The sequence below is a fragment of the Meiothermus sp. genome, assembly GCF_026004075.1.
In the GTDB taxonomy this organism is placed as follows: domain Bacteria; phylum Deinococcota; class Deinococci; order Deinococcales; family Thermaceae; genus Meiothermus.
In genome coordinates, this window is record NZ_BPIK01000001.1 from 653,021 (window position 1) to 764,392 (window position 111,372).

Below are 111,372 nucleotides of genomic sequence, written 5' to 3' on the forward strand. Positions count from 1 at the left end.
AACCGAGGAGGCCGAGCTCAAGCGCTGGGAGGCAGTGGTATCGCAGGCCGAGCAGTCGCTGACGGTGGTTGGTCTGGCGGCGGTTCCCAGCAATAAACCGTTTACGGGCTCCCTCGAGGAGGCCGAGACCATCCTGCGCCCGGTAGCCAGCCGGGCCGAGGTGCTGGGCAAGGAGCGGGCGGCCCTGGAGGAAGAAATCCAGACCATCGAGCTGTTTGGCAAGGCCGCCGAGAAGCTGGCCGCGCTGGCCCAGGGCCTGGACGAGAGCCCCCGCCTGGGGGTAATTCCCTTCCTGGTAGCCAAGCCGGAGGAACTCGAGGCCGTTCGTAAGGCCCTGCAGGAGGCCCTGGCCGACCGTTTCGTGCTCGAGGCCGAGCCCCTGGAGACCCAGGTGGCCGCTGTGGTGGTGGTCAAGCGTGGCGAGCTCGAGGCGGCGCGCTCGAGCCTTTCCCGTCTGGGTCTGGCCGAGCTGCGTTTCCCAGGCGCTTACGGTGCCATGTCCCTCGGGAAGGCGGCGGCCCGCATGAAGGAACGGGCCAAGCTGGCCCCCGAAGAGCTGGTGGGTATCCGCGAGGAGGTCGCCAGGCTTTCGCGGGAGTCTGGGGAAGCCCTCATAGCCCTGTGGACTCGGGCCAAAGACGAGGTGGCCCGTTACAAAGCCGTTGCCGATATGGCCGCTGGAAAGTATGGGGCCGCCCTGATGGGCTGGGTGCCCCAAAAGGCCAAGGGAAAGGTGGAAGAAGCCCTGGGCCGCCTGCGCGACCAGATCGTCTACACCTTCGAGCCAGTAGATGAGCACCACGAGGGCCACCAGGTGCCGGTGACCCTGGAGAACCCGGCCTGGGCTAAACCCTTCGAGCTCTTGCATGGTTTTCTCAACACCCCAGCTTATGGCAGCCACGACCCCACCGTGATGATTGCCATCTTCTTCCCACTTTTCTTCGGGATTGTGGTGGGTGATATCGGAATTGGGCTGCTGTTCTTGCTGGCCGCCCTATGGCTGGCCGGGAAGTCCCGTCGAGGGGAGACCCTGCGCATCGATTTTCTGGGGGCTGCCTTCGGGCCCGATGTGCTGGGCAAACTAGCCACCATTGGCAAATGGATGGCGGGCTGGGCAATCTTCTGGGGGGTGTTGTACGGGGAGTTTTTTGGCACCTTCCTGGAGAAGTTGCGGCTGCCGGGCATTTTTGGTCTCAAAGACGGCTGGCGGGTGTTTTATCCAACCGGCCCCAGTTATGATCCCGACAACTACTACGGGCTAATTCCCATCATCATCAACCGCCTGGATTTTGCCCAAACAGCCAATGGGCTGATGGTCTTTGCTATCCTGTTTGGGGTGTTTCAGGTTCTTTACGCCTTCTTCCTGCGGATGCGCCTGGGCCTCAAACATGGGCACATGAAACATTTCTGGGAAGGCTTTGGCTACTTCTCGGGTCTAGTGGGTCTGGTGGCCTTTGCCTACAACTTCCTGACCCAGGCCAATATCCCCTTCCTCAACCTCATCTTTGGGGTGGGCATCATCTTATTTTTCGTCGGTGTAGCCCTCTCGCGCGAAGTGCTGATGATTGCTGAGCTGCCGGGTAAAGGTGGGCAGATCCTTAGCTACATTCGTTTGTACGCCGTAGGGGTGGCGGGGGGTGTGCTGGCCAGCCTGGCCAACCAGGTGGGTTTTGGCCTGGCGGAGCGTTTTGGCTTTATTGGCGGGATACTGGGCTTTTTGGTTGGTTTGATCCTGATTCTGGCGATTATCGTTATCACCACCCTAGGCCACGTGATTCAGCCCATCCGTCTCTTGTGGATCGAGTTTTCCACCAACTTTGGTTTCTTCGAGGAAACCGGGAGGCCCTACAGGCCCTTTCGCTCGGTTAGGTCAGATTAAAATGCTTGGGTGCACCCTTATGATGTAGGGGTGCCCTTTCGTCGCAAAAGGATACAAAGTCTAGTTCACTAACGTGCTGTAGCGCGTGAAATCAGTGAAGGAGAGAATCAGTATGAAGAACCTCAAGCTTACCAAGACTCTGTTGATCGTCGCTATCGTTATCCTGGCTACGGTGGCCTTTGCTGCTGAAGAAGGCGCGGCAACCGGCGCTTCGTTCGCTGCCATTGGCAAGGGGCTGGCTATCGGCCTGGGTCTGCTGGGTACGGGTATGGCCCAGAGCGCGATCGGTGCAGCGGCTGTGGGTGCGGTGGCCGAGGATCGCCGCAACTTCGGTACGGCTCTGATCTTCTTCCTCATTCCCGAAACGCTGGCTATTTTCGGCCTGGCCTTCTCGTTCCTCATCAACTAGCGCGATGCCAGATAGCCAGTGGTATATCCGCCATTGGCTATCTGCAAGAAGCTTATAGAGGAGCCCAATGTCAAAACTCGAGGACATTCTGCAAAGTGAAGTGGCCGCCGAGATCAGCGCCATCGCTGCCGAAGCCGAGGCGAAGGTTCAGTCGATTCTGAGCCAGGCTGCGCAGCAGGCCGAGGCCCTCAAGGCCAGCAAAGAACGCCAGCTCGAGGCCGAACACGCCGCAGCTTTGCGCCGGGCCGAGAGCGCGGCGGAGCTGCTGGTCAACCAGGCCCGAATTGCGGCCAAGGGGCGGGTGGTGGATCAGGTTAAAGCTGAAGCGCTGCAGGCCCTGCAAAACCTGACCACGCAGCCGGGCTTCGCCGATACGCTCCAAAAGCTGGCTGAAGAGGCGCTGGCCGAGCTGGGGCAGGCCGAGGCGGTGGTGGTCAATCCGGCCCATACCACCTTGCTGGCCGACTGGGCCAAGGCCAAGGGCCTTGAGCTCAAGGCCGACCCCACCATTCGGGATGGCGTGCGTCTGGTGGCCCAGGGTGGGCGGTCGTACGTGCAAAACGCACTAACCGAGCGCCTCGAGCGGGCCTGGGACGCGCTTTCCGCCAGGGCGGCCAAGGCTATTTGGGGGTAGTGTGTTGACCCGTAACGCCTTTGCCTATCTCAACGCCCGGGTGCGCTCGAGGCGAAGCCAGATGGTTCCGGAGTCTTTTTTTCAGCAAGCCTTGGGCCGACCATTCCCCGAATTCGTACGTCTGTTGTCGGAGACGGTTTACAGCCCCGACTTGCTGGGCGATACCCTGGACGATGTGGATCGGGCAGTTTCCAACCACCTCGCCCGCACGGTAGGCGATCTGCCAACCCTGGTATCGGGCGAGATGCGCGAGCTGGTGAGTCTGCCTCTGCTGCGGGCTGATCTGATCAACCTCAAGGCCATTCTGCGCGGTAAGCAGAGCGGCAAGGCCCCGGAGGAGATCAAGGCTGGGCTGGTAGGGGGAACCCTCAAGGAACCCATCCTTAACGCTATGTTGCAGGCGCCCGATGCGGCCAGCATGGCCCAGGTGTTGCAGCTTCCCGGACATCCTTTGGCTAAAGCGCTGCGCAATGCCCTGATCGGCAACCCCGAACCGCTGGCCCTCGAGGTTGCGCTGGATCGCGAGTTTTTTGCTGCCACTTTCAAAAAGGCCAAGAGGCTGCGCCAGAACTTTATTGCTGCCTTCTACGCTTTAGAAGCGGACATCACCAACCTGTCCACCGCTTTCAAGCTGCAGGCCCTGGGCGTGGTCAACCTCAACCTGGACAATTACTTTGTGCCAGGTGGTAAGCACCTGAGCCGGGCGGTTTTTGGTCGGATTGCAGCGGGGGATCTGGCAGCCCTGGAAGTGCTGAATGGTACCCCGCTGGCGCCTGTGGTGGGGGTGCGCACCCTGGGAGAACTCGAGCGCATCTGCCGGAGGGTTCTGCTCGCCAAAGCCAGCACGGGTGCCACCGATAGCCTGGGGGGTGGATTGGTGCTCGACTACATCCAGCGAAAGCTGTGGGAGGGCGCGCGCATCCGCCTCCTGGCCCGGCGGGCTTACTACAACCTGCCAGCCGATGTGGTGGCGAAGGAGGTCGCATGAAAATTGGTGTGCTGACCGATGCTGAAACGGCCTCCGGCTACCGTATGGCCGGTCTCGAGGCCGTGGTTGCGACCCCCGAGGAAGCGGCCCTCCGGCTGGTTGAGATGATTCAGTCCAACCAGTACGCGCTGGTAGCGGTGGATCAACGCCTCCTTCCAGATCCCAGCAAAGCCGCCGAGCGGGCCATGCGGGGGCGCAGCGCACCGGTGTTGCTTTCGCTGCCCAACCTGCTCGATACCTTCAGCGGCGGGGGCGATGCCAAGGACTACATGCGCCGGCTGGTGCGTGAGACCATCGGGTTTGATATCAAGCTATGAGCCCATAGCGCGGGATCGTTGGGTCAGGCTTCTGGCAAACGCTTCTGCGCATCCGACAAAGGAGGATACATGGGAACCATCAAGAAAATCGCAGGGCCGGCGGTGATCGCCGAGAACCTGCAAGGCGCCAAGATGTACGACATCGTGCGCGTCGGTAACGAAAAGCTGGTAGGTGAGATCATCCGCCTGGACGGCAACACCTGCTTTATTCAGGTTTACGAAGACACCAACGGCCTCAAGGTGGGCGAGCCGGTGGTGACCACCGGCCTGCCCCTGGCCCTCGAGCTTGGCCCCGGCCTTTTGAACGGCATCTTCGACGGGATTTTGCGTCCGCTGGACAAGATCCAGGCGGTATCGGGCATCTTCATCAGCCGGGGTATCGAGGTTTCGTCGCTGGATCGCACCCGCAAGTGGGACTTTACCCCCCTGAAAAAGGTGGGGGACGAGGTCAAAGGGGGCGACATCCTGGGCACCGTGCCCGAGTACAGCTTCACCCACAAGATTCTGGTTCCACCCGATAAAGGCGGAAGAATCAAAAGCATTGTGGGTGCGGGACAGTACACCATAGACGACACCATCGCCGAGTTGGAGGACGGCACCAAGCTGCGCCTGGCCCACTACTGGCCGGTGCGTAAGCCGCGTCCCTTCACCCGCAAGCTCGACCCCAACCAGCCCTTTCTGACCGGGATGCGCATCCTGGACGTGCTCTTCCCGCTGGCCGCGGGGGGTACGGCGGCCATCCCCGGCCCCTTCGGCTCGGGTAAGACCGTTACCCAGCAGTCCATCGCCAAGTTCGGCGATGCCAACATCGTGGTGTATGTGGGCTGCGGCGAGCGCGGTAACGAGATGACCGACGTACTGGTGGAGTTCCCTGAGCTGGAAGACCCTCAGACCGGTCGCCCCCTGATGGAGCGCACCATCCTGGTGGCCAACACCTCCAACATGCCGGTGGCAGCCCGCGAGGCCAGCCTCTACACCGGCATCACCCTGGCCGAGTACTTCCGCGACCAGGGCTACAAGGTCTCGCTGATGGCCGACTCCACCAGCCGCTGGGCCGAGGCGCTGCGCGAGATCGCCTCGCGCCTGGAGGAGATGCCCGCTGAAGAAGGCTACCCGCCCTACCTGGCCTCGCGCCTGTCCAGCTTCTACGAGCGGGCCGGCAAGGTGATCACCCTGGCCGGTGAGCAGGGCGCGGTCTCGGTGATCGGGGCGGTCTCGCCGGCAGGCGGCGACTTCTCCGAGCCCGTCACCCAGTCCACCCTGCGCATTACCGGCGGTTTCTGGGCCCTGGATGCCCAGTTGGCTCGAGCCCGCCACTTCCCGGCCATCAACTGGGCCCGTTCGTACTCCTTGTTCCTCAACATCCTCGAGCCCTGGTACCGCGAGAACGTGGCCCCGGACTACCCCGAGGTGCGCACCCAGATCATCACCCTGCTGCAGCGCGAGGCTGAACTGCAACAGGTGGTGCAGCTCGTAGGCCCCGACGCCTTGCAGGACGCCGAGCGGCTGGCCCTGGAAATTGGCCGTATCGCCCGCGAAGACTTCCTCCAGCAAAACGGCTACGACCCGGTAGACGCGAGCTGCTCGATGGCCAAGGCCTATGGCATCATGCAGATGATCATTGCGGCCTACAAGCAGGGCGAGCTGGCCCTGGCCAAAGGGGCGACCATCTCGGACTTCCTGAACGACCCGGTGATCGAGAAAATCGGGCGGGCCCGCTACGTGCCCGAGGCCGAGTTCCCCGCCTACAAGGCCGAGTTCGACCAGATGATCAAGACCGCTTTCCTGGGTGCGGTCAAGGCGTAAGGAGGTTTTGATGCTCAAGAAAGAATACAACGCCGTAACTTACGTCTCCGGCCCGCTTTTGTTCCTGGAGGGGGCCGCCGATCTGGCCTACGGCGCCATTGTGAACATTGACGACGGCACCGGCCGCATCCGCGGCGGTCAGGTGATTGAAGTCTCTGACCAGTACACGGTTTTACAGGTTTTCGAGGAGACCTCGGGGCTGAACCTCGAGCGCACCACCGTCTCGCTGGTAGAAGACGTGGCCCGCCTGGGCGTCTCCAAGGAGATGGTGGGCCGGGCCTTCAACGGGATTGGTAAGCCCATCGACGGCCTGCCCCCGGTGGTGGCCGACAAGCGCCTGCCCATCAACGGGGCCCCCATCAACCCGGTGGCCCGCGAGAAGCCGGAGGAGTTCATCCAGACTGGCATCAGCGCCATCGATGTCAACATGACCCTGGTGCGCGGCCAGAAGCTGCCCATCTTCTCGGGCTCGGGTCTGCCCCACAACGAGCTGGCCGCCCAGATCGCCCGCCAGGCCAAGGTGTTAGGCGAGGGCGAAGGCTTTGCGGTGGTGTTCGCGGCGATGGGGATTACCCAGCGCGAGGTGAGCTACTTCATGCAGGAGTTCGAGCGCACCGGGGCTCTCTCCCGCTCGGTGCTGTTCCTGAACAAGGCCGACGACCCCACCGTGGAGCGTCTGCTGACGCCCCGCATGGCCCTGACCGCTGCCGAGTACCTGGCCTTTGAGCACGACTACCACGTGCTGGTCATCCTCACCGACCTGACCAACTACTGCGAGGCCCTGCGTGAGATCGGTGGGGCCCGCGAGGAGATTCCGGGCCGCCGCGGCTACCCCGGCTACATGTACACCGACCTGGCCTCGCTCTACGAGCGCGCCGGCGTGGTGCACGGCAAGAAGGGCTCGGTTACCCAGATTCCCATCCTTTCGATGCCCGGTGACGACATCACCCACCCCATCCCCGACCTCACCGGCTACATCACCGAGGGCCAGATCTTCATCGCCCGCGACCTGGCCCAGCAGGGCATCTTCCCGCCCATCAACGTGCAGCCCTCGCTCTCGCGTCTGATGAACAACGGGATTGGCAAGGGCAAGACCCGCGCCGACCACAAGGAATTGGCCGACCAGCTCTTCAGCTCCTACGCCCGTGGGGTGAACCTGCGCCGTCTGGTGGCTATCACCGGTGAGGACGCCCTGACCGAGATGGACAAGAAGTACCTGCGCTTTGCTGACAACTTTGAGAAGAAGTTCATCAACCAGGGCCAGAAGGAGCGTTCCATTGAAGAGAGCCTCAACATTGGCTGGGCCCTGCTTGCGGACTTCCCGCCCTCCGAGCTCAAGCGCATCCGCCGCGAATACATCGAGCAGTACCACCAGAAGACCGGCAAGCTGGAAGAGCTGGTGGGGGCGTAAAGCATGAAAGGTGAGGAAAGAGAAGAGTGGAAAGGGAGAGGAGAACCATATGTTTTTGACCTCACTTTTCTCGTTCTGCTTTCCTCTTTCCACGCCTTTTAGGGGTTAACTATGGCTGAACAAGTCTCACCGACACGCTCAACCCTGCTGGCCAAGCGTGAACAGAAGCGGCTGGCTTTGCAGGGGGTTGAACTGCTAAAAAACAAGCGGGATGCCCTGATTGGTGAGTTTTTTGCCCTGGTGCAGGACTCGCTCAAAGCCCGCGAGGCCCTCAACAACGCGGCCAAGGACGCCTATTTCAGCCTGCTGATCGCCAAGGCCTTCGACACCCCCGAGGCGGTGGAGTCGCTCTCGAGCACCCCTTTGCAGGTGCACATGGAGATTGAAAGCCTCTATGGGGTTAAGGTTCCCAAGATTTCGGCTCCCGATGCCGCGGGTGGGCTGTCCTTCAGCCCCATCGGGGTGGGTGCCAAGACCCTCGAGGCCGCCACGGCCTTCCGCCGCCTGACCGAGGCCATTATCGCGGTGGCCAACACCGAGAACCGCCTGCGCAAAATCGGTGAGGAGATCAAGAAAACCAACCGCCGGGTGAACGCCCTGGAGCAGATCTCCATTCCCGAGATCAACGAGCAGATCAAGTTCATCACCGACACCCTCGACCAGCGCGCCCTGGAAGAAGTGACCACACTCAAGCGCATCAAGGCCGCCATTCTGGCCCGCGATGCCGAGGAGCAGGGCATCGTCTCAGCGCATATCGAGAAGGGGGCTGGGCTGTAAAACCGTTTCCGCTTGAATCCTTCACCGCCATGCGTAGTCAAAGGTGAAGGATGCAAGCCGGCCGAAGGCAGTAGAAAAGCATTTCGGCAGCATCGTTTAGACTTTCAAAAGTGAACGATACTGCCGGAATGCCTATAAGAAACCACACCCCATACAGGCCCCGCCGGAAGGCGGGGTTTTTGCATACCCTCGACCATAAAAACAAGCGAGCTCGCGAACAGAACAGCAGGGGCAAAAGGGATAAGCACGATAGAATGAAGCGCAATGCTGGATTTTGTTGTTGGGCTAGGATTGTTCTTGCTGGCATTGGCACTGGTGCGCCGGTTCGGTTGGGCCTGGGGGGTGGTGGGGGTCTGGCTCAACCTGCTGTGGTTTATCTACCAAAACGAGCTGGGGCAGGGCTGGCTCTTTTACCTGCGGGGGGTGGGGCTGGCCTTTTTGCTGGCGGTGGGCTACCGGCAGTACGGGCTGGCCTGGGCCCTGCTGCCCTGGCCGCTGCTTTTTGTGGGGCGCTTCGAGCTGCCAATGCTCTGGCCCTACCTCCCGGCCTGGGGCGAGGGCCTGATGCTGGGGGCGGTGGTTTATTTGCTGGTGGGGCTGTTCAGAAGGCCCTGATACAGCTCGGGTCGGCGCTGGGGAAAGACCGGAAACTCCTGGCGCAGCCGGGCCGGGAAGGCTGGGTCTAGCTCGACCAGCCCAAGGCCCTCGGATTCGACCCGCAGCAGCTCCTGTCCCAGGGGGTCTACGGCCAGGCTGGGCGCGCCGAAGGGGTCTTCGGCGTGGTTGACGGCCACCAGGTAGGCCTGGTTTTCGGCGGCGCGGGACTTGCAGAAAAGCTCCCAGGCGTAGCCGCGGCTCTTGGGCCAGGCCGAGGGGATCAGGAACAGGTTGACGCCCTGCAACGCATAGGCCCGGAAAAGCTCGGGGAAGCGCAGGTCGAAGCAGATGGCGATGCCCACCTTAAAGCCCTCCAGCTCGAGCGTAACCAAGTTCTGCCCCGGAATCATGGTCTCGGGCTCGCCAAAAGCCGGAATTAGGTGGGTTTTGGTGTAGGTTGCCAGCACCCCGGTCGGCCCCACCACCCTGGCCCGGTTGGCGTGGCGCTCGCCGGCCTGCTCGAGCACCCCTGCTACCAGGGTCAGGCCGGTCTGGGCGCAGAACCGCTCGAGCCGGGCCAGCACGCTGGGGGTAAAGGCAGCATCGGCGAAGCGGTAGCCGCTGGGGAAGAGCTCGGGCAGTACGGCTACCTTTGCCCCTTGCTGGTGGGCTTGCGAAAGGAGCTCGAGGGCCTTTTGCAGCGTGGCCTCGGGGGTCTCGCGGGTGGCTAGGTGAACCAGGGCAACCTTCATGCTTTCTCCTGTAAACGGTAAGCCAGATAAGGCAGGCCCAGCCCCAGGGCCCCGCCCAAAAGCGCAGCGCCCACCTGGCCGCCCACCCCCAGGGCCAGCCCGGCCAGTTGTACCAGGATCAGGGCCGCCAGCACGTAGACGTACAGGGGGATCACAAAGGGTTTGCCGCTGCCGTACTGCACCAGTCCAGCCCCCACCAGGGTGGTTACGGAAAGGGTGGCGCCAAAGGGGCTGGGTTGAAGGAAAAAAAACCAGATAAAACCGGCGATCCCGGCGTAGATAAGGGTGCGGGCCAGCCGGTCGGGGGCCAGCAGGCGTGGCAGAAATCCGCGCAACCCACCCTCCAGCCGTCAGGACTTAATAAAGCGCCAGACAATCAAGCTGGACAGGATAAGCCCCAGGCCACCCCAGGCCACCTGCGGCTCCTGCCCGGCAAACCCCAGGAGGGCTGCCAGCACCCCGGCGCTCAGAAAACCCAGGGCATATTTGGGGTTCACCGTCAGGCCCAGCAGCAGGGCCACCAGAAAGCCCGAGAGCGCCGGCGGCATGCTGGCCCCAACCGCGACGACCACAATCAACAAGCCCAGGGTGATGATCAGGCCTACAAAGTAAGCGCCTGGGAAGGGTTCCTTGCTGGTTTTATCGGTTGCTTTGTTCGCCATATCTGCACCTATCCTTGGGGTTGCTGCGGTTTTGCCGCGCAAACCATCTTTTGCTTGGGGTAAAGCCACCCCGGAGTAACCTAGCTTACCGCTTTTAGAAGTGTTTTGTCGGAGGCTTTCTCAGAAACCGACTGGGAAGCTTTTTACTATTGGCTACCGGCATGGGGCATGTTAGCATTCTTTGCTAGTTATGGCCCTCATCGTACAGAAATATGGCGGAACCAGTGTGGGCGACCTCGAGCGCATTCAAAAGGTAGCCCAGCGCATCCACCACTACCTCGAGAAGGGGCATCGGATTGCCGTGGTGGTCTCGGCCATGGGCCGCATGACCGACGAACTGATTGCCCTGGCTAAGCGGGTCAACAAACGCCCACCCCAGCGCGAGCTCGACATGCTCACCACCATCGGCGAGCAGCAGTCGGTGGCCCTGCTTTCGATGCAGCTCCACGCCATGGGCATCCCCGCGCGGGGTTTTACCCAGCACCAGATTGGCATCACCACCGACGGGCGCTACGGCGATGCCCGAATCTTGCGGGTGGAGCCCACCCTCATCCAGCAAGCCCTGGATAGGGGAGAGGTGGCGGTGGTGGCGGGTTTCATGGGCACCACCCCCGAGGGCGAGCTGACCACCTTGGGGCGGGGCGGTTCCGATACCACCGCCGTAGCCCTGGCCGCGGCCCTGGGGGCGCAGGAGTGCGAGATTTTTACCGATACCGAAGGGGTCTATACCACTGATCCCCATGCCATTCCCGAGGCCCAGAAACTGAGCCGCATCGGCTACGATCAGATGCTGGAGATGGCTGCCCTGGGGGCGCGGGTGCTGCACCCCCGATCGGTCTACTACGGTAAGCGCTACGGGGTCAAAATCCACGTGCGCAGCAGCTTTTCCTACAACCCTGGCACCATTGTTACGGAGGATGGAATGGAACTTGATCGCCCAGTGACGGGGGTAGCCCTCGACGATGAAATCGCCCAGATTGGCCTGATAGGTATCCCTGACCGGCCCGGCATTGCGGCCCGGGTTTTTGAGGCTCTGGCCCGCAAGGGGGTGGCGGTGGACATGATTATCCAGGGCGTGCCTGGCCACGAGGCCAGCCGTACCCAGATGGCCTTCACGGTCAACCAGGACTTTGCCGAGGAGGCCATGGAGGCCCTCGAGCCCGTTCTGGCCGAGATTGGCGGTGAGGCCCAGCTACGCCGGGATATCTGCAAGATTTCCATCGTAGGCGTGGCCCTGGCCTCGACCCCCGGCATTCCGGCCCGGATGTTCCAGGCCCTCTCGAGTGTCGGGGCCAACATCGACATGATCGCCACCAGCGAGGTGCGTATCTCCGCCATCATCCCCTTGCAGTCCGCCGAGGCCGCCCTGCGCGCTGTGCACAGTGCCTTCGAACTGGATAAGCCAGTAGAAAAGTAAAGGCGAGGAAAGGGGAAAGAGAAACCCAGAGTTTTGACTTTGCTTCCCCCTTTTATCTTTCCTCGCCTCTGAGGTTCCTATGAGCGAAGCCCAAGGCTATTCCGGTCAACAATACCTGAGCTGGCAGGACATCACCAACCTGGTCTCCAGGCTGCTGGGCCAGATCAACCCCAACGATTTTGACTGCATCCTGGCAGTTACACGGGGCGGCATGATTCCGGCCTGTCTGGTCTCGGAAGCCACCGACCAGCGTAACATCCTGACCGCCGCGGTGATGTTTTACACCGACGTGGGCGAGACCATCAAAGACCCAGTGTTTTTACAGTTTCCCTCGGATAGCCTGCTCTATGGCAAACGGGTTCTAATTGTGGACGATGTGTGGGACTCGGGCAAAACTGCCGTAGCAGTACGGGAGCGCATCAAGATGGCAGGAGGGCATCCCCAGGTAGCGGTTCTGCACTACAAGCCCCTAAAAAGCCAGTTCCCCGGCGATGCTCCCGACTACTACGCAGCTGAGACCGACGCCTGGATTGTATACCCCTGGGATCCGGTGCAGGGCTGGACGACACTGGGCCAGGGCGCGGGGCAGGCCTGATACCAGGCTGCCGTCCGCATTGGCCAGCACCATCCGCTACCCGGACGACTTTGCTGGAGTGGGCAGTCCGATTGGGCGAAGGGCTTCAATAGCAGCGATCTATCAGGGTACGAGGGCCACTTTGGCTACCATGTTGCGGAACTGCAAGGTTCCGGCTGTGGCGAGGCCATTTTCGAGTTTTACCCCTATCCAAAGGTTGCCGCTGTTGATGCCGCTGGTTAGCCGATTGCCGGAGAGCCGGAGAGCCTGTGTAGGACTTGACTGGAAGCTGGCCGTACCGATTTGCTCAAAGCTCGAGCCGGGGTCACACAGATAAACGCCGTTGCTTTGGGTGCTGCACGGCTCTGTATCGGTGGCGTAAAAACTAAAGGAAACCCCGGTTTTATAAGTAAGGTTGCCCTCGAGCTCAATCCTGGACAGGTTTACTGGAGGTCGCTCGAAGCCCTGTTTCACAAAAGTGATTTTGTTGGTCTGATAAGAAATCTTCAAGACTCTTTCCACTAAAATGGAGCCATGCAACTGGCCCAACATCAGCGCCGCCCCCGGTTGGAACTCCAACTGCGACACCATCCGGATAACCTCCACGCCCTCTACCGGGAGTCCCAAGACCACACCGAACGCGCCCGCTGGCACGCTCTCTGGCTGCTGGCCAGGGGTCAGAGCATCCCCGAGGTAGCCAGGAATCTGGGCTATACCGATCGCTGGGTGCGTCAGGTAATCCACCGCTACAATCAGGGCCTGCCCATGAAGAATCTGCGGCACGAGAACAAAGGCCGGGCCCCCCTCGTACCGCCCGAACTCCAGGAGGGCTTCCGCCAGGCCCTCCTCCAGCCCCATCCCAGGGACGGGCTTTGGAGCATACGCAACGCTGCGGAGTGGCTGGCTGAAAGGCTGGGACGTCCGGTGGATGGGCGGCGGGCCTGGTACTGGATGCGTCGCCTGGGCCTGGCCCCGCTGCGCCCCCGGCCGCGCCACCGGGAGGCGGATGCGAAGCGGCAGGAGGCTTTCAAAAAAAGCTCTTTCTGATGGTTTTCCTGTTCAGGTTGCTCTTTCCTGAACTGGAGTTGGAGGTGTGGGGCTTTGATGAGCGCCGAATAGGGCTGAAGCCCATCCGCCGACGGGTATGGGCCTTGCGAGGGAGGACGCCGCTAGCGCAGGAGCGGCCCCGCTATCGCTGGCTGTATGTGTACGCCTTCATAAGACCGGGTACGGGGGAAAGCGAGTACTGGCTGCTGCCCTCGGTCTCGGTGGAGGGGTTCCAGTTGGTGTTGGAGGCCTTTGCCCGGCTACGGGGGGCGGGGGCGGGCAAGCTGGTACTGGTGGTGCTGGATCAGGCTGGCTGGCACACCTCGGGGCGGGTGGAGCCAGCCAAGGGCCTGGGGCTGTGTTATCTGCCACCCTACTCGCCCGAGTTGCAGCCGGTAGAACGAGTCTGGGGGCTCATTGACGCGGTCGTGGCCAATGGGCAGGTGCAGGATGAAGAGGAGCTGTGGGCCAAGGTGGAAGCCCGGTGCGCTTACCTACAAACCCAGCCCGCGCTTATCCAGAGCTACACCCTATTTCACTGGTGGCCGGGGGGATGTTAGGGGAATGAATCAAAAGGATTTCATATGAATCGCGGCAAAATCCACATCAAAGTCTCGTATGGATATGCTCAACGGCGCATTGCTACAACCTACTAAAAAAACCAGCAAGAAGAGTTGTGTAATCAGGCGCATGGCATCATTAATCCAGATTCTCGTGAGGATATGCTTATTCCAAAGCAAAAACCCTCCGGCCCTCTACCAGGGTGCATACCGGCCAGCCCTTCAACTGCCAGCCAGCCCAGGGGCTAAATTTGGCTTTGGAAGCGAAGGTCTGGGGTTCCACCGGACGCTGGCTGCGCGGATCCCACAGCACCAGGCTGGCCTCGGCCCCTTCCTCCAGGTGCAGCGGGGGAAAACCCAGAATGCGCCGGGGGCCGTCGGTGAAGCGGGCCACCAGCACAGCCAAGGGGAAGCCTCGCTTTTCCACCAGCTCGCTGTAGAGCAGCGGCCAGCAGACCTCGAGGCTGGGGATGCCAAAGGGGGCCCGCAACAGGTCGAGTTCCTTTTCATCCTGGGTGTGGGGGGCGTGGTCGGTGCCGATGCAGTCGATGCTGCCGTCTAGCAGTCCTTCGATAAGGGCTTCCACATCGCTCTGGGTGCGCAGGGGCGGGGCTACTTTGTATATGGGATTCAGCCCGTTCAGGGCCTCGTCGGTCAGGGTTAGGTGGTGGGGCCCAACCTCGGTGGTGATGGGCAGCCCCTCTTGCTTGGCCTGGCGGATGAGCTCGAGGCCCCGTTTTGTGCTCAGGTGCTGGATGTGCAGCAGGCCTCGCGCTGATACTTTATTAGCCAGCCGATCTCGCACATAGCGCACGACTTCCAAGTCTCTGGCAATGCGCGCGCTCTCGGCGTAGCTGGTGTTGCCGGGCAGGCCCAGCCGAAACGAGACCTCCCCTTCGTTCATGACCCCGTTCCGCCGCAGCCCCGCGTCTTCGGCATGCACCGAGACCACCAGGCCCCAGGAAGCCGCATACAGCAGACCCTGAGCCAGCACACCGGCGTCTTCGTTGGTTTTGCCGTCGTCGGTGAGCATGACGGCCCCGGCTGCCTGTAGCAGATGGGCCTCGCTCAGGACTTTGCCCTCCTGGCCCTGGGTGAGGGCCGCGGCGGGGTGCAACCGGGCCTGCTTGATCTGGGCTGCTTTTTTCTTCAAAGCCGCCACGATCTCGGCGTTATCCACCACCGGGGTGGTGTTGGGCATGGAGACTATATCGGTATACCCGCCTCGAGCCGCCGCGGTCAGGCCGCTTTGCAGGTCTTCTTTGACCTCTTGCCCCGGTTCGCGCAGATGGGCGTGGGGATCAAAAAACCCCGGCGACAAGATCATCCCGGTCGCGTCCAGTACGGTTGGGGCCTCACCCCCCGAGAGCGAAAGAATGCGCCCTTCACCGATCAGCACATCGGCTGTGCCGTGGACTCCTCGTCCGTCTACCAGCTTTGCGTTTTTGATAAGAAAATCGCCCTTCATGTGGCTCCTTGTAATCAACTTTTTCCCACCAGCACGTGGTAAAGCACCGCCATCCGCACAGCCTGCCCGTTGGCTACCTGGCGTTCGACCAGGCTCTGGGGCGAGTCGGCCAGGGTGCCCTCCAGCTCCACATCGCGGTTCATGGGGCCGGGGTGGAGGAGGGGGGCCCCGGGCCTGGCCCAGCCCAGGCGTTCCCGGTTGACCTGATAGGCGGCAATATACTCTGGCAGCGAGGGCGGCAAACCCTTTTCCATCCGCTCTTTTTGCAAACGCAGCACCATCACCGCATCGGCCTCGTACAGGGCTTCCCGCAGGCTGGTGGTGAGGGTGGCGCCGGGCAGGCTGCCCGGAAGGAGGGGGGCCGGGCCACAGGCGACTACTGTTGCGCCCAGCATGGGCAGCAACTCGGCGTTGGAGCGGGCCACCCGCGAGTGCAGGATGTCCCCCACGATGGCGATTTTTTTGCCCTCGAGGCTACCCAGTTTTTCCCTCAGGGTAAAAGCATCCAGCAGGGCCTGGGTGGGGTGGGCCCGCCAGCCGTCCCCCGCGTTGATGACCGGTTTGTGCAGCCAACTGTGGGCCTGGTAGGGCACCCCAGCGGCGTCGGTGCGAAGGATGTAGGCATCGATGCCCATCTGATCCAGGGTGCGCAGGGTGTCCCGGTAGGTCTCGCCCTTGACGGTGGAGCTGGTTGTGCCGGAAAAGCTCACCACATCGGCCGACATGCGCCGGGCGGCCAGCTCGAAGGAGATACGGGTGCGGGTGGAGGGCTCAAAGAAGACCGTAGCCACCGTAAAGCCTGTGAGGGCCGGTACTTTTTTGACCGGGCGGGCCAGCACCTCCTGCATCATCTGGGCGGTCTCGAGCAGGCTTTCTACCTGGCGGCGGCTCCAGTCCCGGAAATCGAGCAGGTGTTTAGGAAAGCTTGGGGTAGCGGTCTCGCTCACGATGCCTCTACCTCCCACAGCTCTACTGCGTCCTCGCCGTCGTCTTCCAGGGTTTTGACCTTCACCACTTCGCTTTTGGAAGTAGGGAGGTTTTTGCCCACAAAGTCGGCGCGGATGGGCAGTTCGCGGTGCCCCCGGTCTACCAGCACGGCCAGGTAAATCCGGCTGGGACGGCCCTGGTCGATCAGGGCGTCCAGGGCAGCCCGTGCGGTGCGGCCGGTGTAGAGCACGTCGTCTACCAGCACCACGGCCTTGCCCCCCAGGTCGAAGGGAATGCGGGTCTCGCGCACCTTGGGCTGCAGGCCAATCTCGGTCAGGTCATCGCGGTAGAGGGTGATGTCGAGAATGCCCATTGGCACCCGCTTGCCCTCAAACTTCTCGACCAGATCGACCAGCCTTTTAGCCAGGCTGATGCCGCGGGTGTGAATGCCCACGAAGCAGAGTCGGTCAACGCCCTTGTTCTTTTCGATCACCTCGTGGGCGATGCGGGTAAGGGCCCGGCGCACTTCGTCTTCGTTGAGGAGCTTAGACTTGAAGATCATGGCTGTTCCTCCTGGTGCACGAGCGGGAGCGACGCATGGCCGCCCTTACCCAGGCTAACCCGTCTATGGGGTAAAGAAAAAATGCGCCCTGAACAGGCGCATACCTCCGGTTTGTAGGCTTCGATATGTTTCACTTGTTCTCCTTTCCGACCTCGCAGGATCGGGTTAAAGGTGTGGGGTCAACCCCGCCGGCTATGCTACGCCCTGGGAGGCCGTGGGTCAAGGGCAAAAAATAGGGCCCCCGGGTGCGGGAGCCACACCAATACCGAATGGCCGACTAGCCCCGGGCGGCCTCCAGGCTGCCGTAGAGCGTCCACCAGGGCTTGGCGCCCTTGGCCAGCACCTGGTTGAGCAACTGGATATTCTTCACACCCTGATCCGAGAGCCAGGCCTCGAGGGCCTCCAGGCCTTGCTTGGCATAGACCGGAATCCCGTCTTGCCAGGTGGCCCGCCCACACAGCACCCCGCTGAAGGGTACCCCGGCCTCGGCGGCCATTTCCAGGGACTCGCGGAAGACCGCATCGCTGACCCCAGCCGAGAGGTAGATGAAGGGCTTGCCGGCAGCGCTGGCAGCGTCCTTGAGGAACTGCAGGGCCTGGGCGCGGGTGTAGGCTTCCTCGCCCTTAAAGCCCAGGGTGCCGCTGGTATAGGCGATGTTGAAGGGCAGCTCCACCTTGAGCACGTCCACCCCGTAGCGGTCTTTGGAGAACTCCTCCATGTACTTGGCTACGTAGCGGGGTTTGACCTTGGCGAACTCGAGGCCCTCGCCAAGCTGGTCGTTGTAGGCGATGGGCTCCAGGAAGAAGGGCACCTCCAGCGCGGCGCACTCGGCCCCGACCCGCTCGATAAAGGCGTGTTTGATATTGTTGATTTTGGGGTCGTCCTCGGGGTTGTAGTAAAGCAGAATTTTGACCGCATCCCCCCCAAGCTCCACAATGCGCCGCACGCTGAGGTCGGGCAGCAGGTCGGGCAGGCGGCCCGGGGTGCTGGTGTCGTACCCCGATTTCTCGTAGGCCAGCAGCACACCGGTGCCGGGGGCTTTGTGCTTTAGCGCTGGCAGTCCGTACTCGGTATCCATCAGAATGGCCGAGGCGTAGGGGGTGAGGATCTTGACCACCGCGGTTTTGAACTCGGTGAGCTCGGCGTCGCTCACCTCACCACCGCGGGCTTTGGCGATGGCTTTGCGCAAGGAGCCCCGCTGATCCATTGCGGCCGCCGCGATCACGCCTTTGTCGTCGGCGCAGGCCTGTATCCGTTCAAACTTTCCTTTGCTGAGTCCCATAGGTTTCTCCACCCAAGAGTTTACCCTACCTGTGGGCTTTTGCATGCAGCGCATGACGCCGGGCGCGGGGGGTGTGGGCCTGTTATATCGTTTCCGCTTGAATCCTTCACCGCTGGACGGAGTCAGCGGTGAAGGATTCAAGCCGACCGAAGGGAGTAGAAAAGCATTTCGGTAGTATCGTTTAGGCTTGTTAAAGTGAACGATACTACCGAAATGCGTATTAGACTCTTCGTAGTTTTGTGGGAGGAAGCATGCTGATTGTAGCTGGTGAAGCCCTGATCGATATGACCCCCATAACCCATAACGGTGGTATGGCCTATGTGCCGCATCCCGGGGGTTCCCCGTACAACGTAGCCGTGGGCGCAGGCCGCCTGGGTACGCCCACTGCCTTTCTGGGGTGCATCTCGCGCGATGCTTTCGGGCAGCTTCTAAGAAGCCACCTGGCCGCCAGCGGGGTTGGCCTGGATTACCTAAAGGAAAGCGAGCACCTGACCACCCTGGCCCTGGTGACCCCTGCGGAGTCGGGCGAGTTTTTCTCGTTCTACTGTGAAAACACCGCCGACCGCATGCTCTACCCCGAAGACCTGCCGGCCGTGCTGCCTGCCAGTGCAGCCCTGCACTTTGGTTCGTACTCGCTGGTGCTGGAGCCGGGGGCCTCGAGCCTCGAGCTCCTCATGCGGCGGGAGGCCCGCCGCCGCCTGATCTCGCTCGACCCCAATGTGCGGCCTTTCCTGATTCCTAACCGCGAGGCCTACCTCGAGCGCCTCCTGGGCTGGCTCGAGCAGGTCGATCTGGTCAAGGTGAGCCAGGCCGACCTGGCGTGGCTGTATCCGGGGGCCAGTCTGGAAAGCATCGCCCAGGAGTGGAAGCAGCAAGGCCCGGCGCTGGTGATCGTAACCCAGGGCGGCCAGGGGGCGCTGGCCGTGACCAAGCAGGCCGTCCTTCGCGTTCAAGCTCCCAGGGTTGCTGTGGTAGATACGGTGGGTGCCGGCGATGCCTTCATGTCGGGTGCTTTGAGCTGGTTGTGGCAGCACGGCGCCTGGTCTCGAGCAGCGCTGGAGTCGCTAACGGGTGAGCAGGTCACAGATCTGCTGAACTTCGCTGCCAGAGTTGCGGCCATCACCTGCACCCGGGCCGGGGCCAACCCGCCCTGGCGGGCCGAGCTGGCCTAGGTGGTTTTTCACAAGCGATACTGCTCGTCCGAGACTGGCTCGAGCCAGTCGGTGCTCACCCCCTCCACCGCGGCCTGAATGGCCAGGTGAATCATGGCGTGGGTGGGGCTGGCCCCGTGCCAGTGTTTCTCGCCGGGGGCAAAGTAGATGGTGTCGCCGGCTTTCATCTCACGTACCGGCTCACCCCAGCGCTGGAACCAGCCAATCCCCGACTCCACGTGCAAAACCTGCCCTTGGGGGTGGGTGTGCCAGGCGGTGCGGGCCCCCGGCGCAAACATCACCCGTAGCACGTGCAGGTGCATGGGGGCGGGCGTGATCACCAGCTCGCTCAGGTATACCGTGCCGGTAAACCACTCGGGCTTGCCCAGGCGGGTAGGGGCCTGGGGTACGAAGGTTTTCCACGGGTTTTCCATGGCTTATAGTTTACGGCCTCGAGGCCCCTCAGAAGGCCCGCTCATACTGTACCGGCCAGACCCTGGTGCCCAGGGCCTGGGCGGCCCGGTAGGGCCAGTACGGCTCCCGGAGCAAGACCCGGCCCAAAAGAACCAGGTCGGCCTGGTTTTCCTGAAGAATGGCCTCGGCTTGTAAGGGCTCGGTAATGAGACCCACCGCCCCTGTGGACAAGCCTGTGGATAAGCGCACCTGGGCGGCAAAGGGCACCTGGTAGCCGGGGCCAACCGGAATCTTCACCCCCGGCACAGCCCCGCCCGAGGAGCAGTCCAGCAAATCTACGCCGCGCTGCTGCAATTCCCCGGCAAAAACCACCGTGTCGGTGATGTCCCAGCCCCCTTCGACCCAGTCGCTGGCCGAGACCCGCACCAAAAGCGGCAGCTCGGCGGGCCAGACCTCCCGCACCGCCTCTGCGACCTCGAGCGGGAAACGCATGCGGTTTTCACGGCTGCCCCCGTAGCGGTCGGTGCGCTGGTTGGTGAGGGGCGACAAAAACGAGTGCAGCAGGTAGCCGTGGGCCATGTGAATTTCCAACACTTCAAACCCTGCCGCCAGGGCCCGCCGGGCCGCTTGCCGAAAGGCCTGGCGTACCTCGTCCAGGCCTGCTTCGTCGAGGGCCTGGGGTATGGGCCAGCCCTCTTGAAAGGGCAGGGGGCTGGGGGCCACCGGTGTCCAGCGGTGAAGGGGCTTCCCCCCCTGCCACGGACTGGCCGTACCTGCCTTGCGCCCAGCATGGGCAATCTGGATGCCCGGCACCGCCCCGGCGTAGCGGATGCGCCGGGTAAGCTCTTTTAGCCCGGCGACGTGCTCGTCCGACCAGAGGCCCAGGTCGTCCGGGCTGATCACCCCCCGGGCCTCCACCGCGGTGGCCTCCACGATTGCCAGCCCCACCCCCCCGATGGCCCGGGTGGGGTAGTGCAACAGATGCCAGTCGGTCACGTGCCCATCCTGGGCCGAGTACTGGCACATGGGTGACATGGCGATACGGTTTTTGAGAGAGACAGAACGCAGTTGCAGGGGGCTAAAGAGCAGGCTCATAGCGGGGATTCTACGCCCTAGGCGGGCCGGGTTTGTGGACTTCAATACATAACGCTTTTTCTTCACCGGACGCGTGATACGATAGACGAGAGCGGGAGAAAAAAGTTATACTAAGTACAAGAAGTTTTGTAAGGAGGTGAAGAAAAAGCCGAATGCCAAAAGCCAGATGCCAAAAACTGTAGCGGCTTTGAGCCTTCTGCTTTCAGCTATGCCCATAGATTTCACCCTGACCGACGAGCAAAAAGAGCTGCAAAAGCTGGCCCGGCGCTTCGCCAAGGAGCAGATCGCGCCGGTGGCCGCCGAGTACGACCGTAAAGAGGAGGTGCCCTGGGGCCTGGTGGAAAAGCTCCACGAGGTGGGCCTGCTGAACGCCATCATCCCCGAGGCCTATGGCGGTTTGGGTTTGGGGATGCTCGAGGAAGTCATCATCGGCGAGGAGCTGGCCTGGGGCTGCATGGGCATCTACACCATCCCCATGGCCTCCGACCTGGGTATCACCCCCATTCTGCTGGCCGGAACCCACGAGCAAAAGCAACGCTTCTTCAAGAAGCTCACCGAGAAGCCGGCCCTGGCGGCTTTTGCCCTCTCTGAACCCGGCAACGGCTCCGACGCCGCGGCCCTGCGCACACGGGCGGTGCGGGATGGCGACCATTACGTGCTCAACGGCACCAAGACCTGGATCTCCAACGGCGGCGAGGCCGAGACCGTGGTGGTGTTTGCCACCGTGGCCCCGGAGCTGCGCCACAAGGGCGTGGTGGCTCTGGTAGTGGAGAAGGGCACCCCCGGCTTCAAGGCCAACAAACTGCACGGCAAGATGGGCCAGCGGGCCAGCGGCACCTACGAGCTGGTCTTCGAGGACTGCCGGGTTCCGGTCGAAAACCGGCTGGGCCAGGAAGGCGACGGCTTTAAGATTGCCATGCAGACCCTGGACAAGACCCGCATCCCGGTGGCGGCGGGCAGCCTGGGGGTGGCCCGGCGGGCCCTCGAGGAGGCCACCAAGTACGCCAAGGAACGCGAGGCCTTTGGCAAGCCCATCGCCGAGTTCCAGGCCATTCAGTTCAAGCTGGCCGAGATGCTGATGGGCCTCGAGACCGCCCGCACCTACACCTACTACGCGGCCTGGCTGGTAGACACCCACCAGCCCCACGCCCACGCCGCGGCCATCGCCAAAGCCTATGCCTCGGAGATGGCCTTCGAGGCGGCCAACCAGGCCATCCAGATTCACGGCGGCTATGGCTATATGCACGAGTACCCGGTAGAAAAGCTCCTGCGCGACGTAAAGTTAAACCAGATCTACGAAGGCACCAACGAGATACAGCGCCTTATCATCGCGCGGCATATCCTGAAAGGGTAGGTTGTGGGGGCAACCCTGGTGGTCGCCCGGCCGCAGCCAGGGCGTGTAGCCCGAACATAAAACCTTGTTGCAACAGATGGAGGAGAGATGAAGTTCGTTGCGGTTATTCGACAGGTTCCAGACGGTGAATCCCGCCTCAAGATTGAGGGGGGTAAGGTAGACCTGGGCGGGGTCACCATGATCCTCGACCAGATGGACGAGTGGGCGGTGGAGGAGGTCATCCGGCTACAGGAGAAGCACGGGGGCGAGAGCGTGGTGGTGGCCCTGGGCCCCGAGCGCTTTGAGGAGGCCATCCGCACCGCGCTGGCTATGGGCATTGACCGGGCCATCCACCTGGTGGCCGAGGGCTACCTCGACCCCATCTCGCAGGCCGAGGCCCTGGCCGAGGTCATCCGGGCCGAGGCCCCCACCCTGGTCTTTACCGGCGGGCAGCAGGCCGACTGGGACTCGCAGGCCCTGGGGCCGGCCCTGGCTGAGGCCCTCTCGTGGCCGGTGGTGAGCTGGACGACCCAGATCGAGCTGGAAGGTGAGACCCAGGCCAAAGCCAAACACGACCTCGACGAGGGCGCCGAGGTGGTGCGGGTGGGCTTGCCGGCGGTATTTACCAGCCAGCAGGGCCTGAACGAGCCGCGCTACCCCACCCTGCCCGGCATCATGAAGGCCAAACGCAAGGAGCTGAAAAAGGTTCCGGTGAGCGCCAGCAGCAAGGTGGAGATTCTGGAACAGACCATCCAGGAGAAAAGCCGCCTGAACAAGATGATTGACGGCAAAGACCCGGTGGCCGCTGCCCACGAGCTGGTGCGGCTGTTGCACGAAGAGGCCAAGGTTATCTAAGAGCCGCTTGGAGGATTGCATGATTCTAGTCGTATTGGAACACGACGGCCAGCGCCTGCGCAAAGGCGCTCTGGAAGCCATCAGCCGGGCCCGGCAAATCGGCGCTCTGGGGGCCATTGCCGGGGTGGTGATCGGCGAAAACACCCAGGCTGTAGCCCAGGAGGCGGCCCAGTACCTGCCCACGGTCTATGCTGCCGAGGTGGGCTCTTACACACCCGAGAAGTGGGCCGAGGCGGCCTACGCTGCCGCCCAGAAAAGCGGGGCCAAGGTGGTGGTGGCCACTGGAGGCCGCCAAAGCCGCACCTGGACGGCCCGCCTGGCTTACAAGATGAAGGCTGGCCTGCTGGAAGACACCCTCGAGACCAGCACCGACGGCCAGCACATCATCGGCGTGCGCTATAGCTTTTTGAACCGCGTCACCGAGAAGCAAAAAGCGGCGCTGCCGGTGGTCTTCACCGCCAAACCCAACACCACCCCCCTGGCCGAGCCGGCCGATAGCAGTGGGGTGGTGGAGGCCCTCGAGGTCAGCCTGCCCCCTACGGTGGAGGTGCTCGAGCGCCTGAGCGAGCAGAAGAAGGGCGTCTCGCTCACCGAGGCCACCGTGGTGGTGACCGGCGGGCGTGGGCTGGGCAACCCCGAGGCTTTTGCGGGGGTGGAGGAGCTGGCAAGCACCCTGGGCGCCGCCGTGGGCGCGACCCGCGCGGTGGTGGACGCGGGCTGGCGGCCCTACAGCGAGCAGGTGGGCCAGACCGGCAAAACCGTCCAGCCCAACCTCTACATCGCCCTGGCGGTTTCCGGTGCGGTGCAGCACCAGGCCGGCATGAACAAGAGCAAGTACATCGTGGCGGTCAACAAGGACGCCGAGGCCCCCATCTTCAAAATTGCCGACTACGGCATTGTGGGCGACGTACACCAGGTGCTGCCGGCGCTGATCGATGCAGCCAAGAAGCTGAAGGACTAAAGCCCAACGCAACTCAAGGGCAGGCCCAGGCTTGCCCTTTTTTGTTGTTGCCGACCAAAGCCTGGCGCGCTGACACCAATCAAGCACGTAACTCCAACCTACCGCCGGTTTCGCCTAGAGCCGTGTAACGGGTGCGCTTTTGGGCCTCGAGGTGCAAATGAGCAAGGGAGGGCCTGGGGCTTGGGGTACACTGGCAACGTAAATCGATTACCCACGCTGCTGCACGCGGTCGCGTGAACCTCGGGGGAACCTCATGGTTGCTATACCAACGGAAGAATTAAACAGCATGACCGAAGTAATGGCCCTTTTGGATGAGGGTCGGCGTATGCAGGGCTACCTGTCCGAAATGGGCACAGAAATGCTCAAGGCCGCCGCCGAGCTGGATAACGGCTACCCCCCATCTCCAGACCTTATTGCTAAGCTGGTGGGGGCCTCACAGGCTTTTGAAGCGCTGCACGACCGGGCGCAGCGCCTGCTGGGAGGTGCGCTGATTGAGCCAGTGCTGCCCCGTGTACTGGAAGCGCTCGAGGCCCATCGCAAGGCGCTGGAAGCGGCCGCCTTGCGTCAGCAAGCCCTGAATGTGCTGGAGCAGGTGAGCAGCCTGGTTTACCGGAGTGGTGAGGAGTTCCTGCCGCTTTCGGCTGTGCAGTTCGATGTTTTGGGCCTGATGCGCCAGCAAAAGGAAAGCACAGAACTCAATGCGACCGTTCTGGCTCTGGCTAACGGCAGCCACCCCTACAACCTGCTGCTTCGGCTGGTGGCGGACAAAAGCATGAGCAACGAAGAATGGGTCAGGATATACCAGCAGGTGGCCCAGGAGATTGGTCAGGATCTTGCTGTAGCGGCCGCGCGCGGCCAGATCGTACTGCCCGAGTGATACCATGCCCGCTTGAATCCTTACATCGCCAGGTGCAGCCGGGGGTGAGGGATTCAAGCCGACCGATCGGGAGTATCGATGCGTATGAACCATCTACCCCTTGGCCCTGCGATCCAGGGCCCGGGCGTGGGCTTCTAGGCCCTCTTCGCGGGCCATGCGGGCCCCGAGCGCGGCCAGCTTGCTGGCCGCTGACTGGTTGAGACCCACCACCGGGATGACCTTGAGAAAGTCCCGCAGGGCCAGCCCACCTCCAAAGCGGGCGGTGCCGGTTGTGGGCATGACGTGGCTGGGGCCGGCGATATAGTCGCCCAGGGCCTCGCAGGAATGCTCGCCCAGAAAAACCCCGCCAGCGTTGCGCACCTGTCCCAGCACGGCCAGTGGGTCGTTCACGGAAAGGCACAGGTGTTCGGGGGCGTAGAGGTTGGCAAGCTCGAGGGCCTGTTCGATGCTTTCTACCTGCACCAGACCGCTTCGCTGCAGAGCCTGGCGGGCAATGCTGGCCCTTGGCAGGTCGGCAAGCTGGCGCTGGAGCTCTTCCTCCACACGCCCCAGCAGCTCCCGGTAGGACGAAAGCAGCCAGGCTTCGGAATCGGGGCCGTGTTCGGCCTGGGCCAGCAGATCGGCGGCCAGCAGCTTGGGATCGGCGGAAGCATCGGCGATGATGAGGGTCTCGGTCGGCCCTGGCAGGCCTTCCATACCCACCGACCCATATACTTCGCGTTTGGCCAGCACCACATAGCGGTTGCCTGGGCCCATAATTTTGTCGACACGGGGTATGGTTTCGGTGCCGTAGGCTAGCGCTGCGATGGCCTGGGCACCCCCCATGGCAAACAGCCGATCGGCGCCGGCCACCCAGGCTGCGGCCAGAATGCCCGGATGCACTCGAGGGGGGGAGGCCAGCACAATCTCGCCCACCCCGGCGACCTTGGCCGGAACTGCAGTCATCAAAACCGTGGAAAGCAGGGGTGCCGAGCCTCCAGGGACGTAAACCCCCACCCGGTCGAGCGGGCGCACTAACTGGCCCAGCACCCCATCGGCGCCGGCTTCCAGGAACCCGCCCATGGGCTCCCGCCGGTAAAAGGCCTCGATCCGTTCTTTGGCGGTCTCGAGGGCGTCCCGCAGGTCGGCGTCCAGGTCTTCGTAGGCTTCGCGCCAGACCCGTTTGGGAATTTCCTCCACAGGGTGCCCGTCTATCTCCTGGCTGATGCGCTGCAGGGCTGCATCACCCTCGTGCTCGACTTGATGCAGAATAAACCGCACCGTTTCCAGGGCATCGCCGTACTCCACGGTCATGCGACGATTTTTGAAGTGCTCGTAGATCTGCTCAGGGGTTTTGATCATACAGGGCCTTTTGGGGGAGAAACAGGGCTTTAGCTATATCGCCTGCGACGCCGCCGCCGCCGACTGGAACCTCCATTCTCCTGCTCTTTGGGTGGTTCGCCGGAAACCACCCTGGTTTTAGGGGGTTCTCCTGAGACCACTCGAGGTCGGCTCGAGTCTCGCTGGGTTTTGGGAGTTTGCTCCAACGGCTCAAAACGCTGTCCGGCCTCGAGGCGCTGCACCCCGACAAGATCGGCTTCGAAGACGTGCTCCCCTACCTTCTGCGTTAGCCGTACGGGGTAGCCTTGCTGGTCGAAATACAGCAGACTAAGACCCGGACGCAAGCGGTAAACCCGCAGGGTGCGCTCTTCAATGGTCTGGTCGGGTAGGCGCTCTACATAAGCCCGTCCTCCCACCAAAGCAAACTTCTCTATCTGGCCTACTTCGATGTCGAGTGCACCAATGGTCAGAATTAACGAGAGGGGGTCATGCATCTGGGTCAGGTAGGGGATGGCAAAGTCGTCTTTACCCTGGCTAACTGTAACCAGGCCGTCCTCGCGCGAGAACTCTACCTCCATCACTCGAGCCCCGTTGCCTTCCACCCTTTCGCGGTAGCGACGGGGTAGGCCTTCGCGGTCTAGCTCGCTTTCCCAACGCTGGCGGGTTTTGGGCAGGGGTAGTTCTACGGTGGCCTCGAGCACCACCCGCAGGCCGTCCCGGCGGGGCTCGAGGATTAGACGCTGCTCACCTGCTGGGTGTCCGGCATACCGCAGGCTGTAGCGCAGTGCTTGTGGAACCGCCCAATCCATGGCATTTATCCTACCAGCCCCCAGTGGAAAATCTGCACCAGTGCTATGGGGAATGTTCCATAACCTGCACCCGCTCACCGATAACCTGGGGGCTGTTTTGAAGCCTCATTCTGCGGGTCTGGACAACAGCCCTGGAGCACAAAAGGACGAGCTGTTTATTGTTTTTACAGCAATTGTGTATACCGTTTACCGTGTACTCACTCAAATGGTACACATTTTTGTAAGTGTTGTTATGCAGAATATACATTTTTTGGATTATCCGGGCTCAAGCCATACTCAAGACAGGAGGAATTGCAATGTCCAAACTGTCCCCCGAGATGAAACTGGAAGCCGACAAACTCAAGCGCGAATGGGAGACCAACCCCCGCTGGAAAGGCATCAAGCGCGACTACACCGCCGAGGATGTGGTGCGCCTGCGCCCCAGCCTTCTGCCCGAGCAGACCTTAGCCAGGGCGGGAGCTGAGCGGCTGTGGGAGCTTTTGCACACCCGTCCTTATGTGAACACCTTTGGGGCCTACACCGGGGCCCAGGCGGTGCAGATGGTCAAGGCCGGCCTCGAGGCCATCTACCTCTCGGGCTGGCAGGTGGCCGCCGACGCCAACCTGGCCTGGCAGACCTACCCCGATCAGTCGCTCTACCCAGCCAACTCGGTGCCGCAGGTGGTGCGCCGCATCAACAACGCCTTACAACGGGCCGACCAGATCGAGCGCGCCGAGGGTAAAACCGATCGCTACTGGTACGCCCCCATCGTGGCCGACGCCGAGGCCGGGTTTGGCGGCCCCCTCAACGCCTTCGAGCTGATGAAGGCCATGATCGAAGCGGGCGCAGCCGGGGTGCACTGGGAAGACCAGCTCAGCAGCGAGAAGAAGTGCGGACACCTGGGCGGCAAGGTGCTGATTCCCACCTCGCAGCACATCCGCACCCTGAACGCCGCCCGGCTGGCCGCCGATGTGATGAATGTGCCCAGCATCATCATCTGCCGCACCGATGCCGAGGCTGCGACCCTGCTCACCAGCGACATTGATGAGCGCGACAAGCCCTTTGTGAAGGAAGGTGAGCGCACCCCCGAGGGCTTCTACCGCATTCGCAACGGCCTCGAGGCCTGCATCACCCGCTCGCTGGCCTATGCCCCCTACGCCGACCTGCTGTGGATGGAGACCAGCACCCCCGACCTGGAGGTAGCCCGCAAGTTTGCCGAGGCCATCCATGCGGTCTACCCCGATAAGATGCTGGCCTACAACTGCTCCCCCAGCTTCAACTGGAAAAAGAACCTCGACGACGAAGCCATCGCCAAGTTCCAGCGCGAGCTGGGCGCCATGGGCTACAAGTTCCAGTTCATCACCCTGGCCGGCTGGCACAACCTCAACTACCGCACCTTCGAGCTGGCCAAGGGCTACAAGGAGCGCGGCATGAGCGCCTTCGTGGAGCTGCAGCAGCTCGAGTTCGCCGCCGAGAAGGACGGCTTCACCGCGGTCAAGCATCAGCGCGAGGTGGGTGCGGGCTACTTCGACGAGGTGCTCATGGCTATTACCGCCGGACAGGCCTCTACGGCGGCTCTGGCAGGCTCGACTGAGGAAGCCCAGTTCCATTGAGCCATAGCATGTTTTTCTTCTACCCTCTGGAGCGTAGCAACCTAATTAATCTGGATGGCAGCAGCCACAGGGCTGCTGCCATCCGCTAATGCCCGAAGTGGGTATCGGCGTCTGTCCCATCCCCAGTACAGCGGTATCCATGGAAACCGCTCTAGCCAGCATCTCGACTTTGTTGTAGCGCCTGATAAGCGGCCCAGGTGCGTGGATGGGGCGTAATGCCTTTCTGTTGCAGGTACCGCACTTTGCAGATGACGGCTTTTTGGTAGGCCTCCTCGAGCCTCCCGCTAAGCGCCATCTCGCGGATCTCGTGGTTGACCCCGCGGCCCGGCTCCGAGACATCGGCAATGTAAAGGGCCATGCCGATTTTGTGATCGGGGCTGACCCCATAAACGTGACCTTCGATGGCCTCGAGCACTTCCTCGTCTTCCACGCCCCATTCCTGGGCCAACCGACGGCCTGCCCGCCCATGCAGGGCCAGGGGGTGATTGCGTTCTATCTCGTTTTCGGGGAGGGCTAACGCTTGCAGGCGCTCGGCGCTCAGGTCGCGCGCGGCGTCGTGCAGAATTGCGGCCAGATAGGCTTTGCCCTCGTCGAGGGCATTGGCCTTGGCAATTTGAGCCGCCAGCTCGGCCACTCGAAGAATATGCTCATAGCGCTCAGGCTTGACCAACTGGCGCACTTTCTCGGCGTAATCAACGACAGAGCCTTTGCTTATCAAAGTTGAGCCTCCGCCGAGGGCGGGAGCAGGTTTGGAAACTCCTGCCCATCCGCAACAGAGAGCCTACCATATTTGCAGAAAATTCCAAGGCGATGGAACCTCTAAAGTCGCGGTTCAGTGGGCGGGGTGGGAGCTGTGGCAGAGCCACCAGGCTTGAACTAGGATAAAGGCATGGCCGATGTTAAGCCCGTGTTCAAGTCCAAAAAAGCTGAGGAAGTCTACCAGTTGATTATTAATCTTCCTCCCCTGACGGATGAACAAGCCCGCAAGATGGTAAAAGCCATCGAGCGGGTTACGGGCCGCCGCCACCCTGTTCGCCCCATACGTCGTTCTAATGTGAATCCCTAAACAAATCCTGCTCGACACCAACTTTTTTATTTCCCCCCGGCGCAAAGAGCCGTTTTCTTGGCCGCCTTTTACGCGAGCAAATGGTTAACTCGGTAATTGTGCAACGTGGAATATGCCCTGCTCCAACCGGTACTTGAAACATTTATCCATAGCCGCTATAGTTATCAGTTGGCTGGGTCAAAAGACCCGAGCCGTTTGGTTGGATTGCACCTGCATCCCGGACGGCTAACTGGAGAGTGTGGCTATGTACGCAATCATCAAAACCGGTGGTAAACAGTACCGCGCAGAAGCGGGCAGCAGGCTGCGCGTAGAGAAGCTCGAGGCCAGCCCTGGCGATACCGTGGAGTTCGATGCCCTGATGCTGGGCGGTGAGAAGACCGTGATTGGTAGCCCCACCGTTCCGGGCGCCAAGGTGGTGGCCGAGGTAGTGGAGCACGGCAAAGGTAAAAAGGTGGTGGTGGCCAAGTTCAAGGCCAAGATTCAGTACCGCCGCAAGCGGGGCCACCGCCAGCCCTACACCGAGATTCTCGTGAAGGAGATTCGCGCTTAGTTGCGCCCCGAAGGAGCACACGATGGCACACAAGAAGGGTCTGGGTTCGACCAAAAACGGGCGTGATAGCCAAGCTAAGCGCCTGGGGGTCAAGCGTTTCGAAGGCCAGGTGGTCAAGGCTGGGAACGTGCTGGTACGGCAGCGTGGTACCAAGTTCCGCGCCGGTGCGGGCGTGGGCCAGGGTCGCGACTACACCCTGTTCGCCCTGGTAGATGGTGTGGTGGAGTTTGCCGACAAAGGCCGCATGGGCCGTTTTGTGCGGGTACGTCCCCTGGAAACGGCACAGGCCGGCGATTAGCCTTACTTCGCGCCGGAGGCGGGAGCCTGCGCTTCTGGCCTCCGGTTTTTGATTTATGTTCAGGGATGTGCTCGAGATTAGCGTGGCCGCCGGGCGCGGGGGCGACGGCTGCATTAGCTTTTGGCGCGAGAAGTACATCGCCAAAGGGGGCCCCGATGGCGGCGATGGGGGGGACGGAGGCTCCGTCATCCTGCGGGCGCTGGCGCAGGTAGACTCGCTCTCCAACCTTTCCAAGCGGGTCTACAAGGCCGAGAACGGCCAGCATGGGATGGGCAAGGGGCTTTTTGGTAAGTCGGGCAAAGACCTGATTATCGAAGTCCCGCGGGGAACCCGTGTCTACGACGCCGATACCGGCGAACTGCTGGCCGACCTGGTGGAGGAGGGCCAGACCTTCGTGGCCGCGCGGGGTGGTCGGGGCGGCTGGGGAAACCCACGCTTTGTGACCCCCACCCGGCAGGCGCCCCGCTTTGCCGAGGCCGGCGAAGAGGGCGAGAAGCGCAGGCTGCGCCTCGAGCTGATGCTCCTGGCCGATGTGGGCCTGGTGGGCTACCCCAACGCCGGCAAGAGCAGCCTGCTGGCCGCCCTGACCCATGCCACCCCCAAAATCGCCAGCTACCCCTTCACCACCCTTTCCCCCAACCTGGGGGTCATCGAGCGCGACCTCGAGCGCATCACCATGGCCGACATCCCCGGCATCATTGAGGGGGCGGCGCAGGGCCGGGGTCTGGGCCTCGAGTTTCTGCGCCACATCGCCCGGACTCGAGTCCTGCTGTACGTGCTCGACGGCGCCGATCAGCCGGTGCAGACCCTGCACACCCTGCAGGCCGAACTGCGGGCCTACAACCCCGAACTGCTCGAGCGCCAATCCCTGATCGCCCTCAACAAAACCGACCTGCTCACCCCGGAAGAAGTGCAAACCCTGGCCGACGAACTCAGCCGAACCGGCCTGCCGGTGCTGCCCATCTCGACCCAGACCAAAGCCGGCCTGCCCGAGCTGGTCGAGGCCCTGTTTGCCCTGGTGCAGTCCGCCCCCAAGCCTAAACTGGAAGCGCCCAAGCCCAAGCCCGAGGCCACCGACTACATCAAGGTGACCCAGGTAGAAGAAGGGGTGTTCGAGCTCGAGGCCCCCCAGGTGCAGCGCCACCTCGACCGGCTTAAGGGCGATATGATGGAGGCTGCAGGCTACCTACAGGAACTTTTCAAGCGCTACCGGGTTGAGCAAGCGCTCAAGGCCCATGGGGTGCGGGCGGGTGATACGGTGCGCTTTGGTACGCACGAGTTTGAATACATCCCCGAGGTTAGATAGAGCTGGGGTATTGTGTACAATGAGGACGAATGGTCAAAACCATTGAACCCAAAACCCTGATTGGACACATCAAAGAAGCCCTGGAAGACAAGAAGGCCGAGAATGTGGTGGCGCTGGACCTAACCGGCGTTTCCGACTCGCTGGACTACTTTGTAATTGCCACCGGAACCTCGCAGCCCCACCTACAGGCCCTCGAGCGGGCCGTGCGGGAAAAACTGCAAGAAGATGAAGGTATTCGGGCCAACAAGGTCGAAGGCCCCAGCCCGCGCTGGGTGCTCCTCGACTATGGCCCGGTGCTGGTACACCTGATGAGCGCAGAGGCCCGCGAGTACTACGACCTGGAAGGCTTCTGGGCCGATGCCAAGCGCATTTAGCCCAAGCTACTTTGCTTTGGGCGGATTGGTTTGTGCTGGACGGTAGTTGCGGATGGGGCCGAAGATGAACTTATTGAACACGATGTAGGCTGCTAGATAAGCCCCCATCTGTACCCAGAAATTGTTGAACACGGTGACCCCACTACCGCCCAAGATGGTCATGATTAGGGTAAGGGGCATCACCACAATAAAGGCCCGCAATAATAGGCTGGGAAATATGCGCAGCATATCCCGGCCAGAAAGGGGGGTGCGCTGCTGTCCTTTACGCTTGAGTTTTTCCTCCCGCCGCTTCTTGCCCATGTGCCTAAGTCTAAGCTGGGCCAAGGTGAGTTTGTCAAACCCGCTGCCCGAGTCGCTATTGCCCCCCGGGATACCGAACCCGATAGACCTGGTTTTTAGCCTTATGCTATGGACGTGCGTCAACTGTGGGAAGAACTTTGTGCCTTGCCGCACCGCGGGAGCGCTACCGCCCAGGAGGCGCTGGCAGCAGCCAAGCTCAAAGCCTACCTCGAGCGGCCCCGGCTGGCCTCTGGGGGACAGGAAATTCCGGGCCATGGGGTGGAAGTTCAGCCCTTCAAAGCACCCCGTAGTTACGGCCCCGAGCTGATTCTGATCAGCCTGCTGCTCGCCTTGGGTGGAGGGCTGGGTCTATGGTGGCTGGCACTGCTGGGAACGTATGGCTTCTGGGCGCATTTCTCCGGCTGGTGGACGCCCTGGCGGAGCTGGTTTGACCGCTACCCTTCACAAAATTTGCTCACCCAGACCGGCCAGGGCCGCAAAACATTGGTCTTGATGGCCCACTACGACACCGCCAAAACCTTTTTTCTCTACCACCCCCGGCAGGTGCGGTTTTTCCGGCGCAATTTTCTGGCCAATGCTGCTTTTGCAACGGCCTTGCCCTTTGGGGCTCTGCTGCCCTGGGTTTCGCAGATATTGGGCCTCTATTTTTTGGTGCAGGCGGCCCTTCTGACCCTGCGGGAGCTGCGCGAGCCTTACGTCAACGGGGCCAACGACAACGCGACCGGGGTGGTGGTGGCGGTGGGGTTGTTCGAGGAGCTGGCGCAAAACCCCCTGCCGGACTTCCGGGTGATCCTGGCCCTGACCGGCAGCGAGGAGGTGGGGGCCAAGGGCGCCGAATACCTGGTGCGTTCGGGGCGCATTCCACCCGATGCCCTGGTGCTCAACATAGACAACGTGGGCAAAGGAGCGCTTTTTTATGCGGTAGGAGAGGGAATGCTCGTCTATCATGCCTATCGCGGAACTTTACGCGAACGGGCTGCAGTCCTCCCCGGTGCGCGGCCCCTCGAGTACCGCCTGGCCTTTTTCGACACCCGCCCCTTTGCCGCTCGAGGCATCCCCTGCCTGACGCTCATTCGGCTGGAGAACGGCCTACCTCCCAACTGGCACTGGCCCACCGACCAGGCCGAAGGGGTAGATTGGAGCCAGGTTGAGGAGACCCTGGATTACGCCCTCCGCTTGGTGCAGCAGCTGGCCTGAAGATAATGGGGCTGCAGGTGCTCGACGAAGGTTAGGCTCGCTTCAATCTGGGGCTTACCCTTGCTGAGCTGGCCAGAACAGAGCAGAACTTCTAGTTCTGCTCGGCCAGGAAAACGTCTCTTGCCCAAGAAGCGATACTGCCCGTGGCTACACCAAGAGCTTTGGCCGGTTTTGATCGTCATTTGGTAATGAGGACAGCCTCCATGTTTGCCCGAAATCGCTCTCGCGAGCCCTAAGTGGATCTGGCCGGATTCATAACCTCGGTAGCCGATATGGGCAACTCCACGTAAAAGCACGCCCCTTTGCCGACCTCAGAGTTCACGCCGATAGTACCGTTGTGTGCATCGACAATAGCCTTGGAGATGTACAGCCCCAAGCCGGTTCCCCGTACCCCCCGCTCGAGGGCAGTGCGAGTGCGTGAATAACGTTGAAACAGCCGCCCCGCCTCTTCCGGCGATATGCCAGGGCCGGTGTCCTCTACCTCGATGCGCAAACAATTTTCCTTTACAAATGCCCGCAAAACAATCCGACCGTTTTTGGGAGTGAACTTAAACGCGTTGGAGAGTAGATTGCCTATTACCTGGCCAATGCGATCGGGATCGGCCAGCAGAGAAGGCAGCTGCTCTATTTGCAGCTCGAAGGTGATACTCGATAGCTGGGCTACTCCCCGGAAGGCAGCGGCCACGTCGCGCAAGGTGGGAGTAAGATCTACTCTTCGACGGCTAATTTCGAAGCGACCGGACTCGAGGCGATTGGAGTCGAGCAGGTTGTCGACCATATTTTTTAGACGCAAACCACTTTCGCGGATCAGTCGAGCGAATTCCCGAGACTCCTCGTCTAAATTTGGCTCCTCTTCCAGTAACTCGGCAAAGCCTAGAATGCCCACCAGAGGGGTGCGCAACTCGTGCGAGACAGCTGATACAAACTCCTGCTTCATTCGCTCGAGCTGCTTTTGTTGAGTTATATCGCGAACCACTGCCAGTACCTGCCGCTCCCCGCTTTGTGCTACACGGGCCTCGAAGTCGAGAGGCTCACCTTGTATATTTAGGCTGTATTCCACGCTGCGCATCTCACCACTGGCGAGCACTTCTGCAATAGCCAGCTGTATGCGCTCGGCAACCTCGAGGGGAAGCACCTCAGCTATGCGCCGACCCAGAAAATCCTCTGGATTCATGAGTAACTGATCTCGCCGGCCCTGGTAAGCCAGTAGGGTGCCGTTGTCGTCCATCATAAAGAGCAGATCGGGTAACGCTTGCAGGATGGCCCGGTTGCGGGCTTCGCTCTCGCGCAGCGCAGCCTCCGCCAGCTTGCGCTCGGAGATGTCGCGGGAGATACCCGCGATTAGGTCGATGCGGCCCTCGCGATTGGGGATGGGCACCAGTTGAGTTAGCCAGGTGCGCCGCCCGGCTGGAAGCTCGAGGGTTTCTTCGTAGCTGATGGCCCGGCCTTCCGACAGGGCACGACGGTAATTGGCCGAAACCTGCTCTGCCAGTTCCCGTGGCAGCAACTCGTGGGGGGTTTTCCCGGCGATATCCTCGAGAGCGATGCCGGTTTGCCGTTGATGAGCGGGGTTGTTGCCCTCGAAGCGAAAGGTTCCATCTGGCTCGATTTCGATCAGAAAGATGGCGTCCTCGGTATGGTCAAATATGCCCCGATAACGCCGCTCACTTTCTTGGCGAGCTAGCTCGGCTTGGTGTCGCTGGCTGACATCGCGCAGTGTTACCGCTACGCCCCCTACAGCTGGATCGTGCGTGAGATTGCGCCCCCAAAGCTCTACCTGGCGCACCTGCCCATGGGCGTCCATCATGCGCAGCTCGGCTTCACGGGTGGAACCTGGTGCGCTCAGCAACTCACGAAACAGGGCCTGGGCCCGGGGGCGGTCTTCGGAGTGGAAGAACGATAGGCCATCGACTTCCGCGCTCAGGTAGCCCTCGGGGTCGTAGCCCAGTACGGCTTTTGCGTTGGGGCTCACGTAGCGCAAGAACCCCTCCGGCGAAATCACATACACCACGTCCTGGCTGCTCTCTAGCAGGGCTTTGAAGCGTCGCTCACGCCGTTCAAGCTCCTCCAGTAGGCGTGTTTTTAGCAGGGCCAGCGCAATAAGCTCGGCGGCTTGCTGAGCTTGCATGGCCTCGAGGTCGCTAAATTTTCGGTTTTGTGTATAGCCGAGGATGGCTGCGCCAAGCCAGCGGGATTGGGCAATAAACGGGAGCACCATGGCCGAGGCAGCTGGAAACTGGCGGGTTAGGGAAGTGGCGGCATAGGGGGTTTGCTGTGTGTCCTCTATAACCAGGACACGACCCAGGCGCAGGGCGGCTTCGGTAAAAGTGCCTCCGCTGGACTCGGTACCGACCTCAAGATAGCGTTCAGTAGAGAACCCGTAAGCTGCAACGGGCAGTGGCTTATTGTGAGCCTCGTCCCACAGGGTGAGATACACCTGATCGGCTGCGAAAAGGCTGGAGAGATGATTGGCGAGGGTGCGCAGCAAGGAGGCACTATCAGGACTCTCTAGGGCCTGGCGGGTGACGTCGGCGAGGTGGCCCAGGAAGCGACTTTGGTTTTCGAGGCGTTGTTGGGCCTGACGAATGCCTGTGATCTCGTGCAAAACCAGCACCCATAGCCGTCCGTCCCGGGTGCCCAGAGCTGAGAAGGTGCGCCCCTGGTGCAGGTACTCCACCGGCTGCCCTTCCAGCGCGGGGTATAGTTCGGGGGGTAGGTTATCGAGAGCCACCTGCTTGTCCAGGCCCAATATTTCACGGGCCTTACGGTTGGCAAAGCCTTCGTATTCCTCGAGCACAACCACAGCGTCACCCATGAGTTCCAGAGCCTGGATGAGCTTTTGGCGCTCTAGCGCAAGCGCCCGGTTAGCTTGCTCGCGCTCTTCAAAGGCGTAGGCGTTTTTAAGGGCCGCGCCGGCTACGTAGCTCAGGAGTTGCACGTAGCGGAGCTCATCAGGATCTACGGTTCGTCCGCTATCACCGTGATCTACAGCTACCACACCCAACACTTCTTCCTCAGCCAGGATTGGCAGATAGGCGGTAATGGGCACGAAGGCCATCTGTTGAGCACGGGCTGTAGCGGGCAGCTCTTTCTCCCCTACCTGCAGCGGTCGGCGTTCGCGGGCGGCCCGGGCAAAAGGGTCGCTTGAGCTCTGAATCGGGAAGCGCAACTGACTTCTTCCTTCGGTCCAGAACATCTGCCCCTCTTTGACCGTGAGCAGCCCTTCGAGTACGCCGTTGCGGTTGAGGGTTATAGTTACACGGTAGTAGTTCAGATCGCGATAGAGCCCCCAGGCTAGTGCCTCGAGCACCTGGCGCTGTTCGAGGTTGCGCACCAGATACCTGGAGATGGTGTTGACCGCCTCCAGAACCTGGGCATTGCGAGCAAGGCGGTTTTGATGCTCTACGGTGGTTTCGTAAAGCCGGGCGTTGCGTAGAGCAAGTGCTACCAGACGAGCCAGGACTGGCAAAAGCTGGCAGGTCTCCCCATCGAGGGTCAGTCCTTCCAGGGATAGCACACCCACCCCGCCGAAGTGCGTGCAGGAAGGACAGCGTTCGGCTCGCTCCGCAGCTCGGATGCGAGGCCTCAGATTACAGCTGGCCTCGGGGTTGTTCCAGCAGTAGGGCTTGCCGCCTGCCGGCGCAGCGCTCGAGTGAACCGGCAGCAGTATTTCATCCGGCAGCTCGAGCCCCTCAGGAGAACCAAAGAAGGCTTGTTGGATTGGGCCATCGTGCGCTAGCGATAGCGATATGGCCGAGACGGTGTGGTTGGTGCCCACGCCAGTCCCCACTTCACCACGCAATTCGCCTTCCTCGGTGTGATACAAGAAGATCGCGGCTCGCTCGGCCCCCAGACTGTGTGTTGCAGCTGTGAGTAGATTGCGCAACATTGGTTTTAGCTCGAGTCCGGACAGCAGAGCCTCGTGGAAACCCGCCAGCTTATCGAGTATTTTTGCGATATTGTCACGGCGTTGAAACAGGCCCATCAAACTTCAGGTTAAATGCCCAGCCACCTTGGAGCTGTTCAAATTGCCCAAGTCGCTTCCGGAAACCGTCCTAGAATGCCTATATGACAACTCTTTTCCCGGTAATCATGGCCGGAGGGAAGGGAGAGCGATTCTGGCCCCTTTCCCGCCAAGATCGACCCAAGCAGTTTCTTAAGCTGCTACCAGATGGGCGCAGCCTAATTCAGGCAACAGTAGACCGGCTCATGCCGTTGGTGGGCGGATGGGAAGAGGTATGGGTAGTAACTACCTTTAACCTGCTGGAGGGTATAGGTGAACACCTGCCGCCCCTGCCTGCCGAAAACCTGCTCATTGAGCCCGAACCACGGGACACTGCTGCTGCGGTGACCTATGCAACCCTCGAGATTCAACGCCGATTCGGGGATGATGCGGTTTTGGGCGTGTTCCCAGCAGACCACCACATCCAGGATGAAGAGCGTTTCCGCCAGGCGGTGCACGCCGCTGCAGAATTGGCGACACAGCGTGAGGCGATTGTTACGTTGGGTATCCAGCCTACCTTCCCGGCTACCGGATACGGCTATATCCAGCAGGGGGAGAAGATAGGGGCGTATGCAGGCCTGGAGGCTTTCACCGTTAACTGTTTTGCTGAAAAACCCGACCAGGCAACGGCTGAGGCCTACTTACGAGAGGGCAATTACTGGTGGAACGGGGGCATTTTTGTTTTTCGGGCGGGGGTGATGTTACGCGAGCTGGCACGTTTTGCTCCCCAGGTACTGGAACCGCTGCAGGCTAAGGGGCGTGAGGCTTATGCAGAGCTGCCTAAAAAGAGCCTGGACTACGCGGTGATGGAGCATACCGACAAAGCGTGCGTGATACCGGCTAGTTTTGGCTGGGACGACCTAGGCGACTGGAATGCCCTCGAGCGGTTGCTGGGGGCGACCGATAACCTCGAGCTTGCCCGCCACGTGGGTCTGGACACCCACGGCTCCATCCTCTATACCACCGGCAACGATATCATCGTGACCCTGGGCCTTGAGAACGTGCTGATCGTACGTGACGGCCCCATTACCCTGATTGTGAAAAAAGAGCGCAGCCAGGAGATCAAAAAAGTCCTCGAGGCCCTGCGCCGCGACCCCGAGTTGGCCCGACACCTCTAGACCTATGGATCGCAGACGTTTTCTACAAAACAGCCTGGCCTTGTTTGCAGCCATGCTGGTGGTTAATGTGCTCAACTACGGCTATGCCCTGATTCTGGGGCGCTGGCTGGGCCCCACCGAGTATGGGAGCTATGCCGCTTTTATGTCGCTATTTTTGCTTTTGACGGTGCTGCCCTTATCTTTGCAACAGGTGGGGGCGCGCTACGCCGCAGCGGGCTCGAGCGCGCTGACCTATACCCGCCTGCAGGCCCTGCGACTGGGGGGCACGCTGGGCCTGGCCCTGGCCCTCCTCAGCTTCCCATTAGGCCAGCTGAGCGCGCTGCCGCCCTTGTGGTATATCGTTCTGGGTGCTTTCCTACCCTTGTATGCCTTGCTGGGCGCGGCTCGCGGCGAGATCCAGGGGCGTCAGCAGCACAGCCAGCTGGGTAACAACATGGTGTTGGAGCACCTTAGCAAGATTATCCTGACCTTTCCGGCCCTGCTAATTCTGCCAGGAGCGACCGCTGCAGTAGTGGCGACCCTGGTGGGGGTGGGGGTGGCGCTTGGGGTGCTGGGGAAAACCCTGCGGGCACAGGGGCCATCACGTCCGGAGGGTGGCTACGTCCTGGCTACGGGCAGCAATCTACTGGCCCAGGCCCTGATTCTCAATGCCGACGTGCTTTTGGCCAAGGCTTTGCTCGAGCCTACCCAGGCCGGTCTGTATGCGGCAGTGGCCATGATTGGCAGAATTGTTTTTTACGGCTCCTGGGCGGTGAGCATGGCCGTTTTTCCGATGGTGGCTCAGGCCCATGCCCAGGGACAAAACACCGCACGGCTGCTGGGATGGGCCTTTTCCAGCGTTGCCCTGATTAGCCTGGCTTTTGTTGGCGTCTGTGCCGCAGTACCCGAATGGGTGGTGGAGGTGCTGTTTGGGCCAGGTTATTTGGCGGCGGCTTCGCTGGTAGCCCCATATGCCCTGATGACTACTTTGTATGCCCTGGCCAACGTAATTTCCAATCATCTTTTGGCTCAAGGGTATGGCCAGGTGGGCTGGTGGGGGCTGGGCGCTGGTCTGTTGCAATTGCTGCTGATGTCGGCCTGGCATAGCTCTGGCCAGGAACTTATTGTGGCTCAGATGGTCGCCAAAGGCTTGCTGCTACTAGGTTTCATGCTTCTGATCGCTCAACAAGTTTTACGCTACGGGAGGCCGTATGTCCTACGCTGACTTTGAACGCTGGCGTGACCAGGAATGCCCTAATCCGAAATTGTCGGTGGTGATTCCGGCCTATAACGAATCCGAGCGAATTTTGCCCACCCTGGGGGCTTTTGCGGTGGTGGTTTCGGGGATGGAGCTGTGCTGGGAACTTATCGTTTCCGACGATGGCTCTGTCGACGGTACCGCCGATTTGGTTGAGCGGCTGGGCTGGAAGAACCTGCGGGTGCTGCGCCACGCCAATACTGGCAAGGGCGGGGCCGTACGCCGGGGGGTACTGGCAGCTAAGGGACAGCGTGTGCTTTTTGCAGACGCCGACAACTCTACCCCGATTGAAGAACTTCCACGACTTTTAGCAAAGCTGGACGAAGGCTTTGACCTAGCGGTGGGGTCTCGAGCAGCTGAAGGAGCTAAAGAAGAGAACAAAAGCCTGGTGCGCCATCTGGCTAGCTGGGGGCTGCGCTTGCTGGCCCGCTGGCTGTCGGGTGTGACTGTCAAAGACACCCAGTGTGGTTTCAAGCTGTTTAGCCGCAAGGCGGTTCAAGAGTTATTTCCGCGCCAGCGTATGATGGGTTTTTCGTTTGACCTCGAGCTTCTCTACCTGGCCAATCGTCTGGGGCTAAAGGTAGCCGAGGTGCCGGTGCGCTGGTTCGACGCTCCCGGCTCCAAGGTAGATCCTGTTAAGGACTCGCTTAAGTTCCTAAAAGACATCCTGGAAATCCGACGACTCGACCGGCAAGGGGTTTATCAGTCAGCCAGTGCGGAGGTAAGGGGCTAGTATGCACCTGGCACTCGTTACCACCTACCCTCCCAGCCAGGGCACCTTGGTGGAGTATGGGGCCCATCTGGCACGGGTATTTGCGGCCAAGCCCGAAATCGAACGCCTAACGGTGTTGGCCGACTGCCTACCTAAAGAGATGGCCGCTCCCCCCGACCCGACCAATGTTCGCCGGGTCTGGACTTTCGGTAGCCCACTTAATTCGCTGCGCCTGGCTCGCACCATTCAGCAGCTTCGGCCGGATGGCGTAATCTATAACCTCCAGTTTGCCAGCTTCGGTGGATCCGCTGTTCCGGCTGCGCTGGGCCTGCTAGCCCCGGGCATGACACGGGCTTTAGGCATACCGACCATCACTTTGTTGCACAATCTTTTTGAAACCATCGACCTGCGCCAAGCAGGTTATGCACAGAGCCCCTTCAAGGAGCAGGTGCTGCGGGCAGGGGGGCGGCTTTTTACCCGACTGTTGTTGCAAAGCCACCTGGTCGCCACGACCATGCCCACCTATGTAGAGATTTTGCGGCGCGAATATGGGGCTAAGAACGTGTTTCTGGCGCCCCACGGGGCCTTTGAAGACCCCGGCCCCCCACCGCCCCTGCCCGAGGCTAAGCGGGTGCTGGCCTTTGGGAAGTTTGGCACCTACAAGCGCTTGGAAACCCTGCTGGAAGCGCACCAACTTCTGCTAAAGCGCGACCCAGCTGTAGAGCTGGTGGTGGCTGGTACCAACTCGCCCAATGCGCCTGGATACCTCGAGGGCTTACGGGCAGTTTACGGCGATATCCCCGGCGTGATTTACACCGGTTACGTGCCCGAGGAGGAGGTGGCCAAGGTTTTTAGCGAGGCGTATGTGGTTGCTTTTCCTTATACCGCCACCACCGGCTCCTCTGGGGTGCTGCACCAGGCTGGACAGTATGCCCGACCTGCGGTTATGCCACGCATCGGCGATCTGGCTGAGCTGGTAGAAGCCGAGGGGTACCGGGCCGAGTTTTTCTCACCTGGGGATGCCAAGGGGCTGGCAGAGGCCCTGTGGCGGCTATTTAGCGACCGTGAGTACGCCCAACAAATTGGACTGGCCAACTACCGCGCCTCGGTAGGGGTTTTGCTCGAGGACGTGGCAGACTGGTACTTACTTCACTTTGAACGCCTGAGGAGGAAATATGCACATTGAGCGTTACGACCAAGATGGTCGAACCATCTACACGTTGCAAGGGCGCTTTGATGCACACCAGGTGCCCATGCTCAAAAGCAGCTTGGAGCTGGGCTCCAACACAGTGCTGGACATGGCAGGGGTCAACTTTGTGGACTCGAGCGGCCTGGCGTTGCTGGTGAACCTGTACAAGCGCGCCCGCGAAGAAGGTAGAACGCTAACAATTCGCAACCTGCAAGACCCGGTGCGTCTGATTCTGGAGATTACCGGATTGCTTGGGATTTTGCCCATTGAGGCTTGAGTATGCCCGATACGGCTTTACAGGAACTGGAAAACCTTAGTGAAGCCCTGGCCGATTGCTACGACCGCACGGTATGGCTCGAGCATCTAATGGTGCGTTCGGCCCAAATTGCCAGCGAGGCCGATGTTCTGGCGTTGCTGTCGGAAGCCGCACAGGAACTTTCGTGTGCTGGAGCGGCTATCTGTGCAAGAGGGCGCTGGCTGCAGGAGGTGCCTTCGTGGCTGGCTGCCCTTCCTGCTCCTGCCAAGCGGCTGCAAAGGCGCGAGGAAGCACTGTACGCAGTGGCTTTTCCTGGGGGTTGGCTGGCTTTGTGGGGGCACTCGATGCCGTTCAGCGCCCACGACCAGCGTATTGTTGACGCGTTGGCGCAGATGATTGGGGTCTCGCTCGAGCGTTTGGAAGACCAGGTGTTGAGGGAGCGACTGAGACTGGAAGAACACGAACGTGCTCTGGCCAGCCAGATTTGGAGTACGTTGGTGCCCAATCAACTGTCCGCCCCGACCGGCTATACCCTGCTAAGCAGCTTTCAGCCTGCCCGCGACCTGGGCGGAGATTTTCAGCTAGCTCTAGGGAGCTGGCGTGTGCTGGGAGACGTTAGTGGTAAAGGACTGCCAGCCGCTATGCACAGTGGGCTGTTGAGCGGCCTTGTACCCATAGCCCTCGAGCAGCCCAATCCGCTCAAGGCTTTGGCGAGCGCCGCAGCACCTTTGCTCGAGCGAGCCGGGGCTTTTGCTACCCTGGCGCTGATTAACTTTGAACAGAACGGCAGCCTTGTTTATGGCAGCTTTGGCCACCCACCTTTGTTGGTGCGCCGCCTCGATGGCAGGGTAGAGGCCCTGGGCGCTACCGCTCCACCCCTGGGACTTTTTGACCCTCCTCCAGAGGCGATGCGGCATTTCGAACTGAGGCCAGGAGAGCTATTGCTGGTGTACACCGATGGTCTCATTGAAGCGGCCCGGAACGGTGAGCTGTTTGGTCTCGAACGCCTAAGCAACCTGCTGGAGGCCAATTCCGAGCCCGAGGTTTTTTTACAGGAACTTAGAGCAGCCATGCACGCCTTCGAGGTAAGTGACGACTTTGGGCTACACATTTATCGGTATGTGGGGGTGGGGTCATGAGATTAGTTCTTACCCTACCTGCTTGCACCGGCTCCCTCGAGCCACTGTCGGAGTTTTTGCGTGCTCAGGGGCTGGGTATTTTAGAAGAGCTGGTGGTGAACGAACTGGTAACCAACGCCATTGTGCATGGGCGAGCCCGCTGTTTTCGTGTGCGCATGGGGTCGGGATGTAAGCGGGTGTGGTTGCTCGACGATGGCATGCCCTTTAATCCCCTCGAAGGGCCGGTGCGGCCGATGGGAGAGATGCGTGAAGGAGGGTACGGAATGGCAATTGTACATAAGGTGGCACGTGGGTTGCGGTACTCTAGGAAAGGTGGCTGGAACTGCCTTACGCTTGAGTTTGGCGAGGTGGAAAGGTGATTCACTACGAGATGATCTCCGAAACTGCAGCCCGGTTTGCCATAGAAGGTCGACTGGATGTACAACAAGCCCCTGTTTTACGCCAGTCTCTGGGCGAAGCCCGCGATCGTGGAGCCAAGGATCTGCGACTGGACATGAGCGGGGTGGATTTCATGGACTCGGCTGGTCTGGCTGCGCTGGTTTCCGGGCTTAAGCAGGTCAAAAACAATGGGGGTAGCCTGGTTATTGAGAACCCCAGCCCGGCAGTGCGGAAGGTGCTCGAGCTAACCCTTCTGGACAAAGTTATCCCAATTGAAGAGGGCGCATGATTTTAGCTGTAGACGACGAACCTCACATTCGCCATGTGCTGCGCTTGGTTCTGCAGCGGGCAGGCTATGAGGTACTGGTGGCGGATAATGCACGTGAGGCGCTGGATACATGGCAGAGCCGCCCGGAGATCCGCCTTCTGGTTACCGATCTGGTGATGCCAGGCATGAACGGGTTCGATCTGATTCGCCAAGTACGCCAGACCTCGAGCCTGCCCATATTGGTGCTGACAGCCAGCGGTGAAGAGCAATTCGAAATCGAAGCGCGCCAACTGGGGGCAGATGCATTTTTAACCAAGCCTTTTTCCCGCGAGGAATTGCTGCGCGAGGTGAGCCGGCTCCTCGGCTAAGTGGCCCGGGCGCCCATGCTGCGCAATTTGTCATATCCGGCAATTCGGGAGTTAAAAGAGGAGCAGCCCGGCCTGGTTCTCCTGGCTGTGGCCTTATTGCTTACTGTGCTTTACCACGGCACTTTGCTTTTTAATCTGCAGTATTTTCGCACCTACGACGCTCTGATACACACCTTCTTTGGGGCGCACTATGCCCAAAGCTGGTTTGACCCCTGGGAGCCGCGCTGGTACACCGGCTTCTCGCTGGTCTCCTACCCTCCGCTTTCCCATTTTCTGATTGCTATAGCCTCCAAGGTAGTGGGGTTGAAACTGGCTTTCGCCCCGGTGCAGCTGTTTGCTCTGCTTCAGCTTGCTGTAGGCGTTTACCGCTTCTCGAGGCTATTTGTATCCCCTAAGGCGGCGGGCTTTGCGGCGCTGGCCCTGGTGCTCTCGAGCGCCATCGCTGAAACCGTGCACGTGTTTGGCCAGCTACCCACTACGCTCTCGCTGGGCTTTTTGCTCAACGCCATTCCCTGGGTGTGGGCCTACATTCGTACCGGGCGCTGGGGGTACTTGCTCAAGGCGGCGGTCTGGATAGGCTCAACTACGGCGGCGCATCACGTCACTACCCTGTTTGGATCGGTGTTCTTTATCGGGCCGGTGGTGGCGATGCTGATTTTGGAGGGACTGCGCCAGCCTCGCCCAAACGAGCCCGCGGGGACAGGTCCGTCGCAGCAGGTGCGGCGGCGGATGTACCGGGCCCTGCCCCGGCTATACCGAACGGGCGTTTTTGGCATGGTGGCCATCGCGGCACTGGTGCTGGTGGTGCTGCCTTACTGGCTCTGGAGTCGCTCCGACCCCATTGCACAGGTGCCCATTCCCCACGGCAGCCGGGCCAATTTTTTGCAGCAGCCCAACATGGGGCTGATGTTCTGGCTCATCCCCTGGGCTAGCAGCCTGGTCTTCCTGCCCTACGCTTTCTACAAAAGCCTCTCCTACCTGTGGCCCCTTGGGGCCAGCCTGGGCTTGCTGTTGGTGTTGGGAACCGGTGGCACCACCCCCATCCCCAAGCTGCTTTTGCGGGGGGCTTTCGACATTCTGACCCTCGACCGCTTCACCTTCTGGGCCACCATCCTGGTATTGCCTTTTGTCGGAATGGCCCTGCAAAGCGCCCTCGAGGGCCGCCTGCGCCTGTGGCTCGAGGCCAACTTTGGTCGACGGGTGCGACTGCTGCTGCTGCTGGGGTTGGTGCTTTTCGTGGTGACTGCTTCCATCGGCATTTCGACGCTTACCCGCTACCGCAAGTTCCAGCCCGAGACCATCGAGATTGCCCCCATCCTGAGCTTTATCGAGAAGGACGAGCACTGGCGCTACCGCTACCTCACCCTGGGTTTTGGTGACCAGATGGCCTGGCTTTCGGCCAACACCCGGGCCTCGACCCCGGACGGCAATTACCACTCAGCCCGCCGCCTGCCCGAGTTGACCACCACCCCGGTTGAGCGGCTGGAGGGTGCCAAGTACACCGGAGTTCCCGGAATCGGCAGCTTGCAGCAGTTTCTGACCTATCCTGAGCGCTATAACCTCAAGTTCATCTACTCCAACGATGCCTTTTACGACCCCCTGCTGCATTTTTACGGCTGGCATCGCCTGGGCCGTCTCGAGAACGGGATTGTGGTTTGGGAACGCGAAGACATCCCCCCTCTGCCCGAACGGTTGCCTCGACGCAAATTGCCAGTCTGGCAGCGCATGATGTGGGGTACGCTTCCCGTGGCTATGCCGCTGCTGGCTTACATGAGCTTGCTGCTCCCGCCGTTTCGCTCCCGGCGCTTGCCCTGGGTTCCGGCCCGTGTGCAACGTAGCCTGGCCGAAGACGCTCTACCGCCCGAGGCCCCGAGCCCCTGGCAGCCCTGGCTGCGCTTGCTGCACACCCTGGAAGGGCGTATAAGGGTTCAACGAAAGCCACTGGGCAGGCGGCTGCTGGCCTCGAGCCTGCTGGCTTTAGCGGTACTGGGTCTGGGCTGGCTGGGCTGGCGGGCGCTCAACCCCCCCGACAGCCCGGAATGGGCGGTCATCCGCTACTGGGATCACCTCGACTTCAAACGCTTTGATAAGGCCTGGGAATGGATCGCGCCTATCGAGGGTCTGACCAAGGAGCGTTGGCAGCTCGACCTTAGCGTGCAAGGCGGCCTGCGCAGCGGTTACGCCAAGCTCGAGCACATCCGCCCGATGCGGGTGATTCGGCAGGATGGGCGGGCGCTAGTGCAGGTGGAGCTGACCTGGCTGACCGCGCTCCGAACCGTGCAGGAGACCCACGAACACCTGCTGGTGCACACCCCTGAAGGCTGGCGGATCGAGCAACGCCCACTGCTCAAAACCCGCCCCCCCGAGCGCTTTGCCAGCCAGCCGGGGGTGGAGTATTTCCGGGCCCAGCGGCGGCTCAGCACCGACATTACGGCTGCCGGCGATGTGCTGGATCGCCCTCTGCTGCGGCTGCGCTCGGCCCGGCTGGTGCGCTACTGGCCCGAGGATGCCCCCGAGCCCCGCCTGGCCATTGTGGGTGAGGTGGAAAACCTCGACGCCCGACCCGCCGACCTGACCATCAGCGGCTTTTTGCGTGGACGGGATGGCCTCGAGGTGAGCCGTAACAATGCTCGAGACCTGGTTTTGCACAAACTCCTGCCCGGCGAGCGTACCCCTTTCCGAATCGACTTCGACGGCGTAACCGCCCCACCTGACCCCGAAGCCATCGGAGATTTCGAGGTGGCTTTGAAGGCGGTGGTTACCTCGCGCGAACTGCGGCGTGACCTGGCCATCTGGAGTCGCCGCGAGGGCGAGGTGCTGCGGTTGCGGGTAGATAACTTGGGGGTGCGGGAGGCCACCGTGCCCCAGGTTTTGCTCTCGCTGTACGACCGCAAGGGCCTGGCCTGGGTGGAGCGCGAGTACCTGCTGGAGTCGATTCCCCCGCGTGAGCGGCGCGAGGCGCGCATGCGGGCTGGACTACCCAAGGGCTATACGCTGCTCATGGAGCTGCGAAGGGTAAACGAAAGCCCCAACCTGCTCGAGCGCCTCGCTCCGGGCGTGCCCGCCGACACCCGGCCCCTGACGTCGGCTGGCCTGCGGGCCTACCGCCTGCAAGCCCAGGCTTTTTATCGGGAGGATTGAACCGGTGCCGCGAAAGATTCTCCTAGCCCTGCTATTGACCGTGGTGCTGGCCCTGGAGATTGGGGTGTTCTGGCTGCAGAGCCGCACCCCTGCTACATCGTCCCCACGGCCTGCTGCCTTGCAAGCAATCCGGGCGGAGGTGTCTACAGGGGGGGTGCGCTTCCAGGGCGAAGGGTGGTTCCGCGTAAGCCTTTTCACCCCGGCGGGGCCGCTGGTGGAGGAGGGGGAAGGGGAGGTTTTTATCCCCTACCGCCGGGCAGGGCTGATTCCTTACCGCCTCGAGGCCGGCAGTGCCAGCCTCGAGGGAACCCTGCGGCGGCGGCCTGGCCCAGCCACTACCCCCCTGCGGCCCAAGGTAGGGGCGCGGGCGGTTCGGATCGACACCCCCCGCCAGCCCTCGCTGGTGCTGCACCCCCTCGACGCACAGCTCAATGTGGCCGAGGAGCCGGTGCGTATGAAGGTGTTCTATCCCGATGGGAGTCAGCGGGAGTGGGTGCTACCGGTGGTTCACCAACTGGCCTGGAGCTATTTCCCGCCAGGAAGCCGCAAAGGAATCCTAAAGGTAGTGGTTCAGAGTGGAGCCGCCCGGGGTGAGCGGGCCGAGGTGGATGTGCTGCCTGGGCGCATTCGCTCTGGCGCGCTTGTGCTGCTACAGCCAGAGGCGGCTACTTCCGGACGCGACCGCTGGGTGCTCGAGGTACAGGGGCTGCGCGACGAAAAGGGCAATCTTGCCTCCGACGGGCTGGCTGTCAGTCTGATTGGCGGTGCTCTGGAGAACCTCTTTCTGACCCGCTCGGCGCCCCAGAGCCGTCTGCCCTTGTCGCTGCCGCTGCCCGACCGGGTGGGAAGCTACCCCTTGAGGGCCTGGAGCGAGGGCTGGGTCAGCAACGAGGCCACGCTACGGGCGCGCCCGGCGGTGCAAGTCGCGCACCTGCCGCTTTACTGGAGCGGAAACCAGTTGCACATTGGCCCGGTGGTGGACGATCTAGGGGCCCTTCCCGACGATGGAACCCCGATGCGGCTGCGCGTGGTGGATCCGGCCGGGCGGCTTTTGCTGGAAGAGCGTATCCTGCTGGCCAGCGGGCAGGCCCTCTGGACGCCCCCACCTTTGACCCGGCCTTTCTGGCTCGAGGTTGAGCTTGCAGGCCAGCGCGCACGCCTGGAGGTGCCCCGCCCATGAGCGAGCTTCGGCTCAAGCTGCTGGTCTGGGCAGGGCTGCTGCTGTTAGGTAGCCTGCTGGCCTTGCTGGGCCTGAGGGGGCTGGGTGAGCTTTTTCGCGTGGCTCAGCAAGCCAACACCGTTGAGCAGGCTCTCAACCTCATCGAGCCCCGCCGGGCCGCTCCGGGACGTCTGGAGTGGCTGCCCGACGACCCCACCCCGCGCCCGCTCGAGCCTTTTCGCCGCGACGAAATTACCAGCGACTACCTGCTGGCCCACGAGGAACTTAGCCACGCCCACTTTACCGGTGAGACCATCGGGCTGCGCTCGTACTTCCAGTCGGGTGCGCTGGAAGATGCGCTACTGATGGGGCAGGGGCCGCGGGGGACGATGGTGGACTGGAAGCACCGCCTGAGGCTTCATTTCTACGCTCCAGACGGAGCAACGGTAGCCTTTAGCGATACCTACTGGTATGTGCTGGCCTCGGGGCAATTTTCCACCCGGCTGGCCGAACGCACCCTCGAGGTGGTGATGCAACTCGACGATGGCAACTGGCGCATTCACCACTGGCGGCTGCTGGCGGAGCGGCCCCTGTCGGTGCGCCTTCTGCCTGTAACGACTGCCGGGGTACGGGGGGTCAACTACCAGCCCCGCAGCCACCCTTTCGACCTTTTTGGGCCGGGCTACGAACCCCGCGAGGTGATTAGCGACATGCGCATTAGCCGCATGCTGGGCCTTTCGACCCTGCGGGTTTTCGTGCCCTACCCACCTTCCCCGGGCTATCGCCAGCGACTGGAAGACTTCCTGAACCTGGCCCAGGCTCAGCAGATGAAGGTAATTGTTACGCTGCTGGACAGCTACACCCACTATCGCTTCGAAGACTTCCCCAACGTATTTGCCCACCTCGAGGAACTCGCCCCCCTGCTGCGACACCCTGCGGTCTGGTTGATAGACATCAAGAATGAGCCCGACCGTGACTACGCTCGAGCCGGCGAGCGTCTGGTGGTGGAGTTTTTGCGGGCCTGGTCGCGGGCCGTGCGCTACTACAGCTCGAAGCCCATAACCGTGGGGTTCATTGAGCCTCACCCAGACCTGGTGCCCGAGATAGAGGTACTCAGTTTTCACCACTACGGGACTCCGGCAGAACTCCTTCGGCGTATCGAGGGGCTTGCCAAGTACCAAAAGCCGCTCTTGCTGGAGGAGTTTGGCTTCCACACCCAGCGCAACAAACTGCCTGATCCCCACACCGAACTCGAGCAGGCCCACTACTACGAGCGGGTTTTACAGATTGCCCGCCGCCATAACCTGGGCTGGTTGGCCTGGACGCTCTACGACTTCGATCGGGGCACAATGCCAGGGGGGCGGGCTGTAGAGAAACACCTGGGCCTGCTACGTGCCGACAGCACCCCGAAGCCCGTGGTGCAGGTACTAGCCGGCCAGCCCGCACCGCCGCTGGGCTGGGCCGAGCGGCTGGGCAAATGGCTGGTGTTCTGGCCCGGTCTATTGCTGGGAGGAGCTATGCTGGGATTGGGCATATGGCTGGCGCGGCGCGTGCGGTTTATTCGGAAGGCGCTTTAAGTCGATAACCTCGAGCAAATACGGTTTCGATATAGCTGGGATTCTTGGGGTTATCGCCCAGTTTTTTACGCAGGCGCTTGACGTAGTGATCCACAATCCGTTCATCGACCTGGGGATCGCTACCCCAGACCTGAGCAAAAAGGCTTTGGCGGGATAGGGGCAGTCCGGGTTGTCGGGCCAGCGCCAGCAACAAAGCAAACTCAGTAGGGGTCAGCGGGAGTACAGTTCCACGCAGGCGGGCTTCCTGGGTGGCGGGCTCCAGCTCCAGCTCCCCTGCTTTTACCACGCCGTATCGGCGAGTGCGGCGTAATAAGGCCTCGATGCGAGCCAGAAACTCGGCACTGCGCAAGGGCTTGCCCAGGTAGTCGTCGGCCCCTTGGCGTAGGCCCTGTACGCGCTCGGCCTCGCCGTCGTGAGCGGTGAGCATAAGCACCGGCAGGTCGGGGCGTTCTTCGCGGATGTGACGCAGTAACTCCAGACCATTCATGCGTGGCATGTTCCAATCCAGCACAATCAGGTCGGCCTTATCCAGCAAATCCAGGGCCTCGAGCCCATGTGTGGCCTCGAGCACAACATAGCCTGCGCGCTCGAGCAGGGCCCGCAGTGTTCGGCGTACCACAGCTTCGTCGTCTACAACGAGGATATTAATCATCCAACTCGGTCTATAGCCTACCTTAAACCGCTTTGATACTTTCGATTTACGCCACAAAAATACCATTGACATGCATAGCCAGCAGCAAACCCAGCAGTAGAGGGAACACAAAACGAATGAGATTATCCAGCCAGGGGCGCTCGGCAGCCTCCCCCAATACCATGAAAGCAGGGAAGACCATCAGTACATAGCGGCTGAGACTCCCGGTTCCGCTGCTAAATGGAATAAGCAGGCTCAGGAGGCCGAAGAGGGCATAGCTCAATCCCCAGCGACGGGCGGCTATGAGCGACCCGGTGATCCCAAATGCCAGGGCCAGTAGATCCAGCAAAACGTTCCAGGAAATTGGGCCCGTCAGAAAGTTTTGCTCAAATAGGGGCCGGATTTCCCCAATAAACCCTCCGATTTCGCGGCTGAAGCTGCCCTGGACACTCCAAAAAGCCAGCGGGTCGTCAAACTGGATAGCCAGAAAAGCCATATAACTTAACAGTCCCAAACCGCCCAACCCAGCCAGGGCGAGACCCAAGAGCCACTGCCACTTGCCTCGCACCCCAGAAGCCCGCAGATACTCCAGCAATAACACCCCAGCCAGCAAAATCCCCGTTACCCTGGTGGCCGAAGCCAGTGCAGCGCCGAGTGCAGCCCATTTCCACCTGCGCTGGTGTAAGGCATAAAAAGCCAGCAATACCCACAGCAGCGACAGACTTTCGGTGTACACCGCACTGAAGTAGAAGCTCGTTGGAAAGATAGCCAGGTATAAAACGGCACGTCGAGCAGAAGCCTGATCGTTTAGAAGCTGGAGACACAGCTTCCAGAACGCCATTAAAGCCAGGGCAAAGCTTAGGTGGCTGAGGAGCACCCCGGCCAGTACCGGATTGCCCACCAGCCCACTTACGCCCTTGAGCAAAAGTGGGTAAAGGGGAAAGAAGGCTACAGCCGAGGGTTCATCGGGGTAGAGGTAGTACCCCTCGGTTGCGATGTGCAGGTAAAAGCCGCTATCCCAACGGGCCCAGACATCGAGCCAAAGATTGGTCGGCTCGATGCGTCCTGCCATCTCAGGTGGCCCCGGCAGGGTGATATCGGCAAGGAAAGCAGCCCCCAGCAGGGTGATTCGAGTTAGAAAAAACACCTGCAGCGGCCAGGCCCATACGTCCCAGAAATGCCGAAGCGCTGTAAACCTTATGGCTTCACCTCCAGTGGCACGAACCCAACCGAACCACCCAGGGTTTGCAATACCAGAAAGCCTTCTTTGGCCTGCGGAAGGGTGACTAGACGCTGATTGTTGAGCCAAATATGCCCTTGACTGCCCTCGAGCTCGAATGTTACCACCTGATGGCCACCTTCCAGTACCAAACTGCCGCCGTCCATACGGTCTTCTTGTAGCCGCCCCCAAGTAGCCAGGCGACCCCCTTGGCTGAAGCGAATACCCCAGCCGCCTTCTATAAAGCCCAGGCGAGGGACAATGTAAACTGCAGCTCCAGCTTGGGGCGAGTCCCATCGCAATTCTACCCGTAATCGATTGGGCCTGACGGGTTTGGCGCTTATTGCGCGGGCCACAGTAGGTTGGCTGGAGCGCTGGTAGATGGCCAGGCCTTGCTGCACCCAGTCGCCCTCGGTGGTATGCAGTTGCAGCGGCCCGAAAGGCAACCAGGGAGTATTGGGTGCAGGGCCAGTGGCTTCCAGGCGAAGCTCGGTGAACATCACCCGGCTGAGCGAGGTGGTTAGGCCTATGCGTCCAGCGCTCGAAACCAACGGTACGCTGCTGGCAAGCTGTACGCCATCCAGCCATACCGCGTAGGTTTTGTCGTAACTGAATACCTCGAGCAGATGTGGCGACGCGCCAGGCGGCTCGACCCGGACAAAACCCTGGCCCACAAAGATTCCCTGTTCGTTGAAGTGGCCCCAGAACACGCTGCGGCCATCCTCTGCATAGCGCACGAGATGGCCCAGCGCCAGACTATTCGGGTTGGGGAGATTAAAAACCACACCACCACCCGCACCCTCGAGGTGCTGCAGGCGTACCCTTAGGCGATAGAAGCTCTGCGGGCCGATGGGCGCCAAGGCTACCTGGTCAAAGCCCTGGGTTTCAACCTGCTCGAGAAATCCTTGCCCTGTACGCCAGCTGCCGCTTAGTACCAGAAACCGGTGCTGTGTATCCAAAAAATCTTCTGCGTACAGGGCTCGACCCAGCTTGGGGATTGCCGTAACTTTAGGTCGGATCTGCTCGATTCCTGCAAAAACCTCAAGCTGACGCAAAGCTGATTTACCCTCGAGCCGAAGCAGCATCGACCCCCCCCTGTAGCGCAGGGGTAAAGAAACCACCTCAACCCCACCCACCCCAACCGTGTAGCGCTTTATGTCCAGCGAGATTTCCAGTGGAAGCGAACGCTCGAGGGGTTGCTCGGCCAGTGAGCGAGCAAGTCCCTGTGCGTCGTAGAAGCCGCTGGAAAGGGTTTTTCCCTTCACCCGAACGAAATGGGCCCGTGCGAGTGGACTGATAGACTGGGCCGCAAATATTACCTCGAAGGAATGCTCTTGCTGAATATGACCCGTGAGCAACAGACGATACGACTTTTGTCGCCCCAGCCGTACCTCACTAAGCCACAGGCCCTGGGATATCTCCTGCCACTGCGGTGGGGTAAGTCGGTCTAGTCCTGTGCTGTAGGGCATGGGGGTAAGCGGCCCTTCCTGCGGGGCCAGTCCTAAATGTAAGCCCAGATTTAAGCCTGTCAGGCAGGCCAAGAGTATTCCCAGGGGCATAATACGGGCCAGAAAGCGCTGCATGGACGGCCTCGAGTCTACCGGAATCCTGCCTCATTGGTCACAACTTTTCTACAAATGTCCGTCTAGGCTTATAGCTGAGGTGGTATATGCGCAGTAATCCCATCTATATCCTAATGCTGGCTTTGCTGGGGCTGGCCGCATGCTCCAGTCCCCAGCCCTCGAGCCCGGTATTCCAGTACAAAACCACCCAGGAAGTCGAGCTCGAGGTACGTGTTAGCGCCCTGGGTCAGCCTGCTGTTGGGGCTCCGGTAACGGTGTTCCAGGGTTTTTTGCCCGACGGTGAAGTAAACGAAGACTCGGTCGTGCTTTCGGGGATTACCGATGCCTCGGGGCGCTTTACCGCTAAGGTTACGCTACCTGCCGACCTCGATGCGGTGGGATTGCGTGTCGACTACATCGGGGTTATTAGTGAGCCCATCAAGGTACCTATCCAGCAAGGCCGGGCTCGAGTTGCCCTGGACAACGCCTCGGTTAGCAGCCTGAACGTGGTGGTTCCGGCCTCTGCAAACAAGTCCGAGGGGGTGCGGCTCCAGAGCGTCAACTACAACTACCAGTACCTGAGCGGCTTTGGCAACTGGAATAGCCAGGGCGTGCCAAACAACCTTACCAGCAACAGCAGCAAGCTGACCAGCCAGATGCTCCAGACCATCAACGCCACCCTGCCCGAGCGCTCGCCGTTGCCACTGCACCCCATCCATAAGAACTATATCGCCCGTGAAGCCACCAGCAACCTGGTGCTCAAAGACCCTGCGGAGGTCTGGCTGACCTTCGTACACGAAGGCGCGGGCTACAAAAACGCGGTGGGGTATTACATTTACCCTGCTAATAACCCTCCGCGCAGCGTTGACGACATCCTAGACCGCATGATTATGGTTTATCCCAACGCCTCCTACCAAGGCTCGGGGGGTGGTCTGTTCTCGGGTAACCGAGTTAAGCTCAAGTACTTCGACGGAACCAGCTGGAGTGATGTTTTTCCGGCCGGTATAGGCATTGGCTGGTTCCTGGTAGCCAACGGCTGGCGTAGCAGCAGTACGGGGGTGCTCGAGCGCAGCTACGAGCAGACTGTATTCTCCGACCCGGTGCTCAACTATCAGCTTTACCGTACACAGGGTATGAACGTTGAACAAAGCGCACAAACCGTACTGCTGTTTGATGACAACCAGCAAACTCTAGTCTTGGGGTTCGAGGATATTTTGCGCCATCACGGGGGCGACCAGGACTTTAACGACGCCATCCTGCTGGTGGAAGCCAGCCCCTATACCGCAGTCAAGAAGGAGTCCATCCTGGTTCGCGATCCCGTCAACCCCGACCTGACCCGCACCGCCGACCTCCTGCCCACCGATGACCCACAGGCCGCTGATACCGACCAGGACGGTGTCAACGACCCCTATGACGCCTATCCAAGCGACCCCGATCGGGCCTTCAATAACTACTACCCGGCTAAGAGCGACTACGGCACGCTGGCTTTCGAGGATTTGTGGCCGCGCAAAGGTGACTACGACTTCAACGATGTGGTGGTGGACTACAACATCAACCACGTGACCAATGCCAATAGCCAGCTTGTGCAGATTCAGGCCGAGTTTGTCGTAAAAGCCCTGGGTGGTGGCTGGCATAACGGCTTTGCCTTTGCAACCGACCTCCTGCCGGAGCAGGTGGAGAGCGTGAGCTATGAGTGGCAGAAGAACGGCGGCGCCTGGCAGGCGGGCCCGCCGCCCATTCACTACAGCATGGATCGCAACCCAAACGGAACCGAAATGGGCCAGAGCAAAGCGGTCTTCTTCGTCTTCGACGATGGTTACGATCTGCTCGAGCCCTCCTTGCCCACCCGCCCCTTCTATGCCAATGTGGTGCCCGAAGAGCCCTACAAAACCCCTGGACGGGTTAGGATGACCATTAACCTGGCCCAGCCCCTGGCGTTTACGGCCCCAGGCACGCCTCCCTATAACCCCTTCATTATCGCCAACCCAGTTGTGCTACAGGGTGATCGGTATGTGCCACAGTGGCAGCGCGGTGTTGAGATTCACCTGCCGGGCTTCCGCCCAACCGACAAAGCCGATGGTAGCCTCTTCAAGACCCAGGACGACACCACCGACCCGGTGATTGGCCGCTACTATATTGACAACACCGGGCGTCCGTGGGGCTTGCACCTGCCCACCGAGCACAAATATATCCGGGAAGAGCTGGATGAGCCCGGAGGCTGGGTTAGCCTGGGCATTGACATCCGTGAGGGCTACCTGAAGTTTGATCCCTGGATTGCCAGTGGAGGCTCGAGCTTCAAGGATTGGTACCGAGACATTACAGGCTACCGCAACCCTAGAGCCTGCTAACTAGCTGTTCGTAAAAGCTCCACAGTTTTCGCTGTCATCAGAATCGAAAAAGCCAACCAGTGCCAACCTCGCAAGGTCTCAGCCAGCCGCTCATAGTCTCGCGCCAGCCTGCGAAACCGGGATGTCCAGGCAAACGAACGTTCCACCACCCAACGCTTCGGCAGCAGCACGAATCCTCGTTTGGCCCCTTCCACCTTGACCACACACAGGGCGATGCCTTCCGCCTCTGCCGCTTGTGCCGCTTCCTCCCCAGTGTAACCCTGATCCACAAAGGCCACTTCCACCTGCTCCCCCGTCACTTCCTGCACCTGTTGACTGAGGGCTCCCACCTGGGCCCGTTCCTGTTCACTGGCCGCCGTTACTACCAGGGCCAGCAGATGCCCCAGGGTATCTACCGCCAGGTGAACTTTGCTTCCCTTGCGTCGTTTGTACCCATCGTATCCGGCCCGCTCCCCACTTTGCGGGGTGGACTGTAGGGTGCGAGCATCGTAGATGGCAGCGCTGGGATGGGCGGCTTTGCCCTGGAGCATTCGCAGGGTCATGCGCAGGTCGTGTACCAGGTCTTCGAAGACCCCCCGGTTCATCCAGCGGTAGGCTTGCGCCTGAACGATATGGGGGGGTGGGAAGTCGTGGGGCAGGTAGTCCCACTGAGCACCGGTTCGAACCATCCAGCGCAGGGCGTTGAACACTTCGCGCAGGTCGTACTTGCGCTGGGGTGCTTCCAGCGGGGCGAGGGTCAAATAGGGCAGCACCAGAGCCCATTCCTCATCACGGACGTCCGATGGGTAAGCACGGCGGTTCATGCTCTAAACATAACTGCAGTGCCTGATTTGGGTAAGGTGGTTTGTAGATTCTAGCAAGTTGATGAATCTCCCTTCGTCGGCGCGCGCTAATGCCAGCCGCTCAAAATAGAGCGCTATCCCGACCAGAGCTGCTTTGTTGGTAGGGCCATCCGCGCCCTACCAACAATTGCTCGAGCGCGACTTCGGGTAGTTTTGTTCAAGGGTAGAAGGGTGCAGAATTGAACAGGCTTGAACAAGAGGAGGGAATACAATCGGATGGTGCTGCGCCTTCTTCTGGCAACCAAAAACCCCGCCGAAGACCCGGCCACTCGGCTAGGCCTCGAGGATTTGCTAGCAGAGTGGCACATTGCCAGAGAACCCCACGAGCTTAAGGACGTTTTGAGCAAGGGGGCCTTCGATGCGGTGATTCTCTGTGCCGGGCAAGGGTATGGGCTCGAGGAGCTGCAACTCATAAAAACCTATGCGCCGGACACGCCGGTAATCGTGTTGATGAATGCCGAGATCGAACCTTTACCGGATACAACGCCGCATACAGTCGAGTATGTAAGCACCTCGAGGCTCCCGGATGGCTTACGCTATGCGCTGAACAAGCTAATCGAACGTAAGCGCCGCTGGGAGCTTTTCGAGTCTGTTCCGGTAGGCCTGTACCGATCGACCCCCGACGGACGCATTCTCGAGGCCAATTCGACCCTCTGCGCTATGCTGGGCTATAGCCGAGAGGAGCTTTTAAGCCTGAATGCCCGGGCGCTGTACCTTGAGACCGCACAGCGCGAGAGCTTAATTCAACAGGCGATCCACTCCGATTTGTCGGTAGTGCAACGCTATACCCTACAGCGCAAGGACGGGGGGATCGTATGGGTAGAGGGGTACTTTCGTGCGGTGCGGGATAACCATGGGCAGGTGCTGTATCTTGAAGGCAGCGTAATTGACATTAGCGAGCAAGCCCGCATGGAGGAGCGTTTCCGGGCCTTGGTGGAAAACACCTCCGACCTCATCTACCTGATGGATGAGTCTGGAACTATGCTCTATGCCAGCCCCAACGTGGGACAGGTGCTTGGCTATAACCCGGTGGGCTATTTGCAAAAGCCGCTGAGCGTGCCTGATTTCGTGCACCCCCAGGATCGTCCCTACGCCGAGGCTGCGCTCGAGGATCTGGTGCGCCACCCCGGCGAGACCCGGGAGTACCGCCTGCGCATCCTGGATGCAGCCGGGGAGGTGCGCCACGCGCACATCTGGGGGCGTAACCTGCTGCACGACCCCGCCGTACGGGGCATTGTGCTCAACGTGCGCGACGTCACCGAGGAGGATCGGCTCAGGCGCTCGCTCGAGGAGGAAAGAAGCCGCTTCAAGGCCATGGTGGAAGCGCTTTCGGGGGTGGTGTTTCAGATGGAGCTTCGGTCAGGCCAGCCCGGCCAGCTGCTGTATGTCAGCCCCCAGGCCCGGAAAATTCTGGGCTACGCCCCCGAGGCCCTGTTACAAAACCCCTCCTTGTGGTGGGGTAACGTGCACCCCGAGGATCAGGCCCGTATGGTTGGGCAGGCAAGCCCCCCTGGCGCGGTTGAAGTGCTGCACTACCGCTACCGCCACGGCCAGAGCGGGCAATGGGTCTGGCTTCGGGAGCAGCGGATAACCGACCCGGGGGGCCAGACCCTTACTGGCTACACTTACGATGCTACTGCAGAAATTGAGGCTCAACGGGCCTTGGCTGAACAGGAAGCCCTCTTCCGCACCTTGTCGGAGACCGCTCCGGCCCTCATCGTGGTGTGGCAGGACAATCACTTGGTCTACGCTAACCCGGAGGCAGAACGAATTACGGGTTACTCACTGGCAGACATCAAAAGTCGTCCGATTTGGGAGTTTATACATCCCCTGGATCGCGAGATGGTTCAAGCACGGGGCCTGGCCCGGCTGGAGAGTCGGGATGTGGAGAGTCGTTACCGTTTCCGCATCCAGACCAAGGCAGGGCAGACGCGCTGGCTCGACTACTCGGCGGCGCGCGTCGACTTCAGGGGCCTCCCGGCAGTTTTGGGGGTAGGTTTCGACGTGACCGAGGCCCAGGAGCATCAACTCGACCTCGAGGCCGTGGTTCGTCTTTCTCAGGCTTTGCGCCGCTCCGACGACCTCAAAGAAATGCTCGAGGCCGCTCTGGATGAGACACTGGCCATCCTGGATACCTCGGTGGGCAGCATACTGCTCTACGACCCTGAAGGACACAGCCTGGAGGAAGCCGCCAGCCGAGGCTGGCTAGTTCCCATTCCCACCCCGACCATTGCTCAGGAGGAGAGCATTTCTGGCTGGGTTCTTCTGCACGGGAAACCCTACTTCAGTCGTGAGTTTGTGGCCGATCCTAAATTACGCCCTTCCATCCGCCACCTGGTGCCCCCAGGCTGGGGTGGGGTGGTACTGCCCCTACAGGCGGGCAGCGTTTGTATTGGGGCTCTCACGCTGGCTGTGGCCCACCCCCGCGAGATTACCGAGCGTGAATTGAAGCGCTTGGAGCTTATTGGCGAGGTCATTGGCAATGCTGCACGCCGGGCTTCACTGCGGCAGAAGCTCGAGATGCGGATAGGCCAGCTCGAGGCCTTGCGTGCCATTGATCAGACCATTAATGCCAGCCTGGATTTGCACCTGGCCCTGGAGATGCTGTGCGAACAGCTCATGCGACTGCCCCTGGACGCAAGCATGGTACTGCTGTACCGAAAGGAAAGCCACGTACTCGCACCGATTAAAGCCCGCGGCTTTCGCTCCCCTCTCTCGGAGATTTATCGTCACAGTGTCCCTTTAGGCCAAGGGCATGCTGGCCGCGCAGCCTTAGAGCGGCAGATGGTGACGGTAGACGACCTCGCCCGTGACCCTGGTTTTGCCCCTGAGTTAATCTTGCGCGAGGGTTTTGTAGCAATGCGGGCCCTGCCTCTATTAGCCAAGGGGGAACTTTTAGGTGTACTAATTGCCTTTACCCGCCGCTCCTGGAGCCTTAAAGCCGACGAAAAGGAATTTTTGGAGGCTCTGGCTACCCAAGGGGCCATTGCCATTGAAAACAGCCACCTCTTCGAGGATCTACAGCGAGCCAAGCTCGAGCTAGAAGTTGCCTACGATCTTACCCTTATGGGCTGGGCTCAGGCGGTGGAGCTGCGTGACCAGGAGACTGCTGGACACACTCAACGCGTTACCGAGCTCACGGTGAAACTCGCCCAGCAACTGGGGCTGCCGTACGAGGACATCGAGCACCTGCGGCGGGGGGCCATTCTGCACGATGTGGGTAAATTGGGCGTTCCAGATGCCGTGCTGCTCAAGCCGGGCCAGTTGAACGAAGAGGAGTGGGCCCTCATGCGCAAGCACCCTACCCTTGCTTACCAGTGGCTTTCAGGTATCCCCTTTTTGCGCAAGGCCCTGGCCATCCCCTACGCCCACCATGAACGCTGGGATGGCTCGGGCTATCCGCGAGGCCTCCAGGGCGAGGCTATTCCACTCGAGGCCCGCATCTTTGCGGTAGTTGACGTCTACGATGCCCTCACTTCCGACCGTCCCTACCGCCAAGCCTGGCCGAAAGAAAAAGCGCTGGCGTACATACGCGAGCAAAGCGGGAAGCAGTTTGACCCTCGAGTAGTAGAGGCTTTTATTGCACTTATCGACCAAGACTCCAGCGCGAGCGAGTGACAGCAGCTAGAATTTCGCGATGGACAGACTCTTTCTCGCCACCTTTCGGGCAGCAAAAAATTTGTTTATTTGAAGCCGGCCCGACCAGGCAAGTGCCTTATACTCATGAGCGTGAGTTTCAGTTGGCTACCAACAGCGCGGCTCGGTCAATCGGATACCAAGCACTCATCGCAATAGTGACCGCGTGGTGGTTGTTGGTGGGCACCGACACAACGCACCATCTACAGAGTTGACATAAGGGAGCCTTTAAATGAGTGCCACGCAATCCCCCACTCCCATTGCTGAAATGCTGCGCAGCATGGTACAGGCTCGAGCCTCGGACATCCATTTGCAGGCCGGGGCGCCGCCTACGGTGCGCATTGACGGCAAACTTAAGCCATTTGGGAGCAAAGTGCTCTCGCCGGAAGATGTGGAAGCCATCGTGCGCAGTCTGCTAAACCCCATGCAGCTCGAGGAGCTCGAGTACAAAAAAGAGATGGACTTTGCCTATACCGTGCCGGGTCTGGCGCGTTTTCGCTGCAACCTGTTGCATCAACGCGGCAGCTTTGGACTGGTAATGCGGGTAGTGGCCGAGACCATCCCCAGTTTTGAGGCCCTGGGCCTACCGCGCCCGGTAATGGAAGATCTGGCCTCCAAAGAGCGTGGTTTGGTACTTGTCACCGGCCCTACCGGTTCGGGCAAATCCACCACTTTAGCGGCCCTGATCGACCACATTAACCTGCACTACCCCAAAAACATCGTTACTATCGAAGACCCTATCGAGTTTTTGCACAAACACAAGAAAAGCCTGGTAGTTCAGCGCGAAGTGGGGGTGGATACCGACTCGTTTAGCTCGGGCCTCAAGTACGCCATGCGGCAGGATCCGGACGTAATTTTGATCGGCGAGATGCGCGACCGCGAAACGGTGGAAGCGGCCATTATGGCCGCCCAGACCGGCCATCTGGTGTTTTCTACCCTGCATACCCTGGATGCCGCGCGCACCATCAACCGCATCATCGATTTCTTCCCCCTGCACGAGCACCAGCAAATTCGCATTTTGCTGGCCGAGTCGCTTTTGGGCATCATTTCGCAGCGCCTTCTGCCCCGCGCCGACGGCCACGGGCGGGCACTAGCCTTAGAAATACTGCTTGCTACGCCCTTTGTGCGCGACCTCATCAAGGACGAAAACAAGACCCCCCAGATCAAGGATGCCATGCTGCAGGACAACCTGCGCGGCATGCAAACTTTCGACCAGCACTTGGTTGAACTCTATAACCAGGGCCACATCAGCCTCGAGGACGCCGAAGGCTCGGCTACCAGTCCCCACGAACTCAGGCTGATGTTGACCAAAGCCACCGGGCGAGGGTTCTGATACTCATCGATTTTTGTTACCGGGCTACTTGCTGAATGGCCTCTACAGCCTGGGGGTTCTCCAGGGCCGATAGATCGCCGGGGTTCTGGCCCAGAAAGGCTGCCCGGATGACCCGGCGCATGACCTTGGCGTTGCGGGTTTTGGGTAGGTCGGGCACAAACAGGATACGATCTGGCTTAAGGGCCTTGCCCAAACGGTGGGCGATGGTCTCGCCGATGGCCTGCTCGAGATCGGGACTGGGGGTATGTCCATCCCGTAAAACCACAAACACCACGGCAGCTTCACCCTTGACAGGGTGGGGAATTCCGATGGCCGCTGCTTCTTTTACGGCTGGGTGCTCAACTGCGGCGCTCTCGTACTCGGCAGGCCCTACCCGTTTTCCAGCGATTTTGAGGGTGTCGTCGCTGCGACCCTGGATCATCCAGTGCCCATCCCGATCCAAAATGGCCCAGTCGCCATGTACCCAGACATTCTCGAAGCGTCGCCAGTAGGCCTCGAGATAACGCTCGGGTGCTTTCCAAAAGCCCTTGGTCTGGCCCGGCCAGGGAGCCAGTACGGCCAGCTCGCCCACTTCGTCCCGCACGGGTTTGCCCGTGCTGTCGAGCACCTCGGCATGTATACCGGGTACGGCGGTGTTGAAGCCCATGGGCTTAATGGGCCGCCAAGCGGTACAGCCCAGAATGCCGCCGCCGATCTCGGTGCCGCCCGAGTAGTTGATGATGGGAATGCGGCTCTGGCCCACAGTTTTGAAGAACCAGAGATAGGGCTCGAGGTTCCAGGGCTCGCCAGTGGAGCCCAGCATACGAAGGCCGGACAGGTCGTGCTGGCGAACCCACCCATCGCCCAGGGGCATCAAGGCCCGCACCAGGGTGGGGGAGAGGCCCAGATGGGTTACCTTGTGCCGCTCGCAGATGGCCCACAAACGCCCGGCATCGGGATAATCGGGGGCTCCTTCGTATAGCAGCGCCGTACCACCAATGGTTAGAGCGCCTAGAATGGCCCACGGCCCCATCATCCAGCCCATATCGGTAAACCAGAACAAGGTTTCGTGCGTGCGAAGGTCGAACAGATGGGCCATGTCCTGGGCCGCTTTGAGGGGAAAGCCAGCATGGTAGTGCACGGTGCCCTTGGGCTTGCCGGTGGTGCCGGAGGTGTAGATCAGCATGAAGGTATCCATGCTGCTCATGGGCTCATACCAGGTGGTTTTAGGCTGGGTCGGGACGATCTGATCCCACGCCACTTCGTTTGGAGCCAGGGCCGCCTCCCCAAAGCGGCGCACCACCAAAAGCTTTTCCACGCTGGGCGAGAGGGTAGCTGCTGCGCGGGCGTTGTCCAGCAGGCGTACCCGGCCCCCCCTGCGATAAAAACCATCGGCGGTGATGAGCAACTTGGCTTCGGCATCCTGCAGCCGGGTAGCGGCCGCCTCGGCAGCGTAGCCGGAAAAGATGGGTACAAAAATTGCTCCAATTTGTGCAACTGCCAAAGCGCTAATGGCGGTTTCGGGCAGCATGGGCATGAAGATGCCTACCCGATCTCCCTTGCCAACGCCCAGGGACTTGAGGGCATGGGCAGCTTGCGCTACGGTGGCCTCGAGTTCACCATAACTCAGCCGAACCACTGCCCCGTCTTCGCCTTCCCAAATAAGAGCCAGGTCTTGAGGCCGGGTTTTCGCATGGCGGAGAGCGTTGTATGCCAGGTTAAGCTGACCCCCCACAAACCACTGGGGCCACTGGGGGCCTTGCGAGACGTCCAGCACCCGCTCATAAGGGCTAAACCACTCCACACCCAGAAGCTCTAACGTGGCTTCCCAAAAAGCTTCGGGCTTCTGAATGCTAAAGCTGTAAAGTGCCTCGTAGCTGTCTAGGTTCAGGTGCTTGAGCAGAGCTTCAATATGACTGCCGTGTTTGTACGCCTCGGACGGAAACCAGATGGGTTCGCTCATAACGGGCCTCACTTTGCTTGCCTATAGTTTATTGGTAGAAGTTGCTTGATGGCCCATTTTGAATCTAGAGTTTTTTCTATCACGGTTCCCTATATTTTTCTGCTAGGCCTAGCAGAAAAAGCCCAGCACAGCCTTTTGACTTTTTGGGGATTGCCAGGTTCTTTCCGATAACCCTTTCAAGAGGCCAAGAGGCCCACCAGAGCGAGAATTGCAGCAGATAGGCTCAGAACGATCCCTTGAGCGGACTATACGCGTATTCCTCTATCGCTTTCGAAATAACCCAAACAGGCCTTTGCCTTTGGAAGGCTTCTCTTCTCGGGTATTTTTGGGAGGTTCGGTTGGGGTGCTGTTTTGCACAGCCTGGAGGAAGGCCTTGGGGGTGGCCCGAATAGCGGGATCCTTGGCTAGAAGGTTACGCACGATTCGATCGAGGTGTGGAGGAAGGTTGGTGGGCGGTGGTAGCTTGTGCAGGTGGGCGTGGGTGATTTCTTCCAGGGTTTCGCCAACAAAGGGCCGCTTGCCTACCAGCAGCTCAAAAGCCATGACCCCAAACGAATAGGCGTCTGAGGCGGGGGTGGCGGGTTCTCCCAAGAACAGCTCGGGAGCCATGTAGAAGGGACTTCCGGCCCGCTCCAAGGGTTTGGGGTTTTCGCGGGTTTTGGCGACGCCAAAGTCGCCAAGTTTAAACAGAGTGCCGTCGATAAAAATGTTCGATGGCTTAACGTCTTGGTGGATGATACCCCGGTCGTGAAGGTAGATGAGGGCCTGGGCAATCTGGCTCAGGCAGTCGAGGGCCACCTCCCGGCTAAGGGGGCCTTTTTTGAGCCTGTCCTCGAGGGTTCCCTCTTCAAAGTACTCCAGCGCCAAAAAAGCCCCCTCCCCCTCGGGGCGCCCCGAGAGCCCCCGCACCAGGTTGGCGTGGTTGAGGGTAAGCGACAGGGCCACCTCCTGCGCAAAGCGCTCGGTGAGGGCCCGGTCGGTACGCACCTCCCGGCGCGGTACCTTAAGGGCCACCTTGGTACCGTCGGGGGCATGGGCCAGGTACACCTGGGACGACCGCCCCAAGCCCAGGAGCATCTCGAGCTTGTAGTGTTGTCGGGTAAGCCGGCGATAGTCCATGGGGGGTCTGGGGTTATTGCAACAAAAGGCCTGTTACGAGAGCGTTATGTGCTCACCTGGTTGCAGGGCTTTGCCCCCTACCCCCAGCAGGCCAGCCCGTTGAACAAAGGCCGCGCCATCCTGGGCAATGGGAGGGAAGGTGTTGTAATGCACGGGTAAAACCTGCTTGGCGCGGATAAGCTCGAGGGCTTTTAGCGCGTCATCCGGCCCCATGGTGAAGTGGTCGCCAATGGGCAGAACAGCCAGATCGGGGCTGTACTGGGCTACCAGGGTCATATCGCTGAATAGGGCGGTGTCCCCTGCGATGTACAGGCGCTTACCGCCTAGCTCGAGCACAAACCCCTGGGCCAGTCCACCGTAGGTTCCGTCGGGAAAAGAAGAAGAGTGCCAGGCCGGTAACCACTTGAGCCAGCCACCTTTGAACTTGTAGGTGCCGCCCAGGTTCATACCCACCCCTTTGGCGCCCTGCTTCTCGGCATAACTGACAATTTCGTAATTGGAGACGATGGGAGCCCCGGTGCGCTGACTAATAGCGACGCTATCGCCGTAATGGTCGCCGTGGGCATGGGTGAGCACAATCAGATCGGCCTCTACCTGATGGGCGGCGAGGGCCGCTTTAGGATTGCCGGTGAGGAAAGGGTCTACCACTATACGGGTGGTTCCGTCGCTGATGTATAGCGCTGAGTGTCCTAGATAGCGTACCTCGACCATGATCTCACCTCCACCTGCTACTAGTATATGTCCGAAGCCGATGGGCGGTGCGGATTAGGTCTGGGTCAGCCGCTGTAATACCCGCTCCACATTGCGTTCAAAGGCGGCCTCAGCCAGCCGGCCTAGGGCCCGCCCGCCCCATTTTTCGCCCTGGGGTAAGGTGGCGTGGATGTGGAGGGTGAGCTGATAGGCGATGCCCCCCTCTACCACCTCACCATGGCCCTCGAGCTCGGCCCAGAAGGCCGGGGGCTCGGGGAGGGGCAGGGCCTCGAGGCGCGCCGCCAGGCCCTGTGGATGAATACGGCTGTGGAAAGGAAACTGGATTTCGCCAAACAGCGGGGCCTCGGCCACCAGATAACCCTCGAGGGTGGTATCCCGGCGGGTGAGTTCGCCAAACGGGGGTTTGCCAGCGAACACCCGCTCGGGCTGGAGCAGGTGTTCGGGCGGCTCAGGCAGCCAGAGGTTGAAAGACTTTTCTAGTATCATCCAAGTGTCCTAACACTGTTTCTTACTCTGGGGCTCCCGCAGGCAGAGTAAATAGGTCTTTGAACAGGAAAACGCGACTTGCTGTGTTGAGTCGGGGGGCACAGCTTCTTGCCGGGTGCTTAGTTGACCCACTCGACCCGAAGCTGCCCGGATTGTGCCAGCTGCTCGATTTCCTCATCGGTTACATTGCGCAGGCGTGCCAGGTGACCGAACTCGGGGGCTGCGGAAGCCAGCCCAACCCGCACTATCAGCACATCCTCGCCCTCGGCCTTGCCAATGCGCCAGACCAGATGATTCCCCAGCCGCTCGAGCAGGTCGTCCATACACTCTAGGGTATCTGAGTACCTAGCCTGGGTAAAGAGAGATAGGCAACTAAGGGTAAACTAGGCCGGTGGAAGCGATTGTGTTGGCCGGGGGTAGCGCCAACGACCCCCTCGCACAAAAATTTGGTGTTGCCAGTAAAACCTTGGTGCCCTACCGGGGCCGTCCGTTGGTGGAATACACCCTCGAGGCCCTGCTACAGGCCGGGCTGGAAGTCATTTTGGTAGGGCCGTCCACCCCCTTGAACCCCGCGCCCCAACGGGCGCTGCCCGACCACGGCAGCCTGCTAGCCAACCTCGAGGCGGGCATCCATGCTGCCAAGGGCCACAAGGTGCTGGTTGCAACGGGGGACATGCCGTTTTTGCGCGCAGAGGCCGTGCGCTGGGTGCTGGAAAATGCGCCCCAGGCGGGCTTCGTTTATACCATCATTGCCAAATCCACCATCGAGCAGCGTTTTCCTGGGATGCGTCGCACCTATGCTCGAATCCGCGAGGGCGCTTTTACCGGGGGCAACCTGGTCATTATCGATAGAGACCTATTTTTCACGGCCCTGCCTTTGCTCCGGCGGGCCCTGGAGCTGCGTAAAAAACCACTGGCGCTGGCCCAGATGATCGGCTTTGGAACCTTGATTAAGGTAATTCTGGGTCGGGCCGATATAGCCGGGCTCGAGGCCAGGGTTTCACAAATCATTGGTGTTCCGGCCAGGGCACTGATCACCCCCTATGCCGAGGTGGGGGTAGATATAGATAAAGAAGAAGATCTGGCATGGTTGAGGTAGTCCATTGAACCCGTACAGCCAAGCATGGGCAGAAGCTTTTTCCCATTTGCCAAGCTACAGATCGATTGGTCTGGAGCCTCCCCGTATAGGGGTGTAGACTAGAAGCCGGATGCGAACTGTTCGTGATTTACGCCTGGCGGGTCTAATTGCTTATCTTGCAGCCCTAATTGCAGGGTTGATGGTTTCGGGGCTTATACACTGGGCCTTGGGTGGGCGGGGCCAGTTTGGCTGGGAGGGCTTCAACTTTTTTGGCGTCCTCGAGGGCCTGGCTTTCTTGCTGGTTTTTACGGTTAGCCTTCTTATTGCCAAAAGGGCGGTCAAGGTGACCACCACCACCCTGCTTTCCGCAGGTATCTTTGCCCCTACTTCGGCCCGCAAACTGGCCAGGCCGGTGCCGGTTATCAGCGCGCTACAGTCCTTCGAGGGTAGTATAGCGGTATTGCTCGAGGCGGGGCATCCGGTGGGCGTCATCGGCATTGCCGACTCCCTGGTACCCTGGGACGAAGCCCCGGTGGTTCCAGGTGATACCGCCGCAAGCGAACTGGGCTCGCTCTTTCGCCAACACCCGATTGTGTTTGTGGCCGATGGCGATACTGTGCACGGCATGATTACCCGGGAACGCTACTTCAAATACCTGGGCGCAAAATAGACGAGGCTAAAAGCAACGGGAGACTAATGGGCTTCGGGCGGGGTTTTATCACCCAGACGATACTGTATCGGCAAATGAACATATCTTGCCCTAGCCTTGGCGTATCCTGGGTAGGTAACTGGAGACGCGCATGAGCAAAGCACCCGATATTGTAGATCTGCTCAACCTGGCGGTAGAACGCAGTGCTTCGGATTTGGTGATCACAGTGGGCCTTCCCCCCATGGTAAAAATTGACGGGGAGTTTCACCCTACCGAGTTTGAACCCCTAACCCCCCAGGAAACCCGGCGCCTGACCTATGCTCTGATGGACGAGAAGCAGCAGCGGGTTTTTGAGGAGGAAAAGGAGCTCGACTTCTCCTTCAGCCTGCCGGGTAAAGGCCGCTTCCGCGTCAATATCTTCTTGCAGCGCGGTAGTGTGGGTGGGGTGCTGCGGGTGGTGCCCTCCAACGTCAAGAGCTTTGAGGAGCTGGGTCTGCCCAAGACCGTGGCCGATATTGCCATGAGCCCGCGTGGGCTGGTGCTGGTAACCGGGCCTACCGGCTCGGGCAAATCCACCACCCTGGCCTCGATGATCGACTATATCAACGAGCGCAAACGCTGCCACATCGTGACCATCGAAGATCCCATCGAGTTTTTCCACCGGCATAAGAGCTCCATTATCAACCAGCGTGAAATCGGTTCCGATACCCACGGCTTCGACAAGGCCCTGCGCTCGGTGCTGCGACAGGCACCTGACGTGATTCTAGTAGGAGAGATGCGCGACTATGAGACCATTTCGGCCGCTATCACCGCCGCCGAGACCGGGCACCTGGTTATGGGCACACTGCACACCAACAGCGCCCCCGAGACCATCGACCGCATTATTGACGTCTTCCCGGAGTCTCAACAGGAGCAGGTACGGGTGCAGCTCTCCAACAACCTGGTCGCGGTGCTCACCCAACAACTGCTGCCCAAAGCTTTTGGCGGTGGGCGGGTGCTGGCCTACGAGCTCATGGTTGCCACCCCAGCGGTGCGGGCCCTCATCCGCGAAGGAAAGAGCCATCAGCTGGTGAGTGTGATTCAAACTGGCGGCCAGTACGGCATGATCACCATGGATGCCCACCTGGCCGACCTATTCAAGCGCAAGCTGATTACCTACGAGATGGGGCAGTCGCGCTCGGTAGACCCGAAGGAGTTTGCTCGCCTGGCCGGTGCGGGTAGCCCCTCGCCTCAGACAGCTGGCATGCGTCGGCCTTAAGGCTCAAAACCATTGACTGGCCAGTCACTTGAAGGCTACTCGCTCGCCATTGGAGAAACCCATGCCTTTCTCCGAAGAAACCATATGCGCGTTTTTCTCCCGGTGGGATAACTATGTGGAACTGTCCTTGGAAGACATCATCGAGCGCATTGGGCCTTTCAGCCAGTACGACGACTGGGACTGGGGGCGCGAGGTATACGACTGGAAACGGCCCAACCTGCGCATCCGGGTGGTGATGCGCGGTGGTTATGTAAAAGCGGTGGAAGAACTCGACCCGCAGGATAACAGCCGCTATGGCACCACCCTGCGGGTTTTATGGGGGGATGTTTCGCCTTAGGCAGCGGCTCAGTCCAGAAGCCCTGAGCGCGCTAGCAAGGCCCTGGGGTCAGGGTCGCGCCCCAGGAAGCGCCGGAAGAGCTCGGCGGGGTCGACAGAGTTGCCTTTGCTCAAGATGTGGGTGATGAAGTCTTCACCGGTCTGGCGGTTGAAGATGCCCTCGGCCTTGAAGCGCGAGAAAGCGTCGGCGTCGAGCACCTCCGACCATTTGTAGGAGTAGTAGCCTGCGGCATAGCCCACCGGATGCCCGAACAGGTGGGCGAACCCGGCCACAAAGGCATAGTCCTGGGGTAGTGGGGCTGGCATGAAAGGCTGCATGACCTGCCGGGCGTAGGCGACCACATCGCCGTCGCTGGGGGTGTAGTGAACATGCAGGGCCAGATCTACCGTTCCGAAGGCCAGTTGGCGCATGCCCAGGTTGGCGGCCCAGTAGTTTTTGGCCCGCAGCATTTTTTCAAAAAGCTCGTTGGGGATGGGTTCGCCGGTCTGATAGTGGCGTGCGAACAGGTTCAGGGCTTCGCGCTCCCAGCACCAGTTTTCCATGATCTGGCTGGGCAGCTCGACAAAGTCGCGGGCTACCTGGGTGCCCACCAGGCTGCGAACCTCCACGCTCGAGAGCGCCAGGTGCAACAGGTGCCCAAACTCGTGGAAGATGGTCTCGACCTCGCGGTGGGTGAGCAAAGCGGGCCGGTCGCTTACCGGGGGGGTGAGGTTGCCGCACATCAGGCCCAGGTGGGGCTCGGTGGTGTTGCCATTGCGCACGCCGCGGATGAGGGTGTTCATCCAGGCCCCGCCGCGCTTGTTCTCGCGGGGGTGCCAGTCGGTGAAGAAACGGCAGATGCGCCGGCCTTCCCGGTAGATCTCGTAGGTTTTGACCTCGGGGTGCCAGGTGTCCACGCCGGTTACTTCCCGTACCTCGAGGCCGAAGACCCGCCGCACGATCTCGAACAGCCCCTCGAGCACCTGCGGCAGGGCAAAGTAGGGCCGCAGCTCTTCCTCGTCGAAGTCGTAGAGGGCCTTGCGCTGCTTCTCGGCGTAGTAGGCGATGTCCCAGGGCTCCAGCGGGGGGGCCTGGGGGCCTTCCAGCTCGCGGCGGAAGGCCTCGAGGGCGGCCAGCTCTTTCTTGAAATGGGGCTCGTAGGCGGCTTTGAGGTCTTGTTCGAAGCGCAGGGCGGTCTCGGCCTTGCCGGCCATGCGGTTTTCCAGCACGTAGTCGGCAAAGTTGACATAGCCCAGCAGTTCGGCCTTTTCGCGGCGCAGGGCCAGAATTTCATCGATCAAGAGCCGGTTGTCGCGCCCTGGCTCGGTGGCGCGGTTGTGGTAGGCCAGGTAGACCTGCTTGCGGATCTCGGCGTCGTCCAGGTAGGTTTGCAGGGCCAGGTAGCTGGGTTGCTGCAGGGTGAAGCGGTAGCCCTCGCGGCCCTTGGTGCGGGCGCTCTGCCGGGCGGCCTCGAGGGCGCTGGGGGGCAGGCCCGCCACCTGGCTTTCGTCCAGGTACAGCTCCCAGTCGGCGGTGGAGTCGGTGAGGTTCTGCTCGAACTGGGTGGTGATCTCCGAAAGCCGGGTGTTGAGGGCCTCGAGGCGGGCTTTCTTCTCGGGGGGCAGGTCGGCCCCCTGGCGGCGGAACTCGTCCAGGCGCAGCTTGAGGAAGCGGGCCCAGTCGGGGCTGAGCTGGCTGGCCTCGGGGGTGGCGGCGAAGTCTTTGAGGGCCTGGTACAGCTCGGCGGAAATCTGGAGCTTGGTGTAGAAGGCGGTGATGGGGGGAATGATGGCCTTGTAGGCCGCGCGCAGCTCGGGCGTAGAAACCACGCTCTCGAGGTGGGCCACCAGCGCAAAAGCGTAGCCCAGCCCCTCACCCAGCCGATCCAGGGGGAGCAGGGTGTTCTCGAAGGTGCGGGGGCCTTCCACCCGCAGGATGGCCTCTAACTCGGCCTCGGCCTGGGCCAGGAGGGTCTGAATGGCCGGCTCGATGTGCTCGGGGCGGATCTGGCTAAAAGGGATATCGTAGCGCACTTCCAGCAAAGGGTTCTCCGACATAGCACCCCAGTATAAATGGGGCTAGGAGCGGAGAATGTGCCCTGCCTAGGCGTAACTTTGCACGGCCCGGATGACCGCCTCGAGCTGGGCCTCTTCCAGAAAGGGGTGCATGGGCAGGCAGAGCACCTCGCGGGCGGCGGCTTCGGCGGCTGGAAGGGAGCCTTTTGGGGCCAGGTCGCGGTAGGCCGGCTGGAGGTGGGCTGGCAGTGGGTAGTGCACGCTGCTGCCGATGCCCTGCTGCTTCAGGTGGGCGGCCAGCCGGTCGCGTTCGGGGTGGCGCACCGTGTACTGGTGGTAGACGTGCAGCGCATAGGGCATCTCACAGGGGGTCTGGAGGTGGTTTTTGAGGTGCTCGTTGTAGATCTGGGCGATCTGGCGGCGGCGGGCGTTCCAGGTTTCCAGGTAGGGGAGCTTGACCCGCAGAACGGCAGTCTGGAGCGCATCGAGCCTCGAGGTGTAGCCCGCCGGGCGCACATGGTGGTAGCGCTCCTTGGAGCCATGTACGGCCAGGAGGCGGGCCTCCTCGGCGATGTGCGGGTGATGGGTGGCGATAAAGCCTCCGTCGCCATATGCACCTAGGTTTTTGGTGGGGTAAAGGCTAAAAGCCCCCGCATCGCCCAATGTGCCGGCCTGAGGATGCGGGCAGTCGCAGGCGTGCCCGCGCGGATGCTTGCAGCCAGGGGCACAGTAGCGCGCCCCGATGGCCTGGGCTGCGTCCTCCAGCACCTGCAAACCGTGTTTTCGCGCGAACTCCAGTATTTCGCCCATGGGGGCCACCTGGCCGTATAGATGAACCGGCAGGATGGCCCTGGTGCGCGGGGTAAGGGCGGCCTCGAGCAGGGCCGGATTAAGGTTGAAGTTGTGCGGGTCAATGTCCACCAACACGGGCCGGGCCCCCACGTGCTGGATGGCCTCGAGGGTGGCGATAAAGGTGAAAGGCGTGGTGATGACCTCATCCCCCGGCCCCAAGCCCATGGCCCGCAGGGCGATGACGAGGGCATCGGTTCCGGAGCCGCAAGTGATCACATAGGGCACTTTCAGATAATCGGAAAGTTCGGCTTCCAGGGCTGCAACCTCGGGGCCGCCCACAAACCCGCCGGAAGCCAGCACGCGCCCTACGGCGGCGTCAATCTCGGCTTTCAATTCGAGGTACTCGCGCTTTAGGTCAAGAACGGGAATCATGCAAAACACCTGTTGTAGAGCTTAGTACATGGCCGGTTCTCTTTGCCAGGCTAGCGATAGACGCCCTTGCCCATCCAGAGGCCCACCACCAAGCCCAGCAGGTTCGCCCCCCAGGCCCCCACCTCGGGGGGAATCGGGCTCGAGAGTGCCATCACCTTGCCGGTGCTAAAGGCCACGTAGTAGGCAATGGTGAGCACCAGGGCCAGGCCCAGCGCCGTACCGGGGCTGGTGGCCCGGCGCACCGCTACCGGCAGGGCCAGCACCAGCACCATCAGGTTGGCCAGGGCCAGGGCGATGGTGGCGTGCCACTGGGCCTTGGCCTCGCGCAACTCACGGGGTGGGGTGCGAGGGTCTTGCAGCTTGCGCCACCACTCCGAGAGGGCTACGGGCACTTCAAACCCACCCCCGGCGTACTGGGCTTCCAGGTCTTCGCGGCTGCGGGAGAGCCGCACGGTGAGTTCGGCTCCTGGCTGGCCGATATTTTGCGCCCTGAAGACGCCCTGCAAGCCCTCCTGAGCGGCCTCGAGGGTGGCGAACTCGGGCAGGGGAAGCTGGGCAAAATCCAGGGTAAAGACCCGGTAATCCCTGAGCACGATGCGCTGGCCCTGCAGGCGGGCGGTCTGGGCCAGGATTACGGTCATGGTCTGATCCTGCCAGCGCTCGAGGCGCACCCGCTGGAATTCGTCTTTGGCCGGGTCGAAGCCATCGTAGCGCAGGATGTACTCACCCACCGTAAGCTCGCGCCCCACCAGGTTGAACTGGGGGGTGCGCTCGGGGATCAGCTCGTTCCAGTACACCACCGCCGTAGCCCGGTTGGCCCAGGGCACCACCCATTCCGAGAGGGCCAGCGAGAAGCCGCTCAGGAGCAGGCCCCCCAGCAAAAAGGGCCGGGCCGTGCGGAGCACTGAGATGCCCCCAGCCTGCATCACCAGTAGCTCGTTTTCCCGCGCCAGCCGGCCAAAAGCCAGCATCACCGCCAGAAGCCCGGCGATGGGCATGGCCTGCACGGTGGCATAGGGCACCTGCAAGGCCAGCCACTTCAGAATGCTGCCGAGCTCGGCAGTGCCCATCCACTGCGCCCTGGGCAGGATGTTGCTGATGAGCCCAAAGCTCACATAGAGCACCAGCCCGAACAAAAAGACCGGCAGGGCTTCGCGGAGAATGTAACGATCCAGATGGGTCATCGGATTTCAAGTCCAAACACCAGTTTGCCACTGGGTATCTCGCCTGGGTCCTGGGCGATACGGATTTCCTGGTAGCCCAGCCGCCAGATAAAACAACAGTCGGCGTAGCGCAGCTCCAACCCCCAGCGGCTCACGCCCTGGCGCAGGAAATCATACCCGAGAAAGGGCGTCAGGTTGAGGTCGTAGGTACAGCTCAGGGGAACCGGGGTAAAGCCCAGCACCAGCTCGCGGCGTTCCCAGTCGTCGCGCCCGTTGCTCAGGGTTTTGCCCACACAGTTCCAGCAGGTGTTGAGCCTGGCCCAGAACTCGCCGTAGCTCTGGGGGTAGCCAAGGCGCAGGCTGGCCTGGGTTTGACTCAAAAGAAAATCGTGCGTGGCCTCGAGCCCGATGTTCTGATACCTCAGATTCCCGGAGAGCTTCTGGGTGGCTTCCCGGCGCTCGAGCCAGAAGCGCCCAGGGGTAGACTCGATGGCCCAGTTATAGCCCAGACGCAAGGCAAACTCACCCTCGTAGCGGCCTTCGGCGTACCCTCCGTAGGCCACGTACTGCTGGGGCTGGTTATAGAAACCCAGCACCCCAAAGGGCTCGAGGCGGAAGCGAAAGGGGCCTTCCTGCACCTCGAAGCGGTAGCGCAGCTCGGCCCCGGCGGCCAGGCCCTGCACCTGGGAAGCCGGGGTGCCATCGGGCCAGTCCTGGGCAATCCAGCCGTAGGGGATAAGGGTGAAGCGATCCAGCGTAAAAGACTGCCTGAAGCCGAAGGCATAGCGCCCTTTCTCGCTGTCGTGGGTAAAAAATACGGGGCCGCCCTCCACCTCGCCCCGGCTGGCCGGGCCGCTGGGCTTGAGGTCGAACTCGAGCCTGGCCCGGTTGCCTTCGCCCCGTCCTGAAAACCCCAGCCTGAGAATTGGGTCGGGGCTGCCCAGGCGCAGGCCCAGCAGGGTTATGCGGGTGCTGAACTTGTCACTAACCCCTGCCGCGGGCAAAGGAAACTCGCTGAGGCCCAGGTTGAGCCCCTGATCGAAGTCCAGTCGTAGGGGAAACAGCAGGGTGTCGGCTTCACCGGTTTGCAGGCCCAGGCTTTCGCCCAGGGGTCGGTTTACATTCAGGCGCAGGGCCTCGAACTGGGCCAGACCTAACCGATAGGCCTCGAGCCGGCTTTCTTCCAGGAGCACCTCACCGCTCTTTGTGTCGAAATTTAGACGTTCCGACAACAGCCGCAGGTCGTCGCCGCACCGACAGGTGGTGATGCGAACCCCGAGGGCCTGCAAGACCTGTCTTTTGACGAGGCCTTCCTGGGCCCAAAAACGGTAGCGGGGGGTTTCCACCTCAATCTGCGAGGCCGTCAGCTCGCCGCTCTGCTGGTCGTAGCGCAGTTCAGGTGCCCGCAGGGATAGTCCCTCGGTTTGCAGGCAGGCGCCATCGCTAAAGATCGCCAGATCGCCGTCGAACTCGAGGTTCCCCCCACCGGCCAGCCCCTCGGGGGTCTCGAGGGTGTAGGGCTGCTCGGTGCACGGGACGGGGCTGGCCCAGGCCAGGCCGCTCCAGCCCAGGGCCAGGGCGCAAAGCAGGGGGAGCAGCCCGGTCTTACGGCACAGGGGGGTGGATGGGCTCGATGCTTTCAAGCCCATACAAAAAGCCAGTCCGGGGCTCAGTATTCGCGAATCTTGCAGTTTGTTTTTCGTATACTCCACGCACACGCCCTACAGTTTATCGGCGTAGGGGCGCAGGCGGTTGAAAATATCGGCTGGAACGCGGGTGTTGGCCCGCACTTTGCCGCCGCCAACGGTCAGCAGCAAGGTGCTGTCGGGCCGGTTGCCCCTGAGGGTGGTGGCCCCGTCGCGGAAGGTGAAAGCCCCCAGCACCAAAGCCAGGTCTTTGGTGGCGTCCACGATGAGCGTGCTGGCCTCGAGCACCGGCTCGCTCGAGCGCACCTCGCCCTTGAGCACCAGCACGTCGTCGCCGAGCAAGAGCCCCTGCTGGGCGCTGAGGGCCTTGAACTCCTTGGAGCTGAAGCGCACCCCGCTCATCCGCAGGGTGTCGGGCTTTTGCAGGTACTCCAGGCTGCTCGCGCTAAAATCGCCCTCCTTGGCCTTGAGGGTGGCCCCCTGGGCCCGGATGAACTCGCCGTCCTTGTACTGGATGTAACGGGCTTCCAGCACCAGCCCGCTTTTGTTGTCGGTGATGGTGCCGCCGGTGGGCAGGGTGTAGACGCCGGTGCCCACGTCCAGCTCCGAGTTGCCCCGGGGCCGCACCTCGAAACCGGCAAACCTCGAGGCCAGCGCAATCAAAGAAAGAAAAGTGAGCAGAATCCACCAACGTTTCATGTTCTCAATCGTAGAGCCTGGGGCATGAACCGAATGAGCAAACCATCAACCGTGCTGGGTCAACGATCTAATAAAAACCCAGCGGCTTCGGCTATACTCCAAAAAGATGCGGCTTTTGGCCTTCGTCATCGTATGGCTGGCCCCGGTGCTGGCGTTTCCACGCCTGGGTTTGCACGAAGGCTACACCCGGCTGGTCTTCGACCTCGAGGCCCGAACCCAGTACCAGCTTGCCCAATCCCCCGACACCCTTACCCTGCGCTTCAGTGGTATTGGTGCCGGGGCCGCCGACGTGGATGTAAGCTCGCCCCAGGTAGCCTCGTACCAGGTGGTGGTGGTCGGCAACGGCGCCACGGTGTTCGTGCGCCTGAAGCCAAACGTCGAGGTTAAGACCGTGGTTCTGGACGATGGGAACCGGCGGCGCCTGGTGGTGGATGTGCTCACCGCGGCCCCGAAGCCCAGCCCTCCGGCCCAGGCCCGGCCCCTCCCCCCCAAGCCCCGCCCCCAGCCCAAGGTGGTGGTGCTGGATCCCGGCCACGGCGGCCTCGACCCCGGCGCGGTAGGGTTTGTGGTGGAAAAAGAGGTGACGCTCGACCTGGCCCTGCGCCTGCGCCAACTGCTGCAAAAAGAGGGCATCGAGGTCATCCTGACCCGCAGCGGCGATACCCACCTTTCCCCCGACAAAGCCACCGACCTGGGCCTGCGGGCCGAGATGGCCAACTCCAGGCGCAACCTGTTTGTCTCCATCCACGTCAACAGCGCGCCCAACCCGGCTCAGGGCATCGAGACCTACTACTTCGGCAGCACCCTAGACCAGAGCCTGCTGGCCCAGGTGATCCGCGAGAACGGTGGGGGCGAGTTGGGAAAGCGACTGACCCGCGAGGCCCAGAGTGTGGGGGAGCGCCTGGTGCGCGACCTGATCGCCCAGTCCAACCTCAAGTTCTCGCGGCAACTGGCCCACTATGTGCAGGGGGCGCTGTTGCAGGCCACCGGCGCAGCCGACCGAGGGGTGCGCCAGGCGCCCTTTTACGTGATTCGCAACGCTCGCATCCCGGCCATCCTGGTCGAGGTGGGCTTCGCCAACCACCCCGTCGAGGGCCGCCGCCTCCAGACCAGCGAGTACCGCCAGACCCTGGCCCTGGCCATGGCTCGAGGCATCCTGCGCTTTCTAAACAACGGGGAGTAGCCCTGCACCACCCTTTTGCCGGGCAATGCGCAGTAGGTCCCACAGCGCCAGGTCGTCCAGGCGGGTGAGCACCAGGTCGGCCTGGCCCAGGTCGAGGTGCTGGGTGAGAGCGTTGGGGACGGCCACCGTAAAGGCCCCCGCCAACTTGGCGGCCCGCACCCCGTTCAGGGAGTCCTCGAGCACGATGGTCTCCTGGGGCAAAACCCCCAGTCCCTCGGCAGCCCGTAAAAATAGTGCGGGGTCGGGTTTGGTCATGGCCACATCTTCCTTGGTGCGGATGACCTGGAAATACCCCAGCAAGCCCAGCCGTTCCAGATGCTCCTCCACCCAGACCCGCCTCGAGCTGCTGGCTACGGCCAGCTTGAGGCCCATGGCCTGGGCGGCCTCGAGGTAGTCCAGCACCCCCGGTAAGGGCTGGAGCGACTGGTTGAGGCTTTGCTTGCGCTCGTCCACCCAGCGCTCGATGCTTTCCTTGTCCAGCGGCATACCCACAAGCTGCTCCAGGTTGCCGACTGGGTCGAAGGGGATGGAGTTGTTGCCGATGAAAGGAAGCCAGTACTCTAGCGTTAGCTCGGCCCCATGGGCCTGGTACACCTCCTGCCAGGCCTGAAACTCGCTCTTTTCGGTGTCCAGGATGGTGCCGTCGAAATCGAAGATGAGGGCATGCATGCAGGGTGCATTCTACTTGCTGATGGGCCTGGGGCAAGGGGCTCGAGAACAGTATTCAGCAGACAGGTGCAGCAAACATAAAGTAACGCAATCCAGTTCGCTCAAAATTTTGACCTGATTCAATTCTGACATCGGCTGGTGTAGGCTATTGGGCGTATGAAACGCAGCCTGTTTCTTTTGTTGGCTTTACTGGCTTTTGGTCTTTCGGTGGGTCTGGCTCAGAACCCGGTCAAGGTACGCATTGGGTTCAACCCCACCCAAAACTCTGATCAGCTTCGCCCGGCGGCTCAGGCCATTGCCGATTACCTCGAGCGCCGCTTCCAGGGGGCTATCGAGGTGGAAATCTTCATCCCCACCGAGTACCGTGGCCTGATTGAGGCCATGCGCGGTGGCAACCTCGACTTTGCTTTCTTCCCACCCGACGGCTATGTGATTGCCAACCAGGATGTGGGCGCCCAGGTGCTCCTCAAGAGCGTGCGCGGCAACAGCCCTTACTACTGGTCGGCCATCGTGGTGCGCAAGGACTCGGGCATCAAGAGCGTGCGCGACCTCGAGGGCAAGACCATCGCCTGGGTAGACAAAAACTCCGCCGCCGGCTACGTGTTCCCGCGGGCCGCGCTGGTGGCCGAGAAGCTCGACCCCGACAAGCTTTTCGCCAAGCAAACCTTTGCCGGTCGGCACGATGCAGCGGTGCTGGCGGTGCTGAATAGGTCGGTGGATGCGGCGGCTACCTTTGCCAACGACAACCGCAACAAGAGCGGGGCCTGGACGCAGTTCCTCAAACCCGAGGAAGCCGCCCAGCTCACCGCTATTTTCTACTCCAGGCCCATCCCTGGCGATACCTTCTCGGTCTCCAAGCAGTTCTATGCCAAATACCCCACCCTTTCGCGCGGCATTGCGGCGGCCTTGCAGGGTATCAAAACCCCAGAAAACAAGTTGCTGTTCAACCTCTACCGCATCGACTACATGATCCCAGCTCAGGACTCCGACTACGATGTGGTGCGCCAGGCCCGCAAAGTGGCCGGGCAGTAGGCCAGAACACCGTTTGTTCGCTCATGCCCCCGGTTTTGGCTGGGGGCTTATGATTTGATGGTATGGCTCTGTGGGAAAAGGTGCAGCCCGCACGGCCAATTTGGAGAACGCATGATTGAAGTTCGAAACCTTAACCAAACCTTTCAAACCGCCAAGGGGCCCTTGCAGGTTCTGATGGATGTTAACCTCGAGATTGCTCCTGGGGATTTCGTGGCGGTGATCGGGCGCTCGGGGGCTGGTAAGAGCACCTTTTTGCGCACCCTCAATGGTCTGCTGATTCCCACCTCAGGCTCGGTGATCGTCAACGGTACCGATATCACCAAGCTGCCCAAGCGCGAGTTGCAGAAGTACCGTCGCACGGTGGGCTTTATCTTTCAGCAGTTTAACCTGGTCAGCCGTCTGAGCGCCCTGGACAACGTGTTACATGGCCGGCTGGGCTACCTGCCCACCTGGCGCGGCTTGCTGGGGTTGTACGGCGAGGCCGACTACCAGATTGCCCGCCAGCAGCTCGAGCGCGTCGACCTGGCCGCAAAAGAGAATGCTCGAGTGGACTCGCTCTCGGGCGGGCAGCAGCAACGGGTGGCCATCGCCCGGGCCATGGCCCAGCAACCCACCCTGATGCTGGCCGACGAGCCCGCGGCCAACCTCGACCCGGTGCTCTCGGAGGAGGTGATGCGCACCCTCAAGCGCTTCAACGAGCAGGACGGGGTCACGGTGGTGATCAACATCCACGCCCTCGACCTGGCCCTGAAGTACGCCAAGCGCATCATCGCCTTCAAGCGGGGGCGGCTGGTCTTCGATGGGCCGCCCGCCCAGCTATCTGAAGCCATGGTAGACGATCTGTACGAACGCAAGGAGATGCTGGCATGACCGGAATGCTGCTTTATACCCTGCTCGGACTCTCGCTGGCGGTGCTGATGGGCGTGGCCCGGGGTTCCATGCGGCGCTGGGTGATAGGGGCCGGGCTGGCCTCGCTGGTGGTGTTTGTGGCCTTCCCCTTTAGCCGGGCCAGGGGCTTTTTGAGCCGCGATACCATAGACCCCACCTTACTGGCCCTGGCGCCGGTTTTTCCCCTGCTTTTGCTTATTCCCTTGGGTGTGCTTGCAGCGCTGGTGCTGGCCCGCCGGGGGGCTGCCGGATGGGGCGGGGCCCTCGGGGGCGTTGCGGTGCTGGTGGCTGCCGGGAGCTGGTACGTGCAGCCAGCCCAGTTGGTTCGCTTACAGCCGGTGAATGGCCTGATGGAGCTGCTAATTGCCGGGGTAGTGGCAGGCTCTATAGCCCTGCTCTCCTTTAGCCGACCCCAGCAGCGCATCCCCATTCTTGTTGTGGCGGCTTTGGCGGGGGGGCTGGCCTTCTTCTGGTTTCATACGCCGCAAGGGGGCGGGGCTTACCTGCCCAAGAGTCTGGGTTATTACAAACTCTTCTTCCCCACACCCCCAGAAAGCCAGCAGGCCATGATTGATTCCTACAACCAGGCCTTACCCGAACTAAACGCCATACGCAAGGAGCTGGGTCAGGACGAACTGAAGCCCATTCAAGGCTTATCCGACCTGCAAGGAGCCATCCCCCAACAGGCCTCGAGCGAGGGCTACCGGCTGGTGCAACCGGCCACCACCCAGTACGGCGCATTTGGGGTTTTCTTCCTGGCCGGGCTGATGCTGGGGGCTGGGCTGGTGCTGCTGCGAAACCCAGCCTTGCAAGAACCCGACGATTTCCGTGCAGGAATCCTGATTGCTTTGGTGGCGACCCTCTTGATGCCTGCCTTCGATGCCACCGAGTTCGACCTCAACAAGCTGGTGGTGGGTTGGCCCTTTTTGCAGCAGTTTGCCGATAAAGCCTGGCCGCCCCTGCTGGCCGATGTCGCTGCGGAGCGTTACCCGCTGCAGGAGGTGCTGAGCCAGATTGCCGTAACGGTGCAGATGGCCCTGGTGGGCACCTTCCTGGCTGCGATCTTTGCTATGCCCATCTCGTTTCTGGCGGCCCGCAACGTGACCTCGGGCACACCTTTGATGCGCTCGGTGTTCTATCTGACCCGCCTGTTCCTTAACGTCTTGCGCGGGGTGCCCACCCTGATTATCGCCCTCATTTTGGTGGCGGCGGTGGGGCTGGGGCCTTTTGCCGGGGTGATGGCTATTGCCATTCACTCCCTGACCGAGCTGGGCAAGCTCTACTCGGAGGCCATTGAAAACGCCGACAAAGGGCCGGTAGAGGCCCTTGAATCCACCGGTGCCTCCGGCGTGAACGTGGTGCGCTGGGCCATTTTGCCCCAGGTGTTGCCGCTTTTTGTGTCGTACACGGTGTATAACTTCGAAATCAACTTCCGCTCCTCGCTGGTGCTGGGCCTGGTAGGGGCGGGCGGTATCGGCTACTTCATCAACGAGAAGATGGCCTCGGGGCAGTACGACCAGATGATTGTGGGTGTTATTGCAATCGTGATTGTGGTGAATATCATCGATTTTGCTTCCTCGTGGCTGCGCAGCCGGCTGGTGTGAGTCGAACCCGAAGCGCCCGCTTGGCGCAACTCCAAAGTGGGTTATGGAAGCTTTGTTGTTGGGGTGGGCTTATCCGCGAATTGCGTTGCCTTCCTGAAGGCGGCCATAAATGCGGGCGGGCGGTTCAAACACCGCCCGCTTGTAAGTTCCTCAAAACCTTCCCATAGAGCACTGAACCCCTCTAGTTGCTCCCAGCGCCTTGCCTGGGAAGTTTTGTGGCGTGCCGATGCTAGGTCTGGTAGCGCCCCAGCCCCCTGAACCGCCGGTAGCGGTCCTCGAACAGTTCTTCAGGGTTTAGGCTCGAGAGTTCACCGAGTGTGGTGGTCAAGGCTTGCTTGATGTTAGCCAGGGTTGCGCCGGGATTTCGGTGGGCTCCGCCGCTGGGTTCGGGGATGATTCGATCCACGATGCCCAGGCTCAGAAGGTCGGGGGCCGAGAGCTTGAGGGCCTCGGCGGCCTTGGCGGCTTCTTTGGCGTCGCGCCAGAGAATGGCCGCACAGGACTCCGGCGAGATCACCGAGTACCAGGCATTTTCCAGAATCAGCACGCGGTTGCCTACGCCAATGGCCAGGGCCCCACCCGAGCCGCCCTCGCCCAGGATGACCGCGATGGCCGGCACCCTTAGGCGGGCCATGCGCTGAATGCTCTGGGCGATCACCCAGGCCTGGCCGCGCTCCTCCGCAGAGATGCCGGGGTAGGCGCCGGGGGTGTCGATGAAGGCGATGAAGGGCCGTCCGAAGCGGTCGGCCAGATCCATTAGCCGCATGGCTTTGCGGTAGCCTTCGGGGTGGGGCATGGCAAAGTTACGCCGGATGTTTTCCTTGGTGTCGCGGCCTTTCTGGTGGCCCACCACCACCACCGAGGTGCCCTCAAAGCGGGCCAGGCCCCCTACCACTGCGGGATCCTCGCCAAAGGTTCGATCCCCATACAGCTCTACAAACTCGGTCATGATGCCCCCGATCACGTCGAGGGTGGTGGGACGTCCGGGGGCGCGGGCCAGCTGTACCCGCTCCCAGCGGGACAGGTTGTCGAAGGTCTCCGATTTGAGCTGGGCCAGGCGTTCCCGCAGAACTTGAAGCTCGCCGGACAGATCTACCCCGCTGCTAGCGGCGAACCCCTCGAGCTCGGCGATTTTGGCCTCGAGCTCCTCGATTGGCTTCTCGAACTCAAGCGGCATGAGCACCCCCTTTGGCCCGCTCGAGCCGGATCCGAACCCTACCCTGCATGGTTCACCGTCCTGGGGTGCAGCAACTTGAGGATGCGCGCTACGGTTTCCTTGAGCCGGCGCCGATCTACAACCTGGTCTACCATGCCGTGCTTGAGCAGAAACTCCGAGCGCTGGAAGCCCTCGGGCAGATCCTGACGGATGGTTTGCTTAATCACTCGAGGCCCGGCAAAGCCAATCAGGGCCCCGGGCTCGGCCAGAATAACGTCGGCGATGGCCGCGAAGCTGGCGGTTACCCCGCCGGTGGTGGGGTCGGTGAGGATGGAGACGTAGGGCAGTTTCTTGGCCCACAGCCGGTCGAGGGCCAGGGTAGTCTTGGCCATCTGCATCAGGGATAAAGCCGCTTCCTGCATCCGGGCCCCACCCGAGACCGAGACGATCACCACCGCCCGGTTCTCCCGGGCGGCCAGTTCGATGCCACGGGTAATTTCCTCGCCCACCACGCTGCCCATCGAACCTCCGGCAAAGGCGTAGTCCATCACCAGCAGCACGCTTTCCACACCCCCAATGGTGCAGCGCCCCCCCACGATGGCGTCGGGGCGCCCGGCTTCTTTCTGGTAGCGCTCGAGCCGCCTTGGGTAGGGTTCGGTGTCAACGAAGCCCAGGGGGTCGGTGGGTTTGAGGCCGGTAATCTGCTCAAAGCTGCCCGCATCGGCCAGCATCTCGATGCGCCTGTCGGCAGAGAGCCGCAGGTGGTGCTCGCACTTGGGGCAGACGTGCAGGTTGCTTTCGAGATCCTTCTTGTATATTTGCGCGTCGCACTTGGGGCACTTGACCCACAGCTCGGGGATGTCCCTTGCCTCGCCCTGCGCCCGGCGACGACGGAAAAGCCGCTCTAAGGCCATAACGCCCTATCTTATACCGCAGAATCAGAATAAGGCGAAACCCCCCTTGTTTGGACGGGGTTCAAGTTTAGGGCTGTAACCGCTGGGTCATGGTTGAATCGGTATGGATGGGCACTTAGCGAGCCGCGGCATAACCCACATAGGGGAGTGGATCCACAGCCACCCCATACCGGTATACGGTGTAGTGCAGGTGCGGGCCGGTGGAGCGCCCGGTTGAACCCACCGCCCCAATCAAGCGGCCTTGCTCGACTTGCTGACCCTTCTCTACATACGTGGATGATAGATGCCCGTACAGGGTGTGCAGGCCGTTGCCGTGGTCAATCAGGATCAACAGGCCAAAGATGGGGTTCCAGCCCATCTCGCTCACGGTTCCGGCAGCGGTGGCATAGACTGGCGTGCCCTCGGGTGCGGCAAAATCTACGCCGTTGTGGAATTCGTATGCGCCGCCTCCAAAAGGGTTGGAACGGTAGCCAAAGGTAGAGGTGAGGCGGGTTTCGGCCAGCAGGGGCAAGCCTGCGGGGATTAACTGCGCAGAGTCGGGAAGGGGGGTCTGGGGTACGCGGGTTGGGAGTCGCCGCACAACACGGCCAGGGCGGGGATCGGGTGGGAGGGGGTTATGGAGGGCAACAGCTGTGGCCTCGAGTTCCGCCGCAAAATTCCCCACTTGCGAGCGCAAACTGAGCAGCAGGTTGCCCAGCTCGATGGGCTCGCCAGCGCCCCTCGGCGGATTCTCGGGTTTGGGAGGGGTGGTCGGCGAAGCCGGGCCTGGTACCCGTGTGGGCTGAACAGGTTCGGGTACCAGGCGAACCTTGGGCAGGCCGGCCCTGGCGCGCAGACGATTAATCTCAGACTCCAGCACTTTGAGGCTCTGCTGTAACTGCACAGCCTCGATACTGTAGGCCTCGTTGCGGCTTTTTTCGGCCTCGAGTTCCAGGCTAAGCTTGCGGGCCTGGGCCTCGAGCTGGGCTAACTGGTTGCGGTTGCCTGCGCTTTGGCTCCACCCCAGCAGCACCAGCGCAATCAACAGTACCGGCAAAACGGCCACCATCCAAAGCGGTACGGTGAGGGTAACGCTCGAGGTGAGGGGGTGGGGCGTTTTCGCCATGACCCATCTAGCCTACCTTGACGGCGCCTTTGCTCGAGTGATTACTGACCCACCACTTTAGCTGCCTCTAGCCCGGACTGTGCTCCATGATGCCGTATGCTCTACGGCGCAATTGGCCCAGAAAAGCCACTCAGACCGTCAAATAAGCGCTCATCAGCTACTGCCAGACCGGGTGTTTTGGGGCAGCGCCCTGGGCTCACCGGTCTGGCTGCGCCCTACAAAAACCGCTCCGGCCTCTACATCTAGCGACATGGCCCGCACATCGCCCTCCACCCGGGCGCTTTTGGTGATGTGCAGCTTGCCGAGCGCAACGACCTGGGCGTTGATCTGCCCATGCACGATGATGTTGTTGGCTTTAACCTGATCGCCTTCAATGTGGGCGTTGCTACCTACCTCGAGGTCGCCCTCCACAATTACAGAACCCTTGACCTTGCCGTCGATGCGCGTGTTTCCAGGGGTCTTCAGGTTGCCTTCGATTTCGCTGCCTTCGCTCAGGTAAGTGAGCGCAGTTGGGTTGGGTTTACGTCCTCCGCCTAACACCGCCATAGTTTACTCCCTGCTGCTGTAGAACTTTTTTTGCCAACCCCCAGATCATACCCTGTGGGCTTTGTGCTCGCTCCGATGCTTTATGGTCAATCGAGATGACGAGCGGGATTAACCTCACTCCCATTGCGGAAAACCGTGTAGTGCAGATGAGGCCCAGTCGAGCGGCCTGTCGAACCTACCCGCCCTACCACATCGCCGCGCTCGAGGCGCTGCCCCACCCGCACCGAGATAGAGGACAGGTGCCCATACAAGGTGCGGTAACCGTAGCCATGATCTACCACCACAGCCAGGCCAAACGGCCCTTTCCAGCCGGCCTCCACCACCACACCGGCGCCAGTAACCTGTACGGGGGCGCCATAAGAAGCTGGGAAGTCTATGCCGTTATGAAACTCAAAGCCCCAGCCGAAAGGGTTGCGACGGTAACCGAAGTATGAGGTGATGCGGGTGTGCCCGCGGATGGGGTAGCCATAGGGCATGGCTGCCTCGCGCTCGAGGGTTTCGTTAAGCGCTGGAGATACCTCGCTTAGCTCTTGGGAAAAAGCTTTGGTTTGCTGGCTGGCATGTTGCAAAACGTCCTCGAGTGCTACCGGTTTCGAATCGCCCCCGCGCCCACCCCCTTCGTTGCGGGTGGGCGTAAGCTTGATTTTGGGCATTCCCGCCCGTTCACGCAAGGCGTTTATTTCGGCCTCTAGCACCTGGAGCTGCTTCAGGATGCTCTGGGCATCCTGGCTAAGCGCGTTGTTGCGGGTACGTTCGGCAGCCAACTGATTGTTGAGCTTGCGGGCCTGATCTGAAAGGCTAACCAACTGAATTTGAAGGCTGCGCATCTCCGCAGTGCGCTGCCAGAGCCAGAGGTTCAGGCCGCTCCAGACCAACAGTATAAGTACCACCGCCAGTGGAACCCACGCTGGTAACGAGAGGGTTTTAGGGGCGGCACCGGTTCGGGCCAGCCACAAGGTGTAGCGCACAGGGTGTCGACGGGGCGGCATCAGGAGCTATAAGTAACGCCGCCTGTGGTTAAAGTCAAGGGGTCTTTAACCTACCGAACCCGATCTCTCATCTCTGGTTTCTCAGACTTTTCCCCTAGAAAACTAGCGATTGTAACCTGGTTGTATATTTTAGATGAGAGCTTTCTTGGGATGAGCGGCGTTACATGAACGGTGTTTTGTGATTTGCATTACCTTTTATTAAAGCTTCTCTTAAGGTGAAATTTGGCAACTAAGCAAACTGCGCGGCTACCTCGATGGCTACGTCGATGGCTCGCTGCACCGCCACGTCTTTGGCTTCCAGGATGGGCTGCTCGGCCTTGGTGCGCTGGGCGATAATGCCGCAGATGCAGGCTGCAGCAAACCCATATACGTTCCCCATCTTAAAGAGCGTGCCGGCCTCCATTTCATAATTGAGTATTCTCAGGTTGCGGTACTCCTCGGTAATGCCCTGTAGGGCCCGTAATAGATGCGGGTTGGCCGATCCGGTGCGCTCCTGTCCTTCATAAAAGGTATCTACCGAAGCGGTAACGCCCAGGGCATACTCGACACCCAGACGCTGGGCAGCCTCCACCAGGGCCACCGTGAGGAAGGGGTCGGCGCTGGCCGGATACTCGGGCGGGGCAATATCGTTGGCAGCCCCCTGGCGACATAGAGCAGCCTTAGAAATGACCACGCTTCCGGGCCTTACATCTTCCTGGATAGAACCACTGGTGCCTACCCGGATGATAGTGCGGATGCCCACCTGTACCAGCTCGTTGACCACGATGCTCAAACTGGGGGCGCCCATGCCGCTGGTAGCCGAAATAATGGGGCGTCCGCTGGGCAAAAACCCCAGATAGCTGTTCAAACCGCGGTTCTCCGAAAGTACCTTGGTCTGACTCAGCCTGGTCTGGGCAATCTGGGTTGCGCGGCCAGGGTCGCCACTCAGAATGGCCAGTGTAGGGGGGTTGTCGCCCAGGTCTTCGGGCCCAAATCCGATGTGATAGAGGTCTGCCATGGGCCCATTATGGCACCACAGACCGCTCAATCAAGCTGCTGCTAATAAACCACCTGAGCCTTTTGGCTCTAACGATTGAGGCTCTTATGGGGGATGAGTACTGAACTACACTCCGGGCAGCGCTCATATTGAGCCGGCAGAGGGCAGGGTTATTTTGCCCGCAATGGCATTCCGGCTTGCACCGGTGGTCTGTTTTAGGATGTTGGGGCGCTCGAGGAAGCGCAGATACCCCAGTACCGCAAAACAAAGAGCCTCTCGGTGCTTGGAGTCGAAGCCCTTTTCCTCGAAGGTATATATGGGAACCGGCAAAAGCCGCTTGAGATGCTGCATGAGGGTGGTGTTGTAGGCCCCGCCGCCAGCCACCCAGATTTCGTCGAGGCCCAGAGGTAGCACAAAGTCCTGGTAGGCTTTGGCGATGGAACGCGCGGTGAACTCGGTCAGGGTGGCCAGCAGGCTTTGGGGGGGTAAGGCTGCATCCTCGTCTAGCGTTTCCAGATTCCAGATCTCGCGCCCCGTGGATTTGGGCGGTTTGCGGTCGAAGTAGGGATGGGTCAGCCAGCGCTCTACCAGCAGCGTATCTACCTTGCCCGAAGCCGCAACCTTGCCGCCTGTGTCTTGCATCAGCCCCAAACGACCCGCGGCTTCGTCGAGCAGGGCATTGCCAGGGCCGGTGTCAAAGGCCAGTACCTTGTTGGGGTCTAGGTCGGCAGGCAGGTAGGTGAGGTTGGAGATGCCCCCGATGTTGTGGATGGCCCGGCGAACGCCTTTTTCTCCGTATAGCAGCAGGTCGGCATAGGGCACAAAGGGTGCACCTTCCCCGCCCAGGGCCAGGTCGGAGGGGCGGAAATCGGAGACCACCGGTACGCCCAGGGTCTCCGCCAGATAGGCGGGCTCGCCAATTTGCAAGGTGGCGTGGGGGGGTTCGTGCCAGACGGTCTGTCCGTGGGAGGCCACCAGGTCTACCTGGCCTTTGAAATCGGCAGCCGCTTCTGCATAGAAACGACCCATGGCATGGTGCAGCAGGGCCACCTCGCGGGTCGTGGCCTGCGACTTCAGGGTGCGGATGATCTGGGCGCGCAGCTCGGCTGGGAAAGGGGCTTCTTTGTGGCGAAGTACCCGCCAGTCGAGCTTTGGCGGCCGACCCTCCAGCTCGGCCAGCACCAAATCCACCGCGTCCACCGAAGTGCCGGACATCAGACCCAAAACGCGCATAACCTAGACTCTACCGCTATTCGCTGGGTGAGCGATATAGACTGGTGAGGTCATGCTAAAAAAGGCTTCGCAGATTGTTCAGAGTGCGGTTGAATCGGGGCGAATACCGGGGGTTGCGTTGGGTGTGGTGGGCCTGGATGGGGCCTCGGAGATGTTTTGCAGCGGGGTCAAGCACCTGCAAAAGCCAGAACCGATAGACCCCGATACCCTTTTTGACCTGGCCAGCCTGACCAAGGTGCTCTTCACCGTGCCGCAGGTGCTGCATCTGGTGGAGGAGGGGCTGGCCGACCTGGACGACCCGCTCTCGAGCTTCCTGCCCGAGCTGGCCTGGATGCAGGGCAGCGAGCTGCCCTGCCGCACCCTAAGGCAGTTGCTAACGCATGTGGCCGGGCTGCCGGCCTGGGAAGCCATTTATATCTGGGGCGGGGAGGTTCATACCCTCAAGCACCGGGTTTTGCAGCACCGCTGGGAAGTGGGGCCGGTGGGCGCGCATGTGTACTCGGATATTGGCTACATCCTGCTGGGTTTGGTGCTGGAGCGTGTGCGGGGTCAGGATTTGGATGTTTTTGCCCTTCCGGAGGGCCTGGTCTTCAACCCCCCCAACCCCGCGCAGTGTGCCGCGACCGAGCACGACCCCTGGCGTGGGCGGGTTTTGCAGGGTGAGGTGCACGACGAAAACTGCTTTGCCCTGGGCGGAGCCACCGGGCACGCCGGGCTTTTTGGCAGCTTGAAGGGCGTTCTGGCCTACGTCCACCGTCTGATGAAGGACGAGGTGCTCTCCCCGGCGGCGCTGGCGGAGATGCGGTGTCCGCAGCATGCCGAGCGGGCTTTAGGCTGGCAGATTCCCAACCTGGCTTTTAGTGGGGGTAGCCTGTGCAGCCGCCAGACCCTGGGTCATACCGGATTTACCGGAACGGGGGTCTGGATGGATTTTGAGCGGGGCTATGCCTGGGTTTTGCTCACCAACCGGGTACACCCCAGCCGGCATCGGGAGACGGGCATTGTTGAACTGCGCCGGGCGGTGGGGAACGCCATTGCGGCAGCCTGGAAGGGCTGATTTACTCCAGGGCCTCGTCGGCTGGGGCGCCCTCGAGCACCCCCCGCCACAACAGCACCAGGGTGGGTATGGCGACCACCAGAAGCAGCAGCAACGACACAAGCCCTTCCACAGGGCCAAGCTAGCCCGGATTGGTCAGGGGGTGATCAGCTGGAAGCCTCATCGCGGCTGGGGTGTTTGCGGTTGGGGGATTGATTGGCCCTGATGCCGGCCTCGAAGTCGATCTCCATGGGGGGCTTGTCGTCCATATCCACAAACACCGAGGGGTGGCGGGGCCGCTTCCGTGGCTGTTGTGTAGGGTTCGAAGGCTGGCTCAAGCGGCCTAGCTGGAAGAAGGTCAGGGCGACCAGCACCAGCAGCCCCAGCACCCCTAAGGCCCATTCCAGGGACATGGCTTTATGCTACTGCAAAACGCCGGGGCCTGCCGGACTCAATCTAAATCACCTCGCGGAAGCCGATGGCCTCGGCCCGGGCCTGGAGTTCGCGCTTTAAAGGGGCGTGCTCGGGCCGCTCGAGGTAGGGGTCGGCCTCCAGGATGGCCTTGGCTAAGGCCCGGCTTTGCTCGATGATGGCCTGGTCGGAGGCCAGGTCGCCCAGCCGCAGGTCGGGCATGCCCGACTGGCGGGTTCCCCGCAGCTCGCCGGGGCCGCGCAGCCGGAGGTCTTGCTCGGCGATGTAGAAGCCGTCGGTGGATTCCTCGATAACCCGCAGGCGCTCCATGGTGCGCTTGGAGGTTTCGCCGGCAATCAGGATGCAGTAGGATTCCAGTCCCCCCCGCCCCACCCGCCCGCGCAACTGGTGCAACTGGGCCAGCCCGAAGCGTTCGGCGTTTTCGATGATCATCACGGTGGCCTGGGGAATATCCACCCCCACTTCGATCACGGTGGTTGAGACCAAAAGGTCGAAGGCCCCTTGTTTGAAGCGTTCCATGACCGCGTCCTTTTCCTCGGCCTTCATCTTGCCGTGCAGCAGGTCGATGCGCACGTCGGGAAGAAGAATTTCCAGCTCCTCGCGCAGCCGGGTGGCCGCGGCCAGTTCGGCGGTGGCCTCCGACTCGCCCTCTTCGATCATGGGGGTGACCACGAAGACCTGGTGGCCCTTTTTTATCTCCTGCCGGGCAAAGGCGTAGGCCTGGGTGCGGGTTTTCTGGATGAGGATTTTGGTGCGGACGGGGGTGCGGCCGGGGGGGAGTTCGTCGATCTGGGAGACCTCGAGGTCGCCGTAGAGGGTGAGGGCCAGCGAGCGGGGGATGGGGGTGGCCGACATCACCAGCACGTCGGGGCGCTGGCCTAGCAGCCGGCGGCGCTGCATTACGCCGAAGCGGTGTTCCTCATCAATCACCGCCAGGCCCAGGTCGTGGAAGGCCACCCCATCCTGGATGAGGGCATGGGTGCCCACCACCACCTGGGTCTGGCCGCTTTTGAGCCGCTCCAGCACGCTCCTTTTCTCACCATTCGACATGGAGCCCACCAGCAAATCCACCGAAACCCCCAGCGGGTAGAGGTAGCGGGTGAGGTTCTCGAAGTGCTGCTTGGCTAGGATTTCGGTAGGGGCCATCAGAGCCCCCTGGGCCCCGTTCTGGGCCGCCACAAAGAGCGCGGCGGCGGCCACCGCGGTCTTGCCCGAGCCCACGTCGCCCTGCACCAGCCGGGCCATCTGCCGTTCGGACTGCATATCGGCCAGGATTTCCGAGAGCACCCGTTCCTGCGCGCCGGTCAGGGTAAACGGCAGGGCGGCGCGGAAGCGCTCGAGCATCTCCGGGGTAACCCGGAAGATCCGGCCCAGAAGCGCCGAGCCCCCGGACTCGATCATCACCTTGAGCTCCAGTAGCAAAAACTCGTCGAACTTGAGACGCTGGAGGGCCTGCTCGAGCTGTTCTTCCGAACTGGGGAAGTGGGCCTGCCGCAGGGCTTTGTCCAGGGGTATCAGCGATGCTTGCTTTAGGTAGGGCTCGAGGGGGTCGGGTATGGTTTGGAAGGCCTCGAGGGCCCGCCAGGCCGCCCGCCGCAAAAAAGCCTGCCCGACGCCTTCCTTGGCAGGGTAAACCGGCACAATGCGCCCGGTGGAGAGCGACTCGCCGCCTTCGTCCTCGAAGTACTCCACCATCAGCGAGGTAACGCCCCCGCGCTTCTGCACCCGCCCCGACAGGACGATACTGGCTCCCTCGGGCATCTGCTTGAGCACCCAGGGCTGGTTGAACCAGACACCGGTAAACTTCCAGCCCCAGGCGTCCATGAAGCGCACCTGCACCAGTTGTAGGCCCTTTTTGGGGGTTTTGACCAGCTCCCGGCTCAACACCTTACCCACCACTGTGGCTTTAGCACCGTCCTCGACCTCGCGGATGCTCTGCAAGGTGCGCCGGTCTTCGTAGCGGCGGGGGTAGTAGTGCAGCAGGTCGCGCAGGGCCCGGATGCCCAGCTCGGCCAGCTTTTTTCTGCCCCCAGGCCCCAGGTTCAGGGCTTCCACGGGGGTGTCGAAGGACACACTATCCAGCGCCGGACTTCGGGTACCGGGCACGGCTTGGGGGGGCTCGAGGCGCTGGGGTCTACTTTCGGCGACCTGTTCCCCCAGCAGCTCGAGGGCTTTTTTCAGTTGCTCTTTGCGGGTTTCGACATCCATCTGGCGGTACCCGGCCAGCACCCACCCCACCTCTGGGAAGGGCTGGCCCAGGTTCTGAATCAGCTTTTCCAGGCCCCCGGCCACCACCCGATCCTGGGCGCCGTCGGCCAGTTCGCGCGCGATGGGGCGGATGAGGCGGGCTTTGAGCTCTTCGCGGGTCACGTGCTCCTCTCTATCCATTCTAGCGAAGCCCACGGATTCTTTTGTGGTGCTCCCTTGGCAATGTCAAAAAGGTCATGGTCTGGGAGGGGCTGGCGCGTATACTTGGTGGGTATGGCTTTATCCCAAGTTGAAGTGTTGCCCAACGGCCTGACGCTGGCCGTGGAAGAACGCCCCTGGACACCGGGTGTGGCTTTGCAGCTTCTGGTTCCGGTGGGCGCCGTGAACGACCCCGAGGGGATGGAGGGCGCAGCCAGCCTGCTGGAGGGCTGGCTATGGAAAGGGGCCGGCAGCCGCGATGCGCGGGCTCTGGCCGACGCCTTTGACGACCTGGGGGTGCGCCGGGGCAGCAGCAGCGCCCTCGAGCACACCACCTTTGCCGCGCAGTTCCTGGCCGACAAGCTGGAGGCGGTGCTGGGTTTGTATGCCGATGTACTGATGCGCCCCCACCTGCCCAGCGAGGCCCTCGAGGCGGTGCGGCAGATTGCCCTGCAGGAGCTGGCCGCACTGGAAGACCAGCCCCCCAAGAAGATGTTTGCCGCCCTGCGCCGGGCGGTGTTTGCCAGCCCCCACGGGCGCAACCCCAGCGGCCAGGAGGCCCACCTCAAAGCCATCTCCGCCGAGGCCCTGCGGGCCGATTTTGCCCGGCGCTACGCCCCCCAGGGGGCCATTCTGGCCCTGGTGGGCGGCATCGGCTTTGAGGAGGCCAGACAGGCTGCCCTGAACGCTTTTGGGGCCTGGAGCGGGGCGGGGGCGGGCTACCCGCCGGTGGAGGTAGCGCCGGTGCGCGCCCTGCACCTCGAGCAGGAGACCGCCCAGGTGCAGATTGGCCTGATCTACCCCGACATCTCCTTCGAGCACCCCGAGTTCTACAGCGCCCGCCTGGCCGTGCAGGTGCTCTCGGGGGGCAGCAGCAGCCGCCTGTTTACCGAGGTGCGGGAGAAGCGGGGCCTGGTCTACTCGGTCTATGCCGCGCCTAACGGCGTCAAGGGCTACAGCTACCTGACCGCCTACGCCGGCACCACCCCCGAGCGGGCCGACGAGACCCTGCGGGTGATGCAGGCCGAAATTGCCCGGCTGGCCGAAGGGGTGCGCGAGGAGGAGCTCGAGCGCACCAAGGTGGGCCTGCGGGCGGCTTTGGTGATGCAGGACGAGTCCTCGCGCTCGAGGGCCGCCAGCATTGCCCGTGACCTTTACCTGCTGGGCCGGGTGCGCACCCTGGACGAGATCGAGGCCCAGATTGCAGCCGTGGACGTAACGCGCATCAACCGCTACCTGGCCGCCCACCCCTACCAGAACCCCTGGATTGCCACCCTGGGGCCGCGTAAGCTGGTGGCTGCCGAATAGATTTGCTTCCCGGAGTAGTCATGACCCTGACCCGACCGACCCTGACCTTCCGACAAACCACCCTCGAGAACGGACTCACCGTCATCGCCGAGATCAACCCCGAGGCCAAGAGCGTAGCCCTGGGTTACTTCTGCAAGACCGGCAGCCGCGACGAGACCCCAGAAATCTCGGGCGTTTCGCACTTTCTGGAGCACATGCTGTTCAAAGGTACTGAGCGGCGCGACGCCCTGCAGGTCAACCTTGAGTTCGACCAGATGGGGGCTCAGTACAACGCCTACACCTCGGAGGAGAACACCGTCTACTACGGGGCGGTGCTGCCCGAGTTCGCCCCCCGGCTCTTGGAGCTGTGGAGCGACCTGATGCGCCCGGCCCTGCGCCAGGAGGACTTCGACACCGAGAAGCAGGTCATCCTCGAGGAAATTGCCCTCTACGAAGACCGCCCCAACGTGATGCTCTTCGACTGGGGGCGGGCCCGCTATTTTGCCGGGCATCCGCTGGGGAATAGCGTGCTGGGCACCACCCAGTCCATTACCGCCCTGACCCGCGAACAGATGGTCCAGTACCAGGCCCGGCGCTACGCCCCCTCCAACCTGGTGCTGGCCCTGGCGGGCCGGGTGGACTGGGAGCGCACCCTCGAGCAGGTGACCGCACTCACCGCTTCCTGGCCGAAGGGCCGCGCCGAGAGGGCCTACCCTGCACTGAACCCGGCGGTGGGCGAGCTGCGCGAACCCTACCCCAAGGCCACCCAGACCTACCTGGCCGTTTTTGCACCAGGGGTCTCGGCCCAGGATCCGCGCCGCTACGCGGCCAGCATTCTGGCCAACATCCTGGGGGAGGAGGGCAACAGCCGCCTGCACTGGGCCCTCACCGATAAAGGGCTGGTGGAGTCGGTGGGGGCCGGGGTCGACGAGGCCGACCAGGCCGGTATGTTTTACATCTACGCCCAGACCGACCCCGCCAATGAGGAGCGGGTCAAGGCCGTGCTGCGCGAGGAGCTAACCCGCCTCGAGCGCCAGGGGGTGCGCCCGGAGGAGCTCGAGCGGGCCAAAAACAAACTGGCCACCGCCTTGGTGTTTGCTGGCGAAACCCCCATGCAGCGCCTGATGAGCGTGGGCCTCCAGTACCTCTACAACCAGAGCTACGAGCCCCTGAGCGAGGTGGCTCGCAAGGTGGAGGCTGTTACGCTGGACGATGTGAACGGCTTGCTCGAGACCCAGCCCTTCAGCCGGAGCTTCTTCTACAGCCTGGTGCCTGCAGACTAACGGGGTCGGGCCAAAACCAGCGTCCAGTAGGTGCGGTAGGTGTTGGAGGCATCGCCCTGCACCAGGGCTGCCCCAATCTCGCTGAAGCTGGCGCTCTTAATGGCCTCGCAATGCCCGCTTTTGCTTTCCAGCCAGCCCCGGATTGCCGTGCTCATGTCGGGGTAGCCGGCGGCGATGTTCTCTCCCCAACTGGCGGCGCTGTAGCCGGCCCGCGTAATGCGCTGGCCGGGGTTGCTACCGTCGGAGCCAGTGTGCGAGAAAAAATTGTTGCGCTGCATGTCCTGGCTGTGGGCCAGGGCGGCGGCCTCGAGCTTGACGTTCCAGGCTACTGCGGCCACCGGGGTGGCATAGGCCTGGTTGGCGCAGCGGCAGGGGGTGGCCCGCACCTGGTTGAGGGCCTGGGTAAACACCACACTGTTCAGGTCTGCACCCTCGGCATCGAAGCGAACTGTGCTGCAGGCAGGTAGGCTCTCCGAAGGCGGATCGGGACTCTCTGTTGATGGTGGGGCGGTAGGGGAAGTGCAGGCCGCCAGACTTAGCAGACAAACCAGCATCCAAGGCTTCACGGGCTTTATTGTGGCATCTGCTTTAGCCCGATGACCATTGAGCCTTTTCTCAGGAAAATAAACGCTTACCCCCGCCTTCAGCCCCTATGATGCAAGGGTGTGGGTGTGGTTTTTGGGGTTGTTGCTTTGCGGTGGGGCGCTGGCCCAGACTGCCCTGGAGCTGGAGGTGCTTCAGCGCACCAACCAGGTGCGCCAGGAGCGCGGCCTGCGGCCCTTGCAGTGGGACGCGCTGGCCTACAAGGCGGCGCTGGGGCACGCCCAGGATATGCAGGAGCGCAACTTCTTTGCCCACCAGAACCCGGATGGCCTGGGGGCCGCCGAGCGGATGCGGGCCGTAGGGGTGCTCGAGGTGATGGTGGGGGAGAACCTGGCTAGCTTTGAGGGCTACCCCGACCCCGAGATACCCCAGCGGGCGCTTGTGGGCTGGATGAACAGCCCCGGCCACCGGGCCAACCTGCTCAAGCCGGAGTTCACCCACCTGGGGGTGGCCCTGGTGCGCCAGGGCCGCCGGGTGATGGTGGTGCAGAACTTCATCGGGCGGCCCTTCGACCCCCAGGTGCGCCTGACCCCAGCCCAGGCCGAGCGCACGGTGCTGGTTCTTTCGGGGAGCGCCCCCGGTACGGTGGGGGTGTTTGTGGGCAACAACCTTTACGCCCGGCTCACCCCCCCCATCCAGGCCCGCCTCGAGCTGCCCCCCAACCCCGAGGTGAGCTTTGCGCTCTTCGACGGACAGACCTGGTGGGCCACCCAGAACGGTCAGCGCGGCCTGCGCCTCGAACAGACCCTCGAGCGAAGCACTGTACCCGGCCAGCGCGTAGCCCTCCAGCTCCCGGCGGGCAGCTTCACCCTGGCGGTGGGCGCACAACCGCGCTTCTGGCAGAACCTCTCGGGGCCGGTGCGCCTCGAGCTTACCCTCCCCAGCACCCTCGAAGCGCTATGGCTGGGCCTGCGCCAGGGCAACCGCATCAGCTACAGCCACCGGATTCCCCTGAAGCCTTAGGCGCTGGCTCGGTCAGGGGTCTTTTGCGGGCCACCGGCTGGATTTTCTCGAGGTTCTGCTGGCCCTGCAAACGGGCCCAGAAGAAGGCCATCTCCACGGCCTGCAAGCGCACCTCCAGGGGCAGCGCCTGCCAGCGTTCCTTTTCGGAGGGCACCTCCTCGAAGCGGTATTTACGGGCGATGGGTTTCATACACCGGTGTGCTATCTACAGCTTAGCCCATGTTAGTATCCTCCAGCGGCGAAGCCGTCTGTCCCCGAGAGGAGCCGGTTGTTGTGGAAGCTCGAGTTCTCCTTGCCATTGCCCTCACCATCCTGCCCTGGGCCTCGGCCTTTGCCGGGATACGGGCGGGCCTGCAGGACTACAGCCCCGCGCACCTTACCTTGCTGCGCTTTCTGGTGGCCTCGGCGGTGATGTTGGTTTATGCCCTGCTGGTGCGGATGCCGCTGCCCGAGCGGCGCGACTGGCCGGCCATCTTCGGGCTGGGGTTTCTGGGCATTACCGTCTACCACACCGCCCTCAATTTTGGGCAGGTCACGGTGAAAGCTGGCCCGGCGGCCCTCCTGATTGCGGTGGGGCCGGTGTTTGTGGCCCTGATGTCCTATTTTTTCCTGCGGGAGCGGCTCTCGGCCTGGGGCTGGCTGGGCATTGCGGTGGCATTTACCGGGGTGGCCCTGATTGCGGTGGGGAACCATCCGGGTAGTTTTCAGCTCGAGCCCGGCGCTTTGCTGATTGTGCTCTCGGCCTTCGTGACCTCGGTGTATTTTGTGTTCCAGCGGCGCCTGGCGCGTAAGTACAACCCCCTCAACTTCACGGCCTACACCATCTGGGCCGGTACGCTGCCCCTGCTGGTCTTCTGGCCGGGGCTCTTCTCCGAGGTGCAGGCGGCCTCGCCGCAGGCCACCTGGAGCGTGATCTACCTGGGGGTGCTGCCCGGCGGCCTTTCGTACCTGACCTGGAACTACGCCCTGAGCCGCGCCCCGGCCTCGCAGGTGACCAGTTTTCTGTATGTCTCCCCGGTACTAGCTACCCTGATTGCCTACCTCTGGCTGGGGGAAGTGCCCGGCCTGCTGGCTTTGGTGGGCGGGGGCATCGCGCTGGTGGGGGTGATCGTCGTGAATACGCTGGGGAGGGTGACCAGGGATGCTTAGTCCGGCGGGCCTGCCTCCCAGTAATACCGTTTCTGCTTGAATCCTTCACCGCCCTGCGCAGTTAGAGGTGAAGGATTCAAGCCGACCGAAGGGAGTAGAAAAGCATTTCGGTAGTATCGTTTAGGCTTGTCAAAGTAACGATACTACCGAAATGCGTATAACCGCGTCTGCCTACCGGTACAATCAACAAAGATATGGCCGAGATTCTTCCCATCCGCCTGTACGGCGATCCTGTCTTGAAGAAAAAAGCCCTGCCGGTGCAGGACTTTAGCGGTATACCCCAACTGGCCGATAACATGCTCGAGACCATGTTCGAGGCCCGGGGGGTGGGGCTGGCCGCCCCACAGGTGGGTGTGAGCCAGCGGCTGTTTGTGGCCGCTGAGTACCTGGACGATGACGAAGAAGAAGGCCCCGAGGCCGACCTCAAGACCCGCGTCAAGCAACTATATGTGATGGTGAACCCCGTCATCACCTACCGCGCGGGCCAGCAGTCCATCCTCGAGGGCTGCCTTTCGCTGCCGGGCCTGTACGCCGAGGGGGCCCAGCGCGACCTGCAGGTGCGGGTCGAGTACCAGGACGAGCACGGCCAGAAGAAGGTGCTCGAGGCCGAGGGTTACCTGGCGGTGGTCATGCAGCACGAGATTGACCACCTCGACGGTATCCTTTTCTTCCAGCGCATGTCCTTCGCCGACCGGCAGAAGTTCCTTGAGGAGCACCGCGAAGACCTGGCCGAGTTCCAGCGCCAGGCCAAAGCCTTTTTGCGAGAAGCCAAGCCATGACGAACGAGACCATCTCAACCCACCCCAGCCGACGCCGCAGGGTGGCCTTTTTCGGTTCGCCAGCCTGGGCGGTGCCGGTGCTCGAGGCCCTCTACCAGCAGCACCAGGTGGTGCTGGTGGTGACCCAGCCCGATAAACCGGCGGGCCGGGGCCTCAAGCTCACGCCCTGCCCGGTGGCCGCCTGGGCCGAGGCCCGGGGCCTGCGGGTCGAGAAGCCCGCCAGACTGCGCAAGAACCTCGAGTTCACAGAGCTTTTCCGGGAGATTGGCCCGGAAGTGGCGATCACGGCGGCCTACGGCAAAATTCTGCCCGCCGAGCTGCTGGAAATCCCCCGGTTCGGCTTCCTGAACCTGCACCCCTCCGACCTGCCCAAGTACCGCGGCCCGGCCCCGGTGCAGTGGACACTCATCCACGGCGAGACCGAGACCGCCGTCTGCATCATGCAGACCGACGTGGGCATGGACACCGGCCCGGTGGTGGCCCGCTGGCGCACCCCGGTGGGCCCCGACGAAACAGCCGTGGAGCTTTCCAACCGCCTGCGCGACAAAGGGATCGAGCTGTTATTGGAGGCCCTGGCCGACCTCGAGCACCTGCAACCCCAGCCCCAGCCCGCCTTAGGCACCCACGCCCCGATGCTGCAAAAAGACGACGGAAAAATCGTCTGGGAGCGTACCGCCAGTGAAATCTACAACCGCCACCGGGGGGTGCAGCCCTGGCCGGGAAGCTGGTTCGAGCACCAGGGTAGGCGGGTAAAGGTTCTGCAGATGTCGAGGGATGTGCCGGAACGGTCTACAAATCGTGCGGAACCAGGCACGGTTCTGCACATCGCCGATGGGCTACAGGTAGCCGCCGCGCAGGGAAGCCTCCTGCTGAAAGAGGTGCAGCCCGAGGGGAAGAAGCCCATGCCCGCCGCCGACTGGGCGAGGGGAGCCCGCCTGCGGGTGGGCGACCGGCTGGGCTAACCCAGCTTTGGCGGCAAGCTATCGGAAAAACGCTGCCTGATACCGTTTCCGCTTGAATCCTTCACCGCCATGCGTGGTCATAAGGTGAAGGATTCAAGCCGACCGAAGTGCGTATGATTCATAATGAGGGCGTGGCCCATGAGTACCACGGATAAGGTGAAGCTGGCGGGGCGCTACCGGCTGCTGGCCCCCCTGGGCGAAGGGGGGATGGCCGAGGTCTGGCGCGCCGCCGACGAGCGCATGGACCGCCTGGTGGCGGTCAAGATTCTGCACACCTACCTGCCCCCCAGCGAGCGCAGCCGTTTTTTCCGTGAGGTGAAGGCCCTCTCCAAGCTCTCCCACCCCGGTGTGGTGCAGGTCTTCGATCTGGGCGAGGAGGAGGGCCGCACCTATTTTGTGATGGAGCTGGTGGAGGGCGGCAGCTACGACCGGCTGGGCCCTTTTGAGGACGGGGTGGAGGGCCTGCGCCTCCTGACCGCCTCGGCGCGGGTGCTCGAGGCCCTGGAGCACCTGCACCAGCGGGGCGTGATCCACCGCGACCTCACCCCCCGCAACATCCTGGTCACGCCCGAGGGCCAGCCCAAGGTGATGGACTTTGGCCTGGCCTACCTGATGCAGGAGAGCCGCCACTTCACCCGCACCGGCATCACCGTGGGCACCCCGGAGTACATGGCCCCCGAGCAGGCCAAGGGTCTGGCCCTCACCCCCCAGGCCGACCTCTACAGTTTTGGCGCGGTGCTCTACCGCACCTTCACCGGCAAGCCCCTGTTTGAAGGGGGAAAACGACCAGTCGGTGCTCTACCAGCACGTCTACGAGCCGCCCAGGCCCCCCCACAGCCTGAACCCGGCCATTCCCCTCGAGGTCTCCGAGCTGATTCAGTCGCTTTTGCAAAAAACCCCCGGCGAGCGCCCGGCCAGCGCGGCCACAGCCCACGCGGTGCTGGAGGAAACCCTGCGCCGCTACCGCGAAAGCCTCTCGGCCACCCCGCGGGCGGGGGCCAGCCGCAGCGGGCACTACCCCACCGGCCCCGCGCGGCCCGAGAAGCTCGAGCTGCGCGGCATCCACGACCTCTCGGGCGAGGTGGCCTGGCCCGGTGAGCTGGTGGCCCGCGAGGGCAACCTGTGGGTGGGGGCCGGGCAGGGCATCGCCCGGCTCGACCTAACCGACGGCTCGGTCTACCGCCAGCGCCTGGGTGACGAGGTCTCGGCCCCGCCGGTGGTGACCGACGAGCGGGTCTATGTGGCGGCCTGGGACGGCCGCCTGACCGCCATGTCCCTTTCCGGGAGGCCCATCCTGAGCTTCCCCACCCGCGCCGAGATTACCGCGGCCCCGCTGGTGGGCGACCTCATCTACCTGGCCGGGCGCGACGGCTTTTTATACGCCCTGGACGCCAGCGGCACCCTGCGCTGGGGCTTCCAGGCCGGGAGCGAGCTTTCGGCCTCGCCCACCCTGTACCGGGGGCTTTTGTTCGTGGCCAGCGAGGGCGGCTGGCTTTTTGCCCTCGACCCCCAGAGCGGGCACCTGCGCTACAAGGTGGAAGCCGGGGCCGTGCACACCGCCATGCCGGCTCGAGGCGGCCTGCTTTTTATCCCCACCTGGGCGGGCGAGATTCACGCCTTCGACCCCCTGACCCGCGAGGTGCAGTGGAGCTTCGACCTCGAGGGCGAACTCTGGGGGGCCCCGGCCCTGGACGAACGCCACCTGTATGCGGCGAGCTGGGCCGGGAAGCTCCACGCCCTCGACCAGAAAACCGGCGACGAGGTGTGGGCGCTCGAGGTGGGCAAGGTCACTGCGGCGCCCTCCCTGGCCCATGGGGTGCTGTACCTGGGCACCGAGGAAGGCCGGGTGCTGGGGGTGGACACCAAAAGCGGACGGCTGCTCTTCGAAGCTACCGGCCTGGGCCCCATCCAGGTGCCCCCGCTGCCCTACCGGGGGGCGCTTTACGTGGCGACGCTGGCGGGGAAGCTGTACCGGTTTGCTTGATGCTGGGTAGACTGTTCAAGCCGTGTCGCTGCGCCTAACCGACGAACAGCAGGCCATCGTAGCCCACAACGAGGGGCCGGCGCTGGTGTTTGCGGTGGCCGGGGCCGGCAAGACCACCGCACTGGTGCACCGCCTCGAGCGCCTGGTGCGGGAGCGGGTCTTCGAGCCCCGCAAGATTCTGGCTACCTCCTTTAGCCGCATGGCGGTGGACGATCTCAAGCGGGCGCTTGCGCGCTGGCCCCACACCCAGGCCATCCAGGTCTCCACCCTGCACGCCCTGGGCTACCGCATCGTGCGCAAGGCGGCCTCGGAGGGGCTTTTGAAGCTGGCCGAGGCCCGTGACGAGGCCTCCGAACAGGCCCTGTTGCAGCGCACCCTGCGACGGGCCCGCGAGTTGAAGCTCGAGTGGGTCTCCGAGCTGGATAACCTCGAGGCCGAAGACTTTCTGAGCTACGTGGGGGCCTGCAAGGGCAACCTGCAGTATGCCGACCTGAAAGGGGCCGGGCTGCCCCCAGCGGCCCTGCGGGTGGCTTCGCAGGCCCAGGCGCCCGAGGAACTCGAGTGGTACCTGGAGCTGTACAAACTGATGGAGCAGGTGCGGCTCGAGGAGGGCCTGCTCACCTTCGACGACATGCTCATGACCGGCTGGGAGGTGCTGGTGCGCCATCCCGAGATCCTGCAGACCGTGCAAAAAGCCTTTCAGGCGGTGCTGGTGGACGAGTTTCAGGACGTAAACCTGGCCCAGTCGGAGATGCTCGACCTGATCACCCAGCCCCATCGTAACTACATGGCGGTGGGCGACGACGACCAGACCATCTACGAGTGGCGGGGGGCCAGCCCGCGCTTCATCCTCGAGTTCGCCCGGCGCTATGGGGCCCAAAAATACCTCATCCGCGACTCCTTCCGCTGCCCCGCGCCGCAGGTGGTGCTGGCCGGGCGGGTGATCGCCCACAACCAGCAGCGCGAACCCAAGCGCCTGAGCCTGACCAAGGGCTTCCAGGGCCAGGTGCACCTTCGCCAAGAACCCCACACGCCCGCCCAGGCCCAGAGCCTGGTAAGCGATATCGCGGGCCTGCTGGCCCAGGGCCGCAAGCTTGGCGAGATGGCGGTGCTGGTGCGGCTTTACGCCCAGACCCCCTACATCGAGCAGTGCCTGATCGAGCGGCAGATTCCCTACCGGGTGGTGGGCAGCACGCCCTTCTACCAGCGCCCGGAGATTCAGGTGCTGCTGGCCTACCTGCAACTGGCCCTGAACCCCACCAAGCGCCTCTGGCTGCAGGTCTACAACACTCCCAAGCGCTACCTGAGCCGGGCCCTGGCCGATGCCGTTTGGCGGCGGGTGGAGCGGGGAGCCCCGCTGGTGGAGGCGCTGCGGGCCGAGGAGGCCGGGGCCGAGGAGCGGGTGGCCCGGCGGTTGCGCGAGATGGCTGAGCTGTTCGAGTGGCTGGGTGGGGCTATAGCGCAGGGCCCGGCCCACGCGGTGCTGGTGGCCCTCGAGGCCCGCCTGGACTATTGCCGTCATCTGCTGCGTTCCTCGGGCTTCTACGAGGTGGGGGCGGGCAGGGCCGAGGGGGTTCGGGCCTTCCTCGAGTACGCCCGCGATAAGGGCAGCGTGCCCGAGCTCTTGCAGCACCTCGAGCGGCTGGCCCAGGAGCACCTGGGCGACGAGCCCGCGCCGGAGACCCGCGAACGCCTGAGCCTGATGACCATCTTCCGGGCCAAGGGGCTGGAGTGGCCGCTGGTCTTCATCCCCGACTGCAACGCAGGCACCCTGCCCTACAGCGGTTCGGAGAACCTCGAGGAGGAGCGTCGCCTGTTCTATGTGGCCCTGACCCGCAGCTCGCAGCATACCTTTCTTTATGCCCTGTCCAGTCTTCCACTCTCGTCTTTCCTGCAGGAGGCCGAGTACCAGCAGGTGCTGGGGGCCGTGGGGCAGGTGGGGGAGGCCCTAGGCATGAGGGCCGAGGAACTCTCCACCGCCCAGACCCTGGCCCTGGCCCAGGGCGCCCACAAGCTGGGCCTCGAGCGCTTCTTGCATAGCTGGTGGAACGCCGAGCAGGCCCAGCCCATCGCCGCCAAGGTGCTGCGCCTGTTCGCCCGCGCCGAGCAGACGGGCTGGCTCGAGGCGCTGGGCCTCACGCTGGAAGCCAGGGGCCTTTGGGAAGCCTTCGATGTGGAGCCGGGGGAGGGGGTTGCGGGCGAGTTTGCCGACCTCGAGCGCTTCCTGCTCGAGCCCAAAGCCCCCGAAAAGCCGTCCGGGCTATCACTGGGGCAAAAGGTGCGGCATTTCCAGTTTGGTACGGGGCTGGTGGTCGGCTTGGAGGATGGTGTGGCTACGGTGGCCTTTGCCGATGGGGTGCGCAGGCTAGCCCTGCGCTATGCCCGGCTGGAAGTGGTGGGCTAGCTGGCATACAATCGGGTATGCCGATTCAAGCTCAGTTTCCCGCGCTGTCTAACGGCTTCAGCTTTCTAGACAACGCCGCCAGCGCCCAGGTTCCCAGGCAGTGCATCGAGGGCATCTCGCAGTTTCTGGCGGCCTCGAGCTGCAACGTGGGCATGCCCTACCCCGGCTCACAGGCCGCTACGCAGGTGCGCGAGCGCACGCGCGAAGCAACCGCGGCCTTTTTCAACTGCAAACCCAGCGAGGTGGCAATTGGGCCGAGTGCCACCGCCCTTACCTTTATCCTCTCGAGGGCCTTTGCCCGGCTATGGGGCGAGGGCGACGAGGTGGTGATTTCCGAGCTCGAGCACGAGGCCAACGCCTCACCCTGGCGCAACCTGGAAGAAAAAGGGGTGCAGGTCAGGGTGTGGAAAGCCCGCTGGGACGAAGGGGGCCGGCTCGAGCCCGCCGACCTCCGGGCCCTGGTCTCGCCCCGAACCCGCCTGGTTGCCATTACCTCGGCGGCCAACTCGCTGGGCACCACCCCCGATGTGGCTGCTGCCGCCGAAATTGCCCACGCGGTGGGGGCCTGGTGCATCACCGACATGGTGCATTACAGCCCCCACCACCTGCCCGACGTAGAGGCCACCGGGGTGGACATGGCCTTTTTCTCGGCCTATAAGGTGTTTGGCCCCCACCTGGCCTTCCTGTACGTGCGCGAGGCGCTTATCGCACAGCTCCCCACCGACAAGCTGTGGTTCATCCCGGACGACAGCCTGCTCAAGTTTGAGCCGGGCACCAACAACCACGAGTGCATGGCCGGATGGCTGGGCACCCTGGACTACCTGAGAAGCGAGCTGGGGGGCGGCCAGCCGGGGCGCGCGGGCTTGCAGGCGGCCTATAAGCAGATCGAGGCCATCGAACAACCCCTGGTAGCCGAAGCCCTCGAGCGGCTCCAGGGCATTCCCGGCCTCGAGCTTTACGGGCTACCCACACCCCAGGGCCGGGTAGGCACTTTTTGCTTCAACCTGCAGGGCCAGCCACCCATGGCCGTGGCCGAACGCCTGGCCCGGCTGGGCGTGGGGGTAGCGGCCGGGCACTACTACGCCACGATGCCCATGCAGGCCCTGGGCCTGTGGCCCCAGGGAGCCATCCGGGCCTCCATCGCCCACTACACCACCCCCACCGACCTGGACAAGCTCATAACGGGCTTGCAGGGCCAGGACTGATACGGTTTCCGCTTGAATCCTTCACCGCCCGCCGCAGTCAGAGGTGAAGGATTCAAGCCGACCGAAGGGAGTAGAAAAGCATTTCGGTAGTGTCGTTTAGGCTTGTCAAATTGAACGATACTACCGAGATGCGTATGAACCGGCACTACGGACACAGCGTCCAGACGGTGTCTTTGTTGAGCACCAGCGAGCGGCTAAAGCGCAGAAATCCGGGCTGGCCGGGCTGGGTGCCCTCGGCCCGGAGCTCGTAGCGGCCCTCGCGCAGGCTGGGAAAGAGCCTCGAGCCCCGCACGGTTCCGATAAACTCTCCGTTGATGTAAAAAAACACGGTCTGGTTGGGGCCGGTGCACTGGTTCTGCACAATCAAATCGAAGCGCCGCACCTCGGTAACGCTGGGCGCACAGGCCGACAGGGCCAGCAGGGCAATTAGGCAGCAGAATAGAACGCGCATCATCCAGACCGTGATACCTCGAGCCACCCCAAATTGCATGAGGGCTTGGCAAACCGGTTGATTGAGCGCCTCGAACCTACCAATTTCTGAGCACAAACAAGCCAACGTGGCCTATAGCTTCTCCACGCTAAAGCTAGTGCTCGCTGACAGATGAAAACCTATCTGCTAGAGCGCTTTGCTGCGCTGTATCGCTTCGCACGATGGCCAGCAGCCTTTCCTCGAACGATCGCAGGGTGCAAACGGTCATCGAAAATAGCGCTGAGAGTGCCTCGCAGCGATCATCCGGCACATCTGCTAGCACCATGAAGGAATGATCGGGATCGAGTCCCAGAAGACGTGCAAACTTGGAATACTTGGCTACATGCTGCTGGTAGTCACCGGATTTGGCCTCAATCCAGTAGATAGACGATCCCATGGCGGCCAGGATGTCGAGTTCGAAATCGTCGCCGTTGGGTAGGATGATCTGGGGATTGATAAGATACTCAAATGCTAGCTTCCCACTAACCTCTGAGCTAACCTGGGCATAAACAGCCTTAACCTTCTGCAAAATAAAGCGCTCGAGCCACTGCCCACCGAAAAAGCGCTGGGCCTTTGGCAAGGTGGTGGTTTTTGCCTTAATTAGGTACGTGGGCGAACGGAAGTATTGATACTGCTCGAGGAAGGCCACCTCGTAAAGCCGTGTGCAGAATTGGCAGGCGGAACTGATATCCTGCTGCGGGCGATCTTTGAGGCTTTCGGTGATCTGCGCCCCTGTCTGCATGGCCCGCTTAATCTTGCTAAGAAGCCCCGCGAGGGCCTCGTAGCGCTCTCCCAGAAACAACGACAAGCTATCAATGACCTGGTCGGCCGCATCTTCAGGAGGGCGAACTTTGATTTGGATTCCTCGAGCGTTAAGGAAAGGCTCCAGGATTGAAAGGGATGAGGCGTTGGAGTTGCGGCTCGATGGCTCCAGGCTGGTTTTTTCTGTGTCGCTGTGACTTTGGGGGTAAGAAACGTTAGCGGTGCGATGTTGACTGGTCTGCGCAACCATTTGTTCCAGCGCAAGGGCAATCCGTTCGAGCAAAGCTTCGATCCTGTCGTGGTTCATGCCAGCTAGAGATTATTGCTGCATACCATCTCACATAGAGTGATATATGAACCAAACGCTAAACAAGCGTACAGCAGAGCCACCCCTTTGACCGGACTCACAGCTTAGCAGGAGTGAAAGAGGTTGGCGTTTAAAAGACCGTTCGCGAAGCGCCTGGCCCTGTTTTTTCGAAAAGCGCGGGCTGCTGTCTACCCTATGGCACGAACGGTTTGTCAAGCCTGCAAGGGCCGGCGTAGACTGAGCCCATGTTGTTCGAACGCAGCCGCCTCGAGGCCCTCGAGGCCCAGAACCTTGCCCCCTATGCGGTTAAGTCGGGCCAGAGCCGGGGCCGCGAATACCCCGAGCCCGAGTCGCGCTACCGCACCCCCTTCCAGAAAGACCGCGACCGCGTCAACCACACCACTGCCTTCCGGCGCTTGCAGTACAAAACCCAGGTGTTTGTGAACTTCGAGGGGGACTACTACCGCACCCGCCTGACCCACACCCTCGAGGTGGCCCAGGTGGCCCGCTCCATCGCCCGCGCCCTGGGGCTGAACCCCGAACTCACCGAGACCATCGCCTTTGCCCACGACCTCGGGCATCCGCCCTTCGGGCACTCGGGCGAGGCGGTGCTGGACGGGCTGATGCAGGGGCACGGCGGCTTCGACCACAACAAGCAGTCCATGCGCATCGTGACCTACCTCGAGCAGCGCTACCCCGGCTTTCGCGGCCTGAACCTGTGCTGGGAGACCCGCGAGGGCATCGTCAAGCACGAGACCCGCTACGACCTGCCCGACGCCGAGGGCTACGAGCCCCACCTGCGCCCCAGCCTCGAGGCCCAGATCGTGAACCTGGCCGACGAGATCGCCTACAACGCCCACGACCTCGACGACGGCCTGCGCTCGGGACTCCTGGTGCCCGGCCAGCTTGGGGAGGTCGAGCTTCTGCGGGACTTGCTGGGGGAACTGGGTATGCACCCCGACCGCTTCGACGAGATGAGCCGCCGGATTTTCATCCGTGAGCTCTTAGGCCTGATCATCACCGACACCATCACCGCCACCCATGCCCTGCTCGAGCAGCACCGGATAGATAGCCTCGAGGCCGTCCGCCAGCACCCAGCCCCCCTGGCGGTTTACTCCGAGACCCTCACCCGGCAACTGGACGAACTGCGCGACTTCCTGTACGCCAACCTGTACCACCACTACTACGTGGTGCGACAGGTGGGCAAGTCGCGCTTCGTGCTGGAAAAGCTCTTCGAGGCCTACACCCAGGATCCCCGCATCCTGCCCCCCCATGTGCAGAAAGCCGCCGAGACCGAGGGCATCCACCGCGCCGCCTGCGACTACATCGCCGGCATGACCGATCGCTTTGCTTTAGACGAGTACGCCCGGCTGTTTGAACCGGAGTTCCACCGCTGATACCGTTTCCGCTTGAATCCTTCACCGCCCGCCGCAGTCAGAGGTGAAGGATTCAAGCCGACCGAAGGGAGTAGAAAAGCATTTCGGTAGTATCGTTTAGGCTTGTCAAAGTGAACGATGCTACCGAAATGCGTATGACAGGGTGCTTCCAGATTATCGCGACTTTTTCTAACGTCTTTGCGGCACGAGCTATACAAAACGTCATATACGCGGGGTAGACTGGAAGGGTGAAAAACCTAGAAGCCAACTTTGAACCCCGCTTTGCGGCCCGAACACGGCGCATCCAGGCCTCGACCATCCGCGAAATTCTGAAGCTCACCACCCAGCCGGGTTTCATCAGCTTTGCGGGGGGGCTGCCGGCGGCCGACCTGTTCCCCATAGAGCGCATCGGCGAGGCCACCCAGCGCATCCTGCGCGAGCAGGGGGCCCAGGCTTTGCAGTACAGCACCACCGAGGGCTACCTGCCCCTGCGGGAGTGGATCGCCAGCCGCGTGCCCGGCGCCACCCCCGAGAATGTGCAGATTGTCTCGGGCTCGCAGCAGGGCCTCGACCTCATCGGCAAGGTGCTGATTGACCCCGGCTCGAGGGTGCTGGTGGAGGCCCCCACCTACCTGGGTGCGCTGAGCGCTTTCAACCCCTACGAGCCCGAGTATGTCTCGGTTTCCATGGATGACGAGGGGCTGGAGCTGGGGGCGCTCGAGGCCGCCCTTAAAGCCCGCCCCGTCAAGTTCATGTACGTGCTGCCCACCTTCCAGAACCCCTCGGGCCGGCTGATGGGCCTGGAGCGGCGCAGGGCCATCGTCGAGCTGGCCCGCAAGTACCAGACCCCCATCCTGGAAGACGACGCCTACGCCGAGCTGTACTTCGACGGCCAGCCCCTGCCCACCCTCTACGCCCTCGACCACGCGCTGGGCGGAGGCAACGTGATCTATCTCAGCACCACCTCCAAGACCCTGGCCCCCGGCCTGCGGGTGGCCTGGGTGGTGGGGCCCCGGCCGCTGGTTCAAAAAATCACCTTTGCCAAGCAGGGCGCCGACCTCCACTCGCCCACCCTGAACCAGATGCTGGTTTACGAACTGGTGCGGGATGGGGCCTGGTACGGGGCGCAGATTGACCGAATCCGCCAGACCTACCAGACCCGCTGCCACTGGATGTTGCAGGCCCTGCAAAAATACATGCCCGAGGACATCGGCTGGATTGTGCCTAAAGGGGGGATGTTCTTCTGGCTCACCGCCCCCGCCGGGCTGGATAGCCTCGAGCTTCTCAAAGAAGCCGTGGAGGAGAAAACGGCCTTTGTGCCAGGGCAGCCCTTCTTTGCCGATGGCAGCGGCCAGAACACCCTGCGGCTTTCGTACTCGAGCGCCTCGCACGAACAGATTGAGGAAGGCCTCCAGCGCCTGGGCCGGGCCATCCACCGGATGCTGGGGCGGGCCCCGGTGTAGCCCAGGCTCGGATCTGACCGGCGTGGTTGGGGGGTCGACAACCCGGCCCGAGCCGGTATAATGCGCCCTGGAAAACCAGAGCTGCCTGCGGGCAGCACTTATGGTGGAGACTGTCAAAGGTCTCTACCCTTTGTTATGGTGTGGGGGGTTTTATACCGGAGCAGTCTATGGTGGTCGCTAGCATCGTCGCTTTTCTAGGAGCTCTTACCGCACCCTGGCTCCACCGCTGGCTGGGCAACGCGGCGGGCTGGGTGCTGGCCCTGCTGCCGCTGGGTCTTGCAGTCTACTTTGCCAGCCTGCTGCCGAGCGTGGTGGAAGGCCAGACCCTCCGGCACAGCCTGGCCTGGGTGCCCAGCCTGGGGGTCAATTTTTCCTTCTACCTGGATGGGCTTTCGCTCCTGTTCGCCCTGCTCATCACCGGCATCGGCGCCTTTATTGTGATCTACTCGGGCGGCTACCTAAAGGGCCACCCCGACCTGGGCCGGTTCTACCTGGTCATCCTGCTCTTCATGGCCTCCATGCTGGGGCTGGTACTGGCCGACAACATCGTGACCCTGTTTGTGATGTGGGAGCTGACCAGCATCACCTCGTACCTGCTGATTGGCTTCAACCATAGCGAGTTCAGGTCGCGCCGGGCCGCCACCCAGGCTTTGCTGGTAACGGCGGGTGGGGGGCTGGCCCTGCTGGCCGGGCTGATTCTGTTGGCCCTCATGGGCGGCTCGCTGGAGATTTCCGAGCTGCTGGGCCAGGGCCAGGTACTGCGCGAGCATCCGCTCTATCTGCCCGCCCTCATCCTGGTGCTTCTGGGAGCCTTTACCAAGTCGGCGCAGTTTCCCTTTCACTTCTGGCTGCCCAACGCCATGGAAGCCCCCACCCCGGTCTCGGCCTACCTGCACTCGGCCACCATGGTCAAGGCCGGGGTCTACCTGCTGGCCCGGCTGCAGCCGGCCCTGGGCGGCACCGAGGTCTGGAGCAGTGCCCTGATGGTCTTTGGGCTGGCTACCCTGCTCACCGGGGCCACCCTCACCTTCCGCCACACCGACCTCAAGCGCCTGCTGGCCTACTCCACGGTGGCCGCGCTGGGGGCGCTGGTCTTCCTGATCGGGCTGGTGCCCCTCACCGACTACTACGCGGCGATGGGCTTTGCTACCTTTCTGCTGGCCCACTCGCTCTACAAGGGTGGGCTCTTTATGGCGGCGGGCGCGGTGGATCACGAGGCCGGCACCCGCGACATCACCCAGCTTGGGGGCCTTTTCCGGGTGATGCCCCTCACCGGGGTGGCGGTGGTGCTGGCCGCGCTTTCGCTGGCCGGGCTGCCGCCGGTGCTGGGCTTTATCGGCAAGGAAGTGCTCTATGTGGCCGCGCTGCAGGCGGCCCCGGCCTGGATGGTGGGGCTGGCGGTGCTGGGCTTTGCCGCTGGGGCCATGCTGGCGCTGCTGCTGGTGGTGCCTTTCTTCCGGGGCCAGCCGCCCCAGGCGGTACACGAGGGGCCGCCCAGCCTGTGGCTGGGGCCCCTGGTGCTGGCGGGGTTGGGGCTCTTGCTGGGCCTGTTTCCGGGGCTCTATAACCCCCTGGCCGATGTGGTGGCCAGCGCGGTCAAGGGGAAGGCCGTGGCCTACCACCTGAAGCTCTGGCCCGGCTTTAATCTGGCCTTGCTCCTGAGCCTCCTGACGGTGCTGCTGGGGGTGGGGCTTTACTTCCTCTACCCGCGCTTGCAGGCCTGGATGGCGCAGGAACCCATCCCTGGCCCGGAAAACACCTATGTGGCCCTCCTGCGCGGGCTGATGCGGCTGGCGGCAGGGGTCGAGCGCCTGTTGCAGAGCGGTTCGCTGCGGGCTTACCTGGTCTGGACGTTTGGGGGGCTGGTGGGGCTGGTGGGGCTGGCCCTCTTTCGCAGCGGCGTGCTGCTCTGGCCGGCGGGGGCCTCGAGCCCCAAACTCGAGCAGGTGCTGCTGCTGGCCCTGATGCTCCTGGGGGCTATCGGGGCGCTGCGGCTGCGCTCGCACCTGGCGATGGTGGTGGTGCTGGGTATTGTAGGGGCGGGGGTGGCCCTGGTCTTTTTGCTGCAGAACGCCCCCGACCTCTCGATTACCCAGTTCCTGGTCGAAACCCTGACCGCCATCCTGATCGCCCTGGTGCTGCTGCAGATTCGCGACATCGGGTCGGTGCCCAGTGGGCGGTGGTTGGATAAAGCGGTGGCCCTGGGCTTTGGTGGGCT

At 62.0% G+C, this 111,372-nt stretch carries 103 protein-coding genes and 1 pseudogene (2 of these 104 only partly in view); 61 read left to right on the forward strand and 43 right to left on the reverse strand.

Going from position 1 to position 111,372, the window contains the following annotated elements; all coding sequences use genetic code 11:
- The 9 genes from Q0X18_RS03170 to Q0X18_RS03210 form a co-directional block, all read left to right on the forward strand.
- Positions 1-1,879 carry the 3' portion of a V-type ATP synthase subunit I gene (locus Q0X18_RS03170; RefSeq protein ID WP_297562947.1) on the forward strand. The gene continues 128 nt to the left of window position 1, outside the view, so the window shows 1,879 of its 2,007 coding nt (coding positions 129-2,007); its start codon lies beyond the left edge, outside the window; the stop codon is at positions 1,877-1,879.
- Positions 1,880-1,991: 112 nt separating this feature from the next.
- Positions 1,992-2,288 carry a F0F1 ATP synthase subunit C gene (locus Q0X18_RS03175; protein WP_013013241.1) on the forward strand — a complete coding sequence of 99 codons (297 nt, stop codon included), beginning with the start codon at positions 1,992-1,994 and terminating at the stop codon, positions 2,286-2,288.
- 67 nt (positions 2,289-2,355) lie between these two features.
- Positions 2,356-2,922, forward strand: coding sequence for a V-type ATP synthase subunit E (locus tag Q0X18_RS03180; protein WP_297558417.1), 567 nt, complete (start codon positions 2,356-2,358; stop codon positions 2,920-2,922).
- Position 2,923: 1 nt separating this feature from the next.
- Positions 2,924-3,910, forward strand: coding sequence for a V-type ATPase subunit (locus Q0X18_RS03185; protein ID WP_297558419.1), 987 nt, complete (start codon positions 2,924-2,926; stop codon positions 3,908-3,910).
- Complete coding sequence (locus tag Q0X18_RS03190; RefSeq protein WP_297558421.1) at positions 3,907-4,227, forward strand: V-type ATP synthase subunit F; 321 nt, start codon at positions 3,907-3,909, stop codon at positions 4,225-4,227. Before Q0X18_RS03185 ends, Q0X18_RS03190 begins: the two co-directional genes overlap by 4 nt.
- A gap of 69 nt (positions 4,228-4,296) precedes the next feature.
- A complete protein-coding gene (locus tag Q0X18_RS03195; RefSeq protein WP_297558423.1) occupies positions 4,297-6,033 on the forward strand; it encodes a V-type ATP synthase subunit A in 1,737 nt (578 codons plus the stop codon).
- 10 nt (positions 6,034-6,043) lie between these two features.
- Complete coding sequence (locus tag Q0X18_RS03200; protein WP_297558430.1) at positions 6,044-7,444, forward strand: V-type ATP synthase subunit B; 1,401 nt, start codon at positions 6,044-6,046, stop codon at positions 7,442-7,444.
- A 111-nt stretch (positions 7,445-7,555) separates the two neighbouring features.
- On the forward strand, positions 7,556-8,221 hold the full coding sequence (locus Q0X18_RS03205; RefSeq protein ID WP_297558432.1) for a V-type ATP synthase subunit D: 666 nt from the start codon (positions 7,556-7,558) through the stop codon (positions 8,219-8,221).
- Between the two features lie 264 nt (positions 8,222-8,485).
- On the forward strand, positions 8,486-8,836 hold the full coding sequence (locus Q0X18_RS03210; protein WP_297558434.1) for a hypothetical protein: 351 nt from the start codon (positions 8,486-8,488) through the stop codon (positions 8,834-8,836).
- Here Q0X18_RS03210 and Q0X18_RS03215 read toward each other — a convergent pair.
- Genes Q0X18_RS03215 through Q0X18_RS03225 form a run of 3 tightly spaced genes read right to left on the reverse strand, consistent with a single transcriptional unit; the run spans position 8,803 to position 10,232 of the window.
- Entirely contained in the window at positions 8,803-9,570 is a 768-nt protein-coding gene (locus Q0X18_RS03215; protein ID WP_297558438.1) for a carbon-nitrogen hydrolase family protein, read from the reverse strand. The genes Q0X18_RS03210 and Q0X18_RS03215 overlap by 34 nt on opposite strands.
- A complete protein-coding gene (locus Q0X18_RS03220) occupies positions 9,567-9,905 on the reverse strand; it encodes a hypothetical protein (RefSeq protein WP_297558439.1) in 339 nt (112 codons plus the stop codon). Before Q0X18_RS03220 ends, Q0X18_RS03215 begins: the two co-directional genes overlap by 4 nt.
- Positions 9,906-9,920: 15 nt before the next feature.
- Positions 9,921-10,232: a hypothetical protein gene (locus Q0X18_RS03225; RefSeq protein ID WP_297558440.1), complete on the reverse strand. Its 312-nt coding sequence runs from the start codon at positions 10,230-10,232 to the stop codon at positions 9,921-9,923.
- Between the two features lie 190 nt (positions 10,233-10,422).
- On the opposite strand from Q0X18_RS03225, the gene Q0X18_RS03230 reads away from it, so the two are divergent.
- On the forward strand, positions 10,423-11,649 hold the full coding sequence (locus tag Q0X18_RS03230) for an aspartate kinase (RefSeq protein WP_297558441.1): 1,227 nt from the start codon (positions 10,423-10,425) through the stop codon (positions 11,647-11,649).
- 79 nt (positions 11,650-11,728) lie between these two features.
- The gene (locus tag Q0X18_RS03235) at positions 11,729-12,244 is read left to right on the forward strand and encodes a phosphoribosyltransferase (protein WP_297558442.1); all 516 of its coding nucleotides are present in this window, start codon (positions 11,729-11,731) and stop codon (positions 12,242-12,244) included.
- A gap of 102 nt (positions 12,245-12,346) precedes the next feature.
- Here the strand turns inward: Q0X18_RS03235 and Q0X18_RS03240 are convergent, their stop codons facing one another.
- Positions 12,347-12,733, reverse strand: a complete 387-nt coding sequence (locus tag Q0X18_RS03240; protein ID WP_297558443.1) for a hypothetical protein — start codon at positions 12,731-12,733, stop codon at positions 12,347-12,349.
- 24 nt (positions 12,734-12,757) lie between these two features.
- On the opposite strand from Q0X18_RS03240, the gene Q0X18_RS03245 reads away from it, so the two are divergent.
- Together Q0X18_RS03245 and Q0X18_RS03250 are read left to right on the forward strand one after the other, a co-directional pair.
- Complete coding sequence (locus Q0X18_RS03245; RefSeq protein ID WP_119361502.1) at positions 12,758-13,270, forward strand: winged helix-turn-helix domain-containing protein; 513 nt, start codon at positions 12,758-12,760, stop codon at positions 13,268-13,270.
- A complete protein-coding gene (locus Q0X18_RS03250; RefSeq protein ID WP_297557198.1) occupies positions 13,270-13,830 on the forward strand; it encodes an IS630 family transposase in 561 nt (186 codons plus the stop codon). Before Q0X18_RS03245 ends, Q0X18_RS03250 begins: the two co-directional genes overlap by 1 nt.
- Before the next feature lie 166 nt (positions 13,831-13,996).
- Here the strand turns inward: Q0X18_RS03250 and Q0X18_RS03255 are convergent, their stop codons facing one another.
- The 4 genes from Q0X18_RS03255 to Q0X18_RS03270 form a co-directional block, all read right to left on the reverse strand.
- Positions 13,997-15,298: a dihydroorotase gene (locus Q0X18_RS03255; protein WP_297558453.1), complete on the reverse strand. Its 1,302-nt coding sequence runs from the start codon at positions 15,296-15,298 to the stop codon at positions 13,997-13,999.
- A gap of 14 nt (positions 15,299-15,312) precedes the next feature.
- Positions 15,313-16,245 carry an aspartate carbamoyltransferase catalytic subunit gene (locus Q0X18_RS03260; RefSeq protein ID WP_374707498.1) on the reverse strand — a complete coding sequence of 311 codons (933 nt, stop codon included), beginning with the start codon at positions 16,243-16,245 and terminating at the stop codon, positions 15,313-15,315.
- The gene (pyrR, locus tag Q0X18_RS03265; protein WP_297558462.1) at positions 16,242-16,787 is read right to left on the reverse strand and encodes a bifunctional pyr operon transcriptional regulator/uracil phosphoribosyltransferase PyrR; all 546 of its coding nucleotides are present in this window, start codon (positions 16,785-16,787) and stop codon (positions 16,242-16,244) included. Before pyrR ends, Q0X18_RS03260 begins: the two co-directional genes overlap by 4 nt.
- A 277-nt stretch (positions 16,788-17,064) precedes the next feature.
- Positions 17,065-18,069: a tagatose 1,6-diphosphate aldolase gene (locus Q0X18_RS03270; RefSeq protein WP_297558464.1), complete on the reverse strand. Its 1,005-nt coding sequence runs from the start codon at positions 18,067-18,069 to the stop codon at positions 17,065-17,067.
- 251 nt (positions 18,070-18,320) lie between these two features.
- On the opposite strand from Q0X18_RS03270, the gene Q0X18_RS03275 reads away from it, so the two are divergent.
- Entirely contained in the window at positions 18,321-19,241 is a 921-nt protein-coding gene (locus Q0X18_RS03275) for a carbohydrate kinase (RefSeq protein ID WP_297558466.1), read from the forward strand.
- 8 nt (positions 19,242-19,249) lie between these two features.
- On the opposite strand, the gene Q0X18_RS03280 is transcribed toward Q0X18_RS03275, so the two are convergent.
- Positions 19,250-19,654 carry a cupin domain-containing protein gene (locus Q0X18_RS03280; RefSeq protein WP_297558469.1) on the reverse strand — a complete coding sequence of 135 codons (405 nt, stop codon included), beginning with the start codon at positions 19,652-19,654 and terminating at the stop codon, positions 19,250-19,252.
- 28 nt (positions 19,655-19,682) lie between these two features.
- Positions 19,683-20,729, reverse strand: a complete 1,047-nt coding sequence (locus Q0X18_RS03285) for an NADH:flavin oxidoreductase/NADH oxidase (protein ID WP_297558474.1) — start codon at positions 20,727-20,729, stop codon at positions 19,683-19,685.
- A gap of 208 nt (positions 20,730-20,937) precedes the next feature.
- Between Q0X18_RS03285 and Q0X18_RS03290 the strand changes: the two genes are divergently transcribed.
- The 4 genes from Q0X18_RS03290 to Q0X18_RS03305 all read left to right on the forward strand — a co-directional run bounded on the left by Q0X18_RS03290 (position 20,938) and on the right by Q0X18_RS03305 (position 24,755).
- The gene (locus Q0X18_RS03290) at positions 20,938-22,083 is read left to right on the forward strand and encodes an acyl-CoA dehydrogenase family protein (protein WP_297562957.1); all 1,146 of its coding nucleotides are present in this window, start codon (positions 20,938-20,940) and stop codon (positions 22,081-22,083) included.
- An 87-nt stretch (positions 22,084-22,170) separates the two neighbouring features.
- The gene (locus Q0X18_RS03295) at positions 22,171-22,917 is read left to right on the forward strand and encodes an electron transfer flavoprotein subunit beta/FixA family protein (RefSeq protein WP_297558477.1); all 747 of its coding nucleotides are present in this window, start codon (positions 22,171-22,173) and stop codon (positions 22,915-22,917) included.
- A gap of 19 nt (positions 22,918-22,936) precedes the next feature.
- Complete coding sequence (locus tag Q0X18_RS03300; protein ID WP_297558480.1) at positions 22,937-23,878, forward strand: electron transfer flavoprotein subunit alpha/FixB family protein; 942 nt, start codon at positions 22,937-22,939, stop codon at positions 23,876-23,878.
- 286 nt (positions 23,879-24,164) lie between these two features.
- The gene (locus tag Q0X18_RS03305) at positions 24,165-24,755 is read left to right on the forward strand and encodes a hypothetical protein (RefSeq protein ID WP_297558483.1); all 591 of its coding nucleotides are present in this window, start codon (positions 24,165-24,167) and stop codon (positions 24,753-24,755) included.
- 93 nt (positions 24,756-24,848) lie between these two features.
- Here Q0X18_RS03305 and hisD read toward each other — a convergent pair whose 3' ends face one another.
- Positions 24,849-26,048 (reverse strand): histidinol dehydrogenase, encoded by a 1,200-nt coding sequence (hisD, locus tag Q0X18_RS03310; protein WP_374707521.1) that lies wholly within the window; start codon positions 26,046-26,048, stop codon positions 24,849-24,851.
- Positions 26,049-26,125: 77 nt separating this feature from the next.
- On the reverse strand, positions 26,126-26,884 hold the full coding sequence (locus Q0X18_RS03315) for a DUF3108 domain-containing protein (RefSeq protein ID WP_297558489.1): 759 nt from the start codon (positions 26,882-26,884) through the stop codon (positions 26,126-26,128).
- Positions 26,885-27,180: 296 nt separating this feature from the next.
- Here Q0X18_RS03315 and aceA point away from each other — a divergent pair, with 296 nt between their 5' ends.
- On the forward strand, positions 27,181-28,476 hold the full coding sequence (gene aceA, locus Q0X18_RS03320) for an isocitrate lyase (RefSeq protein ID WP_297558492.1): 1,296 nt from the start codon (positions 27,181-27,183) through the stop codon (positions 28,474-28,476).
- A gap of 151 nt (positions 28,477-28,627) precedes the next feature.
- Here aceA and yqeK read toward each other — a convergent pair whose 3' ends face one another.
- Positions 28,628-29,155 carry a bis(5'-nucleosyl)-tetraphosphatase (symmetrical) YqeK gene (yqeK, locus tag Q0X18_RS03325; protein WP_297558495.1) on the reverse strand — a complete coding sequence of 176 codons (528 nt, stop codon included), beginning with the start codon at positions 29,153-29,155 and terminating at the stop codon, positions 28,628-28,630.
- A gap of 210 nt (positions 29,156-29,365) precedes the next feature.
- Between yqeK and Q0X18_RS03330 the strand changes: the two genes are divergently transcribed.
- The 5 genes from Q0X18_RS03330 to rsfS all read left to right on the forward strand — a co-directional run bounded on the left by Q0X18_RS03330 (position 29,366) and on the right by rsfS (position 32,070).
- Positions 29,366-29,542, forward strand: coding sequence for a hypothetical protein (locus Q0X18_RS03330; RefSeq protein ID WP_297558497.1), 177 nt, complete (start codon positions 29,366-29,368; stop codon positions 29,540-29,542).
- Positions 29,543-29,786: 244 nt separating this feature from the next.
- Entirely contained in the window at positions 29,787-30,092 is a 306-nt protein-coding gene (gene rplU / locus Q0X18_RS03335; RefSeq protein WP_297558499.1) for a 50S ribosomal protein L21, read from the forward strand.
- Positions 30,093-30,114: 22 nt separating this feature from the next.
- Positions 30,115-30,390: a 50S ribosomal protein L27 gene (rpmA, locus tag Q0X18_RS03340; protein WP_297558502.1), complete on the forward strand. Its 276-nt coding sequence runs from the start codon at positions 30,115-30,117 to the stop codon at positions 30,388-30,390.
- A gap of 55 nt (positions 30,391-30,445) precedes the next feature.
- Complete coding sequence (gene obgE / locus Q0X18_RS03345) at positions 30,446-31,696, forward strand: GTPase ObgE (protein ID WP_297558512.1); 1,251 nt, start codon at positions 30,446-30,448, stop codon at positions 31,694-31,696.
- Positions 31,697-31,725: 29 nt separating this feature from the next.
- Positions 31,726-32,070, forward strand: a complete 345-nt coding sequence (gene rsfS / locus Q0X18_RS03350; protein WP_297558514.1) for a ribosome silencing factor — start codon at positions 31,726-31,728, stop codon at positions 32,068-32,070.
- A gap of 6 nt (positions 32,071-32,076) precedes the next feature.
- On the opposite strand, the gene Q0X18_RS03355 is transcribed toward rsfS, so the two are convergent.
- Entirely contained in the window at positions 32,077-32,370 is a 294-nt protein-coding gene (locus Q0X18_RS03355; protein ID WP_297558516.1) for a hypothetical protein, read from the reverse strand.
- A 108-nt stretch (positions 32,371-32,478) separates the two neighbouring features.
- On the opposite strand from Q0X18_RS03355, the gene Q0X18_RS03360 reads away from it, so the two are divergent.
- Positions 32,479-33,567, forward strand: coding sequence for a M28 family metallopeptidase (locus Q0X18_RS03360; RefSeq protein WP_297558519.1), 1,089 nt, complete (start codon positions 32,479-32,481; stop codon positions 33,565-33,567).
- A gap of 232 nt (positions 33,568-33,799) precedes the next feature.
- Here Q0X18_RS03360 and Q0X18_RS03365 read toward each other — a convergent pair whose 3' ends face one another.
- Positions 33,800-37,552 (reverse strand): PAS domain S-box protein, encoded by a 3,753-nt coding sequence (locus Q0X18_RS03365; protein ID WP_297558522.1) that lies wholly within the window; start codon positions 37,550-37,552, stop codon positions 33,800-33,802.
- An 83-nt stretch (positions 37,553-37,635) separates the two neighbouring features.
- On the opposite strand from Q0X18_RS03365, the gene Q0X18_RS03370 reads away from it, so the two are divergent.
- The 12 genes from Q0X18_RS03370 to Q0X18_RS03425 are packed head-to-tail and all read left to right on the forward strand — an operon-like array spanning position 37,636 to position 50,112.
- Positions 37,636-38,688: a mannose-1-phosphate guanylyltransferase gene (locus Q0X18_RS03370; RefSeq protein WP_297558525.1), complete on the forward strand. Its 1,053-nt coding sequence runs from the start codon at positions 37,636-37,638 to the stop codon at positions 38,686-38,688.
- A 4-nt stretch (positions 38,689-38,692) separates the two neighbouring features.
- A complete protein-coding gene (locus Q0X18_RS03375) occupies positions 38,693-39,892 on the forward strand; it encodes a lipopolysaccharide biosynthesis protein (protein ID WP_297558550.1) in 1,200 nt (399 codons plus the stop codon).
- On the forward strand, positions 39,879-40,658 hold the full coding sequence (locus tag Q0X18_RS03380) for a dolichyl-phosphate beta-glucosyltransferase (RefSeq protein WP_297558552.1): 780 nt from the start codon (positions 39,879-39,881) through the stop codon (positions 40,656-40,658). Before Q0X18_RS03375 ends, Q0X18_RS03380 begins: the two co-directional genes overlap by 14 nt.
- Before the next feature lies 1 nt (position 40,659).
- Positions 40,660-41,823 carry a glycosyltransferase gene (locus Q0X18_RS03385; RefSeq protein ID WP_297558554.1) on the forward strand — a complete coding sequence of 388 codons (1,164 nt, stop codon included), beginning with the start codon at positions 40,660-40,662 and terminating at the stop codon, positions 41,821-41,823.
- On the forward strand, positions 41,813-42,103 hold the full coding sequence (locus Q0X18_RS03390) for an STAS domain-containing protein (RefSeq protein WP_297558556.1): 291 nt from the start codon (positions 41,813-41,815) through the stop codon (positions 42,101-42,103). The genes Q0X18_RS03385 and Q0X18_RS03390 overlap by 11 nt, the downstream gene beginning before the upstream one ends.
- 2 nt (positions 42,104-42,105) lie before the next feature.
- Entirely contained in the window at positions 42,106-43,221 is a 1,116-nt protein-coding gene (locus Q0X18_RS03395) for a PP2C family protein-serine/threonine phosphatase (RefSeq protein WP_297558558.1), read from the forward strand.
- Entirely contained in the window at positions 43,218-43,580 is a 363-nt protein-coding gene (locus Q0X18_RS03400; RefSeq protein ID WP_297558560.1) for an ATP-binding protein, read from the forward strand. The genes Q0X18_RS03395 and Q0X18_RS03400 overlap by 4 nt, the downstream gene beginning before the upstream one ends.
- Positions 43,577-43,888 (forward strand): STAS domain-containing protein, encoded by a 312-nt coding sequence (locus Q0X18_RS03405; protein ID WP_297558563.1) that lies wholly within the window; start codon positions 43,577-43,579, stop codon positions 43,886-43,888. Before Q0X18_RS03400 ends, Q0X18_RS03405 begins: the two co-directional genes overlap by 4 nt.
- Entirely contained in the window at positions 43,885-44,235 is a 351-nt protein-coding gene (locus tag Q0X18_RS03410) for a response regulator (protein ID WP_297558565.1), read from the forward strand. The genes Q0X18_RS03405 and Q0X18_RS03410 overlap by 4 nt, the downstream gene beginning before the upstream one ends.
- 27 nt (positions 44,236-44,262) lie before the next feature.
- The gene (locus tag Q0X18_RS03415) at positions 44,263-47,376 is read left to right on the forward strand and encodes a hypothetical protein (protein ID WP_297558567.1); all 3,114 of its coding nucleotides are present in this window, start codon (positions 44,263-44,265) and stop codon (positions 47,374-47,376) included.
- Between the two features lie 4 nt (positions 47,377-47,380).
- Entirely contained in the window at positions 47,381-48,556 is a 1,176-nt protein-coding gene (locus Q0X18_RS03420) for a hypothetical protein (protein ID WP_297558569.1), read from the forward strand.
- Complete coding sequence (locus Q0X18_RS03425; protein ID WP_297558571.1) at positions 48,553-50,112, forward strand: hypothetical protein; 1,560 nt, start codon at positions 48,553-48,555, stop codon at positions 50,110-50,112. Before Q0X18_RS03420 ends, Q0X18_RS03425 begins: the two co-directional genes overlap by 4 nt.
- Here Q0X18_RS03425 and Q0X18_RS03430 read toward each other — a convergent pair.
- Genes Q0X18_RS03430 through Q0X18_RS03440 form a run of 3 tightly spaced genes read right to left on the reverse strand, consistent with a single transcriptional unit; the run spans position 50,093 to position 53,545 of the window.
- Positions 50,093-50,764: a response regulator transcription factor gene (locus Q0X18_RS03430; RefSeq protein WP_297558574.1), complete on the reverse strand. Its 672-nt coding sequence runs from the start codon at positions 50,762-50,764 to the stop codon at positions 50,093-50,095. The two genes, Q0X18_RS03425 and Q0X18_RS03430, sit on opposite strands and share 20 nt — an antisense overlap.
- A 46-nt stretch (positions 50,765-50,810) precedes the next feature.
- Entirely contained in the window at positions 50,811-51,890 is a 1,080-nt protein-coding gene (locus Q0X18_RS03435; RefSeq protein ID WP_297558577.1) for a mannosyltransferase family protein, read from the reverse strand.
- A 50-nt stretch (positions 51,891-51,940) separates the two neighbouring features.
- Positions 51,941-53,545 carry a hypothetical protein gene (locus Q0X18_RS03440; protein ID WP_297558580.1) on the reverse strand — a complete coding sequence of 535 codons (1,605 nt, stop codon included), beginning with the start codon at positions 53,543-53,545 and terminating at the stop codon, positions 51,941-51,943.
- 86 nt (positions 53,546-53,631) lie between these two features.
- Between Q0X18_RS03440 and Q0X18_RS03445 the strand changes: the two genes are divergently transcribed.
- Positions 53,632-55,872 carry an LruC domain-containing protein gene (locus Q0X18_RS03445; RefSeq protein ID WP_297558582.1) on the forward strand — a complete coding sequence of 747 codons (2,241 nt, stop codon included), beginning with the start codon at positions 53,632-53,634 and terminating at the stop codon, positions 55,870-55,872.
- Here the strand turns inward: Q0X18_RS03445 and Q0X18_RS03450 are convergent.
- Positions 55,869-56,675, reverse strand: coding sequence for an IS5 family transposase (locus Q0X18_RS03450; RefSeq protein ID WP_119342530.1), 807 nt, complete (start codon positions 56,673-56,675; stop codon positions 55,869-55,871). The genes Q0X18_RS03445 and Q0X18_RS03450 overlap by 4 nt on opposite strands.
- A 255-nt stretch (positions 56,676-56,930) precedes the next feature.
- Between Q0X18_RS03450 and Q0X18_RS03455 the strand changes: the two genes are divergently transcribed.
- Positions 56,931-60,332 carry a PAS domain S-box protein gene (locus Q0X18_RS03455; RefSeq protein ID WP_297558584.1) on the forward strand — a complete coding sequence of 1,134 codons (3,402 nt, stop codon included), beginning with the start codon at positions 56,931-56,933 and terminating at the stop codon, positions 60,330-60,332.
- 250 nt (positions 60,333-60,582) lie between these two features.
- The gene (locus Q0X18_RS03460) at positions 60,583-61,683 is read left to right on the forward strand and encodes a type IV pilus twitching motility protein PilT (RefSeq protein WP_297558594.1); all 1,101 of its coding nucleotides are present in this window, start codon (positions 60,583-60,585) and stop codon (positions 61,681-61,683) included.
- Positions 61,684-61,699: 16 nt separating this feature from the next.
- Here the strand turns inward: Q0X18_RS03460 and Q0X18_RS03465 are convergent, their stop codons facing one another.
- The 5 genes from Q0X18_RS03465 to Q0X18_RS03485 form a co-directional block, all read right to left on the reverse strand.
- Positions 61,700-63,625 carry an AMP-binding protein gene (locus Q0X18_RS03465; protein ID WP_297558602.1) on the reverse strand — a complete coding sequence of 642 codons (1,926 nt, stop codon included), beginning with the start codon at positions 63,623-63,625 and terminating at the stop codon, positions 61,700-61,702.
- Between the two features lie 261 nt (positions 63,626-63,886).
- Positions 63,887-64,744 (reverse strand): serine/threonine-protein kinase, encoded by an 858-nt coding sequence (locus tag Q0X18_RS03470; protein ID WP_297558611.1) that lies wholly within the window; start codon positions 64,742-64,744, stop codon positions 63,887-63,889.
- 33 nt (positions 64,745-64,777) lie between these two features.
- Positions 64,778-65,455: a metal-dependent hydrolase gene (locus Q0X18_RS03475; RefSeq protein WP_297558614.1), complete on the reverse strand. Its 678-nt coding sequence runs from the start codon at positions 65,453-65,455 to the stop codon at positions 64,778-64,780.
- Positions 65,456-65,509: 54 nt separating this feature from the next.
- On the reverse strand, positions 65,510-65,941 hold the full coding sequence (locus tag Q0X18_RS03480; protein WP_297558617.1) for a DUF3809 family protein: 432 nt from the start codon (positions 65,939-65,941) through the stop codon (positions 65,510-65,512).
- 119 nt (positions 65,942-66,060) lie between these two features.
- Complete coding sequence (locus Q0X18_RS03485; RefSeq protein ID WP_297558619.1) at positions 66,061-66,264, reverse strand: DUF3248 domain-containing protein; 204 nt, start codon at positions 66,262-66,264, stop codon at positions 66,061-66,063.
- A 68-nt stretch (positions 66,265-66,332) separates the two neighbouring features.
- Between Q0X18_RS03485 and Q0X18_RS03490 the strand changes: the two genes are divergently transcribed.
- The 4 genes from Q0X18_RS03490 (at position 66,333) to Q0X18_RS03505 (ending at position 69,263) form a co-directional block, all read left to right on the forward strand.
- Positions 66,333-67,040 carry an NTP transferase domain-containing protein gene (locus tag Q0X18_RS03490; protein ID WP_297558621.1) on the forward strand — a complete coding sequence of 236 codons (708 nt, stop codon included), beginning with the start codon at positions 66,333-66,335 and terminating at the stop codon, positions 67,038-67,040.
- Between the two features lie 109 nt (positions 67,041-67,149).
- Positions 67,150-67,689 (forward strand): hypothetical protein, encoded by a 540-nt coding sequence (locus tag Q0X18_RS03495; protein ID WP_297558624.1) that lies wholly within the window; start codon positions 67,150-67,152, stop codon positions 67,687-67,689.
- Positions 67,690-67,819: 130 nt separating this feature from the next.
- On the forward strand, positions 67,820-68,926 hold the full coding sequence (locus tag Q0X18_RS03500) for a type IV pilus twitching motility protein PilT (RefSeq protein WP_297558627.1): 1,107 nt from the start codon (positions 67,820-67,822) through the stop codon (positions 68,924-68,926).
- Positions 68,927-69,041: 115 nt separating this feature from the next.
- Positions 69,042-69,263, forward strand: a complete 222-nt coding sequence (locus tag Q0X18_RS03505) for a hypothetical protein (RefSeq protein ID WP_297558629.1) — start codon at positions 69,042-69,044, stop codon at positions 69,261-69,263.
- A gap of 8 nt (positions 69,264-69,271) precedes the next feature.
- Here the strand turns inward: Q0X18_RS03505 and Q0X18_RS03510 are convergent, their stop codons facing one another.
- The 5 genes from Q0X18_RS03510 to Q0X18_RS03530 form a co-directional block, all read right to left on the reverse strand.
- Positions 69,272-71,299: a M3 family metallopeptidase gene (locus Q0X18_RS03510; RefSeq protein ID WP_297558632.1), complete on the reverse strand. Its 2,028-nt coding sequence runs from the start codon at positions 71,297-71,299 to the stop codon at positions 69,272-69,274.
- A gap of 45 nt (positions 71,300-71,344) precedes the next feature.
- Positions 71,345-72,481 carry a DegT/DnrJ/EryC1/StrS aminotransferase family protein gene (locus Q0X18_RS03515; RefSeq protein ID WP_297558634.1) on the reverse strand — a complete coding sequence of 379 codons (1,137 nt, stop codon included), beginning with the start codon at positions 72,479-72,481 and terminating at the stop codon, positions 71,345-71,347.
- 50 nt (positions 72,482-72,531) lie between these two features.
- Positions 72,532-73,665 (reverse strand): LptF/LptG family permease, encoded by a 1,134-nt coding sequence (locus tag Q0X18_RS03520; protein ID WP_297558636.1) that lies wholly within the window; start codon positions 73,663-73,665, stop codon positions 72,532-72,534.
- On the reverse strand, positions 73,662-75,293 hold the full coding sequence (locus Q0X18_RS03525) for a hypothetical protein (RefSeq protein WP_297558638.1): 1,632 nt from the start codon (positions 75,291-75,293) through the stop codon (positions 73,662-73,664). Before Q0X18_RS03525 ends, Q0X18_RS03520 begins: the two co-directional genes overlap by 4 nt.
- A gap of 72 nt (positions 75,294-75,365) precedes the next feature.
- Positions 75,366-75,989, reverse strand: coding sequence for a hypothetical protein (locus Q0X18_RS03530; protein WP_297558640.1), 624 nt, complete (start codon positions 75,987-75,989; stop codon positions 75,366-75,368).
- Between the two features lie 106 nt (positions 75,990-76,095).
- Here Q0X18_RS03530 and Q0X18_RS03535 point away from each other — a divergent pair, with 106 nt between their 5' ends.
- Positions 76,096-77,172, forward strand: coding sequence for an N-acetylmuramoyl-L-alanine amidase (locus Q0X18_RS03535; protein ID WP_297558643.1), 1,077 nt, complete (start codon positions 76,096-76,098; stop codon positions 77,170-77,172).
- On the opposite strand, the gene Q0X18_RS03540 is transcribed toward Q0X18_RS03535, so the two are convergent.
- On the reverse strand, positions 77,155-77,841 hold the full coding sequence (locus Q0X18_RS03540) for an HAD family phosphatase (RefSeq protein ID WP_297558646.1): 687 nt from the start codon (positions 77,839-77,841) through the stop codon (positions 77,155-77,157). The two genes, Q0X18_RS03535 and Q0X18_RS03540, sit on opposite strands and share 18 nt — an antisense overlap.
- Before the next feature lie 156 nt (positions 77,842-77,997).
- Here Q0X18_RS03540 and Q0X18_RS03545 point away from each other — a divergent pair, with 156 nt between their 5' ends.
- The 3 genes from Q0X18_RS03545 (at position 77,998) to phnE (ending at position 81,365) form a co-directional block, all read left to right on the forward strand.
- A complete protein-coding gene (locus Q0X18_RS03545) occupies positions 77,998-78,873 on the forward strand; it encodes a phosphate/phosphite/phosphonate ABC transporter substrate-binding protein (protein WP_297558649.1) in 876 nt (291 codons plus the stop codon).
- 111 nt (positions 78,874-78,984) lie between these two features.
- Positions 78,985-79,743, forward strand: a complete 759-nt coding sequence (gene phnC / locus Q0X18_RS03550; RefSeq protein WP_297558652.1) for a phosphonate ABC transporter ATP-binding protein — start codon at positions 78,985-78,987, stop codon at positions 79,741-79,743.
- A complete protein-coding gene (gene phnE / locus Q0X18_RS03555; RefSeq protein WP_297558654.1) occupies positions 79,740-81,365 on the forward strand; it encodes a phosphonate ABC transporter, permease protein PhnE in 1,626 nt (541 codons plus the stop codon). The genes phnC and phnE overlap by 4 nt, the downstream gene beginning before the upstream one ends.
- 229 nt (positions 81,366-81,594) lie before the next feature.
- Here phnE and Q0X18_RS03560 read toward each other — a convergent pair whose 3' ends face one another.
- From Q0X18_RS03560 to Q0X18_RS03590, 7 genes are all read right to left on the reverse strand, one after another.
- Positions 81,595-82,542, reverse strand: coding sequence for an acetyl-CoA carboxylase carboxyltransferase subunit alpha (locus Q0X18_RS03560; protein ID WP_297558656.1), 948 nt, complete (start codon positions 82,540-82,542; stop codon positions 81,595-81,597).
- A gap of 38 nt (positions 82,543-82,580) precedes the next feature.
- Positions 82,581-83,435: an acetyl-CoA carboxylase, carboxyltransferase subunit beta gene (accD, locus tag Q0X18_RS03565; protein WP_297558658.1), complete on the reverse strand. Its 855-nt coding sequence runs from the start codon at positions 83,433-83,435 to the stop codon at positions 82,581-82,583.
- Positions 83,436-83,550: 115 nt separating this feature from the next.
- The gene (locus tag Q0X18_RS03570) at positions 83,551-84,540 is read right to left on the reverse strand and encodes a peptidoglycan DD-metalloendopeptidase family protein (RefSeq protein ID WP_297558661.1); all 990 of its coding nucleotides are present in this window, start codon (positions 84,538-84,540) and stop codon (positions 83,551-83,553) included.
- A gap of 153 nt (positions 84,541-84,693) precedes the next feature.
- Positions 84,694-85,086: a polymer-forming cytoskeletal protein gene (locus Q0X18_RS03575; RefSeq protein ID WP_297558663.1), complete on the reverse strand. Its 393-nt coding sequence runs from the start codon at positions 85,084-85,086 to the stop codon at positions 84,694-84,696.
- An 86-nt stretch (positions 85,087-85,172) separates the two neighbouring features.
- Entirely contained in the window at positions 85,173-86,075 is a 903-nt protein-coding gene (locus tag Q0X18_RS03580; RefSeq protein ID WP_297558672.1) for a M23 family metallopeptidase, read from the reverse strand.
- Between the two features lie 229 nt (positions 86,076-86,304).
- Positions 86,305-87,072 carry a nucleoside phosphorylase gene (locus Q0X18_RS03585; protein ID WP_297558674.1) on the reverse strand — a complete coding sequence of 256 codons (768 nt, stop codon included), beginning with the start codon at positions 87,070-87,072 and terminating at the stop codon, positions 86,305-86,307.
- Between the two features lie 123 nt (positions 87,073-87,195).
- Positions 87,196-88,284 carry an anhydro-N-acetylmuramic acid kinase gene (locus Q0X18_RS03590; protein ID WP_297558677.1) on the reverse strand — a complete coding sequence of 363 codons (1,089 nt, stop codon included), beginning with the start codon at positions 88,282-88,284 and terminating at the stop codon, positions 87,196-87,198.
- 52 nt (positions 88,285-88,336) lie between these two features.
- Here Q0X18_RS03590 and Q0X18_RS03595 point away from each other — a divergent pair, with 52 nt between their 5' ends.
- Positions 88,337-89,341: a serine hydrolase gene (locus Q0X18_RS03595; protein ID WP_297558679.1), complete on the forward strand. Its 1,005-nt coding sequence runs from the start codon at positions 88,337-88,339 to the stop codon at positions 89,339-89,341.
- Between the two features lie 146 nt (positions 89,342-89,487).
- On the opposite strand, the gene Q0X18_RS03600 is transcribed toward Q0X18_RS03595, so the two are convergent.
- On the reverse strand, positions 89,488-89,733 hold the full coding sequence (locus Q0X18_RS03600; protein WP_297558680.1) for a hypothetical protein: 246 nt from the start codon (positions 89,731-89,733) through the stop codon (positions 89,488-89,490).
- 43 nt (positions 89,734-89,776) lie between these two features.
- Entirely contained in the window at positions 89,777-92,140 is a 2,364-nt protein-coding gene (gene recG, locus Q0X18_RS03605) for an ATP-dependent DNA helicase RecG (RefSeq protein ID WP_297558683.1), read from the reverse strand.
- Between the two features lie 93 nt (positions 92,141-92,233).
- Between recG and Q0X18_RS03610 the strand changes: the two genes are divergently transcribed.
- Both Q0X18_RS03610 and Q0X18_RS03615 read left to right on the forward strand, forming a co-directional pair.
- Positions 92,234-93,466, forward strand: a complete 1,233-nt coding sequence (locus Q0X18_RS03610; RefSeq protein WP_297558685.1) for a pitrilysin family protein — start codon at positions 92,234-92,236, stop codon at positions 93,464-93,466.
- A 20-nt stretch (positions 93,467-93,486) separates the two neighbouring features.
- The gene (locus Q0X18_RS03615; RefSeq protein WP_297558688.1) at positions 93,487-94,728 is read left to right on the forward strand and encodes a pitrilysin family protein; all 1,242 of its coding nucleotides are present in this window, start codon (positions 93,487-93,489) and stop codon (positions 94,726-94,728) included.
- Here the strand turns inward: Q0X18_RS03615 and Q0X18_RS03620 are convergent.
- Positions 94,725-95,294 (reverse strand): CAP domain-containing protein, encoded by a 570-nt coding sequence (locus tag Q0X18_RS03620; RefSeq protein WP_297558690.1) that lies wholly within the window; start codon positions 95,292-95,294, stop codon positions 94,725-94,727. The two genes, Q0X18_RS03615 and Q0X18_RS03620, sit on opposite strands and share 4 nt — an antisense overlap.
- Positions 95,295-95,391: 97 nt before the next feature.
- Here Q0X18_RS03620 and Q0X18_RS03625 point away from each other — a divergent pair, with 97 nt between their 5' ends.
- The gene (locus tag Q0X18_RS03625; protein ID WP_297558692.1) at positions 95,392-96,294 is read left to right on the forward strand and encodes a CAP domain-containing protein; all 903 of its coding nucleotides are present in this window, start codon (positions 95,392-95,394) and stop codon (positions 96,292-96,294) included.
- On the opposite strand, the gene Q0X18_RS03630 is transcribed toward Q0X18_RS03625, so the two are convergent.
- Positions 96,260-96,484 (reverse strand): hypothetical protein, encoded by a 225-nt coding sequence (locus Q0X18_RS03630; RefSeq protein ID WP_297558693.1) that lies wholly within the window; start codon positions 96,482-96,484, stop codon positions 96,260-96,262. The two genes, Q0X18_RS03625 and Q0X18_RS03630, sit on opposite strands and share 35 nt — an antisense overlap.
- Before the next feature lie 83 nt (positions 96,485-96,567).
- Between Q0X18_RS03630 and Q0X18_RS03635 the strand changes: the two genes are divergently transcribed.
- The 6 genes and pseudogenes from Q0X18_RS03635 to Q0X18_RS03660 all read left to right on the forward strand — a co-directional run bounded on the left by Q0X18_RS03635 (position 96,568) and on the right by Q0X18_RS03660 (position 104,777).
- On the forward strand, positions 96,568-97,443 hold the full coding sequence (locus tag Q0X18_RS03635) for a DMT family transporter (RefSeq protein ID WP_297558695.1): 876 nt from the start codon (positions 96,568-96,570) through the stop codon (positions 97,441-97,443).
- A gap of 194 nt (positions 97,444-97,637) precedes the next feature.
- A complete protein-coding gene (gene def, locus Q0X18_RS03640; RefSeq protein ID WP_297558697.1) occupies positions 97,638-98,222 on the forward strand; it encodes a peptide deformylase in 585 nt (194 codons plus the stop codon).
- Positions 98,219-99,184: a methionyl-tRNA formyltransferase gene (fmt, locus tag Q0X18_RS03645; RefSeq protein ID WP_297558700.1), complete on the forward strand. Its 966-nt coding sequence runs from the start codon at positions 98,219-98,221 to the stop codon at positions 99,182-99,184. Before def ends, fmt begins: the two co-directional genes overlap by 4 nt.
- 138 nt (positions 99,185-99,322) lie before the next feature.
- Positions 99,323-101,168, forward strand: a pseudogene (locus Q0X18_RS03650) (PQQ-binding-like beta-propeller repeat protein).
- A 22-nt stretch (positions 101,169-101,190) separates the two neighbouring features.
- A complete protein-coding gene (locus Q0X18_RS03655; protein ID WP_297558703.1) occupies positions 101,191-103,572 on the forward strand; it encodes an ATP-dependent helicase in 2,382 nt (793 codons plus the stop codon).
- A gap of 17 nt (positions 103,573-103,589) precedes the next feature.
- Positions 103,590-104,777, forward strand: coding sequence for a cysteine desulfurase-like protein (locus tag Q0X18_RS03660; protein ID WP_297558706.1), 1,188 nt, complete (start codon positions 103,590-103,592; stop codon positions 104,775-104,777).
- A gap of 145 nt (positions 104,778-104,922) precedes the next feature.
- Here Q0X18_RS03660 and Q0X18_RS03665 read toward each other — a convergent pair whose 3' ends face one another.
- Entirely contained in the window at positions 104,923-105,231 is a 309-nt protein-coding gene (locus tag Q0X18_RS03665) for a hypothetical protein (protein ID WP_297558708.1), read from the reverse strand.
- A 130-nt stretch (positions 105,232-105,361) separates the two neighbouring features.
- Positions 105,362-106,315 carry a hypothetical protein gene (locus Q0X18_RS03670; protein WP_297558711.1) on the reverse strand — a complete coding sequence of 318 codons (954 nt, stop codon included), beginning with the start codon at positions 106,313-106,315 and terminating at the stop codon, positions 105,362-105,364.
- A 245-nt stretch (positions 106,316-106,560) separates the two neighbouring features.
- On the opposite strand from Q0X18_RS03670, the gene Q0X18_RS03675 reads away from it, so the two are divergent.
- The 3 genes from Q0X18_RS03675 to Q0X18_RS03685 form a co-directional block, all read left to right on the forward strand.
- Positions 106,561-107,712 carry a deoxyguanosinetriphosphate triphosphohydrolase gene (locus tag Q0X18_RS03675; RefSeq protein WP_297558714.1) on the forward strand — a complete coding sequence of 384 codons (1,152 nt, stop codon included), beginning with the start codon at positions 106,561-106,563 and terminating at the stop codon, positions 107,710-107,712.
- 227 nt (positions 107,713-107,939) lie between these two features.
- Positions 107,940-109,154 (forward strand): PLP-dependent aminotransferase family protein, encoded by a 1,215-nt coding sequence (locus tag Q0X18_RS03680; protein ID WP_297558716.1) that lies wholly within the window; start codon positions 107,940-107,942, stop codon positions 109,152-109,154.
- Positions 109,155-109,321: 167 nt separating this feature from the next.
- Positions 109,322-111,372, forward strand: the 5' portion of a protein-coding gene (locus Q0X18_RS03685; RefSeq protein WP_297558718.1) for a putative monovalent cation/H+ antiporter subunit A. 226 nt of this gene lie beyond the right edge of the window; the window shows 2,051 of its 2,277 coding nt (coding positions 1-2,051); the start codon lies at positions 109,322-109,324; its stop codon lies off the right edge, out of view.

What these genes read in the sequence shown, in the direction of transcription:
- Q0X18_RS03175 (WP_013013241.1), top strand. Translation starts at nt 1,992, where the DNA reads ATGAAGAACCTCAAGCTTACCAAGACTCTGTTGATCGTCGCTATCGTT.
- Q0X18_RS03180 (WP_297558417.1), top strand. Translation starts at nt 2,356, where the DNA reads ATGTCAAAACTCGAGGACATTCTGCAAAGTGAAGTGGCCGCCGAGATC.
- Q0X18_RS03190 (WP_297558421.1), top strand. Translation starts at nt 3,907, where the DNA reads ATGAAAATTGGTGTGCTGACCGATGCTGAAACGGCCTCCGGCTACCGT.
- Q0X18_RS03195 (WP_297558423.1), top strand. Translation starts at nt 4,297, where the DNA reads ATGGGAACCATCAAGAAAATCGCAGGGCCGGCGGTGATCGCCGAGAAC.
- Q0X18_RS03200 (WP_297558430.1), top strand. Translation starts at nt 6,044, where the DNA reads ATGCTCAAGAAAGAATACAACGCCGTAACTTACGTCTCCGGCCCGCTT.
- Q0X18_RS03205 (WP_297558432.1), top strand. Translation starts at nt 7,556, where the DNA reads ATGGCTGAACAAGTCTCACCGACACGCTCAACCCTGCTGGCCAAGCGT.
- Q0X18_RS03210 (WP_297558434.1), top strand. Translation starts at nt 8,486, where the DNA reads ATGCTGGATTTTGTTGTTGGGCTAGGATTGTTCTTGCTGGCATTGGCA.
- Q0X18_RS03215 (WP_297558438.1), bottom strand. Translation starts at nt 9,570, where the DNA reads ATGAAGGTTGCCCTGGTTCACCTAGCCACCCGCGAGACCCCCGAGGCC.
- Q0X18_RS03225 (WP_297558440.1), bottom strand. Translation starts at nt 10,232, where the DNA reads ATGGCGAACAAAGCAACCGATAAAACCAGCAAGGAACCCTTCCCAGGC.
- Q0X18_RS03230 (WP_297558441.1), top strand. Translation starts at nt 10,423, where the DNA reads ATGGCCCTCATCGTACAGAAATATGGCGGAACCAGTGTGGGCGACCTC.
- Q0X18_RS03235 (WP_297558442.1), top strand. Translation starts at nt 11,729, where the DNA reads ATGAGCGAAGCCCAAGGCTATTCCGGTCAACAATACCTGAGCTGGCAG.
- Q0X18_RS03245 (WP_119361502.1), top strand. Translation starts at nt 12,758, where the DNA reads ATGCAACTGGCCCAACATCAGCGCCGCCCCCGGTTGGAACTCCAACTG.
- Q0X18_RS03250 (WP_297557198.1), top strand. Translation starts at nt 13,270, where the DNA reads ATGGTTTTCCTGTTCAGGTTGCTCTTTCCTGAACTGGAGTTGGAGGTG.
- Q0X18_RS03255 (WP_297558453.1), bottom strand. Translation starts at nt 15,298, where the DNA reads ATGAAGGGCGATTTTCTTATCAAAAACGCAAAGCTGGTAGACGGACGA.
- pyrR (WP_297558462.1), bottom strand. Translation starts at nt 16,787, where the DNA reads ATGATCTTCAAGTCTAAGCTCCTCAACGAAGACGAAGTGCGCCGGGCC.
- Q0X18_RS03270 (WP_297558464.1), bottom strand. Translation starts at nt 18,069, where the DNA reads ATGGGACTCAGCAAAGGAAAGTTTGAACGGATACAGGCCTGCGCCGAC.
- Q0X18_RS03275 (WP_297558466.1), top strand. Translation starts at nt 18,321, where the DNA reads ATGCTGATTGTAGCTGGTGAAGCCCTGATCGATATGACCCCCATAACC.
- Q0X18_RS03280 (WP_297558469.1), bottom strand. Translation starts at nt 19,654, where the DNA reads ATGGAAAACCCGTGGAAAACCTTCGTACCCCAGGCCCCTACCCGCCTG.
- Q0X18_RS03285 (WP_297558474.1), bottom strand. Translation starts at nt 20,729, where the DNA reads ATGAGCCTGCTCTTTAGCCCCCTGCAACTGCGTTCTGTCTCTCTCAAA.
- Q0X18_RS03290 (WP_297562957.1), top strand. Translation starts at nt 20,938, where the DNA reads ATGCCCATAGATTTCACCCTGACCGACGAGCAAAAAGAGCTGCAAAAG.
- Q0X18_RS03295 (WP_297558477.1), top strand. Translation starts at nt 22,171, where the DNA reads ATGAAGTTCGTTGCGGTTATTCGACAGGTTCCAGACGGTGAATCCCGC.
- Q0X18_RS03300 (WP_297558480.1), top strand. Translation starts at nt 22,937, where the DNA reads ATGATTCTAGTCGTATTGGAACACGACGGCCAGCGCCTGCGCAAAGGC.
- Q0X18_RS03305 (WP_297558483.1), top strand. Translation starts at nt 24,165, where the DNA reads ATGACCGAAGTAATGGCCCTTTTGGATGAGGGTCGGCGTATGCAGGGC.
- hisD (WP_374707521.1), bottom strand. Translation starts at nt 26,048, where the DNA reads ATGACCGTGGAGTACGGCGATGCCCTGGAAACGGTGCGGTTTATTCTG.
- Q0X18_RS03315 (WP_297558489.1), bottom strand. Translation starts at nt 26,884, where the DNA reads ATGGATTGGGCGGTTCCACAAGCACTGCGCTACAGCCTGCGGTATGCC.
- aceA (WP_297558492.1), top strand. Translation starts at nt 27,181, where the DNA reads ATGTCCAAACTGTCCCCCGAGATGAAACTGGAAGCCGACAAACTCAAG.
- Q0X18_RS03330 (WP_297558497.1), top strand. Translation starts at nt 29,366, where the DNA reads ATGGCCGATGTTAAGCCCGTGTTCAAGTCCAAAAAAGCTGAGGAAGTC.
- rplU (WP_297558499.1), top strand. Translation starts at nt 29,787, where the DNA reads ATGTACGCAATCATCAAAACCGGTGGTAAACAGTACCGCGCAGAAGCG.
- rpmA (WP_297558502.1), top strand. Translation starts at nt 30,115, where the DNA reads ATGGCACACAAGAAGGGTCTGGGTTCGACCAAAAACGGGCGTGATAGC.
- obgE (WP_297558512.1), top strand. Translation starts at nt 30,446, where the DNA reads ATGTTCAGGGATGTGCTCGAGATTAGCGTGGCCGCCGGGCGCGGGGGC.
- rsfS (WP_297558514.1), top strand. Translation starts at nt 31,726, where the DNA reads ATGGTCAAAACCATTGAACCCAAAACCCTGATTGGACACATCAAAGAA.
- Q0X18_RS03355 (WP_297558516.1), bottom strand. Translation starts at nt 32,370, where the DNA reads ATGGGCAAGAAGCGGCGGGAGGAAAAACTCAAGCGTAAAGGACAGCAG.
- Q0X18_RS03360 (WP_297558519.1), top strand. Translation starts at nt 32,479, where the DNA reads ATGGACGTGCGTCAACTGTGGGAAGAACTTTGTGCCTTGCCGCACCGC.
- Q0X18_RS03365 (WP_297558522.1), bottom strand. Translation starts at nt 37,552, where the DNA reads ATGGGCCTGTTTCAACGCCGTGACAATATCGCAAAAATACTCGATAAG.
- Q0X18_RS03370 (WP_297558525.1), top strand. Translation starts at nt 37,636, where the DNA reads ATGACAACTCTTTTCCCGGTAATCATGGCCGGAGGGAAGGGAGAGCGA.
- Q0X18_RS03375 (WP_297558550.1), top strand. Translation starts at nt 38,693, where the DNA reads ATGGATCGCAGACGTTTTCTACAAAACAGCCTGGCCTTGTTTGCAGCC.
- Q0X18_RS03380 (WP_297558552.1), top strand. Translation starts at nt 39,879, where the DNA reads ATGTCCTACGCTGACTTTGAACGCTGGCGTGACCAGGAATGCCCTAAT.
- Q0X18_RS03385 (WP_297558554.1), top strand. Translation starts at nt 40,660, where the DNA reads ATGCACCTGGCACTCGTTACCACCTACCCTCCCAGCCAGGGCACCTTG.
- Q0X18_RS03390 (WP_297558556.1), top strand. Translation starts at nt 41,813, where the DNA reads ATGCACATTGAGCGTTACGACCAAGATGGTCGAACCATCTACACGTTG.
- Q0X18_RS03395 (WP_297558558.1), top strand. Translation starts at nt 42,106, where the DNA reads ATGCCCGATACGGCTTTACAGGAACTGGAAAACCTTAGTGAAGCCCTG.
- Q0X18_RS03400 (WP_297558560.1), top strand. Translation starts at nt 43,218, where the DNA reads ATGAGATTAGTTCTTACCCTACCTGCTTGCACCGGCTCCCTCGAGCCA.
- Q0X18_RS03410 (WP_297558565.1), top strand. Translation starts at nt 43,885, where the DNA reads ATGATTTTAGCTGTAGACGACGAACCTCACATTCGCCATGTGCTGCGC.
- Q0X18_RS03425 (WP_297558571.1), top strand. Translation starts at nt 48,553, where the DNA reads ATGAGCGAGCTTCGGCTCAAGCTGCTGGTCTGGGCAGGGCTGCTGCTG.
- Q0X18_RS03430 (WP_297558574.1), bottom strand. Translation starts at nt 50,764, where the DNA reads ATGATTAATATCCTCGTTGTAGACGACGAAGCTGTGGTACGCCGAACA.
- Q0X18_RS03440 (WP_297558580.1), bottom strand. Translation starts at nt 53,545, where the DNA reads ATGCAGCGCTTTCTGGCCCGTATTATGCCCCTGGGAATACTCTTGGCC.
- Q0X18_RS03445 (WP_297558582.1), top strand. Translation starts at nt 53,632, where the DNA reads ATGCGCAGTAATCCCATCTATATCCTAATGCTGGCTTTGCTGGGGCTG.
- Q0X18_RS03450 (WP_119342530.1), bottom strand. Translation starts at nt 56,675, where the DNA reads ATGAACCGCCGTGCTTACCCATCGGACGTCCGTGATGAGGAATGGGCT.
- Q0X18_RS03455 (WP_297558584.1), top strand. Translation starts at nt 56,931, where the DNA reads ATGGTGCTGCGCCTTCTTCTGGCAACCAAAAACCCCGCCGAAGACCCG.
- Q0X18_RS03460 (WP_297558594.1), top strand. Translation starts at nt 60,583, where the DNA reads ATGAGTGCCACGCAATCCCCCACTCCCATTGCTGAAATGCTGCGCAGC.
- Q0X18_RS03465 (WP_297558602.1), bottom strand. Translation starts at nt 63,625, where the DNA reads ATGAGCGAACCCATCTGGTTTCCGTCCGAGGCGTACAAACACGGCAGT.
- Q0X18_RS03470 (WP_297558611.1), bottom strand. Translation starts at nt 64,744, where the DNA reads ATGGACTATCGCCGGCTTACCCGACAACACTACAAGCTCGAGATGCTC.
- Q0X18_RS03475 (WP_297558614.1), bottom strand. Translation starts at nt 65,455, where the DNA reads ATGGTCGAGGTACGCTATCTAGGACACTCAGCGCTATACATCAGCGAC.
- Q0X18_RS03480 (WP_297558617.1), bottom strand. Translation starts at nt 65,941, where the DNA reads ATGATACTAGAAAAGTCTTTCAACCTCTGGCTGCCTGAGCCGCCCGAA.
- Q0X18_RS03485 (WP_297558619.1), bottom strand. Translation starts at nt 66,264, where the DNA reads ATGGACGACCTGCTCGAGCGGCTGGGGAATCATCTGGTCTGGCGCATT.
- Q0X18_RS03495 (WP_297558624.1), top strand. Translation starts at nt 67,150, where the DNA reads ATGCGAACTGTTCGTGATTTACGCCTGGCGGGTCTAATTGCTTATCTT.
- Q0X18_RS03500 (WP_297558627.1), top strand. Translation starts at nt 67,820, where the DNA reads ATGAGCAAAGCACCCGATATTGTAGATCTGCTCAACCTGGCGGTAGAA.
- Q0X18_RS03510 (WP_297558632.1), bottom strand. Translation starts at nt 71,299, where the DNA reads ATGTCGGAGAACCCTTTGCTGGAAGTGCGCTACGATATCCCTTTTAGC.
- Q0X18_RS03515 (WP_297558634.1), bottom strand. Translation starts at nt 72,481, where the DNA reads ATGATTCCCGTTCTTGACCTAAAGCGCGAGTACCTCGAATTGAAAGCC.
- Q0X18_RS03520 (WP_297558636.1), bottom strand. Translation starts at nt 73,665, where the DNA reads ATGACCCATCTGGATCGTTACATTCTCCGCGAAGCCCTGCCGGTCTTT.
- Q0X18_RS03525 (WP_297558638.1), bottom strand. Translation starts at nt 75,293, where the DNA reads ATGGGCTTGAAAGCATCGAGCCCATCCACCCCCCTGTGCCGTAAGACC.
- Q0X18_RS03530 (WP_297558640.1), bottom strand. Translation starts at nt 75,989, where the DNA reads ATGAAACGTTGGTGGATTCTGCTCACTTTTCTTTCTTTGATTGCGCTG.
- Q0X18_RS03535 (WP_297558643.1), top strand. Translation starts at nt 76,096, where the DNA reads ATGCGGCTTTTGGCCTTCGTCATCGTATGGCTGGCCCCGGTGCTGGCG.
- Q0X18_RS03540 (WP_297558646.1), bottom strand. Translation starts at nt 77,841, where the DNA reads ATGCATGCCCTCATCTTCGATTTCGACGGCACCATCCTGGACACCGAA.
- Q0X18_RS03545 (WP_297558649.1), top strand. Translation starts at nt 77,998, where the DNA reads ATGAAACGCAGCCTGTTTCTTTTGTTGGCTTTACTGGCTTTTGGTCTT.
- phnC (WP_297558652.1), top strand. Translation starts at nt 78,985, where the DNA reads ATGATTGAAGTTCGAAACCTTAACCAAACCTTTCAAACCGCCAAGGGG.
- phnE (WP_297558654.1), top strand. Translation starts at nt 79,740, where the DNA reads ATGACCGGAATGCTGCTTTATACCCTGCTCGGACTCTCGCTGGCGGTG.
- Q0X18_RS03560 (WP_297558656.1), bottom strand. Translation starts at nt 82,542, where the DNA reads ATGCCGCTTGAGTTCGAGAAGCCAATCGAGGAGCTCGAGGCCAAAATC.
- accD (WP_297558658.1), bottom strand. Translation starts at nt 83,435, where the DNA reads ATGGCCTTAGAGCGGCTTTTCCGTCGTCGCCGGGCGCAGGGCGAGGCA.
- Q0X18_RS03570 (WP_297558661.1), bottom strand. Translation starts at nt 84,540, where the DNA reads ATGGCGAAAACGCCCCACCCCCTCACCTCGAGCGTTACCCTCACCGTA.
- Q0X18_RS03575 (WP_297558663.1), bottom strand. Translation starts at nt 85,086, where the DNA reads ATGGCGGTGTTAGGCGGAGGACGTAAACCCAACCCAACTGCGCTCACT.
- Q0X18_RS03580 (WP_297558672.1), bottom strand. Translation starts at nt 86,075, where the DNA reads ATGCCGCCCCGTCGACACCCTGTGCGCTACACCTTGTGGCTGGCCCGA.
- Q0X18_RS03585 (WP_297558674.1), bottom strand. Translation starts at nt 87,072, where the DNA reads ATGGCAGACCTCTATCACATCGGATTTGGGCCCGAAGACCTGGGCGAC.
- Q0X18_RS03590 (WP_297558677.1), bottom strand. Translation starts at nt 88,284, where the DNA reads ATGCGCGTTTTGGGTCTGATGTCCGGCACTTCGGTGGACGCGGTGGAT.
- Q0X18_RS03595 (WP_297558679.1), top strand. Translation starts at nt 88,337, where the DNA reads ATGCTAAAAAAGGCTTCGCAGATTGTTCAGAGTGCGGTTGAATCGGGG.
- Q0X18_RS03600 (WP_297558680.1), bottom strand. Translation starts at nt 89,733, where the DNA reads ATGTCCCTGGAATGGGCCTTAGGGGTGCTGGGGCTGCTGGTGCTGGTC.
- recG (WP_297558683.1), bottom strand. Translation starts at nt 92,140, where the DNA reads ATGGATAGAGAGGAGCACGTGACCCGCGAAGAGCTCAAAGCCCGCCTC.
- Q0X18_RS03610 (WP_297558685.1), top strand. Translation starts at nt 92,234, where the DNA reads ATGGCTTTATCCCAAGTTGAAGTGTTGCCCAACGGCCTGACGCTGGCC.
- Q0X18_RS03615 (WP_297558688.1), top strand. Translation starts at nt 93,487, where the DNA reads ATGACCCTGACCCGACCGACCCTGACCTTCCGACAAACCACCCTCGAG.
- Q0X18_RS03630 (WP_297558693.1), bottom strand. Translation starts at nt 96,484, where the DNA reads ATGAAACCCATCGCCCGTAAATACCGCTTCGAGGAGGTGCCCTCCGAA.
- def (WP_297558697.1), top strand. Translation starts at nt 97,638, where the DNA reads ATGGCCGAGATTCTTCCCATCCGCCTGTACGGCGATCCTGTCTTGAAG.
- fmt (WP_297558700.1), top strand. Translation starts at nt 98,219, where the DNA reads ATGACGAACGAGACCATCTCAACCCACCCCAGCCGACGCCGCAGGGTG.
- Q0X18_RS03660 (WP_297558706.1), top strand. Translation starts at nt 103,590, where the DNA reads ATGCCGATTCAAGCTCAGTTTCCCGCGCTGTCTAACGGCTTCAGCTTT.
- Q0X18_RS03665 (WP_297558708.1), bottom strand. Translation starts at nt 105,231, where the DNA reads ATGATGCGCGTTCTATTCTGCTGCCTAATTGCCCTGCTGGCCCTGTCG.
- Q0X18_RS03670 (WP_297558711.1), bottom strand. Translation starts at nt 106,315, where the DNA reads ATGAACCACGACAGGATCGAAGCTTTGCTCGAACGGATTGCCCTTGCG.
- Q0X18_RS03675 (WP_297558714.1), top strand. Translation starts at nt 106,561, where the DNA reads ATGTTGTTCGAACGCAGCCGCCTCGAGGCCCTCGAGGCCCAGAACCTT.